The organism is Streptomyces sp. NPDC006326 (assembly GCF_040612915.1).
GTDB lineage: Bacteria > Actinomycetota > Actinomycetes > Streptomycetales > Streptomycetaceae > Streptomyces.
This window is the reverse complement of the sequence record NZ_JBEXRC010000011.1, coordinates 1-112987: the sequence shown is the minus strand read 5'-3', so window position 1 is coordinate 112987 and position 112987 is coordinate 1. Positions and strand designations below refer to the sequence as shown.

Here is a 112987-nt window from a genome sequence, read left to right as displayed (position 1 = left end):
GGCGCCGGCGGAGACGGCCTCCTCGACCCAGGACTCGACGCGCTTGGCGGCGTCCTCGGAGACGAGCGGGCCGACGTCGGTGGCGTCGTCGTTCGGGTCGCCGGTGACCTGGGCCTGGACCTTCGCGACGACCTTCTCGACGAGGCGGTCGTAGACCGAGGCGTCGGCGATCACGCGCTGCACGGAGATGCAGGACTGGCCGGCCTGGTAGTTCGAGAAGGTCGCGATGCGGGTCGCGGCCCAGTCGAGGTCGGCCTCGGAGGACCAGTCGTCGAGGACGACGGCGGCGGCGTTGCCGCCGAGCTCCAGGGTGCAGTGCTTGTGGGGCACCGACTGCTGGATCGCGTAGCCGACCTTGTCGGAGCCGGTGAAGGAGATGACGGGCAGGCGCTCGTCCTGGACCAGGGCCGGCATCTTGTCGTTGGCGACGGTCAGGACGGACCAGGAGCCGGCCGGGAGGTCGGTCTCGGCGAGCAGCTCGCCGAGGATCAGGCCGGACAGCGGGGTGGCCGGGGCCGGCTTGAGGATGATCGGCGCGCCGACGGCGATGGCGGGGGCCACCTTGTGGGCGCACAGGTTGAGCGGGAAGTTGAACGGCGCGATGCCGAGGACCGGACCCTTGACGAAGCGGCGGGTCAGGGCCAGGCGGCCGACACCGCCGGCGTCGGTGTCGAGGCGCTGGGCCTCTCCGCCGTTGAAGCGGCGGGCCTCCTCCGCGGCGAAGCGGAACACGGACACCGCACGGCCGACCTCGCCGCGGGCCCACTTGATGGGCTTGCCGTTCTCGGCGGAGATCAGCTGGGCGATCTCCTCGGTGCGCTCGGCGAGCCGCTTGGACACGTGGTCCAGGGCGGCGGCGCGCACGTGGGCGGGGGTCGCGGAGAATTCCGCCGTCACGGCGTGCGCCGCGGCCACGGCCTCTTCGACCTGGGCGTCGGTGGGCACGCTGACGGTGCCGACGAGCCGGTTGTCCCACGGGGAGTGGACGTCGAAGGCGGCGTCGCCGGTGGCCTGGCGGCCGGCGAGCCAGAAGGCGTGGGTGGAAGTCATGCGAATCCCGGCCCTTCGGATGTGTGCGGGTCCTTGTCTCCTCCACCGTAGGACTCCGGCCCGGTTTCGTGGTTTGTCCGGCGTGGAGTACCCGAAGGCGCCGCCGCGCCGCTTTGTCACTGTCGTGGGCGTGCACCCGTTGCGGCGTCAGGGCGTGCGTGCTCCGGTCAGGCGGGAGTTCCGGTGGCCTTGAGGGCGAGCCAGAGCTCCATGCGGACGTCCGGGTCGTCCAGGGAGCGGCCCAGGATCTCCTCGACCCGCCGCATCCGGTAGCGCAGGGTGTGCCGGTGGACGCCGAGGTCGGCCGCGGCGGCGTCCCACTGGCCGTGCCGCGAGAGCCAGGCGTGCAGGGAGGCCACGAGGTCCCCGCGGCCCTTCTCGTCGTGTTCGCGCAGGGCCCGGAGCGTGCCGTCGGCGAAGGCCCGTACCGCCTCGTCGGCGAGCAGCGGCAGGACGGAGCCCGCCGCGAGGTCCTCGTGTTCCACGAGGGGGCGGCCCCGGCGCCGGGCCACGGCGAGGGCCTGGTCGGCCTGCTTGTACGCGGCCGCGACCCCGGCGGGCCCGGCGGGGGCGGACAGGCCGACCACCAGTTCGTCCGGTTCCGGACCGACCGCGTCGCGGCCGCGCCGCGATTCCAGCGCCTCGGCGTGGTCCGCGCAGGCTTGTACCGCGGAGCCGCCGTCGGCCGCGAGGACCACCAGCCGCCCCGGCTCGGGCACCACGAGCAGGGTTTCACCGGCCCGGGCGGCCGCGGACTCGACCGTGTCGGCGAGCAGGGCCAGCCCTTCGGGCTGGGCCGTTCCGGGCAGCGCCGGCTCGGCGACGATCAGCCGGAACGGCGCCTCCAGCAGGGCCCCGTACAGGTCGCCGGCCACCTCCTGCGCGTGCTCGGCCTCCCCGGCGAGCAGCATCCGCAGTACCGCCGCGCCGAGCCGGGACTCCGCGTCGTGCAGGGACCGGGAGCGTTCGGTGGTGAGGGTCAGCAGCGCCACCGCGGAGTGCACGGCGTACCGCTCGGCGGTGCCCAGGGGGGCGCCGGTTCCGACGGCCAGGGCCCCGCGGGCCCGCCGCCCGGTGCCGAGCGACTGGAGCTCGACCCGGTCCTCGGAGCCGCCGACCACGGCGCTCGCCGGGGCGGGGCGTTCGCGCAGCCGTTCCACGTCGGGAGTCAGCCGGGCGGCGCGGCGCGCCGCCCATTCGGGGGCGGCGGCGACGACGGCGCCCGAGGTGTCGTAGAGCGCGGCCCAGCCGTGGACGTGCGCGGCCAGCTTCGCCAGCAGTTCGGCCGGTCCGTCGGCGGACAGGGCGGCCCGGGTCAGTTCCCGCTGCGCTTCGAAGCCGGCGGTCACCGCGCGGTACTGGTCGGCGGCGAGCGCCGCGGAGACGGCTTTGCTGATGGCGAGGAAGGGGGTGCGGCGGGGTACTTCCAGCAGCGGCAGGTCCTCGTCGCGGGCGGCGTCGAGCAGCGCCTGGGGGATGGACTCGTAGTTGACCCCGACGGCGAAGCCGATGCCGACGACGCCGGCCGCGGCGAGTCGGCGTACGTAGCGGCGCATCTCGTCCGGATCCTCCGCGTCCAGCTTCATCGCGGTGGTCAGGAGCAGTTCGCCGCCCTCCATGTAGGGGACGGGGTCCGCGAGCTCGCTGACGTGGGCCCAGCGCACGGGGGTGTCGAGGCGGCCCTCCCCCGCCCGGACGCTGAGCTTGAGCGCCGAGTGCTGGACGAGTGAGGCGAGCGTGAGCGGCATCGGTGACGGTTGCCTTAGCGGGGAGGAGGGATTTCGCCGTGTCGTATGAACGGCCTTCCTCGATTCTGCCACCCCGTACGGGTCGGCTCAGCCGGTGTCCGCCAGCCGGACCAGCAGCGGAGCGGCCCGTTCGCCCCGGACCGAGGTCAGGGAGAGCACCGCGTGTCCCGGGGGCACGGCGTGGGCCAGCTCGGAGGCCGACCACCGCTCCCGTTCCACCTGGCGCACGGTCACTGCGTCGGTGGTGACGGCCTTGCCGGTGACGAGTTTGCGGAAGGCGTGGATGGCCCGGGTGAGCGACTGGTCGGCGAAGACGGTGCGGTGGGTGACGTCCCGGGTCTCCACCCACTCGGTGCCCCAGGCCTCGGCGAAGCGCTTGCCGTCCCAGGTGGTGACCCCGGAGAAGGCCATCCGGCAGCCGACCGCCCCGAGCAGCGGGGTGCGCAGCGCCTCGGGTACGTCGTCCAGGGTCCGCAGGGTCAGCAGGACGCCCGCGTTCGCCGAGCGCAGCCGCTGGACGCCGCGCACGGTCTCGGCGGTCAGGGTGTGCGAGGCGTCGTCGAGGGCCAGGAAGGCGAAGAGGGAGCGGTCGGAGCGGGCCGCCGCGGCGGCGTTGAACTGGGCGAGCAGGAGGCGGGCCAGCATCCGGGAGGCGTCGGCGTGGGCGCGCTCGGGGAGGTCGACGCGGACCCGCAGCGGGTGTTCCAGGGTGCGCAGGGAGAAGGGCCGGCCCTCGCCGGTGGTGTCGAAGAACCCGGTGAACGCGGGCCGGTCGAGGAGGGCCACCCGGTCGGCGAGCACCGGACCGGGATCCCCCTGGGCCCCGTACTGCCGGGCGCGGGCGTCGAGCTCGCGCAGCATCGGCTGCTGCCCGGCGGCCTCCAGGGCGGCGCGCAGGGCGTCGAGGGCGGCGGGCACCTGGTCGAGGAGTTCGCGCAGCTCCGGTACGGCGGGGAACCGGCCGTACGCCGTCCGGAACGGGCCGAGCAGCTGGGCGAGGGCCGTCGCGGCCCGGCGTACGTCGAGGCCGGGCACGTCGCCGACGAAGGCCTCGGCGAGCAGGCCGGCGGCCTCGTCCGGGTCGGTGGCACCCCCGTAGAGGTCCAGGTCGTAGACGGAGTCGGGGTCGCCGACGCGGACCACCACGTCGTAGGCGGTGTCCGGCCCGAGCTGCGTGCCAGCCGAGGCGACCGCGACGACGGCGGCCTGCCCGGCCAGTGCCTGGAGGGCGAGCGATTCGACGACGGGCCGGACGAGGTGGCGGGTCTTGCCCGCGCCGGAGGGGCCGACGGCGAGCAGCGAGGTGCCGAGCACGCCGGGGTCGAGGGCGAGCCGGGTCCCGCGCCTGGCGTACGGGGTGCGCTCGCTGTCGTCGACCGCGCCGAGCAGGACCTGCCGGGTCAGCAGGTCGTGACGGGCTGCCCGCACGGGCAGGTCGCGGGCCTTGGAGGGGTGCAGGCACGCGGCGGCGCCGTGGGCCCGCACCGCGTCGGCGAAGGCCGCCGTCCGCGAGGGGTCGGCCCGTACGGAGTCCCAGGCGCGCCGGATCCGCGTGTAGTCGACGTCGTTCATCCGCCCGGCCCCGGCTTCGGCGCCGAGCCGGTCGGCGGCCTCGGTGAGCCCGGCGGCCCGCACCTCGGGCCAGCCGGCCGGGTCCTCGGCCGGGCGGGAGGGGGCCGGGACGGCGGCGGCGCCGCCCGGGGCGGCCGTCCCGGCGGGGCGGGTGCGCAGTCGGCGGAGCGTCCCGAGCACCCCGCCGATCCAGGCGAAGGCCAGGACGACGGCCACGTCGACGGCGGTGTCCGCGGCGGTGACGAGCTCCTGGTTGGCGACCTGGTCGGTGCCGAAGGGCAGGAAGGAGTAGACGAGGTCGCGCAGCGGCAGCTGGTAGTGGTGGACGAGCAGGACCGCCAGGTAGGCCGGGGGGACCGCGGCGGCGGCCTGCCACCAGGGGCCGCGGGCTGCGATCAGGCGGTTCCAGGCGGGCCGCCAGCTGCCGAGCCTGCCGAAGCCGTAGAGCAGGGCGGCGTCGAAGAGGCCTTCGTAGAGGGGTTTGGCGCGCTGGCCCCCCGACCCGGGGACGGGTTCCCCGTTCCCCTGCCACCAGGCGTTGGGGGTGAACAGTTTCACCGGCGCGTCCCAGTAGGGCAGGTAGCCGTTGCGCATCAGCGACCAGACCAGGACGCAGGCGAGGAAGGAGATGACGGCGCCGCTCAGCAGGGCCCGGTCGGGCACCTCCGGGGACTCCTGGGCGGCGCGGGGCGTGTGGCCGTAGCGCCAGATGCCGGGCTCGGCGGCAGGCCGGGCCGTGCGCAGCCACTCGGCCAGGCCGGGGCCGGCGGCCGGGGCGTGGGCGGGCCTGGGCGGAAGTCCCGGCGGCGCCGCCGGCCGGGGGACGTGCCCGGTGCGCGGCGGCCGCTTCTCGTCGGTGCCGTGCGTGCCGTCGGTGTCCATGAAACCCCTGCCCCCTGCCCGTGCCTGCGCTGCTTCGCGCCGAGATCAATGTAGTGGCCGGGCGGGCGGGGAGGGGCCCGTACCGCGGCAGCGTCCACAAGACAGCCGCGAGGCCCTTCCTATGGCCGCCGCGGACAAGGACACGCGGGCACCACTCCCGAACGGAGCATGCAGGACCCCCTCCGGCGGGCCTAGCCTGCGGACAAAGACACAAGTGCGTCCGAAACCACCCCCCAGGAGCCCTCCATGACCGCTGTCCCGCAGGAGCGCAAGCTCGTCACCGCGATCCCCGGCCCCAAGTCGCAGGAGCTGCAGGCCCGCCGTCTGGAGACGGTGGCCGGCGGCGTGGGCTCCGTGCTGCCCGTCTTCACGGCCCGCGCGGGTGGCGGCATCATCGAGGACGTCGACGGCAACCGTCTGATCGACTTCGGTTCCGGCATCGCCGTGACCTCCGTCGGCGCCTCCGCCGAGGCCGTCGTGCGCCGCGCGTCCGCGCAGCTCGCCGACTTCACCCACACCTGTTTCATGGTGACCCCGTACGAGGGCTACGTGGAGGTCTGCGAGGCCCTCGCCGAGCTGACCCCCGGTGACCACGCGAAGAAGTCCGCGCTGTTCAACTCGGGCGCCGAGGCCGTCGAGAACGCCGTCAAGATCGCCCGTTCGTACACCAAGCGCCAGGCCGTCGTCGTCTTCGACCACGGCTACCACGGCCGTACGAACCTGACGATGGCGCTGACCTCGAAGAACATGCCGTACAAGAACGGCTTCGGCCCGTTCGCCCCCGAGGTCTACCGCGTCCCGGTCGCCTACGGCTACCGCTGGCCCACCGGTGCGGAGAACTGCGGCCCCGAGGCCGCCGCCCAGGCGATCGACCAGATCACCAAGCAGATCGGCGCCGACAACGTCGCCGCGATCATCATCGAGCCGGTCCTCGGCGAGGGCGGCTTCATCGAGCCGGCCAAGGGCTTCCTGCCGGCCATCGTGAAGTTCGCCAACGACAACGGCATCGTCTTCGTCGCGGACGAGATCCAGTCCGGCTTCTGCCGCACCGGCCAGTGGTTCGCGTGCGAGGACGAGGGCATCGTCCCCGACCTGATCACCACCGCCAAGGGCATCGCGGGCGGTCTGCCGCTCGCCGCCGTGACCGGCCGCGCCGAGATCATGGACGCCGCGCACGCGGGCGGCCTGGGCGGCACCTACGGCGGCAACCCGGTGGCCTGCGCCGGTGCGCTCGGCTCCATCGAGACCATGAAGGATCTCGACCTCAACGCCGCGGCGAAGAAGATCGAGTCCGTCATGAAGGCCCGCCTGACGGCCATGCAGGAGAAGTACGAGATCATCGGCGACATCCGCGGCCGCGGCGCCATGATCGCGATCGAGCTCGTCAAGGACCCGGTCTCCAAGACCCCGTTCCCGGAGGCGGCCGGCGCGCTCGCGAAGGCCTGCCACGCCGAGGGCCTGCTCGTCCTCACCTGCGGCACCTACGGCAACGTGCTCCGCTTCCTGCCGCCGATCGTCATCGGCGAGGACCTGCTGAACGAGGGCCTGGACATCATCGAGGCCGCGTTCGCGGGCATCTGAGCGAACGTCCGAACACAGGGACCCACCGGTACCGCCGGTAACGGTCGGGCACTGTGAAGAAGATGTGGGGGGCCGATGGCAGGACCGCGATCCTGCTGTCGGTCCCCCTTCTGCTGCCGTACGGTTTCTGCAGATGAGTGAGACACCCCGTTCCCGGGAAACCGGGGGCGACTCCAGTACCGGGCTTCCCCAGCGCCGCACTGGGCATGCGTTCGCGCACACTCACCTCCGATCGGACGGCCGTCCGCCCCAAACCCCCCGGGGCGCACGGCAACCCGGTCAGGGCGGCCGCCCCGGAACCATCCCCCCTGTTCCGGGGTGGCCGGCCACTCTCCTCCTTCTCTCCCTGCTCGGCCTGGTCGTGACGACCTGGCAGGTCCTGGCGGCGGGTCCACTGCTCGCGCCGGACGAGAGCCTCAGCCGCGCGGTGGTGCGCACGGTTCCCGACGCGGTCACCGAGCGCCTCAGCGACCTCGGCAACGTCCCGGTCGCCGTACCCGTCCTGGCCCTGGCGATGGCGTACGCCGCCTGGCACGGCCACCGCGCCGGCGCCCTGACGGCCGGTGCGGCCATGGCGCTGGTGCCGGCGGTGATCGTGCCGCTGAAGGAGTGGACCGCCCGGCCGGGGCCGCTGGAGCCCTGGGCGGCCGGCTACTACCCCTCGGGCCACACCGCCACCGCGGCGGTCGCCTACCTCGGCGCGGCCCTGCTGGTGCGCCCGTACGCCCGCCGCGGCTGGCCGCTGCCCCTCGCCCTCGCCCTGACGGGTGCGACGGCCACCGGTCTGGTGCTGCGCGGCTGGCACTGGCCCCTGGACGTCCTGGCCAGCCTGCTGCTGTGCACGCCCCTGCTGCTGGCCGTCCGCCGGGCCGTGCACCGCAGTGTCAGACCCTCCGCCTAGCCTTGCGCCGATCTTGGACTCCTCCTCTACGGAAGGCGGCGGCGCGCGATGGGTGCCAGCGGGTGGGACTACGTGACGGAGTACGAAGGCAGCGTCGAGGCGTCGTTCGCCGCCCTGCAGGCACGGGTCTTCGACGAGAAGTACGGCGACGGCCGGACGTACGCGAGCCTCGCGGAACTCCGCGCCGACGAGGAGTTCATGGGCGAGGAGGGCACCCACTCGATCCTCGACATCGAGCGGGTCGTCCCCAGCCCCGACGCCCCGCGCCACGAGAACGGGGACTTCGCCACCCTGCGCCCCCTCGCCACCGACCGCGCCGTCCACCACTTCGGCACGGACCGGCCGACGGTGGGGCGGTACCGGGAGGTGTTGGCGGCGGCGAACGCGTCGACGACCCACGAGGAGTACCAGCGGAGCCTGATCGGCGAGTGCCGCATGCGGTGGACCGGGCGGTACGTCCTCCTGTACGCGGGGGACGAGCCCACCCACGTGGGGATATTCGGCTGCTCGGGGGACTGACGTCCGGCCGTGCCGGATCGTCACGGGGTACGGCGCTCCGCCCCCGCCGGCCGCGCCGCCGCCTCGTGCATGGCGAGCTCCAGCACCGCCGGGTCCGTGAGCGTCCCGCGCCCGTCCGGGAGCACCCGCCAGTGCACCGCGCCCGTCGCCCTGCCGGGGTACGGGACCGCGATCCAGCTCCCGCGCCGCCGCCCCCCGTACGCCGGTCGCGATCCAGCGGGACGCCGTCCCGGCGGGCACGAAGAAGCCCAGCCGCCCGTCACCGGACTCGGCGAGCACCGGGCCGGGCCTCTCCCGCAGGAGCAGCAGCACGTCGAGCGTGGCCCGTCCCAGCTCTCCGGGCAGGATCAGCACGTCCCACTGCCGGCCGGCGGGCAGCAGGGCGACCCCGAGGGGGCTGTGCTTCCACCGCCGCCGGGGCGGCGGCGTACGCCCCCGCGCCCGGGCCCCGCGCGCTCGGCTGCTCAGCTGGTCGGCTGCTCAGCTGTCGAAGCCGAGACCGAGGCGGTCCAGGGCCTTCAGCCAGAGGTTGCGCCGGCCTCCGCGGGCGTCGGCGCGGGCCAGCGACCACTTCGTGAGGGTGATCCCGGTCCAGGCGAACGGCTCCGGCGGGAACGGCATGGGGCGCGACTTCACCATCTCCAGTTCGGTCCGCTCGGTGCGCGCTCCGTCCAGCAGGTCGAGCATCACCTCCGCGCCGAAGCGGGTGGCGCCGACACCGAGCCCGGTGTAGCCGGCGGCATAGGCGACCCGGCCGGAGTGCGCCGTGCCGAAGAAGGCGGAGAAGCGCGAGCAGGTGTCGATGGCCCCGCCCCAGGCATGGCTGAACTTGATGCCCTCCAGCTGCGGGAAGGCCGTGAAGAAGTGCTGCGCCAGCTTGAGGTAGGTCTCGGGGCGGTGGTCGTACTCGGAGTCCAGCTTGCCGCGGTAGGGGTAGATGGCGTCGTAGCCGCCCCACAGGATGCGGTGGTCGGGGGTGATGCGGAAGTAGTGGAACTGGTTGGCGCTGTCGCCCAGGCCCTGGCGGTTCTTCCAGCCGATGGCCCCCAGCTGCTCGGCGGTCAGCGGCTCGGTCATCAGCGCGTAGTCGTAGACCGGGACCGTGAACGGGCGGATCCGCTTCACCAGCGAGGGGAAGATGTTGGTGCCGAGGGCCACCCGGCGGGCGAAGATCCGCCCGTACGGGGTGCGCACCGCCATCCCGGCGCCGGAGGCGGCCAGCGAGAGGCCGCGGGTGTTCTCGTAGATCCGCACCCCGAGGTCCAGACAGGCCTGCTTCAGACCCCAGGCGAGCCGGGCCGGGTTGAGCATGGCCACGCCGTCGGTGTCCCACAGGCCCGCGAGGAAGGTCGGGGAGTCGATCTCGGCGCGCAGCTCGCCCTGCTCCAGCCAGCGGGAGCCGCCCGCCAGGCCCAGCTTCTGGGCCTCTTCGTACAGTTCGCGCAGCTCGCCGACCTGGTGGGGCTCGGTGGCGACGTCGATCTCGCCGGTGCGCTCGAAATCGCAGTCGATGCCGTAGCGGGCGATGGCCGCCTCGATCTCGTCGAGGTTGCGCGCGCCCAGCTCCTCCAGCTTGGCGAGCTCGGCGGGCCAGCGGGCCAGGCCGTTGGCGAGGCCGTGGGTGAGGGAGGCCGCGCAGAAACCGCCGTTGCGCCCGGAGGCGGCCCAGCCCGCCTCCTTGCTCTCGATCAGGACCACGTCGCGTGCGGGATCACGCTCCTTGGCGATCAGGGCGGTCCACAGCCCGCTGTACCCGCCGCCGATGACCAGCAGGTCGCAGGCCTCGTCCGAGGTCAGCGCCGGCTGCGCGGCGGGCTTGCCGGGGTCGTCCAGCCAGTACGAGACCGGCAGTGCTTCGGAAAGGGATTGTGCAACGCTTCGCATGGCGACTGGGGCCATGTCTTCCAACTCCCTACGGGGTTACTTGGCTTGTGCCTTCTTGCGGCGGTTGCCGACCAGCTGGGCGGCGAAGACCACCAGCACCGCGATGACGAACATCGCCGTGCCGATGACATTGATCTGCACGGGCGTACCGCGCTGGGCCGATCCCCACACGAACATGGGGAAGGTGACGGTGTTGCCCGAGTTGAAGTTGGTGATGATGAAGTCGTCGAACGAGAGCGCGAAGGACAGCAGCGCGCCCGCCGCGATACCGGGTGCCGCGATCGGCAGGGTGACCCGTACGAAGGTCTGCACCGGACCCGCGTAGAGGTCGCGGGCGGCCTCCTCCAGCCGCGGGTCCATGGACAGCACGCGCGCCTTCACGGCGGCGACGACGAAGCTGAGGCAGAACATGATGTGGGCGATCAGGATCGTCCAGAAGCCCAGCTGAATGCCCATGTTGAGGAAGAGCGCGAGCAGCGAGGCCGCCATCACGATCTCGGGCATGGCCATCGGCAGGAAGATCAGGGAGTTGACCGCGCCGCGCGCCCGGAAGCGGTAGCGGACGAGCGCGAAGGCGATGGCCGTGCCGAGGACCGTCGCGCCGAGGGTGGCCCACAGGGCGATCTGGAGCGAGAGGGAGAGGGAACCGCACAGGTCGGCGACCCCGCAGGGGTCCTTCCAGGCGTCCAGCGAGAACTCCTGCCAGGCGTAGTTGAAGCGCCCGGTGGGGTTGTTGAAGGAGAAGACCGTCACCACGACGTTCGGCAGGATCATGTACGCGAGCGTGCACAGCCCCAGGAGGACGACGAGGTGGCGGCGCAGCCAGCCGGTGAGCGTACGCATCAGACCAGGTCCTCCGTCCCCGCGCGGCGGATGTAGATGGTGACCATGATCAGCACGATGGCCATGAGGATGAAGGACAGCGCGGCCGCCGTCGGGTAGTCGAGGATCCGCAGGTACTGCGACTGGATGACGTTGCCGATCATCCGGGTGTCCGTCGAGCCGAGCAGCTCGGCGTTGACGTAGTCGCCGCTCGCCGGGATGAAGGTGAGCAGGGTCCCGGAGACCACGCCCGGCATGGAGAGCGGGAAGGTCACCTTGCGGAAGGCGGTGGCGGGCGTGGCGTACAGGTCCCCGGCCGCCTCGTGGAGGCGGGTGTCGATGCGCTCCAGCGAGGTGTAGAGCGGCAGGATCATGAAGGGGAGGAAGTTGTACGTCAGACCGCAGACCACGGCGAGCGGCGTGGCCAGCACCCGGTCGCCCTGGGTGATGCCGAGCCAGCCGGTGACGTCCAGGAAGCCGATCTTGTTCAGGACGGCGACGACGGGTCCGCCGTCGGCCAGGATCGTCTTCCAGGCGAGGGTGCGGATCAGGAAGCTGGTGAAGAACGGCGCGACGACCAGCACGAGCAGCAGGTTGCGCCAGCGGCCCGCCTTGAAGGCGATCAGGTAGGCCAGCGGGTAGCCGAGCAGCAGGCACAGTACGGTCGCGGTGCCGGCGTACGCCAGGGAGCGCAGGAACTGCGGGTAGTACTCGGCCAGGGCGTCCCAGTAGGTCCGGAAGTGCCAGGTGACCTCGAAGCCCTCTTCGAGGGAGCCGGTCTGCACCGAGGTGGAGGCCTGGTAGACCATCGGGAGCACGAAGAAGACCAGCAGCCACACGATGCCGGGCAGCAGCAGCCAGTACGGGACGAGCCGCTTGCGCCGGGAGGGCCTGTGCGCCGGGGGTTCACCCGCGGCGACCTCGGGCAGTGCGACGGGGGCGGTCATGCGCTCTCCTCGACCGTCTCGATGCCCGCGTCGATGTTCTGGGCGGCGTCGAGGCCGAAGGTGTGCTCCGGGTTCCAGTGCAGGACCACCTGGGCGCCGGGGGTGAGGCGGGAGTCGCGCTCGATGTTCTGGACGTAGACCTCCAGCTCGGGGCAGACCGGGCTGTCGATCACGTACTGCGTGGAGACGCCGATGAAGGAGGAGTCGGCGATGCGGCCGTGGACCTTGTTGCGGCCGGCGGCGATGGTGCCCTCCTCGGCCGCGGGGACCAGGGAGATCTTCTCCGGACGCACGCCGACCAGCAGCTTCCCGCCGGCCTTGGGCGTGGTCGAACAGCGGGCCGCGGGCAGCCGGAGCTTGGTGCCCGCACTGGAGACGGCGACGTCGGCGCTGCCGGCCTCCAGCACCTCGGCCTCGATGAGGTTCGAGGTGCCGAGGAAGTTGGCGACGAAGGTGGTGCGCGGGTTCTCGTAGAGCTCGGCGGGCGCGCCGAGCTGCTCGACCCGGCCGGCGTTCATCACGGCGACCGTGTCGGCCATGGTCATGGCCTCCTCCTGGTCGTGCGTGACGTGCACGAAGGTGATGCCGACCTCGGTCTGGATCCGCTTGAGCTCCAGCTGCATCTGGCGGCGCAGCTTGAGGTCGAGGGCGCCGAGGGGCTCGTCGAGCAGGAGCACCTGCGGGTGGTTGATGAGCGCGCGGGCGACGGCGACGCGCTGCTGCTGGCCACCGGAGAGCTGGTGGGGCTTGCGCTGGGCGAACTGGCCGAGCTCGACGAGTTCGAGCATGTCCTCGACCTGCTTCTTGACGGACTTGATGCCGCGGCGGCGCAGTCCGAAGGCCACGTTCTCGTAGATGTTCAGGTGCGGGAACAGTGCGTAGCTCTGGAAGACCGTGTTGACCGGGCGCTTGTAGGGCGGCAGGTGGGTGACCTCGCGCTCGCCGAGGTGGACGGTGCCGGTGGAGGGCTCCTCCAGACCGGCGATCATGCGCAGGGTGGTGGTCTTCCCGCAGCCCGAGGCGCCGAGCAGGGCGAAGAAGGAACCCTGGGGGATGGTGAGATCCAGCGGGTGCACGGCGGTGAACGTGCCGTAGTGCTTGCTGATCCCGGCGAGGCGGACGTCGCCGCCCGCGGTCTTGTCAGTCATGGACCTGGGCCTTCGGTGGTGGTGTCGTCACAAGGGGCGGAGTGCGGTTACCGGTACGGGGGTGTGCGTCATGCTCCGATGAGCTTGGCGAACTTCTCCTCGTACGCGGTCTCCTCCTCGCTGGTGAGGGAGCGGAAGGCGTGCGCCTTGGCGGACATCGCCTTGTCCGGAATGATCAGGGGGTTGTCCGCGAGCTCAGGGTTGATCTTGGCAAGGTCTTCCTTGACGCCCTCGACCGGGCAGACGTAACTGATGAAGGCGGCCAGCTGGGCGGCGATCGGCGGCTCGTAGTAGAAGTCGATGAGCTTCTCGGCGTTGGCCTTGTGCCGGGCCTTGGCGGGGACCAGGAGGTTGTCGCTGGAGGTGATGTAACCGGGGGCGGGGATCGCGTACTTGATGTCCGGGTTGCCTGCCTGGAGCTGGATGACGTCGCCGGCCCAGGCCAGGCAGGCCGCCAGGTCGCCCTTGTCGAGGTCCGAGGTGTAGTCGTTGCCGGTGAAGCGGCGGATCTGCTTGGTGTCCACGCCCTTCTGGAGCCGGCCGATGGCCGCGTCGAAGTCGGCGGTGGTGAAGGTGGCCGGGTCCTTGCCCTGGTCGAGCAGGGTCATGCCGACGCTGTCGCGCATCTCGGTGAGGAAGCCGACCCGGCCCTTGAGGGAGGGGTCGTCGAGCAGCTGCGTGACGGAGTCGACCTTCTTGCCGCCGGTGGCCTTGGCGTTGTAGGCGATGACGGTGTCGATGCCGGTCCACGGGTAGCTGTGGGCGCGGCCCGGGTCCCAGTCGGGGTTGCGGAACTGCGGGATCAGGTTGGCGTAGGCGTGCGGGAGGTGGGAGGGGTCCAGTTTCTGGGCCCAGCCGAGCCGGATGATGCGGGCGGCGAGCCAGTCGGTGACGACGATCAGGTCGCGGCCGGTGTCCTGGCCGGCCGCGAGCTGCGGGCGGATCTTGCCGAAGAACTCGACGTTGTCGTTGATGTCCTCGGTGTACTTGACCTTGATCCCGGTCCGCTTGGTGAATTCCTCCAGCGTGGGGTGGGTCTTCTCGTCGTCGCTGATGTCCATGTACTCGGTCCAGTTGGAGAAGTTGATCTCCTTCTCCTGTGCCGAGTGGTCGTCGGAGGCCGCCGCCGAGTCCCCCGCGCGCTGGGCCGGCGGAATGCCGCAGGCGGACAGGGAGGCGAGGCCACCGAGGGTGAGCGCCCCGACACCGGAGGCGCGCAGCAGTGAGCGGCGGGTGAGGGCGCCGCGCCCGCTGGTGAGGCTGCGCCGCATCGCGGCGAGTTGCGCCGCCGAGAGGCGGTCGGGCTCGAACTGCTCCATGCGCTGTGCCCTTTCGGGAGGTGGGCCGCTGGTCGAACGGCGGTGGTGGCTATCGGTCCCCGAAGATCGTGCGGTGCCAGTCCTTCGCGGCGACCGCAGTGTTGTCGTACATGACGTGCTTGACCTGCGTGTACTCGTCGAAGGAGTAGGCGCTCATGTCCTTTCCGAAGCCGCTGGCCTTGTAGCCCCCGTGGGGCATCTCGCTGATGATCGGGATGTGGTCGTTCACCCAGACGCAGCCCGCCTTGATCTCGCGGGTGGCGCGGTTCGCCCGGTAGACGTCCCGGCTCCAGGCGGAGGCTGCCAGTCCGTACGGGGTGTCGTTGGCCAGCGCGATGCCCTCGTCGTCGGTGTCGAAGGGCAGGACGACCAGGACCGGACCGAAGATCTCCGACTGGACGACCTCGCTGTCCTGGGCGGCGCCGGTGATCAGGGTAGGCCGGTAGTAGGCCCCCTCCTCCAGCCCCCCTCCGGGAACCTCGCCGCCGGTGACCACGGTGGCGTACGTGCGAGCCCGCTCCACGAAGCCGGCGACCCGGTCGCGCTGGGCGTGCGAGACCAGCGGGCCGAGGTCGGTGGCCGTGTCGAAGGGGTCGCCGAGGCGGACGGTCTCCATGAGCGCGGCGACGCGGGCGACGAAGGCGTCGTGCAGGGGCCGCTGGACGTACGCGCGGGTGGCGGCGGTGCAGTCCTGGCCGGTGTTGATGAGGGAGGCGGCGACGGCGCCGTGCGCGGCGGCCTCCAGGTCGGCGTCGTCGAAGACGAGGAAGGGCGCCTTGCCGCCGAGCTCCAGGTGGAGCCGCTTGACGGTGGCGGTCGCGATCTCGGCGACGCGCTTGCCGACGGCGGTGGAACCGGTGAAGGAGGTCATGACCACGTCCGGATGCCCGACGAGGTGCTCGCCCGCGTCCCGGCCTGCGCCCGTGACGATGTTGATCACACCGTCGGGTAGGCCCGCCTCCTTGGCCGCCTGGGCGAACATCAGCGAGGTGAGGGGGGTGAGCTCGGCGGGCTTGAGGACGATGGTATTCCCGGCGGCGACGGCCGGGAGGATCTTCCAGGCCGCCATCTGGAGCGGATAGTTCCACGGGGCGATGGAGCCGACGACCCCGATCGCCTCGCGGCGGACGTAGGAGGTGTGGTCGCCGGAGTACTCGGCGGCCGCCTGGCCCTGGAGGTGGCGGGCCGCCCCCGCGAAGAAGGCGGTGTTGTCGATGGTCCCGGGGACGTCGAACTCCGTGGACAGCTTGATCGGCTTGCCGCACTGGAGGGATTCGGCGTACGCGAAGTCCTCGGCCTGCTCGGCGAGCACGGCGGCCAGCCGGTGCAGGGCGTCCGAGCGCTCGCCCGGGGTGGCTGCCGACCAGGCGGGGAAGGCCCGCTTGGCGGCGGCGACGGCCTCGTCGACATCGGCGGTGGAGGCGAGCTCGTAGGTGAGCACCTGCTCGCCCGTGGCCGGGTCGACGATGGTGTGCGACCGTCCGGAGGTGCCGGGCCTGAGCTGCCCGTCGATGTACTGCGCGCCGTCTGCGAAGCGGTCCTTGACCTGGAAGCGATTACCCATGACGCTCTCACGCTCTCCGTAGCTTCAGCTCGAATTGATTGCCGATCCTGGCAGAGGTGTTCCCCACCGCCAAGTGATTCCGTTGTTGCCTTTTGATTACGCGACGGAATCGGTCGACCATGTGTCGAGGGACACCTCAAATCCCGTACGAAGTGTCCGTGGCGACTGCAAGACTCGCGTGCATGGAGATGATCGACAAGTTGATCGAGCAGGTCAGCCGCGGTGAGCGGGTGAAGTACCTGCCGTTCTGGGGACACCGTCCGCGGCCCGACGGGACGCTGGGGCCGAGCTGTATGAGCCAGTGGTGGCCCTCTCCCTTCACTGTGGGTGATGTCCGTTATGACACCGCCGAGCACTGGATGATGGCCGGGAAGGCGCGGCTGTTCGGGGACGCGCAGGCCGAGCGCGCCGCCGTGGAGGCCGGGAGTCCGGCCGAGGCCAAGAAGGCCGGGCGGCTGGTGCGCGGCTTCGACGAGGCGGTCTGGGAGCGCGAGCGGTTCGCCCTGGTGGTGGAGGGCAGCGTCCACAAGTTCGGCTCGACGCCGGCGCTGCGCTCCTACCTGCTGTCCACCGGGGACCGGGTGCTGGTGGAGGCCAGCCCGCTGGACCGCATCTGGGGCATCGGGCTGGCGGCCGACGACGAGCGCACCCTGGACCCCTCCCGCTGGCGCGGCCTGAACCTGCTGGGCTTCGCCCTGATGGAGGCCAGGGACCGGCTGCGGGCGGCAGCGTAGACACCGGACGACGCCCCGGAGGGGCCGCCCGGCCGAGGCGTCGTCCAGGTGCGCAGGCGTGACCTGCGTCCACTGTCGGGGCGGCCACGGGTTCGGGGGCCGGTGCGCAGGCGCCGGTCACTTCGGGGACCAGGAGGCCGCGGGTTCGGATCCCGCCCGGGCACGGCCGCTGGAGCAGCTCGGAAGCCCGCCCGGCAACACGTCCTCGGAGCTGTTCCTGCTCGCCGTGGCCGCCTTCGGTACCGGAGCGCACTGGACGCGGCCGCCTGGGAGGCGGTCGTCCGTCCACGGGCCCGATGGCGCTGCTGCGCAACCTGCGCTCCGGCCGCCTACCGGCACGCCCCCGCTGCGCTGGGGGTGACGCCTGGAGCTGGCGCCGGGCCGGACGCCGGAGCTCGTCGACCGGTCCAGCGCGATGGCGTCGCCGCCGTCGGACCGCTCACGGCTCAGGCCGGAGCGGTTCGCGGACCTGGCCGGCACCCGCACCTCCCAGGCCGTGCGCCGGCCCTTCAAGGGTCACGACCTGGTTGTGATCGTCACCGACGGGCAGGCCAGCCACCGCTGCGGGGCGATCCGACCGCCCTGGTGCCGCGGGAGGTCCCCGTCTGCACCCGGAACCCCGCCGGGTAACGGGAGGGTGATGCCGGGTGCCGTCGGCTCAGATCCGCTCGCGGACCCGGGAGTTCCCGTACGGGCTGTCGTGGTCGGAGCCGGTTCCCGAGGAGTCGCTGAGCATGACACCGGCGATCACGAGCACGATCATCAGGATGCTGATGAGGATGCCGACCGCGCCCAGGATGATGCCGGCCAGTGCCATGCCGTCGTTGTCGGCCTCGCCGCGCCGCGCCTTGCCGCGGCCCAGGACGCCGAAGATGACCGCCGGGACGCCGAACAGGAGGCCCAGGTAGCAGGTGACCACGCCGATGATGCCGAGGACGAGGGCGGTGATCCCGAACCCGTTGCTCTTCTGCTGCTGGAAGGGGTAGCCGGGGTATCCCGGATAGCCCGGATAGCCGCCGTAGCCCTGCGGGGCCGGCTGGGGCCCGGGGTGGGCGTACCCCGCCGGATCCGGCTGAGCCGGGTACCCGTAGGCGGGCGGCTGCTGCGCCGCTCCCGGCGCGGATATCGGCGCGGGCCCGGATATGGGCCCGGGCGGCTGCCCGGCACCCGGCATCCCCGCGATCGTGGCCTGGTCGTGCACGCTCGGCGGACCCGGCGTGCCCTGGGCGGCCTGCGGCCGCCCCGGCTGCGCCGCCGGCCGCTCCGGCGGCGCCCACGGATCCCTCGCCTCGGGGCTCTGGTCGGTCATGCGGCTCCCCCTTCTCGTACGGCCATGCTATGCGCTGCCGCCGACAGCCCCCGGGCTGCCTACGATGAGGCCCGATCTGTCCGCACCGCGCGCCCTTCCGGAGGCTTCCCCATGTCCGACCTGACCCCCTTCATCGCGGGGCTGCCCAAGGCGGAACTCCACGTCCACCACGTCGGCTCGGCCTCCCCCCGCATCGTGGCCGAACTGGCCGCCCGCCACCCCGACTCGAAGGTCCCCACCGATCCCGAGGCGCTCGCCGACTACTTCACCTTCACCGACTTCGCGCACTTCATCGAGGTCTACCTGTCCGTCGTGGACCTGGTCCGCACCCCCGACGACGTCCGCACGCTCACCTTCGAAGTCGCCCGCGACATGGCCCGGCAGAACATCCGCTACGCCGAGCTGACCATCACCCCCTACTCGTCCACCCGCCGCGGCATCGACGAGAACGCCTTCATGGAGGCCATCGAGGACGCCCGCAAGGCCGCCGAGGCCGAGCTCGGCGTCATCCTGCGCTGGTGCTTCGACATCCCCGGCGAGGCCGGGCTGGAAGCAGCCGCCGAAACCGCCCGCCTCGCCGTCGACCTGCGCCCCGAGGGCCTGGTCTCCTTCGGCCTCGGCGGCCCCGAGATCGGTGTCCCGCGACCGCAGTTCAAGCCGTACTTCGACGCCGCCCGGGCCGCCGGCCTGCACAGCGTGCCGCACGCCGGCGAGACCACGGGCCCGGAGACGATCTGGGACGCCATCCGCGAGCTCGGCGCCGAACGCGTCGGCCACGGCACGAGCGCCACCCAGGACCCCGCTCTCCTCGCGTACCTCGCCGAGCACCGCATCGCGCTGGAGGTGTGCCCCACCTCGAACATCGCCACCCGCGCGGTGACCGACCTGGAGCGCCACCCCGTCAAGGAGATGGTGCAGGCGGGCGTGCTCGTCACCATCAACAGCGATGACCCGCCGATGTTCGGCTCCGACCTCAACAACGAGTACGCGGTCGCCGCCCGGCTCCTCGACCTCGACGAGCGCGGTCTCGCGCAGCTGGCGAAGAACGCGGTCGAGGCCTCCTTCCTGGACGAGGCCGGAAAGGCCCGCATCAAGGAGGAGATCGACACGTACACCGCCGCCTGGCTCGCGCGCTGACGCCTGCGCAGAATGGGGGCCATGCGCACCCCCCTGACTGCCGTCGCCCACCGCGGTGATCCCTACCGTGTCCGCGAGAACACCCTGGACTCGATCCGCTCGGCGTTCGCCCGCGGAGCGGACGCGGTCGAGATCGACGTACGGCTGACCCGCGACGGCGAGGCCGTGCTCCTCCACGACGACACGCTCCAGCGGCTGTGGGGCCATGACGTGCGCCTCGACGCCGTCACGGCCCCGCAGCTCAAGGAGTTGACGCAGGGCGGGGTCCCGACCCTGCGCGAGGCCCTGGCGGCGGCCGGCTCGGGGCGGGTGCTGATCGACCTGCCGGGTGCCACGTACGAGTCCGTGCGGACCGTCGTCGGGCAGGTGCGCGAGTGCGGGGCGCGCGAGCGCACGTACTACTGCGCGGGTCCGGCGGGCATGCTGGCCGTGCGCGCCGCCGATCCGGGTGCGGAGATCGCCCTGACGTGGACCACGCTGTCCCCGCCGCGCCGGGTGCTGATCGACGCGGTGGCGCCGCGGTGGCTCAACTACCGCTTCGGGCTGGTCAGCCGGGAGCTGACGGACGCCCTGCACCGGGACGGCCTGCTGGTGTCGGCCTGGACGGCGGACACGAAGCGGTCGATGCGCAGGGTGATCGAGGCGGGGGCGGACTCGGTGACCACGAACCGGATCGACGCGCTGTCCGCCGTACGGGCCGGGCTCGGCCGGTGATACGCACCCTCGGGGAGCGGATCCGGCGCGCCGATCCGCGGTGGCAGGACCTGGGGCTGACGCTGCTGGTGCAGGGGGCGACGACGATCCCGTTCGTCGTGCCGCGCGATCCGCGCGAGTCCCCGGCGACCTGGGCGGCGTACCTGCTGACCACGCTGATGAACCTGCCGCTGGTGTGGCGGCGGCGGGCACCCGTGGCGGTGGCTTTCGGGGTGATGGCGGCGGGCTCGCTCTACCGGCTGGCCCTGGACGGTCCGGGGCAGCCGCTGCCGTACGCCGCGCTGGTCGCCGTCTACACGATCGCGCTGCTGTGCACGGCGCGGGTGCGCCTCGTCATGGCCGGGGTGGTGACGGTGGTGATCTTCGCTTCGGTCGCCGTCCACACCCGGACCGCCAAGGAGCTGCTGTTCGCGCTGTTCGTGTTCGGGGCGGCCGCCGTGCTGGGGCGGCTGCAGGCCACACGGCTGGCGTACACGGCGGCGGTGGAGGACCGGGCGGCCCAGCTGGAGCGGGCGAACCGGATCGAGGCGGAACAGGCCGCGGCGCGCGAACGCGCCAGGATCGCGCGGGAGATGCACGACGTCCTCTCGCACGCGGTCAGCATCATGATCGTGCAGGCGGAGGCGGGTCCGGTGGCGGTACGGCGGGCCCCCGAGCGGGCGGAGGCCGCCTTCGACGCGATCGCCGAGACCGGGCGGGACGCGATGGCGCAGCTGCGCACGATGCTGGGGGTGCTGCGGACCGAGGAAGCGGCGGCCCCGCGCGCGCCGCAGCCCGGGATCGCGGAGCTGCCGGGGCTGCTGGAGCGGGTCCGGGGCAGCGGCCTGGAGGTGGTGTACGAGCGGACGGGGACGGTGCGCGGGCTGCCGGCGGCGCTGGAGGCGACGGTGCACCGGGTGGTGCAGGAGGCGCTGACGAACGTGGTGAAGCACGCCCGGGCGTCCCGGGTGTCCGTGCTGCTGGAGTACGGGCCGCGGGAGTTGAGGGTGGCGGTGGTGGACGACGGGCGGGGAGGCCCGGGTGCCGGGGGTCACCGCGGCGGGCACGGGCTGATCGGGATCCGGGAGCGGGCGGCGGCGCACGGCGGCACGGCGGTCTGCGGTCCGGGGCCGGGCGGGCGCGGCTTCCGGGTGGAACTGTCGCTTGTAACCTCGCCGGAGGAGGTGGGGTGTTGACGATCCGTGTGGTGGTGGCGGACGACCAGGAGCTGGTGCGCAGCGGGTTCGCGATGATCCTGGACGCGCAGGAGGACATCGAGGTCGTCGCGGAGGCGGGGGACGGCGCCGCTGCGGTTGCGGCGGTGCGGGAACTGGCCCCGGACGTGGCGCTGCTGGACATCCGGATGCCGCTGCTGGACGGGATCGGGGCATGCCGGACGATCACGGCGCAGACCGCGTGCCGGACGGTGATGCTGACGACCTTCGACTCCGACGCGTACGTGTACGAGGCGTTGCACGCGGGGGCGAGCGGGTTCCTGCTGAAGGACGTGCGGCGGGACGATCTGGTGCATGCCGTACGGGTGGTGGCGGCGGGCGATTCGCTGCTGGCCCCTTCGGTGGCCCGGCGGCTCATCGAGGAGTACACGGCTGCGACGGCGCGGCCGGCCGCGGCGGCCGTGCTGCCGGCGCAGCGGCTGGAGGTGCTGACGGCCCGGGAGCGGGAGACGCTGCTGCACCTGGGGCGGGGGCTGTCGAACGCGGAGATCGCGGCGGCGCTGGTGGTCAGCGAGCACACGGTGAAGTCGCACGTGGGGAACGTGCTGGCGAAGCTGGGGCTGCGGGACCGGATCCAGGCGGTGATCTGCGCGTACGAGACGGGCCTGATAACGGCCGGGGTGGCCGTCGAGGAGCAGCAGGCGGTGGGTGGCGCGGAGGTATCTCCCTCTGGGGAGTGAGGTACGGCGGTCGGATCCCTCGCGACGGTGAGTTGTCGTACCGGTGAAGATCCCTCTCGCTGGTGATCCGCGCCGGGGGCTCTGACCTGCAGCATTGAGTCATCGGGGCCGCAGGGGCCCGGATGGCTCACAGGGGGTTCCCGTCATGAAGGTCAGGATGCGCACGCTGATCGCCACCGCTCTGGTCCTGGGAGTGGCGGCTGGTCCGGCCGTCGCCAATGCCGCGCCGAGGCCGGCCGCGGCGCCCGTCCCGGTGTCCGCCGGGGCCGAGCAGCCGGTGTTCCGGGCGCCGCCGGATGCGGCGGCGCTGCGCAAGGCGCTCGCCGGCGTCGGGGCGGGCAGCGGGGACGCCACGGCGGCGCTGGTCCGCGTGGGGGGTACGAGCGGGAGCTGGCAGGGCAGTTCCGGGGTCGCCGACATCCGTACGGGACGGCCTGCGTCGGCGCAGGCCCGGTTCCGGGCGGGCTCGGTGACCAAGACGTTCACGGCGGCGGTGGTGCTCCAGTTGGCCGCCGAGGGGAAGGTCGACCTGGACCAGCCGGTGCAGCGGTACCTGCCGGGGCTGCTGCCGCAGGGCCCGGGCGGCTTCGAGCCGGTCTCCGTGCGGCAGTTGCTGAACTACACGAGCGGCATCCGGCCTGCCGACGGCCCGGGGGACTCCTTCGAGGCGCAGTACGCCCACCGCTTCGACGTGGTCGACCCGCACGCGCTGATCGCCGGTGCGGTGGCCAAGGGGCCGGAGTTCCGGCCGGGCGAGAAGCAGCACTACCTCAACATCGACTACACGGTCCTGGGCGTGCTGATCGAGAAGCTGACGGGGACCACGTACGAGAAGGCCGTGTCCGCGCGGATCCTCGAACCCCTGGGTCTGCACCACACGTCATTCCCGTCTCCGGCGCAGAACCGCATACCGGGGCCGTACAACCACGGCTACCAGGCGGTGGGGCGGCCCGGCGGAGATACCTCGCTGGTCGATGTCAGCGAGTGGAACTCCTGGTCCAACTGGGCTGCGGGGGACCTGATATCGACCACGGCGGATCTGGAGAAGTTCACCATGGCCCTGTTCTCGGGCCGGCTGGTGCCGAAGGCGCAGCTGGAGGAGATGTTCACGGTGCCCGCGGTGAAGGACTTCGAGAGCGGGGAGGACGCGGTGCAGACGGCGGGCCTGAAGCGGTTCGTGCTACCCGACGGCACGGTGGCGTACGGCAAGACGGGCTCGCGGTACGGCTACAGCACGGTGATCGGCGGGACACGCGACCTCTCCCGCACGCTGGTCTACTCGGTCAACTCCACGGACGCCAAGGGCCAGGAGATGAACAAGGTGGCGTTCGGCATCGTGATGGCCGCCTTCAAGAAGTAGGCATGGCCTCAAGGCGCTTGATCATCCGGCGCAGGACCAGCAGGGGGATGACTCCGAACACGCCGAACGACATGTCGATCAGGCTCCAGCCGAAGGGGATGCCGCGGATGGGGCCGCAGATCAGCGCCAGCGGGATCACCCCGGCGCAGGCGATCATGCCGGCTTCGACGATCCAGATGTTGCGGACGGGGTCGCGATGGACCCCGTAGAAGAACACCGCGATGACCAGGTGGGCGAAGGCGAGCCAGTCGGTGCCGTAGAGGAGGAAGGGGTAGTCCGCATCCGCCTGGTCCAGGCCGGCCCCGACGCGCCGCAGCCAGTCGTTCGCCATCAGGGAGTTGGCCCAGTGCAGCTCACTGACCAGTGGGAAGGCCGTGAGTCCGCTCAGGGCCAGGCAGACGGTGAACAGGACCAGCCAGACACGGATCCGCCGTTCGAGGGCGCTTCTCTCGCTCATGCACGGCAGCCTACGCCCGTTTCTGAACGCGTTCAGCCAAAATCCTGAACATGTTCAGATCTTGCCGCATGGCGGTGGTCACACCCCGACGAGGGCGTTCCAGCGCCTGGCGAGGGAGCGGCGTTCGGCCGAGGAGATGTCCCGGGCCACCGCGAGGCGCCTGCGCATCTCCTCGTCGGGGAAGATCAGGGGGTTCTCGGCCAGTTCGGCGGTCTCCCGGTCGGCGGAGGCGGCCAGGACCTCACGGGCGGCCGGCACCGGGCAGACGTAGTTGACGGAGGCGGCGAGCTCCGCGGCCACCTCCGGGGCGTAGTAGTGGTCGATCAGGGCCTCGGCATTGGCCTTGTGCCGGGCGAGGTTGGGGACGAGCAGGCTCTCCGCCCACAGCTCGCCGCCCTCCTCGGGGACGACGAACTCGATGTCGGGGTTGTCGGCCTGGAGCTGGATGGCGTCACCGGAGTAGGCCTGACAGGCCAGCACATCACCCTTGCTCAGGTCGGAGGTGTAGTCGTTGCCGGTGAAGCGGCGGATGTGCTTCTGCTTCACCATGCGCTCCACCTGGTCGCACATCCGGTGGAAGTCGGACTCGGTCCACCGGGTGACGTCCACGCCGTTGCCCTGCATCAGCAGGGCGAAAGACTCGTCGAGACCGGAGAACAGCGTGACCTTGCCGGCCAGGTCCGGATGCCACAGGTCGGCCACCGACTTGATCTCCCGGCCCAGGACCTTGCGGTTGTAGGCGATTCCGGTGATCCCGGACTGCCAGGGCACGGTGTGCACGCGGCCCTCGTCGAAGGCGGGCGCGCGCAGCTGGGGGTCGAGGTGCTGGGCCACGTTCGGCTGCACCGAGCGGTCCATCTTCTGCGCCCACCCCAGGTGGACGAAGCGGGCGGCCATCCAGTCGCTGACCACCACCAGGTCGTGGCCGGTGTCCTGGTGGTTCATCAGGGCAGGGCTGACCTTGCCGAAGAACTCGTCGTTGTCGTTGATCTCCTCGGTGTACCGGACCTCGATCCCGGTGCGCTCCGTGAAGGCGGCCAGCGTCGGGCGGCGCTCCTCGTCCTCCTCGTCGGTGTCGATGTAGAGCGGCCAGTTGGAGAAGAAGACGCTCCGCTCCCGGCCGGAGCGGTCCTGCCCTCCCCGTCGGCCCTCGGGGACGTAGGCGGCGGGCACGCCGCAGCCGGTGAGGGATGCGGCCGTCAGGCCCGCGGCACCGATGCCGCGCAGCACCGCGCGGCGGGAGAAGGGGAGTTCAGGCATGGGGAGAGCCTCGGGTACGCACGAAGGGACGGGCAATAGACACATTGTCTACTGCCCGCCCCTTCAAGATCCTCGGGTGCCCGGTGCGGCCCCCCGAGGGGGGATCAGCCGTCGAGCGAGGTCATGACGTGCTTGATGCGGGTGTAGTCCTCGAAGCCGTAGGCGGAGAGGTCCTTGCCGTAGCCGGACTTCTTGAAGCCGCCGTGGGGCATCTCGGCGACGAGCGGGATGTGGGTGTTGATCCACACGCAGCCGAAGTCGAGGTTCTTGGACATCCGCATCGCGCGGCCGTGGTCCTTGGTCCACACGGAGGAGGCGAGGGCGTACTCGACGCCGTTCGCGTACTCCAGGGCCTGGGCCTCGTCGGCGAAGGACTGGACGGTGATGACGGGGCCGAAGACCTCGTTCTGGATGATCTCGTCGTCCTGCTTCAGGCCGGAGACCACGGTCGGGGCGTAGAAGTAGCCCTTCTCACCGACCTGGTGGCCGCCCGCCTCGACCTTGGCGTGGGCGGGGAGGCGCTCGATGAAGCCCGCGACCTGCTTGAGCTGGTTCGGGTTGTTCAGCGGGCCGTAGAGCACGTCCTCGTCGTCCGGCTGGCCCGTCTTGGTGTCCGCGGCAGCCTTGGCGAGCGCGGAGACGAACTCGTCGTGGATGGACTCGTGCACGAGCACCCGGGTCGCGGCGGTGCAGTCCTGGCCGGCGTTGAAGTAGCCGGCGACCGCGATGTCCTCGACGGCCTTGGCGATGTCGGCGTCCTCGAAGACGACGACGGGGGCCTTGCCGCCGAGCTCCAGGTGGACGCGCTTGACGTCCTTCGAGGCGCTCTCGGCGACCTGCATGCCCGCGCGGACCGAGCCGGTGATGGAGGCCATCGCCGGGGTGCGGTGCTCGACCATGGCCTTGCCGGTCTCGCGGTCACCGCAGATGACGTTGAAGACGCCCTTGGGCAGGATCGAGTCGATGATCTCCGCCATCAGGACGGTGGAGGCCGGGGTGGTGTCCGAGGGCTTGAGCACCACGGTGTTGCCCGCGGCGATGGCCGGGGCGAACTTCCACACGGCCATCATCATCGGGTAGTTCCACGGCGCCACCTGGGCGCAGACGCCGACCGGCTCACGGCGGATGATCGAGGTCATCCCGTCCATGTACTCGCCGGCCGAGCGGCCCTCCAGGAGACGGGCCGCACCCGCGAAGAAGCGGATCTGGTCCACCATCGGGGGCAGCTCCTCGCTGGCCGTCAGGCCCAGCGGCTTGCCCGTGTTCTCCGACTCGGCGGCCACGAGCTCGTCCGCGCGCGCCTCGAAGGCGTCCGCGATCTTCAGCAGGGCCTTCTGCCGCTCGGCCGGGGTGGTGTCGCGCCAGCCCGGGAAGGCCGCCGCTGCCGCCGCCATGGCGGCGTCGACGTCTGCCTGGCCGGAGAGCGGGGCGGTGGCGTACACCTCGCCGGTGGCGGGGTTGACCACCTCGGTGGTCCGCCCGTCGGCGGCGTCCTTGAACTCTCCGCCGATGTAGTTGCGCAGACGACGCAGTTCGGTGGTCACTACAGCCACACTCCTGATCACATGTCCAACGATTGAGACGAATCCCAAGCCTAGCCCCTCGGCGGACGCTTTCGACAGGGCCAGACGCCACGAACTACGAAATCAGTGAGATCCACAGTCACAGACAACGGATTTCATCGATTCCGTCTTGCGGAACAGACGACTCCTCGTGCACAGTGAAGTCGTGGTCAGTCGAAGCGCAGATTCCAGGAACAGACAACCGTCCCCTTCGGTCGATGCTGTGTCCCTGGCGATCATCGAGCAACTGCAGGAGGACGGGCGCCGTCCCTACGCAGCGATCGGCAAGGCCGTGGGCCTGTCGGAAGCAGCAGTGCGCCAGCGCGTGCAGAAGCTGCTCGACCAGGGCGTCATGCAGATCGTCGCCGTCACCGACCCGCTCACCGTGGGCCTGCGACGCCAGGCCATGGTCGGCATCAACGTCGAGGGAGACCTCGATCCGGTGGCCGACGCACTGACCCAGATGGCCGAATGCGAGTACGTGGTCATGACCGCGGGCTCGTTCGACCTGATGGTGGAGATCGTCTGCGAGGACGACGACCACCTGCTGGAGACGATCAACAAGAAGATCCGCGCGCTCCCCGGCGTGCGATCCACCGAAAGCTTCGTTTACCTGAAGCTGAAGAAGCAGACCTACATGTGGGGAACTCGATAGCCCGTGAGCCAGGACCTCTCCAAGACCGCGTACGACCACCTGTGGATGCACTTCACCCGCATGTCGTCGTACGAGAACTCCCCCGTCCCCACCATCGTGCGGGGCGAGGGCACCTACATCTTCGACGACAAGGGCAAGCGCTACCTGGACGGTCTCGCCGGACTGTTCGTGGTCAACGCAGGTCACGGCCGTAAGGAACTGGCCGAGGTCGCCTACAAGCAGGCCCAGGAGCTCGCGTTCTTCCCCGTGTGGTCGTACGCGCACCCCAAGGCCGTCGAGCTGGCCGAGCGCCTCGCCGACTACGCCCCCGGCGACCTGAACAAGGTCTTCTTCACCACCGGTGGCGGTGAGGCCGTGGAGACCGCGTGGAAGCTCGCCAAGCAGTACTACAAGCTGCAGGGCAAGCACACCAAGTACAAGGTCATCTCCCGTGCGGTCGCCTACCACGGCACCCCGCAGGGCGCCCTGTCCATCACCGGCCTGCCGGCCCTGAAGGCCCCCTTCGAGCCGCTGGTCCCCGGCGCGCACAAGGTGCCGAACACCAACATCTACCGCGCCCCGATCCACGGCGACGACCCCGAGGCCTTCGGCCGCTGGTGCGCCGACCAGATCGAGCAGCAGATCCTCTTCGAGGGCGCCGACACCGTCGCCGCCGTCTTCCTGGAGCCGGTGCAGAACGCCGGCGGCTGCTTCCCGCCGCCGCCCGGGTACTTCCAGCGGGTCCGCGAGATCTGCGACGAGTACGACGTGCTCCTCGTCTCCGACGAGACGATCTGCGCCTTCGGCCGCCTCGGCACGATGTTCGCCTGTGACAAGTTCGGCTACGTCCCGGACATGATCACCTGCGCCAAGGGCATGACCTCGGGCTACTCCCCGATCGGTGCCTGCATCGTCTCGGACCGCATCGCCGAGCCGTTCTACAAGGGCGACAACACCTTCCTGCACGGCTACACCTTCGGCGGACACCCGGTGTCCTCCGCGGTGGCGATCGCCAACCTCGACATCTTCGACAAGGAAGGCCTCAACCAGCACGTGCTGGACAACGAGGACGCCTTCTTCAAGACGCTGCAGAAGCTGCACGACCTGCCGATCGTCGGCGACGTCCGCGGCAACGGCTTCTTCTACGGCATCGAGCTCGTCAAGGACAAGGTCACCAAGGAGTCCTTCACGGACGAGGAGACCGAGCGCGTGCTCTACGGCTTCCTGTCCAAGGCGCTCTTCGACAACGGCCTGTACTGCCGGGCCGACGACCGGGGTGACCCGGTCATCCAGCTGGCCCCGCCGCTGATCGCGGACCAGGGCACCTTCGACGAGATCGAAGGCATCCTGCGCACGGTGCTCACCGAGGCGTGGACCAAGCTCTAAAGCGTCCGGCCACGCGGCCCGGATCCTCCGTTCAGGTGAGAACGAGGGGTCCGGGCCGCGTGCCGTCCGCCTCCGGGACGTTTGTCTCTTTACATCTCATTGCGGCGCCAGTGACTTCAGCGGGCTCCGCTTCGTTCCCCCGGACGGAGGTGTACGCCATGGTGGCTCCACCGGACAACGCCCCACCGGACAACGACGTCCTCTGGGCACGGTCCGTTCACTACTCCCACAGGGGGTCCCCCCGGACGAAGTCCGGGGGAGGTTCTCCGGGCCTCATCGGGGTCTCGGTCGGCGTCCGCCAGGGCGAGATCCTGGCCCTGACCGGTCCGCGCGGCAGCGGCAAGACGACCCTGCTGCGCTGTCTGGCCGGGCAGCTCGTCCCCGACGAGGGCGAGATCTGGTTCAACAGCGTGCCCCTCCACACCATGAGGGCGCCGGCCCGCGAACGACTGCGCCGCGACCGCTTCGGGTGGATCGGCCCCGAGCCCCGGCTGCTGCCGGAGCTCACCGTGTGGGAGAACGCCGCCCTGCCCCTGCTGCTCGCCGGGGCATCACACCGCACCGCCAAACGCGCCGCCTGCGCCTGGCTGGACCGCCTCGACATCGGCGGCTTCGCCCGCAGGCGCCCCGGCGCCCTCACCCGCGCGGAGTGCCAGCGGGTCGCCCTGGCCCGGGCCCTGGTCAACGAGCCGGCGGTGGTCTTCGCCGACGAACCGACCGCCCCGCTGCACCGGGCCGAGCGCGCCCTGCTGCTGCGTACGCTCACCACCGCGGCCCGCTCCCACGACATCACCGTCCTGCTGGCCACCCACGACGAGGAGGCCGCGGCCACCGCCGACCGCAGCATCGCCCTCCTCGACGGCCGCTCCGCCGGGACCGCGGCCGCCGTCAGCGCCCTCACCGGCCTCGGCGGCCCGCCCGACGACACCCCGGAGGGCCAGGCCGCGTGCTCGCTCTCCGCCTAGCCCGCGGCTCCCGCCCGCTCGTCCAGCTGCGCAGGCTGCTGGTGGCGGGCGCCTGCGCCGGTACCGGCTTCCTGCTGCTGTACGTGCTCGCCGGAGCCGTGGACCGGCCTGCCGGATCGTTCCCGCGGCTGGTGTGGGCCCTGGTGCCGCTCGCCGTCACCGTGCAGTTCGCGGTCGCCGTCGCCAAGGCCGACCCGGCCACGCGGCCCCGGGAGGGAATGGACGCCGTCGGACTGGGACCCGTACGGCTCGCCCTCGCCGCCGCCCTCTCCACCGCCCTCTCCTGCACCCTGGGCAGCGCCCTGGCCCTGGCCGCCTTCCTGCACCTGCGGGGCGAGCTCACCGGGCTCCCCTTCGACGGGGCCGGAGCCCGTCTGCTGCACGCCGGGCAGCCGCTGCCCGTGGCGGGTGCCCTCACCCTCCTGGCCCTGGTCCCCCTGACCGCCGCGGCCGCCACCGCCCTCGCCCTGCGCCCGCGCACCCCGCAGCCCCCGCAGACCGGGCTGCCGTGGGGCGTCGCCCTCACCGCCTGCGGGCTCGCCGTCGAGGCGTACACGGGCCCGGGCGGCCTCGGCATGGCGGCCGGCTGGGCGCTGACCGCCGCCGGGCTCGGCTGCGCCGGGCCCGGACTGGCCTACGCCTGCGGCACGCTGCTCCAGGCGCTCCGCCCGGGCGCGCTGCGGCTGCTGGCCGGGCGGGCCCTTCAGGAGGAGGCGCCCGGGATCGGACGTCCCCTCGGGGTGCTGTGCGCCGTGGGCGCGGGAGCCCTCACCGTCTCGGCCCTGCGCGCGGCGGGCGGCGGCCCCGCCCCGCTCGGCCCGCTCAGCGGGGCGGCCGCGGCCCTGGTGGTGCTGTGCGCGGCTGCGACTCTGCTCACATCGGCGGTGGACGTGCGCCAGGCCCGGGCCGCCACCCGCGCGGCCCTGCTCGACCTCGGGACGGCAGGCGGACTCCTGCGTTCGGCGGCCGTGTTGCGGGCTTCGGCACTGCTGGCCGTGTGCGTGCCGTTCAGCTGGGGTGTGGCGGAGCTGACGTCGCTGGCGCTGACCCGCTGACCCGGCCAGCCCTTAGGGTGGGCCGAATGGTCAACGCAGACATCGAGATCGAGACGCTCGCCGAATTCGACCAGGTCGTGGCCCGCGGCTCGCTCAGCGGCTTCCGGATCCAGTCGGTCAACCTGCTGGAGCGCACCTTCGCCCTGCTGTCGGCCGACACCTCCGCCGCCGTCTTCCTGGGCTGCGCGATGGAGCCCGACGCCGCGGTGAAGGTGCGCGCGGACGGCGCACTGGTCTTCCCGCCGGTCCCCGACCTGCCGTTCAACCCGTACCGGGGCCTGCTCTACACGGCCGAGGAGCTGTTCGCGGGTCTCTCCTCCGGCTACGAGGCCACCGTGGACGCCCAGGCGTACGCCTGGTTCCAGGAGACCAAGGCGGACGGCGACGTCTTCTCCTCGATGCTGCGCTCGATCCACGACGACGCCATCTCCGACGCCCTCGACGAACACCTCGCCGGCGCCCGGGTCATCGGTGTCATGGGCGGCCACGCCATGGCCCGCGGCGGCGCGGACTACCGCGGCGCGGCGGAGCTGGGCCGGGCGCTGTCCCGCTCCGGGTTCACGGTGGCCACCGGCGGCGGCCCGGGCGCCATGGAGGCGGCCAACCTCGGCGCGTACCTGGCCCCCGCCCCGGACGACGCCCTGCCGGAGGCGCTGGAGCTGCTGGCGAAGGCACCCTCCTTCGCGCCCTCCGTGTCCGACTGGGCCCGGGCGGCGTTCGCCGTACGGGAGCGCTGGCCGGCGGGTGGTGACTCGGTGGGGATCCCGACCTGGTTCTACGGGCACGAGCCGCCGAACGCCTTCGCGGGCCACATCGCCAAGTACTTCGCGAACGCCACCCGGGAGGACGGGCTGCTCGCCCGGTCCACGGCGGGCGTCGTCTTCCTGCCGGGCGCGGCCGGCACCGTGCAGGAGATCTTCGACAACGCCACCCCGAACTACTACGCCTCGCGCGGCGAGCCGACCCCGATGGTGCTGGTCGGGCGGACGCACTGGACCGAGCACCTGCCCGCCTGGCCGCTGCTCCAGGCGCTGGCGCGCGGCCGCGGCATGCAGTCGCGGATCGCGCTGGTCGACTCGGTGGACGAGGTCCCGGCGGCGCTCGCCGCCATGGGCTGACGCACCGCCGGACAATACGCCGGCGCCTCCAGGCAACGTCGGGCCCCGTTCTCGCGTCTGGCAGAGGTACCGCACTACCTGCCAGAAGTGAACGGAGCCCCCGGTGCTCATAGGCCTGCTGACCGCTGTCGCGGCGTCCATCTGCTACGGCACGGGATCTGTCCTGCAAGCCGTGGGCTCGCGCAGGGCCGCCCGGGCGACCCCGGCCGACGCGGGGACGACCGCGCACGGCGGCCCGAACCTGTCCTCCACCGCGAAAGCCGCGATGACCTGGGAGTTCATCGTCGGCACGATCCTGGACTTCGTCGGCTTCGGGCTGGGTGCCCTGGCGGCCCGGCTGCTGCCGCTGTTCCTCTCCCAGACGGTGATCAGCGCCAACCTGGTGATCACGGCCGTGCTCAGCGTCAGAATGCTGGGCATCCGGCTCACCCGCAAGGAGTGGGCCTCGATCGGGGTGGTGTGCGCGGCGCTGGTGCTCCTGGCGACGGCGGCGGGCCACGAGGGCGGCCACCACGCCCCCGCGGCCACGCACTGGTGGCTGTTCGCCGTGACCCTGCTGATCATCGCGGGCGGCACGGTCGCCGTACGTCTGCTGGGCGGCCGGGCCGCGATCCTGGCGGGTCTGCTGTCCGGCCTGGCCTTCGGCGCCCTGGGCGTCGGGGTCCGCATCCTCGACGGCATCGACCCCTTCGACCCGGGCACGCTGCTCGCGGACCCGGCCCTCTACGCCATCCTGCTGGCGGGGGTCGGCGGCATGTACCTGCACACGGTGGCCCTGCAGATCGGCTCGGTGAACGGGGCGACGGCCGCGCTGGTCGTCGGCGAGACCGTCCTGCCGGGTGCGATCGGCGTCCTCTGGCTGGGCGACGCCTCCCGGCCTGGCCTCGCCTGGCTGGCCGTACTCGGCTTCGTCCTCGCCGTGACCGGGGCCGTCGCCGTGGCCTGGTACGGCAACCACGAAGCCCCCGAGGCCGAGGCCGAGGCCGCCCCGGCGCCCGAGCCGGTGTCCGTGCGCTAGGCACCGCGCGGCGGGCGCCCGCGGGGCCGCCTACCGTGGGGGCATGGACCCCCGCCGCGACCGGGTGGCGACGGGCTGCTTCGTGGCGGGCTCGGTGCTCGCCGGGGGCAACGCCGTCGGCATCAGGCTCTGCGTCCGCGAGCTCGACGCCCTGTGGAGCGCCGCCGTCCGGTTCGGGGCGGCGGCCCTGCTGCTGGTCCTCGTCATGACCGCGCGGCGCCTCCCGTGGCCGCGCGGGAGGGCGCTGGCCGGGGCGGTGCTCTTCGGGCTGCTGAACTTCGGCCTCACCTTCGCGCTGACCTACTACGCCCTGGAGGACATCCACGCGGGGCTGGGCCAGACGGTGCTCGCCCTGGTGCCGCTGGTCACCCTCCTGCTCTCCGTACTGGAGGGGCAGGAACGGCTGCGCGCGGTGGCACTCCTCGGCACGCTGTGCGCCGTCGCCGGGGTCGCGGTGATCTCCCGGGCTCCCCTCCAGGGCTCGGCCCCGCTCCCGGCATTCCTGGCCCTCCTCGGCGCCGTGCTGTGCTTCGCGCAGGCGGCCGTCCTGGCGGAGCGGCTCCCGAAGGTCCATCCGGTGGCGATGAACGCGGTCGCCATGGCGGCCGGCGCCGTCGCCCTGTTCGCGGGCTCGTTCCTCGCGGGCGACCACCGGGTGCTGCCGGTGCGGGCCACCACCTGGTGGGCGCTGGCCTATCTGGTGGTGGCGGGCTCGATCCTGGTCTTCGTGAGCTACCTGCTGGTCATCCAGCGGTGGGGCGCGTCACGGGCGGCGTACGCCTTCGTCGTGGTCCCGGTCGTCACGATCGTGGCCTCGGCCTGGCTGGACGACGAACCGCTCACGGCCACGCTGCTGCTGGGAACGCCGCTGATCCTCGCCGGGGTCTACCTGGGAGCCCTGCGCCGCAGCCCCACCCGCGCGGCTACGGCGCCGGGAGGACGACCACCTCGGACGGGGTGAAGGACACCGCCACCCGCTCACCCACCGCCGGGGCACCGTCCAGCCCGCACTCGGCCTCCAGCTCCGGGCCCGCCTCCGGCCGCAGCCGCAGCGCGACGTGGGTGCCGCGGAAGGTACGGGAGAGCACCTCGCAGTGCAGGCCGTCACCGACGAGGACGACCCCGGCCGGGCGGATCAGCAGCCGCCGCTCCCCCTCGGGGGCTCCCGCCGGAACCGGGACCTTGCCCCAGGCCGTCACCGCGGCGCCGCCCGACACCGTCGCCGGGACCACGTTCTCGAAGCCGAGGAACCGGGCCACGAACTCCGAAGCGGGCCGCTGCCAGACCTCCAGCGGGGTGCCCGCCTGGGCGATCCGCCCGTTGCGCATCACCACCACCCGGTCGGCCAGGGCGAACGCCTCCCCCTGGTCGTGCGTGACGGCCAGCACCGTGGTCCCCAGCCGGGAGAACAGCTCCCGCAGCTCCACCACCAGCCGCTCGCGCAGCCCCCGGTCCAGCTGCCCGAGCGGTTCGTCCAGCATCAGCAGCCGCGGCGAGGGGGCCAGCGCCCGGGCCAGGGCGACCCGCTGCTGCTCACCACCCGACAGGGAGGACACCGACCGGCGCTGGGCCCCGGGCAGGCCGACCAGCTCCAGCAGCCCGGCGACCCGGTCCCCGTACGCGGCGCCGCGCGCCGAGCCGCGCATCCGCAGGCCGAACGCCACGTTCCCGGCGACATCGCGGTGGGGGAACAGCTGGTGGTCCTGGAACATCAGGCCCACCCCCCGCCGGTGCACCGGCACCCGCTCCTGGTCCGCTCCGCCCAGCAGGACCCGCCCGGACGAGAGGGGCTGGAGCCCGGCGACGACCCGCAGCAGCGTGGACTTGCCGCTGCCGCTCGGCCCCAGTACGCACACGGTCTCGTGCTCGGCGACCCGGAGGTCCACGGAGTCGACGACGGCGCGCTCGCCGAAGCGGACCGTGACCCCGGCCAGTTCGAGCAACGTCATCAGAACTCCCCTGCGGTCGAGGTCTTGTCGGGTCGCAGCCGCTCCAGCACCAGCAGGGACACCGCACACACCAGCATCAGAATCGTGCTCAGGGCCATCGCCTGCCCGTAGTTCAGCTCACCGGCCCGCCCCAGCAGCCGGGCCACGGCCACCGGCAGGGTCGGCCGGTCCGGCCGGGCGATGAACACGGTCGCCCCGAACTCCCCCAGCGAGACAGCGAAGGCGAACCCGGCCGCGATCAGCAGCGCCCGCCGCACCAGCGGCAGGTCCACCTCCCGCCAGGCCCGCAGCGGGGACGCCCCGAGCACGGCGGCGGCCTCGCGCAGCCGTACGTCCACGGCACGCAGCACGGGCAGCATGGTCCGTACGACGAACGGCACGCCCACCAGCGCCTGCGCGAGCGGCACCAGGATCCACGAGGTGCGCAGATCGAGCGGCGGCTCGTCCAAAGTGATCAGGAACCCGAAGCCCACCGTCACCGCGGACACCCCCAGGGGCAGCATCAGCAGCGCGTCGAACCCGCGCACGAAGCGGCCTCCGCGCCGGGTGAGCGCCGCCGCCGCGAGTCCCCCGATCACGACGGCGATGGCGGTGGCGGCCAGCGCGTACTCCAGGGAGTTCCCGATCGCCTCCAGCGGAGGTACGAGGAAGGTGCCGCCGCTCGCGTCCTGCAGCGCCCGGTAGAAGCCCAGCCCGTACCCGCCGGGCGCGTCGAAGGACCGCTCGACCAGCACGCCCAGCGGCAGCACGATCAGCAGCGCCACCGTCGCCAGCACCGCGCCCAGCAGCGCCCGCTGCCCCGGGCCGCCGGGGCGGTGCGCGGTCCGCGCCGGGTCCACCATCCGCAGGGCCGTCTCCCGCCGGCGCACGGTCCAGGCGTGCACGGCGAGGACGACGCCCACCGCCGCGAACTGCACCATCGTCAGGACGGCGGCCGTTGGCAGGTCCAGCAGCTGGGCCGTCTGCCGGTAGACCTCCACCTCCAGCGTGGAGTACGAGGGGCCGCCCAGGATCTGCACGACGCCGAAGGAGGTGAAGGTGAACAGGAAGACCATGAGCGCCGCGGCGGCCACCGCGGGCCCCAGCGCGGGCAGCGTCACCTGCCGCCAGGCCGCGAACCGGCCGGCGCCCAGCACCCGGGCGGCCTCCTCCTGGCGCGGGTCGAGCTGCGCCCACAGCCCGCCCACCGTCCGGATGACGACGGCGTAGTTGAAGAAGACGTGGGCGAGCAGGATCGCCCAGACGGTGGTGTCCAGCCGGACACCCCACAGTTCGTCCAGCAGCCCGCCTCGGCCGACCAGCGCCAGGAAAGCCGTGCCGACGACCACGGTCGGCAGCACGAACGGCACGGTGACCAGCGCCCGCAGCAGCTGTTTGCCGGGGAACTCGAAGCGCGCGAAGACGTAGGCGCCGGGGAGCGCGACCAGCAGCGTGAGAACCGTGGACGCGAGCGCCTGCCAGGTGGTGAACCAGAGCACGTCGGCGATGTCGGGTCGGGCCAGCACCTCCCCGATCCGGCCGAGCTGCCAGCCCGCGTCGGTCTTGACCCCGCGGCCCACGATCGCGACCACGGGGTAGGCGAAGAACAGGCCGAAGAAGACGAGGGGCACGGCCATCAGGGCGAGCCTGACGGCCGTACCGCGTACGCCCTCGTGTGCAGGAGCGCTCTCGCGTCCTACTTCACGACCAGCGAGGACCATGTCCTGACCCACTGCTCACGGTTCTTGGCGATGGTGTCCGGGGCGACGTTCTCCGGCTTCTCGACCACCACGCCGTGCTTCGTGAACAGCTCCGGCAGCTTCGCGTCCTTGACCACCGGGTTCACGAACATCTGGAGCGGCATGTCCTCCTGGAACTTCTTGCCGATGAGGAAGTCGACGAGCGCCTTGCCGCCCTCCTCGTTCTTCGCCCCCTTCAGCAGGCCGGCGAACTCGACCTGGCGGAAGCAGGTGCCCGTCGCGACGCCCGTCGGGGCCTCGGCCGGCTGCGGGTCGGCGTAGAGGACCTCGACCGGCGGGCTGGAGGCGTAGGAGACGACCAGCGGGCGGTCGCCCTTGGCCTTCTTGCCGCCCGCGGAGCCCGAGAAGCGCTCGTTGTAGGCCTGCTCCCAGCCGTCGACGACCTCGACGCCGTTGGCCTTCAGCTTGCTCCAGTAGTCCTTCCAGCCGTCTTCGCCGTACTTGCCGACGGAGGCGAGCAGGAAGCCGAGGCCGGGCGAGGAGGTCGCCGCGTTCTCGGTGACCAGCAGGTTCTTGTACTCCGGCTTGACCAGGTCGTCCAGCGTCTGCGGCGGGGCGATCTTCTTGTCGGCGAAGTACGCCTTGTCGTAGTTGACGCAGATGTCGCCCGAGTCGACCGGGGTGACCCGGTGCTCCTTGTCGAGCACGTACTCCGGCTTGACCTCGCCCAGGCCCTTGGCCTCGTACGGGGTGAAGATGCCGTTGTCGAGCGCGCGCGAGAGCAGCGTGTTGTCGACGCCGAAGAAGACGTCGCCGCGCGGGGAGCCCTTGGTGAGGATCTCCTGGTTGAGCGCGGCGCCCGCGTCCCCGGACTTCAGGACCTTCACGGTGTAGCCGCTCTGCTGCTCGAACTCCTTGAGGACCGCTTCGGTCACGTTGAAGGAGTCGTGCGAGACGAGGGTGACGGTCTTCGACTTCGGCGCGCTGCTCGTGCCGCCGGCCGCCGGCTCGTCCTTCGCGTCGCTGCCGCAGGCGCTCAGCGACGTGACGCCGAGCGCGGCCGCGAGCACGGTGCCCGCGATCTTCCTGGTGGTGCTCACTGGTGTATTCCTCCTGGGATGACCAGGAGAAGACGCGGCCCTGCCCGGCGCTCTGTCCGAGCGGGCACCGGGCAGGGCGCAACAGCTTGAGTGATGACCGAACTTCCTACCCCGAATGACCGGGGCGAGGTTCAGAGGGTCTGCGGATGACGGTTACCGCACTCTCAGCGCTGTGGCGCTCCCCTGTCGGAATATGCAATTGGTTCGGCCACAGGGTACCCCGTGGCCGATTCCGGGCGACCGGCCCCGGAACCCAGTGGTCCGGTCAGCGCTCCGAGGCCGCGAGCTGGCCGCAGGCGCCGTCGATCTCCTGACCTCGGGTGTCACGGACGGTCACCGGCACGCCGTGGCGGGCGATGGCCTCCACGAAGGCCTTCTCGTCCTCGGGGCGTGAGGCCGTCCACTTCGAGCCGGGCGTCGGGTTCAGCGGGATCAGGTTGACGTGGACGCGCTTGCCCTTGAGCAGCCGGCCGAGGAGGTCGCCCCGCCACGCCTGGTCGTTGATGTCGCGGATGAGGGCGTACTCGATCGAGATCCGGCGGCCGGACTTCTCGGCGTACTCCCAGGCCGCGTCGAGGACCTCGCGGACCTTCCAGCGGGTGTTCACGGGGACGAGGGTGTCGCGGAGCTCGTCGTCCGGGGCGTGCAGCGAGACCGCGAGGCGGCACTTGAAGCCCTCGTCGGCGAAGCGCAGCATCGCGGGGACCAGGCCCACGGTGGAGACGGTGATGCCGCGCTGCGACAGGCCGAGGCCGTCGGGCTCGGGGTCGGTCAGGCGGCGGATGGCGCCGACGACCCGCTTGTAGTTGGCCAGCGGCTCGCCCATGCCCATGAAGACGATGTTCGACAGCCGGGCCGGACCACCGGGGACCTCGCCGTCGCGCAGGGCGCGCATGCCGTCGACGATCTGGTGGACGATCTCCGCGGTGGAGAGGTTGCGGTCCAGGCCGGCCTGGCCGGTGGCGCAGAACGGGCAGTTCATGCCGCAGCCGGCCTGCGAGGAGATGCACATGGTGACCCGGTCGGGGTAGCGCATCAGCACCGACTCGACGAGCGTGCCGTCGTGCAGCTTCCACAGGGTCTTGCGGGTGGTGTCGTCGTCGCACGAGATGTGCCGGACGACGTTCATCAGCTCGGGCAGCAGCTCCTGCTGCAGCTTCTCGCGGGAGCCCGCGGGGATGTCCGTCCACTGCGCCGGGTCGTGCGCGTAGCGGGCGAAGTAGTGCTGCGAGAGCTGCTTGGCCCGGAACGGCTTCTCGCCGATTGCGGCGACCGCCTCGCGCCGCTCCTCGGGGGTGAGGTCGGCGAGGTGCCGGGGCGGCTTCTTGGCTCCACGGGGGGCGACGAAGGTGAGCTCTCCCGGGACGGGGCGGGCCATGGCAGGTACTCCTCGTAAGACGAAAGGCGCGCCGCAGAAGCAGCGCGCCTTTCAAGGGTAACCGCCCAGCCGGGGTTCAGCCGGTGCCGGCGGAGGCCGCCGGCGGCAGCCGCCTCGCCGGGGCGGATCGCAGCAGGGATCAGCCCGTACCCACGAAGGCCGCCAGCAGCAGCCACACCACCGGGGCGGTCGGCAGCAGGGAGTCGAGCCGGTCCATGCCGTGTCCGATATGCGGCTCCGCCGCAGGGCGCCGTGGCCCGGCAGCAGGGATCAGCCCGTACCCACGAAGGCCGCCAGCAGCAGCCACACCACCGGGGCGGTCGGCAGCAGGGAGTCGAGCCGGTCCATGATGCCGCCGTGGCCGGGCAGCAGCGTCCCCATGTCCTTGATGCCCAGGTCCCGCTTGATCATCGACTCGCCGAGGTCGCCCAGCGTGGCGCTGACCGCGACGGCGAGCCCCAGCAGCAGGCCCTGCCACCAGGCGCCCCCGTCGATCAGGAACTCCATGCACAGGGCGCCGGCCGCCATGGCGAAGGCCACCGCGCCGAACAGGCCCTCGCGGGTCTTTCCGGGGCTGATGCGCGGCGCGAGCTTGGTCTTGCCGAAGCGCCAGCCCACCGCGTACGCCCCGGTGTCGCTGACCACCGTGAGCAGCAGGAAGGTGATCACCCGCTGCGGGCCGTCGTCCGCGGTGAGCAGCATCGCGACGAAGGTTGCCAGGAACGGCACGTAGAAGGCCGCGAAGACGCCCGCCGTGACGTCCTTGAGGTAGTCCTCCGGCGGCTCCGTCATCCGCCAGACCAGGACCGCCAATGCGGTCAGGGCCATGGCCACCCAGGCGCCCTCGGCCCCCCGGACGTATCCGGCGATGACCATGGCGGCGCCGCCGATCGCCAGCGGGACGAGCGGCGCCTTGATGCCCTTCTTCTCCTGGAGCCGGGAGGTGAGCTCCCACAGGCCCACGACGACCGCCACGACGATCACGCCGACGAAGACGGCCTTGACGATGAACAGCGAAGCGGCGATCACCGCACCGAGGCCGACGCCGACCCCTATGGCGGCACGCAGGTCCCGCCCCGCCCGCTTCTTCGGCGGAGGCGGAGGGGAGTCGCTGTGCGGTGCCTGCGAAGGCGGAGGCGGGGGGCTGGGCATGGGCTCCTGCGGCGGCATCTCGGCGCGGACCGGGGGGCCGCCGTCGGCGGCGGCCCCCCGGTCGCGTGCTTCCCGGTCGTCGAAGTCACGGCCGGCGGCATCGGGAACGATGGGCATGGGCCGAGTGTGCGGGCCCACCAGCGCATCGTATGCGGGACCCGCCGGAACCGGCTCCGTGGCCCAGGGAGAGTCGTTCATCAGACTTCGAGGAGCTCGGCTTCCTTGTGCTTGAGCAGCTCGTCCACCTGCGCGACGTACTTCGCGGTGGTGTCGTCGAGCTCCTTCTCCGCGCGGCGCACCTCGTCCTCGCCGGACTCCTTGTCCTTGACGAGCTTGTCGAGGGCGTCCTTCGCCTTGCGGCGGATGGAGCGGATGGAGACCTTGGAGTCCTCGGCCTTGGTCCGCGCGACCTTGATGTACTCCTTGCGGCGGTCCTGCGTCAGCTCGGGGAAGGTCACCCGGATGATATTGCCGTCGTTGCTGGGGTTGACCCCCAGGTCGGAGTCGCGGATGGCCTGCTCGATGTTGCGCAGGGCGCTCTTGTCGAACGGGGTCACCACGGCCATGCGCGGCTCGGGCACCGAGAAGGACGCGAGCTGGTTGATGGGGGTGATGGCGCCGTAGTAGTCCGCCACGATCTTGTTGAACATCGCCGGGTGCGCACGACCGGTGCGGATCGCGGCGAAGTCTTCCTTGGCGACGACGACGGCCTTCTCCATCTTCTCCTCGGCTTCGAGGAGGATTTCTTCGATCACCACGTGCTCCTGCATGTCTTGAATGGATGGTTCAGGCGGGCGGGGCGGGCCCGGCCGCGCAGGGCCGGGCCCGGCGGCGGACTGCTCAGGCCCGGGTTCCCTGGTCGCTGACGAGCGTGCCGATCTTCTCACCCTTGACGGCGCGGGCGATATTGCCCTCGGCGAGCAGTTCGAACACCAGGATCGGCAGCTTGTTGTCACGGCACAGCGTGATCGCGGTGGCGTCGGCGACCTTGAGGTCGCGGGAGAGCACCTCGCCGTACTCCAGCGCGTCGAACTTCACCGCGTCGGGGTTCTTCTTGGGGTCGGAGTCGTAGACGCCGTCGACACCGTTCTTGCCCATGAGCAGGGCCTCGGCGTCGATCTCCAGGGCGCGCTGGGCGGCCGTGGTGTCGGTGGAGAAGTACGGCATGCCCATACCGGCGCCGAAGATGACGACGCGGCCCTTCTCCAGGTGGCGCACGGCGCGCAGCGGGATGTACGGCTCCGCGACCTGGCCCATGGTGATGGCCGTCTGCACACGGGAGTCGATGCCTTCCTTCTCCAGGAAGTCCTGGAGGGCGAGGCAGTTCATGACGGTGCCGAGCATGCCCATGTAGTCGGACCGGGCGCGGTCCATGCCGCGCTGCTGGAGTTCGGCGCCGCGGAAGAAGTTGCCGCCGCCGATCACGACGGCGATCTCCGCGCCGTCGCGGACCACCGCGGCGATCTCGCGGGCGATGGCATGGACGACGTCGGGGTCGACGCCCAGTCCTCCACCGCCGGAGAAGGCCTCGCCGGACAGCTTCAGCATGAAGCGGCGGCCCTTCTTGTCGTGGTCGCTCTTGTCGTCGGAAGCGGTGTGGGGGTCCACGCCCTGATTCATGGAGATCTCCTCGTGCACATACGAAGAAGGCCATTGCCGGTGGGTCCTCGCGGTTCCCTCTGCGGCAATGGCCTCCTCGTCAGATCTGCGGTCGTTCCGCGCGCACGCGGACGACTGCTTCAGACCCTACCGGGGTCCGGTGTCCGTCGTTGTACGGACGGACTCAGATGCCGACCTTGATGCGCGAGAAGCGCTTCAGGGTGACACCGGCCTCGTCCAGGACCTTCTGGACGGACTTCTTGTTGTCCAGGGCGTACGGCTGGCCGAGGAGGGTGGCCTCCTTGAAGAAGCCGTTGACGCGACCCTCGACGATCTTGGCGATGGCAGCCTCGGGCTTGCCCTCCGCGCGGGTGACCTCTTCGGCGATGCGGCGCTCGGACTCGACCTTCTCGGCCGGGACGTCCTCGGCGGAGAGCCACTGCGGGGCGAACGCGGCGATGTGCTGCGCGACGCCGCGGGCGACCTCGGCGTTCTCCTTGTCGAGCTCGACCAGGACACCGATCTGGAACGGCAGGTCGGGCATGGTGCGGTGCATGTACGCCGTGACGTAACCGCCGGTGAACTGCGCGAAGCGGTCCAGGACGATCTTCTCGCCGAGGTTGGCGTTCGCCTCGTCGACGAAGGCGGTGACGGTCTTGCCGGGCTCGATCTCGGACGCGAGCAGCGCCTCGATGTCGGCCGGGGAGGTGGCGGCGACGTGCGCGGCCAGCTGGTTGGCGACGGCCAGGAACTTCTCGCCCTTGGCGACGAAGTCCGTCTCGCACTTCAGCTCGACGATGACACCGGAGGTGTTGTCGTCGGCGATCAGGGAGACGACGGCACCGTTCTCGGCAGAACGGCCCTCGCGCTTGGCGACGCCCTTCTGACCCTTGATGCGGAGGGCCTCCTGGGCCTTCTCGACGTCACCGTCGGCCTCGACCAGCGCGTTCTTGCAGTCCAGCATGCCGGCGCCGGTGAGCTCGCGGAGCTTCTTGACGTCAGCGGCGGTGTAGTTCGCCATGAGTCTGTGATTCTCTCTCGAAGTCGTAGATCTACGGGTGAACGGCGGAGGAGGCGCGCTCGTGGCGCGGCTCCCCCGCCGTCATCGTCCGTGCTGCGAGTGCCCGGCGCGTGAACGCCGGGCGCTCTCAGTGGGTCAGGCCTGCTCGGCGTCGGCGGCCGGCGCCTCGGCGGCGGGGGCCTCGGCAGCGGGGGCCTCGGCAGCGGCCTCGGCGGGGGCGGCCTCGTCGGCCTTCTTCTCGCCCTCCAGCAGGTCGCGCTCCCACTCGGCGAGCGGCTCGGCGGCGGCCTTCTCGCCCGGCTTCGAGTCACCGGTCGCAGCGCCGGAGCGGGCGATGAGGCCCTCGGCGACGGCGTCGGCGATCACGCGGGTGAGCAGGGTGACGGAGCGGATCGCGTCGTCGTTGCCCGGGATCTTGTAGTCGACCTCGTCGGGGTCGCAGTTGGTGTCGAGGATCGCGACGACCGGGATGTGGAGCTTGCGCGCCTCACCGACGGCGATGTGCTCCTTCTTTGTGTCGACGATCCAGACGGCGCTGGGGACCTTCGACATCTCGCGGATACCACCGAGGGTCTTCTCCAGCTTGGCCTTCTCGCGGGAGAGGACCAGGAGCTCCTTCTTGGTGAGACCCGAGGCGGCGACGTCCTCGAAGTCGATCGCCTCAAGCTCCTTCAGACGCTGGAGGCGCTTGTAGACGGTGGAGAAGTTGGTGAGCATGCCGCCCAGCCAGCGCTGGTTGACGTAGGGCATGCCGACGCGGGTCGCCTGCTCGGCGATGGCCTCCTGGGCCTGCTTCTTCGTACCGACGAACATGATGGAGCCGCCGTGGGCAACGGTCTCCTTGACGAACTCGTAGGCGCGGTCGATGTACGACAGCGACTGGAGCAGGTCGATGATGTAGATGCCGTTGCGCTCGGTGAAGATGAAGCGCTTCATCTTCGGGTTCCAGCGACGGGTCTGGTGACCGAAGTGGACGCCGCTCTCCAGCAGCTCCCGCATCGTTACGACGGCCATGGCCATCTCCTTGGTTTCTCGGTTCTGGTTCCTGACGCCCGGACGCGCCCTGCCCCCGAAAAGGGGACCGAGAGGCGCTCGCACCCCGCCTGAGCGGCAGGTGCTGGGGCGTGCGAAGTCGACCCGGTGACCCGGATCGCCACAAGAAGTGTACGGGACCGGGCGGTATGCCAGGTGACGCCGTTGTCCACACCCGGCCGTCCGTCCACAGCCCCGGACCCGCCCCGCGCGCACGCGGGACCCTTCCGAGCATGACGACACTGCTGCTCACGCTGCTACTGACCCTGGCGCAGGCGCTCGCGCCGGGGGCCCGCCCGCTCCCGCCCCCACTGGTGGTGGCCCGCTGGTGGGACCCGCCGCCGACCCCGTACGCGGCGGGCCACCGCGGTGTGGACCTGGCCGCCCCGGTGGGGACCGAGGTCCGCGCGGTGGGCCCGGGCCGGGTCCACTACGCGGGGCTGGTCGCCGGGCGGGGGGTGCTGTCCCTGACCCTCCCGGGCGGTCTGCGCACGACGTACGAACCGGTCCGGCCGCTCGTCTCCGAGGGCGAGCAGGTCACGGCGGGCCAGGTGGTGGCCGTCCTGACGGAGGGCTCCCACTGCGGGGAGCCGTGCCTGCACTGGGGCCTGCTGTCGGGCGAGACCTACCTGAACCCGCTGGGCCTCCTGCCCCGCCCGACGCCGAGACTGCTGCCCGCGGCGGACCCCGGCGCGTCCTGAGGTCAGCGGGCTTCAGCCCCGGACGCCCCGCAGGGCCATGGAGACCGCGGTCTCCGTCACCTGGTCCGGGTCCTCGGCGGCGCCCAGTTCGATCCGCCGCACCGCCGCGTCGACCACGCCCTGGAGCAGCATCGCGGCGAGCCGGGGCTGCTGCTGGCCGAGGGCCCCGAGGGCCTCCACGATCATCTCCACCAGCTGCCCGTGCGCGGCGCGGATCTTCTCCCGGGCTCCCGCGTCCAGCTCGCTGGCCGAGATCGCCACCACGGCCCGGTGGCGCCGGTCCCCCACCAGCTCCAGCTGGCTGCGCACGTACGCCTCGATCTTCGCCTCCGGTGTCGGCGCCGCGGCCATGGCGGCCTCGATCTCGGCGGCCCAGACGGGGAAGTCCACCGCGCACAGCTCCTCGACCACGGCCGCGCGGGAGCGGAAGTACTCGTACACGGAGGAGCGGGCCAGGCCGGTCCGCTCCGCCAGGGCGGGGAAGGTCAGCGCTTCCGTCCCGCCTTCGGACAACAGGGCGCGCGCGGCGTCCAGCAGGGCGCCGCGCTGCATCGACCGGTGCTCGGCCACGGAGGCCGCTCGAATCCTGGGCACGCATCCACTCTACGGATGTCCCGCAATGTCACCGCCCTACATCCGCCAGTTTCGCGCGGAGTTGGAGCACCGACTTGGTGTGGATCTGGCTGACGCGGCTCTCGGTCACACCGAGCACGTTGCCGATCTCGGCCAGGGTCAGGCCCTCGTAGTAGTAGAGGGTCACGACGGTCTTCTCGCGCTCGGGCAGCGTGTTGATGGCCCGGGCCAGCAGCCGGCGCAGCTCCCGGTCCTCGGCCACTTCCACCGGATTGTCGGCGGCGGTGTCCTCCAGGGTGTCCATCAGCGACAGGCGGTCGCCGCCCTCTCCCCCGACGTGCAGCAGCTCCTCCAGGGCGACCACGTTCGCCAGCGACAACTGACTGAAGATCGTGTGGAGTTCCTCCACACCGATGCCCATCTCGCCCGCGACCTCGTGCTCGGTCGGCGTGCGCCTCAACTGGGCTTCGAGCGTGGCGTACGCCCGCTCCACGGCGCGCGCCTTCTGCCGGACCGAGCGGGGGATCCAGTCCAGCGCCCGCAGCTCGTCGATCATCGCGCCGCGGATCCGGGTGATCGCGTACGTCTCGAACTTGATGGACCGGTCGATGTCGAACTTCTCGATGGCGTCGATCAGTCCGAAGACCCCGGACGAGACGAAGTCGGCCTGCTCCACGTTGGGCGGCAGCCCCACGCTGACGCGGCCGGCCACGTACTTCACGAGCGGCGAGTAGTGCAGGATCAGCTGCTCCCGCAGCCGTTCGTCGCCCGTCTCCTTGTACGAGCGCCACAGCGCCTCCAGGGACGAGAGCGCGGTGGACCGCACGCTGCCGCGGGCAGCGGGGGGCACCGCTGCGCGGTCAGACCCTGAGGTGTGCTGGGGCATGCTTCGCCTTTGCCGGAGCCGGATTCCTTGGGAGCGTAGCGTGACGGAAGTGTCGCGGTGCGCGAAGAGTACGGGATCGCACAGGGCCCCAGGGGCCGTCCGGCTCGCGCGGGCGGCCCGGGACCGGCGCCTGGCGCTCGGTCCCGGCGGCTGCCACCTGGAAGACCGCGTCTCTCATCGGCTTCACTCTTTCACCGGAACACCCCAGGTCAATGACCGCCTCGCCGGATGCCACCGGTTCGTGTGCCTCCCTCGCGCGGGCGCGGCGTCAACCGCCATCCGTCGCCCTGCCGTTCGACGAACCCCAGAGAGTGAAGTTCGTACAGTCTGCCGATGACTTCATCGGTGTCGGTGCCCGCGGCGAGGGCGAGCTCCTCCAGCCCGGCGGGGCGGGCCGCGGGCACCGCTTCGAGGACGCGCGCGGTGTCCCGGTGCAGCAGGTCGCGGGCGAGCACGGGGCCGCGCCGCTCGGGCGCCAGCTCGCCCATACCGCCCACCAGCTCGACCACCTCGGCGGCGTCCGTGACGAGCACCGCCTCCCCGCGCAGCAGCTCGTGCACCCCGGCGGAGAGCCCGCTGGTGGCCGGCCCCGGCACGCCCATGGTGAAGCGGCCGAGCTGCGCGGCCCGCCGGGCGGTCACCAGGGATCCGCTGCGGTGGGCCGCCTCCACCACGACGGTGCCCCGGGTGAGGGCGGCGATGACCCGGTTGCGCAGGACGAACCGGCTGGCGGTCGGGTGGCTGCCGGGCGGCAGCTCCCCGAGCACCAGCCCCTGCCCGGCGATCCGGTCGAGGAGCTCGGTGTGCCCGCGGGGGTAGGCCACGTCCGCCCCGCATGCCAGCACCGCGGCCGTGGCACCGCCGGAGGCGAGCGCCCCGCGGTGGGCGGCGGCATCGATCCCGTACGCCGCCCCGGAGACCACCACCCAGCCCCGCTCGGCGAGGCCCGCGGCCAGGGTCTGGGCCATGTGCGCCCCGTACGGAGTGCAGGCGCGGGCGCCGACGAGGGCGACCGAGCGCAGCGCCCAGGTCCGCAGGTCGGGGCGGCCCCGGACCCAGAGGCCGACGGGCCGGGCGTCGCCGAGGTCGTCCAGCTGGGACGGCCACTGCGGCGAGCCGGGGCAGATGAACCGGCCGCCCCACGCAGCGGCAGCCGCGAGGTCCCGCCCGGGATCGGCCAGCGCCGCCCGTCTGCGGTATCCCGCGAGCCGCTGCCGGCCCACCCCGGTCAGCACCTCCGGCTCCGGCTCCGGGCCGGTCAGCAGCCGCATCAGCCCGACGGCGCCGTGCTCGCGCAGCCAGCGACCGCCGTGCTCCTCGCCGGGCTCCAGCACCCGCGTCAGCGCGGCCCGGGCCTCCCTCTCGTCCGCCGGCCGGACACCGGGCCCCTCCGCGCCCCGCGCACCTCCCGGTCCGCCCGGCCTCCCGGGCGCTTCGAGCGGCTGCCCCGCCCTGGTGCCGGGCCCGGCCGGCGGGTCGGCGGACCCGCCGGGGCTGCGGCCGGTCATGACCCGGGCCCCGTGGCCAGGGCCGCCCCGCGGGCCACTCCGGTCCGCAGCTCCAGGGCGACCGCCATGTCCAGCGCGTCGGGCCGGTCCCGGCCGCGCAGGTCGGCCACGGTCCAGGCGACCCTCAGGACCCGGTCCAGTCCGCGGGCGGTGAGCAGCCCGCGCTCCATGTCCCGCTCGGCCTGGGCCAGCGCTCCGGGGGCGGCCTGCCAGCGGGTCCGCAGCTCGTGCCCGGGCACCTCGGCGTTGAGCCGCCAGGGCGTGCCGGTGAACCGGGCACCGGCCCGCTCGCGCGCCTCCTGCACGCGGTCGGCGACGGCCGCGGTGTCCTCCCCGCGCCCGCCCCCTCCGAGCAGATCGGCGCGGGTGACGGGCTCGACCGCCACCCGCAGATCGACCCGGTCGAGCAGCGGCCCCGACAGTCTGGCCTGGTAGCGCCGCACCACCGAGGGCGGGCAGTCGCAGCCGGTGCCGTGCAGGGTGTGCCGCCCGCACGGGCACGGGTTCGCCGCGAGCACCATCAGGAAGCGCGCCGGCAGCCGGACCACCCCGGCGGCCCGGGCGATGACCACGTGCCCCGATTCGAGGGGCTGGCGCAGCGCGTCCAGCGCCTTGGCGCTGAACTCCGCGGCCTCGTCGAGGAAGAGCACCCCGCGGTGGGCCAGGGAGACCGCCCCGGGCCTCGGCACCCCGGCCCCGCCGCCGACCAGGGACTGCATGGTGGCCGAGTGGTGGGGCGCGCAGTACGGGGGCCGTGCGACGAGGGGTTCGCCGGGCGGCAGGATTCCCGCGACCGAGTGGACGGCCGTGACCTCCAGGGAGTCCTCCCGCGTGAGCGGCGGCATGACCCAGGGGAGCCGCTCGGCCAGCATCGTCTTGCCCGCGCCCGGGGGCCCGCTGAGGAAGAGGTGGTGGCCCCCTGAAGCGGCCACCTCCAGGGCCCTGCGGGCGCTGTGCTGACCGGCGACGTCGGCGAGGTCGGGGAAGTCCGGCGCGCCCCCCTCCCCGGCCCGCTCGCGGGAGATCCCCGTCCCCAGTCCCGCGCCCGGGACCACCAGGCCCGCCTGCATCGGGTCCGGGCGCCCCGGCGGCTCCGGCAGATCCTCCTCCGGTACGGCGGCGTCGGTCAGGACCGCGATCAGCTGGCGCAGGCTGCGCACCCCGAGCACGGAGACGTCCGGGACGAGCATGGCCTCGGCGGCGCACTGCTGGGGCACGACCACATGGCGGTACCCGGCGTCGGCGGCGGCGAGAACCGCCGGCAGGATGCCCCGCACCGGACGCACCCGGCCGTCCAGCCCCAATTCCCCGATGAGCACCAGGTCGGCAATCACCCCGGGGTCGAGCACCTCGGCGGCGCCCAGTACGGCCACCGCCACCGCCAGATCGAAGCCCGCGCCGGCTTTCGGCACGGAGGCGGGGCTGAGCCCGACCGTCAGCTTCTTCTGCGGCCACGCGGCCCCCGAGTTCACGACGGCGGCCCGCACCCGGTCCCGGCTCTCGACCAGCGTCTTGTCGGGCAGTCCCACCAGGGTGAAAGCCGCGACTCCCGGCTCCAGATCGGCCTGGACCTCGACCACCACGCCGTCGACACCCACCAGGGCCACCGAGCAGGCCCGTGCGAATCCCATCAGGCCACCCCCCTGACGTGCTCCACCACGGGCGCACCGCGCCGCGGCAGCAGGACCCCCACCAGGTCGATGCGCACCCCGCCCGCGGGCGGCCCGCCGTGGTCGGCGAGCCAGCGGCCGGCGAGCCGGCGTAACCGCTCGGCCTTGCCCGGGCGGACGGCGGCCATGGGGTGCTCGAACTCCCCCGCCCGGCGGGTCTTGACCTCGCACACGACGAGGGCGTCCCCGTCCCGCGCGACGATGTCGATCTCCCCGCTGCGGCACCGCCAGTTCCTGGCGATCACCGTCATCCCGGCCTCGGTCAGCCGCCGGGCCGCGAGCTCCTCGCCGTACCGCCCCAATGCCTGCTGTGCCACGCCCTTCGCGTTCATCCGGCACCACCTCCGGTACCGACGATGCCGCGCGGCCGTCCACCCGGTGGATCTTGGTGGACAGCCGGGCCGTTGTGGACAACCCGCTCACCCCTGCGGGGGACGCAGCCCCCGGAACGAGCGGCCGCGCGCGCCGCGGATCAGCTGCCCGGGAGCTCCAGATCGGTCTTGTTGAGCTCCTCGATGTTCACGTCCTTGAAGGTCAGCACCCGTACCTGCTTGACGAAGCGGGCCGGCCGGTACATGTCCCACACCCAGGCGTCGGCCATGGTGACCTCGAAGAACACCTCCCCCTGGACCGAGTGCACCTGCATCTCGTAGTCGTTCGTCAGGTAGAAGCGACGTTCCGTCTCGATCACGTACTTGAACAGCCCGACGACGTCGCGGTACTCCCGATAGAGCTTCAGCTCCATCTCGGTCTCGTACTTTTCGAGGTCCTCGGCGCTCATGGCATGTTCCCCTTCAGCCGTGCGTCCCCCTATTGTGCGCCAGGCCCGTGCGCCCCTAAACGATTTCCGGGGCCAGGACCACCGGCGCACCCGGAGGGCCGTTGTCGAGCAGCGTCCGGAGCAGCTCGGCGAGTCTGGTCGGGTACACCGTCTCACGGGCCGCGAGAAGTTCCTCGGAAGTCCACCATCTCGCCCCGGCCACGCTGCGCCTCTCCAGGTCGGTCAGCCCGCCCATCTCGGTGCGCGTCCGGGTCGTCCTGGCCAGGTAGTACCACTCGTCCTGCTCCCAGCGCCGCCCGTCGAAGGGGAAGGAGCAGTACCGGCGCCACAGCAGCGGCCCCAGTTCCACCTCGGTGATCCCGGTCTCCTCGGCGAGCTCCCGCAGGGCGGCCTGCTCCCGGGTCTCCCCGCCCTCCAGTCCGCCGCCCGGGGTGAACCACCACGTGTCGGCCGGGTCGTCCGGTTCAAAACCGTGCAGCAGCAGGATCCGGTCCTCGGGGTCCAGGAGGATCACCCGGGACACCTTGCGGGGGCCGTCCGCAGCGGCCGGGTCAGCGGGCACCGGCCCGCTCCTGCCGCCGCCCGCGTCCCAGGACCCGTACGAGGGGGCCGTACGCCGCTCCCAGCACCACCAGCGCGGCGCCGGCGGCCACGGCCGCGAGCTGGAGCCGCAGCGGACCGGGCCGCGAGGTCCCGCCGGGCAGGGCGGCGTACGTCCCCGGGCGTTCGAGCATGCTCATCGTGGGCCAGGCCAGGGCGTCGACGCGGGCCTGCACCGTCCCGCGGGCCACGGTCCCCTGGCCGGCCTCCTGCAGGTGCGCCCGGGAGTCCAGGGAGGCGGAACGCCGGTCGCCCAGCAGGAACAGGTTGCCCTCGGGCACCGTCACCTCGAACGGCGTGTTCGAGGCCGCCCCGGGGATACCCGCCGCCGCGCCCTCGGTCCCGGTCTGCGGCTGCGGCGTGTGCTCGATGTACGGCTCGTCGAGCTCCTTGCCGTTGACCGTCAGCCTGCCGCCCTTGCCGCAGCACTTCACGGTGTCCCCGCCGATGCCGACGACCCGCTTGACCATGGGCGAGTCACTCCACATGGCATCAGTAAAGATGACCACGTCGCCTCGGCGCACCTGGCCGCCGTCGATCCGCTGCGCCAGGACCCGGTCCCCGGGCTTGACCGTCGGCATCATCGAGTCGGTGGGCACGGTGTACGGCTGGTACACGAACGCGCCCCACACGAAGCCGCCCAGGAAGAGCACGAAGCCGATGGCCACGGCCAGTCCCGACATGACGTTGCCGAGACCGCCGCGGCCACCCTTGGCCCTGCGTATGTGCTCCGTACCGCTCTCTTGCGTTCCGCCCATTGCAGCGCCCCCACACTTTCGGGATCGACGACCTGGGCGGCACCCTACCTGTCGGTACGGCCGGAGGTCAGCCTCCGCCTGCGCCACATGACCAGCGGCACGGCGCCGGTCAGACCCAGCGCGGCCGGGCCGAGGCCGACCGGGGCCAGGCCCGAGGCCCCGAGGCCGAGGGCCGCTGCCGCGGCCTGGTGGCCGATGCCCGGCTGGTCGAAGGTGTCCGGGATGGGAAGGGTCGCCCAGCGGGTGACCGGCCACGCGACCACCACGGCCCGCCCGACCACCTTGTCGACCGGCACGAAGCCCTGGGTGGAGTCCTGCATGTGGTAGCGGGAGTCCTGCGAGTTCTGCCGGTGGTCGCCCATCACCCAGATCTTGCCCTTGGGGACGGTGATCGGTCCGAAGGGGGCGTCGTCGCAGGGGGTGTTGCCGGGGAAGATGTACGGCTCGTCGAGGGGCTTGCCGTTGACGACGACCGGTCCCCCCTTCTTGCACTCGACCGTGTCACCGCCGATGGCGATGGTCCGCTTGATCAGGTCCTTCTCGTCGGCCGACGGCATAAGGCCGATCTTGCTGAGGATCTGCTGCGCGAAGTTCGGCTCCGGCGTGGGCTCGCCGGACAGCCAGTTCGCCGGGTCGTGGAAGACCACGACCTCTCCGCGCTCGGGCTCCGAGCCGAACCACGGGGTCAGCTTGTCCACCAGCACCCGGTCGCCGCGCTGCAGGGTGTTCTGCATCGAGTCGGACGGGATCGAGAACGCCTGGACCAGGAAGGTCTTGATCAGCAGGGCCAGCAGCAGGGCGATTCCGACGAGGAGCGGGAGCTCCTTCCAGAAGGACCGGTGCGGGCGCGCCGCGGCTTCCTCGCCGTCCTTCCCGGTCTCGCGCTCGACGGCGTCGTCCGGCCGCTCCTCGCCTTCGTCGCGTCCGGATCGCGCGCCTACCGCCACATCCCCCACATCCACTCCTCACTCGGAAATCGCCGCCCGCGCCGATCGGACACGGGCCCTCCCCTCCCCTAACGAGCGGGAGTTCCCTAAGGCGCGGGAGACCCAGGACACACTATGCGAACGGCGCGGTCCGGCGGCGCCCCCGGCGGCCGCGTCGCCCACTGCGTGCCTGATCGGGCACCGTACGGAAGGTCGCGGGCTGTTCCAGCCTCCGCCAGTGGTCGAACGGCCATGCGATCACCACGGCCTGACCCACCACGCCCTTCTCGTCGATGGTGCCCTGGAAGGGCTCGTCGAGGTGGTAGCGCGAATCCGCCGAGTTGGCCCGGTGGTCGCCCATGACGAACAGCCGCCTGGGCGGCACCTGCACCTCGAAGCGGATGTCGGAGGGCGAGTTGCCGGGATTGACGTACGGCTCGTCGAGCGGGGAGCCGTTGACGGTCACCCGGCCCTTGGCGTCGCAGCACCGGACCGTGTCGCCGCCGACCCCGATCACCCGCTTGATCAGGTCCTGTTCGTCGGCCGAGGGCAGCAGGCCGATGAACGTCAGGGTCTGCTTGACCTGCTTGACGCCGACCGGGTCGGAGGCGGGACGCGCCGCCTCCCCCTTGAGCCAGCCGCCCGGGTCCTTGAACACGACCACGTCGCCGCGCTGCACCTTGGAGCCGAACCACGGGGTCAGCTTGTCCACCAGCACCCGGTCGCCGATCCGGATCGTCTGCTCCATGGACCCGGACGGGATGAAGAAGGCCTGCACCAGGAAGGTCTTGAGGAGCAGGGCGATGCACAGGGCCACCACCACCAGCAGCGGCACCTCGCCCACCCGGCGGGTACGCCTGCGCCGCCGCACCCGGCGGGCCAGCCGGCGCCGCTCGGCCCGGCCGCCGCCCTCCACGGCGGTCACCGGGACCGGCTCCGGCTCCGGCTCGGGCGCGGGTTCCCGCCCGCCGCGCGGGCGGCCCCGGCTACCCATGCCCGCCGCCGGCACCGGCCGCGGCCGTGCCCGTACGCGTCGCGCCCCAGCGCGAGACCGGCCAGCCGACCCAGTCGGCCCGCCCGATCACCTTCTCCACCGGCACCATCCCCCCGCCCGGCTCCCCCAGGTGGTCCCGGGAGTCCCGGGACTGGGACCGGTGATCACCCATCACCCACAGCGTGCCCAGGGGCACGACGATCCGGAACGGCACCTTCGAGGGGGCGTCGCCGGGGTAGAGGTACGGCTCGTCCAGTGCCACCCCGTTGACCTTGATGCGCCCCCCGGCGTCACAGCAGACGACGTCGTCGCCCCCGACGCCCACGACCCGCTTCACGAAGTCGGTGTCCGAGGGCTCGCCGAGCCCGAGGGCCGAGCCCACGCCCTCCAGTGCCCCGGCGACCGGGTTGCCGCCGCCGGACCGCTCCGGGACGAAGGAGCCCGTGCCGTCGAAGACCACCACGTCGCCGCGCGCCGGCCGGCTGCCGAAACGGTACGCCAGCTTGTTCACGAGCACCCGGTCCCCCACCTTCAGCGTCGGCTCCATGGACCGGCTGGGGATCAGGAAAGGCTGCACGACGAAATTGCTCAGCAGCAGCAGGAAGGCCGTGCAGACCACCCCGAGCACGGCGGCGCGCCGCCAGGTCATGAACGCCCGCAGCCCGGAAAGAGCGAAGCGCGGCCGCCCCTCCCCCGTGCCGGGGGAGGAGTGGCCGCGCTGTGTGAGCTCTGCTTCGGTGTCCATCGGGGGCGAGCCTATCCGGCCGACCCCGGGAACCGGAGAGGAGATCAGCGGTCGCGCTTCTCCTTGATCTTCGCGGCCTTGCCGCGGAGCTCACGGAGGAAGTACAGCTTGGCGCGACGCACGTCACCGCGGGTGACGAGCTCGATCTTCTCGAAGATCGGGGAGTTGACCGGGAAGGTGCGCTCCACGCCGACGCTGAAGGAGACCTTGCGAACGGTGAAGGTCTCGGAGACGCCAGAGCCCTGGCGACGGATGACAACGCCCTTGAACTGCTGGATACGGGAGCGGTTGCCCTCGATCACGCGGACGTGCACGTTGACGGTGTCACCCGGGCGGAAGGCCGGGACGTCGGAGCGGATCGAGGCGGCGTTGACGCCATCGAGCAGGTGAGACATGTTCTTCGTCTGCTTTCTTCGCACGACGCCACAGGTCGCCGGTGCGGATTTCCGTAGAGAATTCGGGAGCTGGGCCACTCTGCGGACGACGGTCCCCCTGTGGCAGGGGCGTACGCGAGCACACAGCAGCCGCCTATTCTTCCACGGCGTCGGGCCTGCGCCAAAATCGGCCGTCGGCGGTCGGCTTCCAGCCCAGGATGCTCAGCATCTCCCGGTCCTTCTTGTCGAAGGCGGAGGCCTCGCAGCGCTCGATCAGGTCGGGGCGGTTCTGCGCGGTCCGGCGGAAGGCCTCGTCCCGGCGCCAGCGGGCGATCTTCCCGTGGTGGCCGCTGAGCAGCACCTCGGGGATGCCCCGGCCGCGCCACTCCGGGGGCTTGGTGTAGACCGGCCCCTCCAGCAGGTTCTCCATCTCGCCGGGGGCGAAGGAGTCGTCGCGGTGCGATTCGGCGTTGCCGAGCACTCCGGGCAGCAGCCGGGCCACGGCCTCGGTGATGACCAGGACGGCGGCCTCGCCGCCCGCCAGCACGTAGTCGCCGATGGAGACCTCGTAGACCGGCATCCGCGTGGCGTACTCGTCCACGACCCGGCGGTCGATGCCCTCGTAGCGGGCCGGGGTGAAAAGGAGCCAGGGCCGCTCGGAGAGCTCGACGGCCAGTTCCTGGGTGAAGGGGCGGCCGCTGGGCGTGGGGACGACCATGACCGGCCCGCGCGCGCCGGACTCGTACCCGTCGGCCAGCGCCTCGTCGAGGGCCTCGCCCCAGGGCCCGGTCTTCATGACCATGCCGGGACCGCCGCCGTAGGGGGTGTCGTCGACCGTGTTGTGCCGGTCGTAGGTCCAGTCCCGCAGGTCGTGGACGTGTACGTCGAGCTGCCCGCGGGCCCGCGCCTTGCCGACGAGGGAGACGTTCAGCGGCTCCAGGTACTCGGGGAAGATCGTGACGACGTCGAGACGCATCAGGCTTCTTCCCCGGCCTCGGCCCCGTTGTCGCGGGTGGAGACGATCTCCGCGCGGTCGTCGATCAGCCCCGGCGGCGGGGTGATGACGCAGCGCTGCTCCTCCAGGTCGATCTCGGCGACGATCTCCTCGACGAAGGGGATCATCACCTCGGTGCCGTCCGGCCGCTCGACGATGAAGAGGTCCTGCGAGGGCAGATGGGAGATCTCGGTGATCCGGCCGACCTCTGTGCCGTCCTCCAGCACCACGTCCAGGTCCATGAGCTGGTGGTCGTAGTACTCGTCCTCCTCCTCCGGCAGCTCCGCGGGGTCCACCTCGGCGATCAGCAGGATGTTGCGCAGCGCCTCGGCGGCGGTGCGGTCCTTGACGCCTGCGAAGCGGAGCAGGAGCCGGCCGCTGTGCACGCGGCCCGCCTCGATGGTCAGCGGACCCGCCGAAGCCGGCTCGGTCTGGAGTACGGCGCCGGGCCCGAGCCGCAGCTCCGGCTCGTCGGTCCGCACCTCGACGGTGACCTCACCCTTGATCCCGTGGGCGCGGCCGATCCGCGCGACTACCAGCTGCATGTCTCTCCTGTTCAGACGACGACGGGCCGGGGCGGGCACGAATGCCCTCCCCGGCCCGTGCCGGTGATTCAACTGCTCAGCGGACCTGGTCCACGTCGACGAGGTCGACGCGGATCCCCCGGCCGCCGATGGCGCCCACGACGGTACGCAGGGCACGTGCGGTGCGGCCGTTGCGGCCGATCACCTTACCGAGGTCGTCGGGGTGGACCCGGACCTCCAGCACCTGCCCGCGACGCAGGTTGCGCGAGGCGACCTGCACGTCGTCGGGGTTGTCCACAATGCCCTTCACGAGGTGCTCAAGAGCCTCCTCGAGCATGCTCAGGCCTCGGTCGACTCGGCGGCGGCCTCAGCCTCGTCCGCCTTCTTGTCGGCCTTCTTCTTCTGAGTGATGGCCTCGCCCTTGCCCTCGCCGACGCCCTCAAGGGCCTTGGCGAACTCGTCGAAGGAACGACGCTTGTCTTCCTTCGTCGCCGGCTGCAGCAGCGGCGCGGGGGCCGGGAGACCCTTGTGGGCCTGCCAGTCACCGGTGAGCTTCAGGATGGCGAGGACGGCCTCGGTCGGCTGGGCGCCGACGGAGAGCCAGTACTGGGCGCGCTCGCCGTTGACCTCGATGCGCGACGGGTTGTAGGTCGGCTGGTAGATGCCGATCTCCTCGATCGCGCGGCCGTCCCGGCGGGTGCGGGCGTCGGCGACGACGATGCGGTAGTGGGGAGAGCGGATCTTACCGAGGCGCTTGAGCTTGATCTTGACTGCCACTGGAGTGGTGTCTCCTGAACTTGACGTGGTTGGGCACATGAGATGCCACGTGGGGTTGCGGTACTCGGGTGCCCGATGGACGCGTCAGCCGGAGGAGAGAGGGGTCCTGTGCGACTGTCGAGTACAGCTTGCCATTGTGCCACATGCCTGCGGCCCCTCACGCGGGGAGGGTGAGCAGGGGCATGCGGGCACGCTCCTGCGGCCCGTACGCCCCCTCCCCCTCGGCGGGCCGCCGGTGCCGCCCCTTCCCCGTGCCGCCCGAGCGGCCCGCTCAGGAGGCCAGGGCCGGGACCGCGGTCTCGGGGATGCGGAACGGCTTCATGCAGCCGCCGCACACGATCGGCGCCTGGGCCAGTACGGACGGGACCACCCGCACATTGCGCCCGCAGTCGCAGACCGCCTTGACGCGCACCCCTCCGCCGGAGGAGCCGTGCCGGGCGGCGGGCCCGCGGAAGCTGCGCTTGGTGTCGGCGGACGTGGCGGCGGTGTGCGCCTTCAGCGCGCGCTGGAGCCGCTCCATGGTGGGTCGGTAGCGCCGCTTCGCCTCGGGAGTGAGCGAGACCAGCGAGAAGCCGCTGCTCGCATGCGGCTCGTCCGAATGGTCCAGCCCCATCTCCTCGGCGATCGCGAGGAATCTGCGGTTGTGGTAGCGGCCGGCTCGGGAGGTGTCGCGCACTCCGCGGGCGGCGGCGATGCCGTGGACTGCCTCGTGCAGCAGTCGCTCGAAGGAGAGTGCCCCGCCGCAGGCGGACGAGGACTCTCCGATCAGGGACTCGGGCGCGGCAAGGTCAGGCAGCTCGGGGTGGTACCGCTGAATATCGGCCCACGCCTGCGCCAGCTCTGCGGCGAGAACAGGTGGTGTCGTGCTCACGTCGTGACAACGAGCCGAGGGGCCCCGGTGTTCCGATTCCGGGCCATTCCAAATTTTTTGCACGTACCAGTCAGTTCAGTCTCATGCGTCCTGACGAGGACGGGTGCGCCGATCCCAGGAGGAGTCGGTACGTAACGAGAGCCAAACGAACAGCCCCGGCGCACGGCTCGTGCCGCGCGCCGGGGCGCATCAGTCTTCAGCGGTCGGCGACCGGGCGGTCAGTACGAGCGCGCGACGATCGCGAGCGTACCCGGGGCGTCGTCCGCCTCCGGAACCGACCCGTCCTCGGCGACGAGGCAGCGCACGGAGACGGCCTGCTCGCCGAGCTTGGCCTCGCCCTCGGGGCCGAGGTCGGCCCACGGGATCCGCGCCCAGCCACCGGCGACGGCGGCCTCGGCGGCCTCGTCGATGGTGCGGACGTCGCAGGTGCGGGCCTCCCGGCGCTCGCGGGACTCGCGCAGCAGCTGCGCCTGGTCCTCGTCGAGCACCTTGGGCAGCAGGTCCACGAGGGAGGCGATCTGCACGGCCTCCTTGCCGCCCGGGATCCGGCGGGCCAGCATCGCGGTGCCGGCCTCCAGGTCGCGGGGGCCGATCTCGATGCGGACCGGTACGCCCTTGAGCTCCCAGTCCACGGCGCGGCGGCCGAAGGGGGTGTCGACGCGGTCGTCGACCTGGACCCGCAGGCCGGCGGCCTTCAGCTGGGCGCCCAGCTCGCGGACCTTCGCGACGGCCTCGTCGCCCTTGATCGCCATGACGACGACCTGGACGTGGGCGAGGCGCGGCGGGACCCGCAGGCCGTTGTCGTCACCGTGGGACATGATCAGACCGCCGACCATGCGGGTGGAGACGCCCCAGGAGGTCTGCCAGACGAGCTCCTGCTTGCCCTCCTTCGACAGGTACTGCGTGCTGAACGCCTTGGCGAAGTTGGTGCCGAGCTCGTGGCTCGTGCCCATCTGGAGGGCCTTGCCGTCGCCCATCATGCCCTCAAGGGTGAGGGTGTTGATGGCGCCGGCGAAGCGCTCCTTCGCGGTCTTGCGGCCGAGCACGACGTCGATGCCGAGCACGTTCGTCATGAAGTCGCCGTAGACGTCGCGGTGGATCCGGGCGGCGTAGTCGCGGGCGTCCTCGTAGGTGGCGTGGGCCGTGTGGCCCTCCTGCCACAGGAACTCGCTCGTACGGAGGAACACGCGCGGGCGCATCTCCCAGCGGACCACGTTGGCCCACTGGTTGATCAGCAGGGGCAGGTCGCGGTAGCTCTGCACCCACTTCGAGAAGTAGTCGTTGATGATCGTCTCGGAGGTCGGACGGACCACCACCGGCTCTTCGAGTTCCTTGCCCCCGCCGTGCGTGACGACCGCGAGCTCGGGGGCGAAGCCCTCCACGTGCTCGGCTTCCCGCGTCAGGTACGACTGCGGGATGAAGAGCGGGAAGTACGCGTTCTGGGCGCCCGCGTCCTTGATGCGCGCGTCCATCTCCTGCTGCATCCGCTCCCACAGGCCGTAGCCGTACGGCCGGATGACCATGGTGCCGCGCACCGGGCCGTTGTCGGCCAGCTCGGCCTTGTTGATCAGATCCTGGTACCAGCGGGGGAAATCCTCCGCCTGGGGGGTGAGAACGGGAGCCTTTGCCATGGCGCGAATGGTACGGCGCCGGGCGCTCGATGCGTGAATCGGGTGGCGCACTCCTCTGGACGCGGGGGCGAATGGGGAGTTCTCTGGCAACGGGGGCAAGGGGGCGACAAGGAATCAGGAGCGCTCTTTCGATGACACCGACGCCGACGGCGACGCTCGTCGCCCGGGACTGGGCGGAGATCCAGGAACGGATGCTGGTACCGCTGTACGAGGCGGTCTACGACCGGCTGGAGGTCGGGCCGGGCGACCGGCTGCTCGGGCTGGACTGCGGGGCCGGGCTGGCCCTGCTGCTGGCCGCCGGGCGGGGAGCCGCGGCCGCGGGCGTGGAGGCGGACCCGGCGCGGCGGGCCCTGGCGCGCGAGCGGCTGCTGGACGTCGCCGCGGACCCGCCGGCCGCCCCGGCCGGCCCGCGGCCGTACGACGTGCTGCTGGCCTTCTCGCCGTCCGCGCAGGCCCTGGACGCGGCCCTGCCCTCGGTCCGGCGGGGCGGGGCGGTGGTGCTCGCCGACTGGGGTCCGGCCGAGCGCTGCACGGTGCCGGTGGTCCTGGGCGGCGGACCATCACCGAACGACCTGGACGCGACGGCGGCCGGCGCGGGGCTCGTGCCCGACGGGTCGGGGCGGGTGTTCTGCCCCTTCGGGTACGCGGACGTGGACAGTGCGGTGCGGGGGCTGCTGTCCACGGGCCTGTACGAGACCTCCTCCGATCCGGCGCAGGTCGAGAAGGAGCTGACGGAGGCCCTTCACCCGTACGAGCGACCGGACGGCTCCGTCTGGCTGCCGAACATCTTCCGCTACGTGATCGCCCGCCGGCCGTAGCACGGGCGGCCCGCCGGGGCCCGCCTCCCGCGGGCCCCGGCGGTCACTTCGCCGTACGGACGATCCCGGCGGCGGCGTACGCGGCCGGCTCGTCCAGGGTCTCGTTCGCCAGCAGGGCCTCGGCCAGGGCGTCGAGTTTCGGCCGGTGCTCACGCAGCAGCCGGCAGGCCTCCACGTAGCACTCGTCCACGATCCGCCGCATCTCGTGGTCCACCGCGTCGAGGGTGGCGGGGGCGGCGGACAGGCCGTACGGGCTCTGCGCGTCGGACGGGATGGCGGTGAGGCGGCCGATCCGCTCGCTCATGCCCCACCGGCCCACCATGCCGCGTACCAGGCTGGTGACCTGTTCGAGGTCGTTCTCCGAGCCCGTGGTGATCACGTCGTAGACCACGTGCTCGGCCGCCATTCCGCCCAGCGCGCCGATGATGCGTCCGCGCAGGTACTCCTCGGTGTACGCGTACCGGTCGGCCTCGGGCGTGGACAGCGTGACGCCCAGCGCCCGGCCGCGGGGCACGATCGTGATCTTGCGTACCGGGTCGGCGCCGGGCTGGAGCATGCCCAGCAGGGCGTGGCCGCTCTCGTGGTAGGCGGTGCGGCGGCGCTCTTCCTGAGGCATCACCAGCGGCCGTTCCGCGCCCAGCTGGACCTTCTCCAGGGCGTCGGACAGGTCGGCCTGGGTGACCGTCTGCTGCTTGCGCTTGACCGCCAGCAGGGCGGCCTCGTTGGCGAGGTTGGCGAGTTCGGCTCCCGTCATGCCGGGGGTCGTACGGGCCACCTGCGCCAGGTCCACGCCCGCGGCGAGGGGGATCTCGCGGGTGTGGATCCGCAGGATGGCCTCGCGGCCGCTCTTGTCCGGCGGGGAGACCATCACCGTGCGGTCGAAGCGGCCGGGACGGGTCAGGGCCGGGTCCAGCACGTCCGCGCGGTTGGTGGCGGCGAGGACGACCACCCCCTCCGAGCCGGAGAAGCCGTCCATCTCGGTCAGGATCTGGTTGAGGGTCTGCTCGCGTTCGTCGTGGCCGCCGAGCCCCGCCCCGCCTCCGCGGACCCGGCCGATGGTGTCGATCTCGTCGATGAAGATGATCGAGGGGGCGACCTTGCGCGCCTCGGCGAAGAGCTCGCGCACCCGTGAGGCGCCGACGCCGACGATCATCTCGATGAACTCGGAGGCGGAGGCCGAGAAGAACGGCACCCCGGCCTCGCCGGCGACCGCGCGGGCGAGCAGGGTCTTGCCCGTGCCGGGCAGACCGGCGAGCAGCACACCGCCCGGCATCCTGGCGCCCATCCGCCGGTACTCCTCGGGGTTCTTGAGGAAGTCGACGACGTCGTTCAGCTCCCCCTCGACCTCGTCGATGCCGGCGACGTCGTCGAAGGTGGTCCGCGGGGCGCCCGCCTCCAGCTCCACCGGTCTCGGCGGCCCCTTGCGCCCGAGGCCGCCGAGCCCGCCGCCCATCGCCGAGCCCATGCGGCGGGCGATGAGCACCCACAGCAGGACCAGGAGCAGCATCGGGGCGAGGGAGATCAGGAGGTTGGCCAGGAAACTGCGCTGCACGACCACCGGGGAGGCCGTGACGTTGACGTTCTGCTTGGTGAGGTTGGCCCACAGGTCGTCGTCGGCGAAGGCGGGCCGCTGGGTGACGAACTTCTTGTAATCGCCCTTTGCGCCGCCCGGGACGGGCTCGGCGGCCTTCAGCTCGCCCTGGATCGCATCGCCCTTGGAGTAGATCTTCGAGACGTTGCCGCTCGCGACCTGCTTGCTGAACTCGGTGTACGAGATGGTCGGCTCGTCGCCGTCGTTGAAGAACGACAGCACGAGGTTGGTCACCAGGAAGACGATCAGGGCGGTGAGGACCAGCCCGCGCCAGCCGCCGGGCATCTTCTTCTTCGGGGGCGGTGCGCCCTCGGAGCGCCAGGGCGTGTCGGCCCGGTCGCGGGGCGGTGCGGGGGTGGGGCTGGGCACGGGGCCTCCTTGCTGCCGTCAGCTGCCGTCAGCTGCCGTCACTGCCGTCCTCCCGGCTGACCATAAGGGATATACCGCCCGGCTGCGCCCGCAGCTCCCACGCAAAGGGGCCCCGGCCGTTTCCCGGCCGGGGCCCCTGCGCGCGTGCCTACTTCATGAACTTCTTGAACTCGTCGGGCAGGTCGAAGTCCTGTCCGGGCTGCCCCGCGGCCGGGAGGCCGAACGGGCTGCCGGCCGCGGGCGAGGCGGGCTGCGCGCCCTGCTCGCGGCGGGCGGCGGCTGCCGCCTCCTCTTCCTTGCGCTTCATCGGGTTGCCGCTCTTGCGCTTGCCCTTGGCCTGCTTGACCTGCTTCTTCTGCCGGCCGGGGCCGCCGCCCATCCCCGGGATGCCCGGCATCCCGGGCATCCCGCCGCCCTGGGCCATGCGGGACATCATCTTGCGGGCGTCGAAGAAGCGCTCGACCAGGTTCTTGACGGCGCTGACCTCGACGCCGGAGCCCTTGGCGATACGGGCACGGCGCGACCCGTTGATGATGTGCGGGTCCTGGCGCTCGGCCGGGGTCATCGACTTGATGATCGCGGCGGTGCGGTCGACGTCGCGCTCGTCGATGTTGTTGATCTGGTCCTTGATCTGCCCCATGCCGGGGAGCATGCCGAGCAGCTTGGAGATGGAGCCCATCTTGCGGACCTGCTCCATCTGGGCCAGGAAGTCGTCGAGCGTGAACTCCTTCGGGCCCTTCGCCAGCTTGGCCGCCATCTTCTCGGCCTCGGCCTGGCTGAAGGTCTTCTCGGCCTGCTCGATCAGGGTGAGCATGTCACCCATGTCGAGGATCCGGCCCGCCATGCGGTCCGGGTGGAAGGCGTCGAAGTCGTCGAGCTTCTCGCCGTTCGAGGCGAACATGATCTGTTTGCCGGTGACGTGCGCGATGGAGAGCGCGGCACCGCCACGGGCGTCGCCGTCGAGCTTGGAGAGCACCACGCCGTCGAAGCCGACGCCGTCGCGGAAGGCCTCGGCGGTGTTGACCGCGTCCTGGCCGATCATGGCGTCGACGACGAAGAGGATCTCGTCGGGGCTGACGGCGTCGCGGATGTCCGCGGCCTGCTGCATCAGCTCCTGGTCGATGCCGAGGCGGCCGGCGGTGTCGACGATGACGATGTCGAACTGCTTGGTGCGGGCGTACTCGACGGAGTCCTTGGCCACCTGGACCGGGTCGCCGACACCGTTGCCCGGCTGGGGCGCGTAGACGGCCACACCGGCGCGCTCCGCGACCACGGAGAGCTGGTTGACGGCGTTGGGGCGCTGGAGGTCGCACGCCACCAGCAGCGGGGCGTGGCCCTGGCCCTTGAGCCACAGGCCGAGCTTTCCGGCGAGGGTGGTCTTACCGGCACCCTGGAGACCGGCGAGCATGATCACGGTGGGCGCGGTCTTGGCGAAGCGCAGGCGCCGGGTCTCGCCGCCGAGGATCGAGACGAGCTCGTCGTTGACGATCTTCAGGACCTGCTGGCCCGGGTTCAGCGCGCGGGAGACCTCTTCGCCGCGGGCGCGCTCCTTGACGTTCCCGATGAAGGAGCGGACGACGGGGAGGGCGACGTCGGCCTCAAGGAGGGCGATACGGATTTCCCGCGCCGCAGCGTCGATGTCCTGCTCGGAGAGGCGGCCTTTGCCCCGCAGGGACTTGAAGGTCGCGCTGAGGCGGTCGGAAAGCGTATCGAACACGGTGGTCGCGATTCCTCGGGTCGGGGGCGTGGTGGTCGCCCCCCAGGGTATCGGCCCGATCGCGGTGCTGACCCCTGCCTCTCCTCTCCGAGGTGCGACCCGGCCCGACGGGCGCCCGGCCCGGGCTCCGTCCTGCCCCTCCGCGCAGCGGTTGCCCAGGGGCCCGGCCGCCCACGCCCCGGCTCCGCACAACAACGCCGGCCCGGCCCCGCAGGGCGCTGCCTCAGGTCAGCGCCGCCTCCAGGGAGCGGGACAGGGCCGCGGCCGCCGTCGTGGACAGCGGTTTGCCGTCGCCGTCGACCACGTACAGCGAGTCCACCGCATTGGCGCCCAGTGTCGACACGTGCGCGCTGCGGACCCGGACCCCGCAGGACTCCAGCGCCCGCCCGATCCGGTGCAGCAGCCCCACCGCGTCCGGCGCCCGGACCTCCACCACGGTGGCCAGGGAGGAGACGTCCGGGACCACCGTGACCCGCGGGGGCGGCGGGACCACGCCCCGCCGCCGCGGGTACGCCGCCTCCCGGCCGGCCAGCTTCGCCGCGACGTCGAGCGAGCCGTCGAGCGCCCTGACCAGGTCCGTCCGAAGCCGGGCCGCCTCCGGCAGCGCCCCGTACTCCGCCGCCACCCGCCACCTGAGCACCAGGACCTCACCCAGCCGGTCGGGCAGCTCCAGCGAGCGCAGGTCCGCCGCCCGCACGGTGAGCCGGTGCAGGGCGAGGACGCCCGCCACCGCCGGGAGCACCCCCGGCTGGTCGGGAACGGCGACGACGAGTTCCACGCCCACCGCGTCCGCCTCCTGCCGGGTGTGCAGCGCGAGCACCGGCTCGCGGGTGCGCAGGGCCTCCACGGCGAGGCGTTCCTGTTCGGTGCCGGGGATGTCCAGCTCGCGCACCGCCGGCGTCGCCCCGCGCAGGACGGCGGCCACCCTGGCCACCAGGTCCGCGACCAGCGAGCCCCGCCACGCGCTCCACGCCGCCGGCCCGGTGGCCAGCGCGTCCGCCTCCGTCAGCGCGTGCAGGACCTCCAGCGTGCCGGTCGACCCGACGGCCTCCGCGACCGCCTGGACGGTCGCCGGATCGTCGAGGTCGCGCCGCGTCGCGGTCTCGATCAGCAGCAGGTGGTGGCGTACGAGGATGCCCAGCACGGCGGCGTCCTCCGCGTCGAAGCCCACCCGCACCGCCATGTCGCGGGCGATCGTCTCGCCCGCGACCGAGTGGTCGCCGGGCCAGCCCTTGCCGATGTCGTGCAGCAGCGCGGCCATCAGCAGCAGGTCCGGGCGGCCCACCCGGCGGGTCAGGGCCGAAGCCCGCACCGCCGTCTCCACCAGGTGCCGGTCCACCGTCCAGGTGTGCACGGGATTGCGCTGCGGCCGGCACCGCACCCGCTCCCAGTCGGGCAGCAGCCGGGTGATGATCCCCTCCGCCTCCAGGGCCTCCCACACGGCCACGGTCGGCTCCCCCGCGCCGAGCAGGGTCAGCAGCTGCTCCCGCGCCTCCGCGGGCCACGGCACGGGCAGCGGCCCGGCCTGCGCGGCGAGCCTGCGGACGGCGTGCAGCGACACCGGCAGGCCCGCCTGCGCGGCCGCGGCCCCGAACCTCAGCGGCAGGACCGGGTCCCGGTCGGGCCGGGCCGCCAGCGCCAGTACGGCCTCGCCGTCGGACTCCACGACCCCCTCGGCCAGCGGTGCCCGCTCGGCCGCAGCGGCCCCCCGCGCCCCCAGCAGCCCGCGCAGCCTCGGCCGGGCCGCGCGCGCCCGCAGGACCCGTCCGACCTCCCGCCAGGTGACGTCGCCGGCGTAGGAGACGATCCGCGCGGCCTCGTAGACCTCGCGCAGCAGGGCATCGGCGTCGAGCAGCCCCAGCTGCGCCGCGACCTGGTCCTGTTCCTGGAGGGCGAGCCGGTCGGTGGCGCGGCCGGTCACCAGCTGGAGGGCGTCGCGCGCGTCCAGCAGCCGCCGCCGGGCCTCGGCCAGGCCCTCCCGGGGGGCGTCGGCCAGCCAGGACGCGGCGACGGCCCGCAGCGCCGTGGCGTCGCGGAGCCCGCCCCGGGCCTCCTTGAGGTCGGGTTCGAGCAGGAAGCGCAGCTCCCCGGCCCGCTCGGCCCGCTCCCGGCACAGGGCGTGCAGCTGCGGGAGCCGTTTGGCGGCCTGGTTGCGCCAGTCGGCCAGTACCGAGGTGCGCAGGGCCGCCAGCATGCCGACGTCACCGGCAACCGGGCGGGCGTCCAGCAGCCCGAGGTGCACCTTGAGGTCCTCGGCGGCGGTCCTGCGGGCCTCGGCCGGGGTCCGGACCGAGTGGTCGAGGGCGACGCCGAGGTCCCACACGGGGTACCAGAGCCGGTCGGCGAGCGCGCTCAGTGCGCGCGGCTCGGCCTTGCCGTCGTGGAGCAGCAGCAGGTCGAGATCGCTGCGCGGGGAGAGTTCGGCGCGCCCGTAGCCGCCGACGGCGACCAGGGTGGCGCCCCGGACGCCGGTCTCCCGTACGGCGGTCGTGAACAGGGCGTTCAGCCAGTCGTCGGTCAGTCCGGCCAGCGCGGAACGCCGCGAGGGCCCGGACTGCGACTCCTCCTGGAGGAGTCGCAGCCGGGCCGCGGCGTAGGCGCCGGGTCCCGGGTCGGACCGGTCGTTCGCATCACCCGTCGTGGGGCCTTCGACGCTCGTCACCCGGCAGCTCCCGTCCCTCAGAGCGCTTCGGCGCCGCGTTCGCCGGTACGGACCCGGATGAGCGCGTCCACGGGGACGCTCCAGACCTTGCCGTCGCCGATCTTCCCGGTACGGGCGCTCTTGACCAGGATCTCCATCACCGACTCGGCGTCCTCGTCCTCGACGACGACCTCGATGCGGATCTTGGGTACGAGGTCCACGGTGTACTCGGCGCCCCGGTAGACCTCGGTGTGCCCGCGCTGGCGGCCGTACCCGCTGGCCTCGGAGACCGTGAGCCCCTGGACCCCGAACCGCTGGAGGGAGTCCTTGATCTCGTCCAGCCGGTGGGGCTTCACGATCGCGGTGATCAGCTTCATGCGTCTACCTTCTTGCTCGCGGCGGCAACGTGGACGGGTGCGGCGGTGCTCCGGGAGGAGGCGCCGCCCCCGGCTCCGCTGAAGTCGTAGGCGGTCTCGGCGTGCTCGACCTGGTCGATGCCGGAGATCTCGTCGTCCTCGCTGACCCGCATTCCGATCGTCTTGTCGAGGAGGAAGGCGAGCAGCGCGGACGCCACGAGAGAGTAGGCGAGGACGGAGAAGACTCCGATGGCCTGCTTGCCGAGCTGCTCCAGGCCGCCGCCGTAGAAGAGGCCCTTGGCCTCGGACTGGACCCCGCCGGTGGCGAAGAGGCCGACGAGGAGCGAGCCGGCGATGCCGCCGACGAGGTGGACGCCGACGACGTCGAGGGAGTCGTCGTAGCCGAACTTGTACTTGAGGCCGACGGCCATGGCGCACAGCAGGCCGGCGATGGCGCCGATGCCGATCGCGCCGAGCGGGGAGCAGGAGCCGCCGGAGGGGGTGATGGCGACGAGGCCCGCGACCGCGCCGGAGGCGGCGCCGAGGGTGGTGAAGGAGCCGTGGCGCAGCTTCTCGTAGCCGAGCCAGGCGAGCATGGCGGCGGCGGTGGCCACCTGGGTGTTGACGAACATCACCGCGCCGACGCCGTCGTCGTTGCCGAGCCAGGATCCGGCGTTGAAGCCGAACCAGCCGAACCACAGCAGGCCGGCGCCGAGCATCACGAGGGGGAGGCTGTGGGGGCGCATCGGGTCCCGCTTGAAGCCGACGCGCTTGCCGATGACGAGGATCACGCCGAGGGCGGCGGCGCCGGCGTTGATGTGGACGGCGGTGCCGCCCGCGAAGTCGATGACGCCGAGCTCGAAGAGCCAGCCTCCGGCGCCCCAGACCCAGTGGGCGACGGGGAAGTAGACGACGGTCACCCACAGGGCGGTGAACAGGGCCCAGGCGCTGAACTTCACGCGGTCGGCGAGGGCGCCGCTGATCAGGGCGGGGGTGATCACGGCGAACATCAGCTGGAAGACGGCAAAGACGTAGACGGGGATGGTGTAGCCGTCCCACAGCTCGGTGATGCCGATGCCGCTGAGGCCGACGTAGTCGGAGGACCAGCCGATCAGTGAGCCGGAGTCGGTGCCGAAGGCGAGGCTGAATCCGAAGAGGACCCAGAGGATCGTGACGATCCCGAGGCTGATGAAGCTCATCATCAGCATGTTGAGGCTGCTCTTGACGCGGACCATGCCTCCGTAGAAGAAGGCGAGGCCCGGGGTCATCAGCATGACCAGGGCGGAGCAGATGAGCATGAACCCGGTGTTCGCGGCAGAGAGCGTCGGGGCGTCTGCCGCGAGGGTCGTGATGGCTGATGCCATCGGCGTCTCCTCGTCGTCGGTACGTTCGCGTGCGGGCGATCGTGAAAACCTGAGCGGCGCAGGGCTTGGGCCTGAGGGGGAACCCGGGCCGGGCCTGGGGACTGGCCGGTTATTGACCCTGAGACTCGCGCAGGCCGGTTTCCGGCGGCGCCGCTCGATGTTTCACGGCGGTGACGAAGAGGTCGGGCGTGTTACGCGTCCATGAACGGCTGTACGGGGTGAGCCGGCCGCGGCAGCACCCGGGTGACCTGGCTGGGGGAGCCTGATCGGGCTACACGGGGTGACTGCCGCGGCCGGGGCCGGGGGCGTCCGCCAGGGGCCGTCAGACGGCCTCCGCGGCTTCGGGGAGCCGGGAGGCGAGGTGGTCGGTGAGCCGGACGATCTCGGCGACGCCGCCGTATTCGCGGGCCGCGGTGTCGACGGTCTTGCGCAGCCGGGTGTTCACCCGTTCGGACCGCACCTTTCCCGCCACGTCGAGGGCCTTGTCGACGAGGACGGCGGCCTGCTCGGGTTCGCGCTGGAGCAGGTGGACGGTGGCCATGCCGATGAGGTTGAGGGCGTAGGAGCGCTGGTGCTCCTGGTCCTTCTCGAAGAGGGCGACGGCCCGCTCCATCACGGGTTCCGCGAGGGAGGCGTACATGGGGCTGCGGCCCGCGACGTAGGCCAGGTCGCGGTACGAGTGGGAGTTCTCGCCGTTCAGTTCGGCCTCGGAGAAGAACCGGATCCAGTCGGGCTCGGGTTCGCCGCCGAAGCCGACGTCGCAGAAGGTGTCCTCGGCCATGCGGACGGCCCGCTTGCAGCGGCTGGGCTGGCCCATGTTGGCGTAGGCGCGGGCCTCCATCGCATACAGCATGGCCTGGGTGCGCGGGCCCGCGCAGTCGCGGCTGCCGTACTGCGCGAGGTGGATGAGTTCCAGGGCGTCCTCGGGGCGGCCCAGGTGGATCATCTGGCGGCTCATGCTGGAGAGGATGTACGAGCCGAGCGGCTTGTCCCCGCCTTCCTTCGCGGCGTGCAGGGCGAGGACGAAGTACTTCTGCGCGGTGGGGTGCAGGCCGATGTCGTAGCTCATCCAGCCGGCCAGTTCGGCGAGCTCCGCGGCCACCTTGAAGAGCCGTTTCATGACGGGCGCCGGGTGGCTCTCCTGGAGCAGGTCGGTTACCTCGTGGAGCTGGCCGACGACGGCCTTGCGGCGCAGCCCGCCCCCGCACTGGGCGTCCCACTGGCGGAACATCACGGTGGTGGCCTCCAGGAGGCCGAGTTCCGGTTCGGACAGCCGGGGCGGCCGGTGTCCCCCGAGGGCGCCGGCCGCCGCCTCGCGCGGGACCGGATCGGCGGCCGGGACCGGCACGAGCCAGCGCTGCATGGGCTCGATGAGGGCGGGACCGGCGGAGAGGGCGAGGGAGGTGCCGAGGAAGCCGCGGCGGGCCAGCATCAGGTCGCTGCGGGAGAACTCGCCGAGCAGCTCGATGGTCTGCGGGCCGGCCCAGGGCAGGTCCACCCCGGAGACCGAAGGGGTCTGGTGGGCGGTGCGCAGCCCGAGCTGTTCGATGGCGACGACGGAGCCGAAGCGCTCCGAGAACAGCTCGGAGAGGATTCTCGGGACCGGCTCGCGGGGCTGCTCGCCGTCGAGCCAGCGGCGCACCCGGGAGGTGTCCGTGCTGATGTGGTGGGCGCCCATCTGGCGGGCCCGCCGGTTGACCTGGCGGGCGAGCTCGCCCTTGGACCAGCCGCTGCGGACGAACCAGGAGGTCAGTTGTTCGTTGCGGGCGGCAGCGCCCGGGATCCCCGGTTCCGCGTTCGTTCCGCTTGCGCTGCTGCCGCTCACTGGAACGCCCCCATCCGCTCAGGCCTCTTCACACGAAACCCTGGCTGGGGCGGCGGGCGCCGCCACGGACCTTCACGAGTCCTTCACACCTTGCCTCCGGCATACCCACGAACGGGGCCGCCTTCCGGGGTTCGTGCACCGAAAGTAATCCTACGATCACCCCTGCGGGGAGCCCGAATCCAGAAACGCCACCATTCGCCACCCCTTTGAATGAACTCGCCACCGCCGGGGCGCGATTCACTTGACACGGAGGCGGAACGACCGGTTGGAAAGGAGTGCGCTCCGGGCGCGCGCGGCGAGGAGTGCGCCGTGCCGGTTCACCCGGGTCCGTGCGGTCATCCGGTCCCGCCCCCCGTCGTAACCACCGGCGCGTCCGACCCGTTGGAGGGGGCATGGGCATGGGCTTCACGATCGGCGGCAGCCGCAGCACCAAGGAGTTCCGATCCGGCTCCCGGCGGCGCGGCCGGACGTCGGAGTGCACGGCGGTGGCGGAGTACACGGGCCTGTGGGGCTGGGACGTGGTCCCCGGCGCCCGAGCCGCGGCCCCCGCCCGGGACTGCTCCTGCGGCCGTGCGCAGTGCGGCGCACCCGGGGCGCACCCGCTGCCCCTCGCGCCCACCGTCCCGGCGGGCGCCACCCTCGACGAGGTCACCCAGACCTGGGGCGAGTACCCGGGCGCGGCCGTCCTGCTGCCGGTGGGCCGCAGCTTCGACCTCATCGAGGTGTCCCAGGAGGCCGGGCGCCGGGCGCTGGTCCGGCTGGAGCGGATGGGTCTGCCGCTGGGTCCGGTCACCGCCACCCCGGACGGCCGCGCCCAGTTCTTCGTGGCCCCGGGCGCGGCGGCCGAGCTGCCGCAGCTGCTGTACCGGATGGGCTGGGACGACGCCGACCTGGACCTGCACGCGCAGGGGCTCGGCTCCTTCCTGACCGCGCCGCCGTCCGACCACGCCGGGCTGGGTCCGGTGAGCTGGCTGCGCCCGCCCGCGCTCGACGGCGCGGGCGGGCTGCCGCAGGCGCGGCTCCTGCTGGGCACCCTCGCCTACATCTGCCACCGCCTGCGCCGCTGATCCCCCGTGCATGCCGGTGCCCCCGTATCCGGCCGGACACGGGGGCACTGGCATGCGTACGAGGGCAGGGGCCCGGGTCAGTCGCCGATCAGGGCGTCGACGAAGGCCTCCGGCTCGAAGGGGGCCAGGTCGTCCGGGCCCTCCCCCAGGCCGACGAGCTTGACGGGGACGCCGAGCTCGCGCTGGACGGCGACCACGATGCCGCCCTTGGCGGTGCCGTCGAGCTTGGTCAGCACGATGCCGGTGATGTCCACGACCTCGGCGAAGACGCGGGCCTGGGTCAGGCCGTTCTGCCCGGTGGTGGCGTCCAGGACCAGCAGGACCTCGTCGAGCGGGCCGTGCTTCTCCACGACGCGCTTGACCTTGCCGAGCTCGTCCATGAGGCCGGTCTTGGTGTGCAGGCGGCCGGCGGTGTCGATGAGCACCACGTCGGCGCCCTCCGCGATGCCCTCCTTGACCGCGTCGTAGGCGATGGAGGCCGGGTCACCGCCCTCGGGACCCCGCACGGTCCGCGCGCCCACCCGCTCGCCCCAGGTCTGGAGCTGGTCGGCGGCGGCGGCGCGGAAGGTGTCGGCCGCGCCGAGCACCACGCTGCGGCCGTCGGCGACCAGCACGCGGGCCAGCTTGCCGGTGGTGGTGGTCTTGCCGGTGCCATTGACGCCGACGACCATCACCACGCCGGGGGTCTCGGTGCCGCTCTCGGTCTTCACCTCGCGGTCGAAGTCGGTGCCGACCAGGGTCAGCAGCTCCTCCTTCAGCAGCGCGCGCAGGTCCGCCGGGGTGCGGGTGCCGAGCACCCTGACCCGCTCGCGGAGCCGGTCCACCAGCTCCTGGGTGGGTGCGACACCGACGTCGGCGATGAGGAGGGTCTCCTCGACCTCCTCCCAGGTGTCCTCGTCGAGGTGCTCTCGGGAGAGCAGCGTGAGCAGGCCCTTGCCGAGCGAGTTCTGCGAGCGCGCGAGGCGCGCCCGGAGCCGTACGAGGCGGCCCGCGGTGGGCTCGGGCACCTCGATCGCGGGCGCGGGCGGGGCCGCGACGACCGGGTCCTCGACGGCGACCGGCGACTGGACGGCCGTCTCCGCGTCGGGGAGATCGACCTCCTCGATCGTGCGGCGGGGCTCTTCCGCCGTCGGTGCGGCGTCCTCCCCCACCTGCGGTTCGGCGGGCGGGGCAGTGATGGTCGGCGTGCTGGGCGGCGCCGGCGGCGGCAGCTGCTTCTTCTTGCGGCTGGCGACCACGAGCCCGCTGATCGCGCCGACCGCGACCAGGGCGATGACTACAGCAAGGATGAGGATGTCCATAACCCCACCAGTATCGGCCACGGGCGCCCCGGAGCCGGGTCCCCGGCGTTTCGGGCCGGCCCGTAAGTCGCTGTTTGGGGTTTTCGCGTGGAAGCGGTGATGATGGGCGACTCCCCCGTTTGGCCCCTTCCGCCCTGGAGTAGTGCATGCCTGCCGAGTCCGCCGAGCCCGTCGACGGAGCACTGGAGACCCGCGGCCTCGAACCCGTCCCGGACTCCGAGCGCGGTGGCCGGGTCCGCGAGCTCGTACCCACCTGGGTCGCCGCCAACATCAGCGTGCTGCTGCTGACCATGGGTGCGGGCCTGGTCATCTTCAACGGGCTCAACATCTGGCAGGTGCTGGTCGTCGCGATCGCCTCGCCGGTCGTCTCGTACGGGCTCGTCGGCCTGATCTCGATCGCCGGCAAGCGCGGCGGAGCCCCCGGCATGGCGCTCTCCAGGGCCGTGTTCGGGCAGCGCGGCAACCTCTTCCCCGGAGCGCTGATCTGGGTCGCCCGCTGGGGCTGGGAGACCATCAACGCGGTCAGCGGCGCGTTCGCCGTGCTCACGGTGCTGGACCTGCTGTGCGGAGTGAAGAAGAACACGCTTCTCGTCGTGGTCACCCTGCTGCTCTTCGTCGGGTGCACCTTCCTGGTCTCCGGGCTGGGCATCCGCGCGCTGCGCGTCTGCTCGACCTGGTCGACGTACCTGTTCGGCGCCTTCAGCGTGCTCGTGCTCGGCTACCTGGTCGTGGAGAGCGACTGGTCCGCCGTCTTCGCCAAGCCGGCCGGCTCGACGGCGATGATGGTCGCGGGGATCGGGACCATCGCCGCGGGCGGGATCAGCTGGGTCCCCTCCGGCCCGGACTTCACCCGCTACCTGCCGCGGACGGCCTCGGCCAGGAAGATGGTCGGCGCGACGGTCGGCGGCGCCGCAGTGGTCGTCATCCCGATGGTGCTGATGGGCGCGGTCATGGCCGTGGGCACCCCGGACCTGGCGAGCGCGCAGGACCCGGTCTCCTTCATCGGCAATCTTCTGCCCGTCTGGATCGCGGTCCCCTACCTGCTCATCGCGCTCGTCGGCATGCTGCTGATCAACTCGATGTCCATGTACTCGGCGGGCTTCACCGCGCAGACCCTCGGCATCCGGGTCCCGCGCGCCTGGGCCGTCAGTGTCAACGCCGTGATCAGCCTGGTGTTCGGCTTCCTGCTGATGGTGGTGGCCACCAGCTTCTTCGGATCGTTCATCTCCTTCCTGACCCTGCTGGCGGTGGCGTTCTCCGCGTGGATCGGCGTCTTCGGCGCGGACATGCTGCGCCGGACCCGGTACGACGCCGCCGCGCTGCTCGACACCACTGCCTCCAGCGCCTACTGGTACCGGGGCGGGTTCGCCTGGCAGGCCATGACCGCCTGGGGCCTGGCGCTGGTGGTGGGGCTGCTGTTCACCGAGGTCGACTGGTTCGGCGGGCCGCTCGCCGGCACCTGGGTGGGGCGCAACGGGCTGGGCTGGGCCGCCGGCATCCTCACCGCGGGTCTGCTGTACGCCGTACTGCCGCGCGCGGAGTCCGCCGCGCCGGCCGCCGACGCCGGGGCCGGGGAACCCGAGCCCGAGCCCGAGCCCGCCGGAAGCCTGTCCAACTGACGCGACGTCAGCTAACGTCCCCCTTCGCCCGCCCGCCCTCGTCCGGCGGCCTCGCGAAGGGGGACTTCCGCATGCCCGTCACCGTGGCCCGGTTCAATCTCGTCGACCCGAACGGCACGCCCGCCTCCCTCTCCGCCCGCTACAAGGCGGCGCTGGAGATGGCGCGGTACGCGGACGACCGGGGCATCGACACCGTCCAGACCGAGGAGCACCACGGCACCGGCAACAACTGGCTGCCCTCGCCCTTCGCCTTCGCGGGCGCGGTCTTCGGCGCGACCCGGCGGATCGCCGTCACCGTCTCGGCGGTCATCGGCCCGCTGTACGACCCGCTGAGGGCCGCCGAGGACATCGCGGTCCTCGACCTGCTCAGCGGGGGCCGCCTCGTCACCGTCGCGGGCATCGGCTACCGGCCGCAGGAGTACGAGCAGCACGGCGTCGCGTGGTCGCGGCGCGGCCGGCTCCAGGACGAGCTGCTGGAGACCCTGCTGAAGGCGTGGACGGGCGAGCCCTTCACCTACCGCGGCCGCACGGTGCGGGTCACCCCGACGCCGTTCACCCGGCCGCACCCGCTGCTCCTGGTCGGCGGCAGCTCCGAGGCGGCGGCCCGGCGGGCCGCCCGGCTCGGACTGCCGTTCTTCCCCAGTGCACACCTGCCGGAGCTGGAGGCGTACTACAACGCCAGGCTCGCGGAGTACGGGACGGAGGGGTTCTGCATGATGCCCGCGGCCGAGACCCCGCTGCTGCACATCGCCGAGAACCCGGACCGGGTGTGGGCGGAGCACGGGGAGTGTTTCCTGCACGAGGCGCAGACGTACGCCTCCTGGCAGTCCAAGGAGATCCGCAGCGCGGTACGGTCGGCCGCCCGCTCGGTGGCGGAACTGCGCGCGGAGGGCGTGTACCGGGTGCTGACCCCGGAGGAGGCGGTCGCCCACGCCCGAGGCGCGGGCGAGGCGGGGAACCTGGTCCTGCACCCGCTGTGCGGCGGGATGCCGCTGGACGAGGGCTGGCGCAGCCTGCACCTGTTGTGCGAACAGGTGCTGCCCCGGCTCAAGGAGTGAGCGGGGGCAGCACCTGCTGCGAGAGGAGAGGGGTGGTGGCGGGGATGGTTACCCCATCTCCTCCAACGCCTTGCCCTTCGTCTCCGGCACCCACTTGAGGATGAACGGGATCGAGAGCGCGGCGAAGACCGTGTAGATGACGTACGCCCCGGAGAGGTCCCAGTCGGACAGGCTCGGGAACGTCACGGTGATCAGCCAGTTGGCCACCCACTGGGCGGCGGCGGCGACGCCGAGCGCCGCCGCGCGGATGCGGTTGGGGAACATCTCGCCGAGCAGCACCCAGACCACCACGCCCCACGAGAGGGCGAAGAAGAGCACGAAGGAGTGCGCGGCGACCAGGGCGACCGTCCCCTGGGTGTCGGGCATGGAGATGTGGTCGCCCGTGCCCTCCTTGTACGAGAACGCCCAGGCGGCGAACCCGAGGGAGACCGCCATGCCGGCCGAGCCGATGAGCGCGAGCGGCTTGCGGCCGATCCGGTCGACGAAGATCATCGCGATCACCGTGCCGGCGATGTTGATGATCGACGTGGTGAAGGAGTAGAGGAACGAGCTGGTCGGGTCGATGCCGACGGACTGCCACAGCGAGGAGCTGTAGTAGAAGATCACGTTGATGCCGACGAGCTGCTGGAAGACCGACAGTCCGATGCCGACCCAGACGATGGGCAGGAAGCCGACGCGGCCCCCGAGGAGGTCGCGGAAGGTGGACTTGTGCTCGGAGCGCATGGCCAGGTCGATCTCGGCGACGCGTGCGTCGAGGTCGATCTTCGAGCCCTCGACCTCGCTCAGCACCTTCTTGGCCTCCGCCGTGCGGCCGACGGAGATGAGGAAGCGAGGGGACTCCGGGATCACGAAGGACATCAGCCCGTAGAGCACGGCCGGGACGACCATGACGCCGAGCATCCACTGCCAGGCTTCGAAGCCGCCGACCTTGCCGCGCTGCTCCCCGTCGGCGAGGTTCAGGATCCCCCAGTTGACGAGCTGCGAGACGGCGATGCCGATCACGATCGCGGCCTGCTGGAAGGAGGCGAGCCGGCCGCGGTAGGCGGCGGGGGACACCTCGGCGATGTAGGCGGGACCGATGACCGAGGCCATGCCGATGCCGAAGCCGCCGATGACCCGCCACATGGCCAGGTCCCAGAGGGCGAAGGGCAGGGCCGAGCCGATCGCGCTCGCCGTGAACAGCAGGGCGGCGATCTGCATGCAGCGGATGCGGCCGATCCGGTCGGCGATGCGGCCGGCGGTGGCTGCGCCCAGGGCGCAGCCGATCAGGGCGGCGGCGATGACCTGGGCCAGCGCCTCGGAGCCGATGTCGAAGCGCTCGCGGATGGCGACGACGGCGCCGTTGATCACGGAGCTGTCGTAGCCGAAGAGGAAGCCGCCCATCGCGGCCGCGGCGGTGATGAAGACGACGTGGCCGAGGTGGTCGGGATGGGCGGCCCGGCCGCCGCCCGGGGCCGGCGCCGAGGCCGTGCTGCTGCTGGTCAAGGTCTGCTCCTGCGTGCCCGGCTGCAGTGGCGGGCGGTGGGGTGGGTCGTGGGGGTGGGTCGTGGGGGCCCTTCCAGTGGCGCACAGGACAAGATCCGGCACCACCCGAAGGGATAAGGCAGCGGGAGCGAGCCTATGTGTTCAGTTCTTGAAGTCAATAGCTGAGGAGAACTTCAGCTGTCGAGGAATAAGTAAGGGATCCCGGGGCAGGCGCTTCATTTCTTGAACAGAGCAGGGGAACAGCGACCCGTGGGCCGGACGGAACCGTGTCAGCGCAGGCGCTGGCTGATGACCTTGGAGACCCCGTCGCCCTGCATGGAGACGCCGTAGAGCGCGTCCGCGACCTCCATGGTCCGCTTCTGGTGCGTGATGACGATCAGCTGGGAGCTCTCCTGGAGCTCCTCCATGATCCGGATCAGCCGCTGGAGGTTGGTGTCGTCGAGCGCGGCCTCGACCTCGTCCATGACGTAGAACGGGCTGGGCCGGGCCTTGAAGATGGACACCAGCAGCGCGACGGCGGTCAACGACCGCTCACCGCCCGAGAGCAGCGAGAGCCGCTTGACCTTCTTGCCGGGCGGGCGGGCCTCGACGTCCACGCCGGTGGTGAGCATGTGGTCGGGGTCGGTGAGGACCAGCCGGCCCTCGCCGCCGGGGAACAGCCGCGAGAAGACGCCCTCGAACTCCCGGGCGGTGTCCCGGTACGCCTCGGTGAAGACCTGCTCGACGCGCTCGTCGACCTCCTTCACCACCTGGAGCAGGTCGGCGCGGGTCTTGCGCAGGTCCTCCAGCTGCTCGCTCAGGAACCGGTGCCGCTCCTCCAGGGCGGCGAACTCCTCCAGGGCGAGCGGGTTCACCTTGCCGAGCTGCTGGTAGGCGCGCTCCGCGGCCTTGAGCCGCTTCTCCTGCTGGGCCCGTACGAAGGGACCGGGCCGGTTGCGCGGGTGCTCGGGATCGTCCGGCAGCTCCTCCCCGTCGGCGGGCGGGCTCGGCGGCACCGGCTGGTCGGGCCCGTACTCCGCCGTCAGGTCGGCCGCCTCGATCCCGAACTCCTCCAGGGCCCGGCCCTCCACCTGCTCGATGCGCAGCCGCTTCTCGGCGCCGAGGACCTCGCCGCGGTGCACGGAGTCGGTGAGCTTGTCGAGCTCGGCCTTGAGGTCGCGCCCGCGGGTGCGGGCCTCGCCGAGCTCCCGCTCGCGCAGGCCCTTGGCGTGTTCGGCGGCCGCGCGCTCCTGTTCGGCCCGGAGCAGCGACACCTCCAGGTGGGCGAGGAGCTGGCGGGCCCCGTCGCCGACGGCCCGGGCCACCTGGGCCTCGTGGCGCAGCCGTGCCCGGCGGCGCTCGGCGCGGGCGCGGGCCTCGCGTTCCGCCCTGGCGGCCCGGTCAAGTCCATCGGCCCGGCCGGCCAGCCCCTTGACCCGCTCCTCGTGCGTCCTGAGCTGGAGCCGGGCCTCCATCTCGGTCTGCCGGGCGTTGGCCCCGTCGGCGGCGAGCCGGTCGCGCACGGCGGTGTCCGGCTCGTCCTCCACCGGCATCTCCTCGGCGATGGCGAGCCGCTCGGCGCACTCCTCCACCTCCGCCAGCGCCTGCTCCAGGGCGTCCTGCGCCTTGGCCGCCGCGGTGGCGCTGCGCTCGGCCTCGCCCGCGGCGCCCTTCGCCTGTCCGGCGAGCCGGCCGAGCTGCTGGGCCACCCCGGCCCGGGCCTGCTCGGCGGCGCGCCGCCGCTCGCCCGTCTCCTCCACCTGCGCGGCGAGCCCGCGGCGCAGCGCGGCGGCCGACTCCCGGGCCTCGGCGAGGTCCCGGCACTCCTCGTCGAGCCGGGCCAGTTCGGCGGTGGCCTCGTCGACGGCGGCCTGTACCTCGATCAGGCTGGGCGCCCCGGCGGAACCGCCCTGCGCGTGGTGGGCACCGAGTACGTCTCCGTCGAGGGTCACGGCGACGAGCTCTGGTCGCTCACCGACCAGCGCCTCGGCCTCGGCGAGGTCCTGGACGACGACGTACTCCCGCAGCATGTGCGCCACGGCCGCCTCCAGCCCGCCGTCGCCCCGCACCACGGCTCCGACGGCGACGCCGGGCAGCCCCGGGGCGCCCGCCGGGCCCGTCCCGTGCGCGCCGCCCTGACCGGAGCCCGGCGCCCCGTCCGTGCGGGCGGTGCCCTGCCCCGGCACCATCGGCGCGGCCGCGCCCTCGACGGGTTCGCCTGCCGCGCCGAGCAGGCCGACCCGGCCCCCCACCGACGCCGAACGGTCACCCCCCACGGCTCCCACCCCGCCCCCGGCCGGCCCGTCATGACCACCCGAGACCGCCTGCCGGGCGGCAGGCCCGCCCAGGTGGTCGGCGCCGGGCACGACCGCATGGTGGGCGGCCGGCTCGGCGCCGGCGGGCCCGGCCGCGTGCCGGGTGACGGGCTGGGCCCGGTCGTCAGCGGCGGGCCCGCCCCCCTGGTGGGCAGCCGCGGGCTCGACCGCATACCCGGCGGCCGGCTCGGCCCGGTCGGCGGCGGCGGGCTCGCCATGGTGGGCAGCGGCCGGCTCGGCCCCGTCGGCGGCGGTGGGCTCGGCCGGGTGGGCGGGGTCGGGCGGCAGCGGGGCTGCGGCGATCAGGAAGGCGGCCTTGCCCGCGTCCGTGTCGCGCAGGTGGCGCATGGCCTCGGCCGCCGCCCCGGGCGAGGCCACCGCCAGCGCGTCCGCCGCGGAGCCGAAGGCCGCGGCCACCGCCGCCTCGTAGCCCGGGGCCACCGACAGGCGCTCCGCCGCAGGCCCCAGCAGGCCCGTCAACCGCTCCCGGGCCGCCAGGAGCGCTCCCGTGCCGTCCTTCCTGCGCAGCCCGAGCGCCAGCGCGTCCCGCCGGGCCGAGACCGCCGCCCGCGAGCGTTCGGCCGCGGCCAGGGCGTCCCGGGCCCCGCTCAGGGCGGCCTCCGCCTCGGCGAGCCCGGCCCGCGCCGTCTCGTACTCCTCGTCCGCCGAAGCGTCCTCCAGGCCGCCGACCTCCTCGGCCAGCGCTTCGTACTCCGCCTGCGCGGCGGCCGCCCGGGACTCCGCCTCGTCGCGCGCCGCCACGAGCCGGTCGATCTCGGCCTGCGCCGCACCGGCCCGGGACCGGGCCGCGCCCAGCCGTCCGGTCAGGCGGGCCAGGCCCTCACGCCGGTCGGCGATGGCCCGGGCCGCGTCCCGCAGCCGCCGCTCCTCCTCGGCGAGGGACCGCTCCAGCTCCGCCCGGTGCTCGACGGTGTCCTCCAGCGCGCGCGAGGCCGCCTCCAGAGCCGCCGTCAGCTCGGCCTCCTGCTCGCGGATCCGTGCGGCCTCGCGTTCCAGGTCCTCCGGGTCGCGGCCCCGCCGCTCCTCCTCCCCCGGAGCCGAGGCCGACTTGACCCGGGCATCGGCCAGGGACGCAGTCCCCCGTACCCGCTCGGCGAGCTGCGACAGCTCGTACCAGGTCTGCTGCGCCCGCTGGAGCCGCGGCGTCAGCTGCCTCACGGCCTCCTCCAGTTCGGCCTCGCGCCGCAGCGCGTCCGCGAGCTGGGCCTCGGCGGCCTCCTTGCGCTCCTTCAGCGCCGCCTCGTCCGCGATCTCCGCGTCCAGCGCGCCCCGCAGGGTGACCAGGTCGTCGGCGAGCAGCCGCAGCCGCGCGTCGCGCAGGTCGGCCTGGATCACGGCCGCCCGCCGGGCGACCGCGGCCTGCCGTCCCAGCGGCTTGAGCTGGCGGCGCAGCTCGTCGCCCAGGTCCTGTACGCGGGAGAGGTTGGCCTGCATCGCGTCCAGCTTCCGCAGCGCCTTCTCCTTGCGCTTGCGGTGCTTCAGCACCCCCGCCGCCTCCTCGATGAAGGCGCGGCGGCCCATCGGGTCGGCGTGCAGGACGGAGTCCAGCTGGCCCTGCCCGACGATGACGTGCATCTCGCGGCCGATGCCGGAGTCGGAGAGCAGCTCCTGGATGTCGAGCAGACGGCACGTGTCACCGTTGATCTGGTACTCGCTGCTGCCCCCGCGGAACATGATCCGCGTGATGGTGACCTCGGCGTACTCGATCGGCAGGGCGCCGTCGGAGTTGTCGATGGTCAAGGAGACCTCGGCCCGGCCGAGCGGCGGGCGGCCGGTGGTGCCGGCGAAGATGACGTCTTCCATCTTGCCGCCGCGCAGGGACTTGGCTCCCTGTTCGCCCATGACCCAGGACAGGGCGTCCACCACGTTGGACTTTCCCGAGCCGTTCGGCCCCACCACGCACGTGATGCCGGGCTCGAAGCGCAGGGTCGTTGCGGAGGCGAAGGACTTGAAGCCTCGCAGGGTCAGGGACTTGAGGTGCACGCCGCCGGACTCTACCTTTCACCTTCGGTTTCACCCATGAAGGTGCAGGGCACAACTGACGTCGAACGGAAAGCGGACGGAAAGAGAGAAGGGACGCCGAAGCGTCCCTTGCAGATCCTGCGGGGCTGGAATCGAGCGACGAGTGAGCGGATCAGGTGAGCGCAGGCTCCGCCTGGGGTACGTCGATGTCGATGCGGTCCAGCAGCGAGTCTCCGTGCTGAGCGGCGGCCGCGTTCAGCGCGTCGTTTTCGGACTGAATCCGTACGAGCTCGGACTCAAGGTCCTGGACGCGCTGCTGAAGCCGTCGCATCTCGGCGAGGAGTCGCGGGTCGGAACCGCCGACGTAACCGAGAAGCGCCTTTGCCATGATGGATGGTCCTCCACACTGAGTGACCGACCGAAGCGGTGTGGGTCGTGAGGGAATCGCACCCGCGGATGTCCGGCAGCGACTGTCAGTCACTGCACGCGTTCTCTTGCTAACACGCCTACTGCCAACACTGCCAAACAGCTCAGGTGCGCGGGGCTTCCAGCGTCTCACCAAAAAGTTTGACGGTCAACACGATCACGCCCCGTATCGGCGGGCAGCCCGGCTCACGCAAGGGACGTGGAGATCGTCCGCTGTTTCGAGCCTTCCACGGATCGCATCGCGCGGCAACGCGTCGACGGCGAACGTGCAGATCCGACCGTATGGGACCTGTCCGGCGATGTGATCAGTACATGATCAGCGGATCGCTCAGCGGATGTCGAAGCCGTCGTAGCCACCGCGCGGTGTGCCCCAGATCTCTGTCACTCCGTCGACGCTCCCGGGCGTGTCGCCGGACCGCAGCCAGTCGAGCAGCCGGTGGCAATTCTCACGTTGACCTTCCGCCACCACCTGCACTCGCCCGTCGTCGAGGTTGAGCGCGAATCCGGCGAGCCCTCCGATCTCCAGTGCATTGGCCCTGGTGAACCAGCGGAAGCCCACGCGCTGTACACGGCCGCGCACCCAGGCGGTCAGGCGGACATCTTCGTTCATGCGCGAACGCTAACCGGGCGGCCCCCTTCCGCCCGCATCGCCCCCCATGCCCCATGGCGTACAGTCGCGCACCAATGAACTCACCCATTTGGGTGAGTAAAGGATGATCTTCACCCGCCAGGAAGGGTACGCGCCGATGGGACGCCACCGACTCCCCGCCGAGCCGCGCCGCGCAGGCAAGGGCCGCACCGCCGCCCGCAACGGCCTGATCGGCATCTCGGTGGCCGTCGTCCTCGGCACGGCCGCCGTCACCACCGGCATGGTGCCGGTCGGCGGCTCCTTCCCCTACGTCGGGGTCGACGCCAGCGGCTCGGGCAGCAGGGCGGGGGCCAAGGCCTCGCCGACCCCCGTCTCCGCGGTGGAGCAGCAGGGCGGCCTCGCCAACCTGTCCGGCCGCGCCTCGTCCGCCCCCGCCGACCCGGCGAGCCCCTCTGCGTCGGCATCCCCCTCCCCTTCGGCCTCTCCCTCCCCTTCGGCCTCACCGAGCCCGTCCGCCTCGGCGACCCCCTCCGCCGCCGCCAAGGCGCCCGAGAAGCCCGCGGCCGCACCGGTGCCCCCCAAGCCGGCCGCACCCAAGCCGCCGGCCCCCCGGCCCGTGGCCCCGAAGCCCCCGGCCCCCAAGCCCCCGGCCCCGACTGCCCCGCCCGCCGGTGACGGCCACTCCGCCGAGGAGGCCGCCGTACTGGCCCTGGTCAACCAGGAGCGGGCCCAGGCCGGATGCGGTCCCGTCCGGGCGAACCCGCCGCTCGCGGCGCTGGCCGGAGCCTTCAGCAAGGACATGGCCACCCGGGGCTTCTTCGACCACACCGACCCCGACGGCAACAGCCCGTGGGACCGCGCCACCAAGGCGGGGCTCTCCGGCCTCGGCGGCGAGAACATAGCCCGGGGGCAGGGTGACGCCGCGGCGGTGATGAACGCGTGGATGAACAGCCCCGGCCACCGGGCGAACATCCTCAACTGCGAGTTCCGCACCCTGGGCGTCGGCGCGTACTTCGCGGACGGCGGCCCGTGGTGGACGCAGGACTTCGGCTTCTGACCGGCCGACCGAAGCGGCCAGCGCTAACCATTCGAAAGCGCACACTGTCGGTCAGCGCTGTGCGCAGCTAAGCTGGCGGCATGGAGACCGACCTGCCGGAGACCGCCACGCTCCCCGCCGCGCTGCCCTTCGACGCCTTCGCGCGCGCGTGCCCGTCCCGGCAGACCCTGGAACACGTCACCGGACGTTGGGGCAGCCTCACCGTGGGCGCCCTGCGCGGGGGCTCCTGCCGCTTCAACGAGCTGCGCCGCAAGGTCGACGGGGTCAGCGAGAAGATGCTCTCCCAGACGCTGCAGGCCCTGGAGCGCGACGGCATCGTGCACCGGGAGGCGCAGCCGACGAATCCGCCGCGGGTGGACTACGAGCTGACCCCGCTCGGCATCGAGGTCGCCGACCGGCTGCTCGCCCTCATCCACTTCCTGGAGGGGAGCATGCCGCAGGTGCTCGATTCCCGCGCCTCCTACGACGCCGGGCGCGGGGGCCGCTGACAGCGCGGGCAGAAGTAGCTGGAGCGGTTCATCCAGGGCCGCCGCCGCATCGGCGTACCGCAGCGCCGGCAGGGCTCGTCCTCCCGCCCGTAGGCGTCGAGCGAACGGTCGAAGTAGCCGGACTCGCCGTTCACGTTGACGTAGAGGCTGTCGAAGCTGGTGCCGCCGACGTCGAGGGCGGCCTTCATGACGTCCCGGACATGGCCGAGGAGTTCCGTGCTCCGGGGGCGCGTGAGGGTGGCGGTGGGGCGCTCGTAGTGCAGCCTGGCCCGCCACAGCGCCTCGTCGGCGTAGATGTTGCCGACCCCGCTGATCAGCGACTGGTCGAGCAGGGCCCGCTTGACGGTGGTCCGCTTGGCGCGCAGGGCGAGGTGGTAGGCGGCTTCGTCGAAGAGGGGGTCCAGGGGGTCCCGGGCGATGTGCGCGATGACGTCGGGCAGGCCCTCGGCGCTGCCGGCGACGCTCTCGTGGAGCGACAGGCCGCCGAAGGTGCGCTGGTCCACGAAGCGCAGCTCGGTGCCGGTGTCGTCCTGGAACCGCACCCGGATGCGCAGGTGCTTCTCGTCGGGGGCGTCCTCGGGCTGGACGAGGAGCTGCCCGCTCATGCCGAGGTGCCCGAGGACGGAGAGGTCCCGCCCCTCCAGGGGCAGCCAGAGGTACTTGCCCCGGCGCCGCGGTATGCCGATGGTCTGCCCCTTGAGGCGCGCGGCGAAGTCGGCGCCTCCGGCCGGGTGCCGCCGCACGGCCCGCGGGTGCAGCACCTCGACGGCGTCCACCGTCCGCCCGGCCACCCAGCGCTCCAGACCCCGCCGCACGACCTCTACTTCGGGCAGCTCGGGCACGGCGGTCTCCTCCACGGCGGTGCGTACATCTGGCACCGCCGAGCCTACCGGCCGGCCCGCGGGGCCCGGGAAACCCGAGCGCCCGCCCCTGCACGGCAGGGGCGGGCGCAGGTCCCGAAGGAAGGGTCAGACGCTCGGCGTCGGGTCGGTGGGTGTCGGCGCCCCACCGTCCTCGGCCACGGCCTCGGTGCCGGCCGCAGCCGCCACCGGGGCCTGAGCGGCGCCCGCGGCCGCGGCTTCCGCCGCGATCCGCTCGTCCGCCGCGGCACGGATCCCGCGCCACGCGGACTCCGCCGCCTGCTGTTCCGCTTCCTTCTTGCTGCGGCCGGTGCCGGTGCCGTACGAGACACCACCGACGCGGGCGGCAGCAGTGAAGGTCTTCTCGTGGTCCGGACCGGTCTCGGTGACCAGGTACTCCGGCACGCCGAGCCCCTCGGCCGCCGTGAGCTCCTGGAGGCTGGTCTTCCAGTCCAGGCCCGCGCCGAGGTTCGAGGACTTCTCGATGAGCGGGTCGAAGAGCCGGTGCACCAGCTCCGAGGCCGCTTCGAGGCCCTTGTCGAGGTAGACCGCGCCGATCACCGCTTCCAGGGTGTCGGCCAGGATGGAGGCCTTGTCCCGGCCGCCCGTGCCCTCTTCGCCCCGGCCGAGCCGGATGAAGGAGCCGAGGTCGAGGCCGCGTCCGACCTCCGCCAGTGCACGCGAGTTGACCACCGCGGCCCGCAGTTTGGCCAGCTGGCCTTCCGGCAGGTCGGGGTGGGTGGTGTACAGCGTGTCGGTGACCACCAGGCCGAGTACGGAGTCCCCGAGGAACTCCAGGCGCTCGTTGGTGGGCAGACCGCCGTTCTCGTACGCGTACGAGCGGTGGGTCAGCGCACGCACCAGAAGGGCGGACTCAAGTCGATACCCGAGCCGCCCTTCCAGAAGCGTGTGGGACGAGGCCGCGTTGTTACTGTCTGCCTGCTTCTCAGCGTTGGACAGCTCAGACATTGCGCCTCTCACCAGCCGCTCAGACCTCGAGGACCTGGCGCTTGTTGTAGGTGCCGCAGCTCGGGCACGCGATGTGCTGGAGCTTCGGCTCCTGGCAACGCTCACACGAAACCAGGGTGGGGACCGCAGCCTTCCACTGCGACCGGCGGTGGCGCGTGTTGCTGCGCGACATCTTCCGCTTCGGAACAGCCACGGCTACTTCTCCTGCTTCTCGGCGGCGCTCTGAACGTCGTCAGATGCAGTGCCGCTCATGTTGTCCTTCTCGTCGTCCTGATCGGTCACGACGAGTTCCTGCAAAGCCGCCCAACGGATGTCGACGGCGTCGTGGTGGTGGTCCGGGTCGTCGTTCAGACCGGCCCCGCATTCGGGGCACAGTCCGAGACAGTCCTCCCGGCACACCGGCTGCAGCGGCAGTGCGAGCACCACCGCGTCGCGCAGCACGGGTTCGAGGTCGAACAAGCCGTCCTCTAGGAAGAGCCTGTCCTCGTCGTCCTCGGCGTCGTCGGCCGGCTCCGCGTGAGCGCGGCCCCGGTCGTCGGCGTCAGGGTACGAGAACATCTCCTGGAAGTCCGCGTCGAGCTTGCGCTCCACGGCCTCCAGACACCTTACGCACTCCCCTTCGGCCGATGCACGGACGGTGCCTGTGACAAGCACCCCTTCCATGACCGACTCAAGGCGGAGTTCGAGCTTCAGGGGGGCGCCTTCCGGCACTCCGATGACCCCGGCGAGACCGAGGTCCGCCGGAGCGGGGATCTCGCGGGACAGCCGCTGCATGGCACCAGGACGCCGACCCAGCTCGTGCGTGTCGAACACGAGGGGGTTGCGGTGGTCGAGGCGGGTGTTCAGGGCCGTTCCTGCTTTCACAGTTCGCTGAAGATCAAAGATTCCGCCGCTTGAGGGCAGCATGGATCGCGGTGCATACGCGCGACCGAAGGGCCAGGATACCCGGCCCTTCGCCCAGAGCCCAATCCGGTGCTAGCGGCCCTGCTCGTACTGGCGCAGCTGCTCCAGGTTGATCATGCTCGTGTCGAAGAAGCTGGTCTCGTCGAGCGCGGGCTGCTGCGGCTGGACCGGCTGCTGGGGCGGGTAGGCCGCGTAGGGGTCGGGGTGCTGGGCCTGCTGCTCGTAGGCCATCGCGTAGGGGTCGGGCTGCTGGGCCTGCTGCTGGTAGGCGTAGGGGTCCTGGTAGCCGTACGCGTCCTGCTGCCCGGCCTGCTGCGGCTGCGGGTAGCCGTACGCGTCGTACGCGGGCTCCGGCTGGGCCTGCGCCGGGATCACCGGGGCCACCGGGCTCTCCGGCTCCGCCAGGCCAGCCAGGAAGTCCGCGTCGCTGGCCGAGCGCGACTGCGGGGCGCCCGCCGCGTCCTGGGCCGCCATGTGGGCGCCGAGGTCGTCCGTGGGCACCCGGCCCAGGAGCTTCTGCCGGCCGCGGCCGACCGCCTCCAGGGTCTTGGAGAGCACCGCCTCGAAAGTCGCCAGCTTGCTGTCGACGTACGCGTCCGCCTGCTGCCGCTGCGTCTCGGGGTCGTGGCTGCGCTCGGGCGCCTCCGCGTCCGGATAGCCCTGCTCGTCCAGGCCGGGGCCGCGGCCCAGCAGCTTCTCGCGGCCGCGGTCCACCGAGCCGATGGTCTTGGTGAGGACGACCTCGAAGTTCGCGAGCTTGCTGTCGACGTAGTCGTCGGCCTCGGCCCGGATCTCCTCGGCCTCCCGGCGGGCGTCCGCCAGGATCCGGTCCGCCTCGTCCTGTGACCGGCGCGCGATCTCGGTGTCGGAGATCAGGGAGCCGCGCTGGGCGTGCGCGGACTCGATGATCCGCTCCGCCTCCCGGCGGGCCTCCTCGACCATCTGCTCCCGGCCGCCGATGAGCTCCTGCGCCTGGGCGAGCGAGCCGGGCAGCGCCTGGCGCACCTCCTCAAGCTGGGCCAGCAGCTCCGCGCGGTTGATCACGCAGGAGGCCGACATGGGCATGGACCGGGCGCTGCCGACGGCCGCGACGATCTCGTCGAGCTTCTTCTGCACGTCCATGGGGGCTCGCACTCTCTCGGCCTCGGGGCGGTTCCTGAGACGGACGGGACGACTGTAAGGCCACCGGCGGGGCGCCCGACACCGACTGACGCCCCGTCAGCCGGTCAGCGGTTCGCCAGGCGCTCGGTCAGCGCCGCGTGCACGTGCGGCGGCAGCAGGTGGGCGACGTCGCCGCCCCAGGCGGCGACCTCCTTGACCAGGGAGGAGGACAGGAAGCTGTAGGTGGGGTTGGTCGGCACGAACAGCGTTTCCACACCCGAGAGGCCCATGTTCATCTGGGCCATCTGCAGCTCGTAGTCGAAGTCGCTGACGGCGCGGAGCCCCTTGACGATGGCGGGGATCTCGCGCTGCTTGCAGAAGTCGACGAGCAGTCCGTGGAAGGACTCGACCTCGACGTTGCCGTAGCCGGCGGTCGCCTCGCGGATCAGCTCGATCCGCTCCTCGACGGTGAACAGCCCCTGCTTGGACTGGTTGATCATCACGGCGACGTGCACGACGTCGTAGAGCCTGGAGGCCCGGCCGATGATGTCGAGGTGTCCGTTGGTGATGGGGTCGAATGACCCGGGACAGACGGCGCGGCGCAACTTGGGTCCCTCGCTCTCCGGTGCGGTCTTCATGAATCTTCGCCGGTGAAGGCGGCGCGACCGTACCAAAGGGTGCCCTCGCCGTATTTCCTGGAGCGGAGCGGCTCGAACCCCTCGGGCCACGGGAACGGACCGCTCCTCGTACCGCGCTCCACGGTGACGAGCGCATCGCCGGTGAGCCAGCCATTGGACCGGAGTGTGAGCAGGATCTCGCCAAGATCGTCGTGGCCGACGGCGTAGGGCGGGTCCAGGAAGACCACGTCGTACGGGTCCCCGGCCGCTGCCGCCGCCACGATCTGCTCGGCCTTGCCGGCCCGGAATTCGGCGCCGGGCAGGCCCAGCGCCCTGATGTTGTCCCGGATGGCCTTCGCGGCCTTGGGGTCGGTCTCGACGAGCAGGGCGTGGGCCGCGCCGCGGGAGAGGGCCTCCAGGCCGACGGCGCCGGATCCGGCGTACAGGTCGAGCACCCGTGACCCCGCGACGCCGTGCAGGGACTCCCAGGTGGAGAAGAGGCCTTCGCGCATCCGGTCCGAGGTCGGCCGGGTACCGGTGCCCGGGGGCACGGTCAGCCGTCGCCCGCCGGCACTGCCGGCGATCACGCGGGTCATCTGGGGTCCTTCGGTCACGGGGTACTGACGGGTACTGCGGTACTGCGGCTCCCACGATAGGTCGTGCCGCCGCGGGCCGTACCGCTCAGCCCTTCTCCAGGTACTGCTCGCGTTCGGTGTCGAGCAGGGCGTCGAGCGCGGCCTTCAGGCCGGGCAGCCGCTCCAGCTCCGGGTCCGCGGCGACCACGCGGGTGGCCTCCTCCCGGGCCTGGGCGATGATCTCCTCGTCCTCGATGACGGCGAGCATGCGCAGCGAGGAGCGGACGCCCGACTGGGCCTGGCCGAGCACATCGCCCTCGCGGCGCTGCTCCAGGTCGATCCGGGAGAGCTCGAAGCCGTCGAGGGTGGCGGCGACGGCGGCGAGCCGGGCCCGGGCCGGACTGGCCTCGTGCATCTCGCTGACCAGCAGGCACAGGCCGGGTGCGGAGCCCCGGCCGACGCGGCCGCGCAGCTGGTGGAGCTGGGAGACGCCGAAGCGGTCGGCGTCCATGATGACCATGACCGTGGAGTTGGGGACGTTCACCCCGACCTCGATGACGGTGGTGGCGACCAGGACCTTGACCTCGCCGGCGGCGAAGCGACGCATCACCTCGTCCTTGTCGGCCGGGTCCATCCGGCCGTGCAGCACCTCGACCGCGAGTCCGGCGAGCGGGCCGCGGACCAGCTGCTCCGCGATGTCGAGGACGGCCAGCGGCGGCCGCTTCTCGGCCTCGTCCTCGGCGGAGGGCTTCTTCTTCGGCTCGTCGTCCCCGTCGCCGATGCGCGGGCACACCACGTACGCCTGGTGGCCGTTCTCCACCTCCTCGCGGACCCGCTCCCAGGCCCGGGCCAGGAAGTGCGGTTTGTCCTTGGCGGGCACCACGTGGGTGGCGATAGGCGAGCGCCCGGCGGGCAGCTGGTCGAGGACGGAGGTCTCCAGGTCGCCGAAGACGGTCATCGCCACGGTGCGGGGAATCGGGGTCGCCGTCATCACCAGCAGGTGCGGCGGCTGTTTGCCCTTCGAGCGCAGCGCGTCGCGCTGCTCCACGCCGAAGCGGTGCTGTTCGTCGACGACGACCAGGCCGAGGTCGTGGAACTGCACCTTGTCCTCGATGAGCGCGTGCGTGCCGATCACGAGGCCGGCCTCGCCGGTGACCAGGTCGAGCAGGGCCTGGCGGCGGGCGGCCGTCCCCATGGAGCCGGTGAGCAGCACCACCTTGGTGCCCCGGTCGGAGCCGCCGAGCATGCCGGCTTCTGCGAGGTCGCCCATCATCTCGGTGATGGAGCGGTGGTGCTGCTGGGCGAGCACCTCGGTGGGGGCGAGCATCGCGGCCTGCCCGCCGCTGTCCACGACGGCGAGCATGGCGCGCAGCGCGACCATGGTCTTCCCGCTGCCGACCTCGCCCTGGAGGAGGCGGTGCATGGGGTGCTCGGTGGCCAGGTCGTCGAAGATCTCCTTCGAGACCGTCTGCTGGCCTTCGGTGAGGGTGAAGGGCAGCTTGGCGTCGAAGGCGTCGAGCAGGCCGCCCGGGGAGGGCCGGCGCGGGACCGCGGGCAGCAGGGAGTCGGCGTGCCGGCGGCGGGCCAGGGCGGCCTGGAGGACGAACGCCTCGTCCCATTTCAGCCGCCGGCGGGCGTCCTCGACGTCGGCCTTGGCGGCGGGCCGGTGGATCTTCAGCAGGGCCTCGGTGAGCGGGATCAGGGCCCGGTCGTCGCGCAGCGCACCGGGCAGCGGGTCCACGGCCTCGCGGGCGCGGGGCAGGACCGCGTCCACGGCCTTGGAGATCTTCCAGGACTCCAGCTGCTTGCAGGCCGGGTAGATCGGGATGAGCTGGTTGGCGAAGGCGGCCGCCGCGTCGGACTCCCCGGCCTCGGCGCCCAGCGGCTCGTACGCGGGGTGGGCCAGCTGGAGCTTGCGGTTGAACAGGGAGACCTTGCCGGCGAACATCGCGCGGGTGCCGGGCAGCAGCTCCTTGTGCGGTTTGTGGACGCCCGCGCCGAAGAAGACCAGTTGGAGCCGGCCGCTGCCGTCGGTGATGGTCACCTCCAGGCGTTTTCCGCGGCCGCCGTTGAAGGTCAGGATCCGGGCGTCGGCGACCTGGGCGACGACCGTCACGTGCTCGTCGATCTGGTCGGCGAGCTCGGTCAGAGAGGTCAGCTCCCCGCGCTCGGCGTACCGCCGCGGATAGTGGTGGAGCAGGTCCAGGACCGTGTGCAGGCCGAGCTGCTCGGCCAGCACCTTGGCGGTGGCGGGGCCGAGCGTCTTCTTGAGGTCTTCGTCGAGCGCGGGCACGTGTTCATTGCACACCATGGCACCGACAAGTCCGCTATTCGACTCCGATGAGCAGGGGCGCCGAGTACCGCCCGCCCCGGTAGGTGACGGTGTCCACCGCCAGGTGCCCGTGCTGTACGTGGGCCTCCAGGCGGGCGGCGAGGGTGTCGGGCACCTCGGGGCCGAGGACCAGGGTGACCAGTTCGCCGCCGGAGCCCAGCATGCGGTCCAGGACCGCCTCGGCGGTCTCGGACAGGCCGGAGCCGATGACGGCGACGTCGCCGTCGATGAGCCCGAGCACGTCCCCGGCCTGGCAGATGCCCGCGGAGGTGAAGGACTGCCGTTCGGCCACGGCGAGTTCCCCGTAGCGGGTGGCGCCGGCCGCCGCGGTCATGGCGACGACGTCCTCGTCGAAGCCGGCGTCCGGGTCGTGGACGGCGAGGGCGGCCAGGGCCTGGACCGCGGACCGGGTGGGGATCACGGCCACGCGGACCCCGTCGGCGCGGGCCTGTTCGGCAGCGGCGGCCGCGGCCGCGCGCTGTTCGGCGCCTCCGGGCAGCAGCACCACCTCGCGGGCGTGGGCGCGCCGGACGGCCTCGGCCAGTTCGGCGGCATCGGGCGCCTCGCCGGCGCGGACGAGGACGGTGGTGGCGCCGGCCTCCTCGCACAGCACGGCCAGTCCCTCGCCCGGGACCACGGCGACCACGGCCCGCTGGGCGCGTTCGCCGCGCGCCCGGCGCCGCTCGTCGCCGAAGTGGGTGATGCGGATCCGGTAGGGCCGCCCGGCGACCACGCCGGCCTCCACGGCCGCGCCGGGGTCGTCGACGTGCACGTGCACGTTCCACAGCCCGTCGCCGCCGACCACCACGAGGGAGTCCCCGAGTCCGTCGAGACGGGCCCTCAGCTCGGCCACGGCCGGTTCGGCCGCCTCCAGCAGGTAGATCACCTCGTACGCGGGCCCGCCGTGCTCCTGCGCGTCGCAGGGCTGCGGCGTCTGCGGTACGGGCACGGCCCGGCCGCGGATCGCCTCGGGGGCGGGGGCCTGGCCGGACAGCGCCTGCCACAGGGCGCCCAGGACGGCGACCAGCCCGCTGCCCCCGGCGTCGACCACCCCGGCCCGGCCCAGCTCGGCCAGCTGCCGAGGGGTCTCGGCGAGGGCGGTGCGGGCTCCGTCGTAGGCGGCCCGGGCCACGTCGGCGGTGCTGCCGGCGGAGGCCGCGGCGGCTTGGCCGGCCCGTGCCGCCGCGGCGGCGACGGTGAGCATGGTGCCCTCGACGGGGTGCGCGACCGCCTCGTACGCCTCCTCGGCGGCCCGGGTCAGCGCCTCGGCCAGCAGCCTGGCCGGTCCGCGGTCGCCGGGCTCGTCGCCCAGCACGTCGGCCACGCCGCGCAGCAGCTGGGCGAGGATCGTCCCGGAGTTGCCCCGCGCGCCTATGAGGGCGCCGTGCGCGTACGCCCGTACCGCCTCGGCGAGGGAGGGCTTCGGGGGCCCCGACTCCGGTGCGGCCCCGCTCACGTCCGCGGGGGCGCCGGTGAAGGCGTGTGCGACCGCGCGGTGCGCGGATTCCGCGGTGAGGTGGAGGTTGGTGCCGGTGTCCGCGTCCGCGACGGGGTAGACGTTGATCGCGTCGATGTCCTCGCGCGCCCGGCCCAGCGCGGCCACGGCCAGGGAGCTCCAGGTGCGCACCGCTTCGGCGTCGAGCTCGTCGGCGGGCTGCGGCTGCGGCTCGTGCGGCACCGGGCGTTCCTCCTCGTGCGGGCCAGGGTTCACCGCAGGGTAACCAAGGGCGGGCCGGTCGCCGGGACCGCGGGCGGGCCCGGCGGCGGCCATGGTAGTTTTCTTGGACGGGAGCAGTCGTTGTATGCTGCTCCGGTTGCCCGATGAAAGTCGGGCCATTCCCCCGGCAAACCACTTCAGATCTCTGATCCGGTGCGCCGGATTTCACTGTAAGTGCATCTGAAGTCTTTGGAGTGACCTGTGGCTGCCAACTGCGACGTTTGCGGCAAGGGGCCGGGCTTCGGCAACAACATCTCGCACTCGCACCGCCGTACGTCCCGTCGCTGGAACCCGAACATCCAGCGCGTCCGTGCCGTGGTCAGTGGGACGCCGAAGCGCCTCAACGCCTGCACCTCGTGCATCAAGGCCGGCAAGGTCTCGCGCTGACGCCTCCCGTCGTCGTAGCGCAGCCCTTTCCGGTTGCCAAGAAGGCCGGTCCACCTCGTGGACCGGCCTTTTGCCTTGCCCGGAACCGGATGCGGGCGGACCACCGCGTCCCGTGACGCGGTGGTCGTACGCCGTCGGGTCCGCCGGCTCAGCGGTTCCACTGCCAGGCGTGGTCCACCGGGCCGATGCCGCCGCCGAGCGCGAAGCCGGCCGCGATGGCTCCGGTGACGTACTCCTTGGCCTCCATCACGGCCTGCGGCACGTCCTGCCCCTTGGCGAGGCCGGCCGCCACCGCGGAGGCGAGGGTGCAGCCGGTGCCGTGGGTGTGCCGGTTGTCGTGGCGCGGGGCCCGCAGCCACAGCAGGGTGTCCCCGTCGGTGAGCAGGTCGGCGGCCTCACCGCCGTGGGCGGCCAGGTGGCCGCCCTTGACCAGCACCCACTCGGGTCCGTACCCGAGGACGGCGTCGGCGGCCCGCCGCATGTCGTCCTCGCTCTCCACGTCCAGGCCCGTGAGCTGCCGGACCTCGTTCAGGTTGGGGGTGGCGACGGTGGCCCGCGGCAGCAGTTCCCGGCGTACGGCGTCCAGGGCCGAGGCGGCCAGCAGCGCGTCCCCGTGCTTGGAGACCCCGACCGGGTCCACGACGGCGGGGGCCCCGGTGCCGGCCAGCAGCTCGGCGACCGTCTCCACCAGCGCGGCGGAGGCCAGCATGCCGGTCTTGACGGCCTGTACGCCGATGTCGTCGGCCACGGCCCGGTACTGGGCCGTCACGGCCTCGGCGGGCAGCTCCCAGACCCCGTGGACGCCCAGGGAGTTCTGCGCGGTCACGGCGGTCACCACGCTCATCCCGTGCACGCCGAGCGCCAGCATGGTCTTGAGGTCGGCCTGGATTCCGGCGCCACCGCCGGAGTCGGACCCCGCAACGGTCAGGCACAGCGGTGGCGCGTCGCTCATCGGCAGGTCTCCTCGGTGGACGGGTCGGAGCCGAAGTGGTCCCAGCCGCCGGTGCTCGTCCAGGGCGCGCCGTCCACGGTCACCTGGGGCAGCGCGGAGCGGTTCAGGACCTCCCCGATGACCTTCCAGCGGGCCGGCAGTTTCACGTCGGGCGGGAAGGTCGCCACGATGGCGTGATCCTCTCCCCCGGTGAGCACCCACTGCAAGGGGTCGACGCCGACGGCCTGCCCGATGTCGTGCATCTGGGTCGGGATGTCCACGGCCGCCGAGCGCAGGTCGATCCGTACCTTGCTGGCCTCCGCGATGTGCCCGAGGTCGGCGATGAGTCCGTCGCTGACGTCGGTCATGGCGGTGGCGCCGAGTCCGGCGGCGGCGGGGCCGGCGTGGTAGGGCGGTTCGGGGCGCCGGTGGGCCTCGACGAAGGCGCGCGGGGAGCGGAAGCCGCGCGAGAGCACGGCGTATCCGGCCGCGGACCAGCCCAGCCAGCCGGTGACGGCCACGACGTCGCCGGGCTGGGCGCCGGAGCGCAGGACGGGCTCGTGGTTGCGCAGGTCGCCGAGGGCGGTGATGGACACGGTGATCGTGTCGCCGCGGACCACGTCCCCGCCGACCACGGCCGCTCCGGCGACCTGGCATTCGTCGCGCAGACCGTCCATGAGCTCGGTGGGCCAGGTGACCGGGAGCTCGGCCGGGACGACGAGGCCGAGCAGCAGCGCGGTCGGCACCGCGCCCATGGCGGCGATGTCGGCGAGGTTCTGCGCGGCGGCCTTGCGGCCGACGTCGTAGGCCGTGGACCAGTCGCGCCGGAAGTGCCTGCCCTCCAGGAGGATGTCCGTGCTCGCCACGACCCGCCGGTCGGGGGCCGACACCACCGCGGCGTCGTCGCCGGGTCCGAGCCGGACCGCCGGGGTGGTGGTGAGCCGTGAGGTGAGCTCCCGAATGAGCCCGAACTCCCCCAGCTCGCCCACAGTGCCCTTCATCGCTGTGCCCCTTCTTGCCCAGTCCGCTTGCGGTCGCGAGCCGTCACAGCTCTGGGTACCGTCAACAGATACGTCAACTTCTGCTCTCCGTACGCCCCGCTGTGCGTGGCACCGGGCTCGCGGGTCTCCCCGCGGCGCTCGGCGACGCGGTACCGTGGCGTCCCTTCTTCCCCGGGCCCGCCCGCAATTCCAGGGCCCACCCGAAGGTTAGGGGACTCGATCCTCGTGGCCGCCCTGGAGGTTCCGTGGTACAGGCGTACATCCTCATCCAGACCGAGGTGGGCAAGGCGTCGTTCGTCGCCGAGTCCATCAGCCAGATCGCGGGGGTGATCCAGGCGGAGGACGTGACGGGCCCCTACGACGTGATCGTGCGCGCCCAGGCCGAGACCGTGGACGAGCTCGGCCGCATGGTCGTCGCCAAGGTGCAGCAGGTGGAGGGGATCACCCGCACCCTGACCTGCCCGGTGGTCCATCTGTAGCCCCCGTCTACTCTTGGCCGGTGATGTCCCTCCACCGCCGGCCCGTCCGTGTGCCCGCTCTGACCGCCCTGGCCGCCGTACTGGCCCTCGCGGGCTGTACCCCGGGCGGCGCGCAGGCCCGGGTGGATCCGCCGCCCGCGCCGCCCGCCGACGTCGCGGGGTTCTGTGCGGCGCTGCACGGCAGACTCCCGGAGAAGGTGGCCGGCCTGGCGCGGACCCCCACGGACCCGGAGTCCGACCTGACCGCCGCGTGGGGCGGCTCGGCGATCGTACTGCGGTGCGGCATCCCCAAGCCCGCGGAGATGGCCGATCCGAAGCAGGAGGGCGTCCACGTGAACGGCGTGGCCTGGCTGCTGGAGGAGCTCCCCGACGACGCCGGCGGGGGTTTCCGGTTCACCACCGGGATGCGCCTGGCGTACACGCAGGTCCGGGTCGACAAGGAGCATGCCACGGATGCGGGGATGCTGGTCGGGCTGTCCACCGCCGTGGCCGAGACCGTCCCCGAGGGGATCTCCTCGTACTGATCCCCCGCCGCGCCGGCCCTGCCGGCCCGCCTCGCGCCGACCGCCCGCCGGGATCCCCGGCGGGCGGTCGGCGTGTACGGGTGCGTGCCGTACGGGGCGGCTAGCGCAGGCCGGTGGAGCGGCGCAGGGCGGCCTGGATCAGGCGGTCCACCAGCTCCGGATAGGCGACGCCCGACTCCTGCCACATACGGGGGTACATGGAGATCGGCGTGAAGCCCGGCATCGTGTTGATCTCGTTGATGACGAAGGTGCCGTCCTCGGTGAGGAAGAAGTCGGCGCGCACCAGGCCCTCGCAGGACGCCGCCTCGAAGGCCTCGATCGCGAGCCGCTGCACCTCGGCGGTCTGCTCCGGGGTGAGCGGGGCGGGCACGATCCCGGAGGCGGAGTCGATGTACTTCGCCTCGAAGTCGTAGAAGTCGTGGCTGGAGACCGGCGGGATCTCGGCGGGCGCGCTGGCGCGCGGCCCGTCCTCGAACTCCAGCACGCCGCACTCGATCTCGCGGCCGCGCAGCAGCGCCTCCACGATGATCTTCGGGTCGTGGCGCTGGGCCTCGCGGATCGCCTCGTCCAGGCCGGAGGCGTCGTCCACCTTGGTGATGCCGATGGAGGAGCCGGCCCGGGCGGGCTTGATGAAGAGCGGCCAGCCGTGCTCGCCCGCGAAGTCCAGGATCCTGGCCTTGGCGGCGTCCCGGTCGGCCTCCCACTCGCGGGGGCGGATGGTCACGTACGGCCCGACGGGCAGGCCGAAGGAGGTGAAGACCCGCTTCATGTACTCCTTGTCCTGGCCGACGGCCGAGGCGAGGACGCCCGAGCCGACGTACGGGACGCCGGAGAGCTCCAGCAGGCCCTGCAGGGTGCCGTCCTCGCCGTACGGGCCGTGCAGCACCGGGAAGACGACGTCGACCTCGCCCAGGGCCTTGGGAACGGCTCCCGGCTCGGTGTAGACGACCTCGCGGCTCGCCGGGTCGACGGAGAGCACGACGGCGCCCTCCTCCGACTCCGAGAGCTCCGCGACGCTCGGGAGCCGGCGGTCGGCGATGGCCATCCGCTCGGGCGCGTCGGCGGTCAGCGCCCACCGGCCGTCGGTGGTGATGCCGATGGGCAGCACCTCGTACTTGGAGCGGTCGATCGAGCGCAGCACCGCGCCCGCCGTGACGACCGAGATGGCGTGTTCCGAGCTGCGGCCGCCGAACACGACGGCCACGCGGGGCTTGCGGCCCTGCTGCTCAGGGGTCTGGGGGAGGTTCTCGCTGCTCATATCGCCACGAGAGTACCCGCTCGGACGTCCGGAAAGGAGTCAGCGGCGTTCCGGTTTGGCGCTGCGCGCCATCAGTTCCTTCAGTGCGACCAGCGGCGGCTTGCCGTGGTGGACGATCTCGACCACCGTGTCGGTGATCGGCATGTCCACTCCGTGGCGGCGGGCCAGATCGGCCACCGACTGGCAGGACTTGACGCCCTCGGCGGTCTGGCTGGTGACCGCGATGGTCTCCTCCAGGGTCATCCCGCGTCCGAGGTTGGTGCCGAAGGTGTGGTTCCGGGACAGCGGCGAGGAGCAGGTGGCGACGAGGTCGCCCAGACCGGCGAGGCCGGAGAAGGTGAGCGGGTCGGCTCCCATCGCCATGCCCAGGCGGGTCGCCTCGGCCAGGCCCCGGGTGATGAGCGAGCCCTTGGTGTTGTCGCCCAGGCCCATGCCGTCCGCGATGCCGACGGCGAGGCCGATGACGTTCTTGACGGCGCCGCCGAGCTCGCAGCCGATCACGTCGGTGCTGGTGTAGGGGCGGAAGTACGGGGTGTGGCAGGCCGCCTGGAGGCGCCGGGCGACGGCCTCGTCGGAGCAGGCGACGACGGCGGCCGCGGGCTGCCGGGCGGCGATCTCGCGGGCCAGGTTGGGACCGGTGACGACGGCGACGCGCTCGGCCGGGACCTTGGCGACCTCCTCGATGACCTCGCTCATCCGCTTGGCGGTGCCCAGTTCGATGCCCTTCATCAGGGACACGAGCACGGCGTCGGGAGGCAGCAGGGGCGCCCATGCGGCGAGGTTGCCGCGCAGGGTCTGCGAGGGGACGGCGAGGACCGCGAAGTCGGCGTCGCGGGCGGCTTCCGCCGGGTCGGTGGTGGCGCGGACGGCCGCCGGGAGTTCCACCCCGGGGAAGTAGTCCGGGTTGGTCCGGCCGGTGTTGATGGCGTCGACCACCTCCTGGCGGCGGCCCCAGAGGGTCACCTCGCAGCCTGCGTCGGCGAGCACCATGCCGAAGGCGGTGCCCCAGGAGCCGGTTCCGAAGACGGCCGCCTTCACGGGACGTGTCACTTCTTGTCCTCCCCCGCGGCCTTGCGCCGCTGTTCCGCCCTGGCCTTGCGGTGGTCGTAGGGCTGCTCGGGCGCCTTCTCGCCGCGCAGTTCCTCCAGCAGCCCGGTGATGGCGGCCATGATGATCTCGGTGACCTCCTTGAGCACGTCCGGGGTGGGCTCCCGGTCGTAGAACTCGGAGAGGTCGAGGGGCGGTCCGGCGAGCACCTGGAGGGTCTTGCGGGGGAACAGGCGGACCTTGTCCTCCTTGGCGTAGGGCGGCATCGCGAGGTTCGCGCCCCACTGGGCCACCGGAATGACGGGCGCCCTGGTCATCAGTGCGACGCGGGCCGCGCCGGTCTTGCCGGCCATCGGCCACATGTCCGGATCCCGGGTGAGGGTGCCCTCCGGATAAAAGGCGACGCATTCGCCGCTCTCGATCGCGGCCACGGCGGCCCGGAATGCGTCCAGGGCGTTGGTGGTCTCGCGGTAGACGGGGATCTGCCCGGACCCGCGCAGGATCGAGCCGACGAAAGGCACCTTGAAGAGGGCGGCCTTCGCGAGCAATCGGGGCACCCGGCCGGTGTTGTACTGGAAGTGCGCGTAGGAGAGCGGGTCCAGATACGAGTTGTGATTGACGACGGTGATAAAGCCCCCGTCGGCCGGAATGTGCTCCATTCCCCGCCAGTCCCGCTTGAAGAGCACCGTCAACGGCGGTTTTGCGATGACCGCCGCCAGGCGGTACCAGAAGCCGATTCTGCGGCGGGACACTCGGACACCTTCCTCTAGGACCGGTGCGCGGCTTGGGCACCTCGTCGGCCGGACGCGTGTGGTGCCGGGTCCGGTCTCTGTCGAGAACACCGTACGCCCCGCCCGCACCGCCGTACCCCCGGGTTGCCCGGGCAGAGGTGACAATGGGCCGATGCATGACCGGGCCGTGACCTGGCCGTGGTCCGGGCATGGCCGACTGCACACCGCGGGGAAGGGGTCCGTCACGAACGCCGTCTGGAGTCTGGTGGTCCCGCTGAAGCCGCTCTCGGTGGCCAAGAGCCGTCTCGCGGCCGCCGTGGGCGGGGCCCGGCCGGGGCTCGCGCTGGCGTTCGCGCAGGACACGGTGGCCGGTGCGCTGGCCTGCGCGGCCGTCTCGGATGTGGTGGTCGTCACGGACGACGCCGGGGCCGGGGCGGAACTGGCCCGGCTGGGGGCCCGGATCGTGCCGGACGCCCCGGGCGCCGGGCTCAACGCGGCGCTGGCCCACGGGGCGCGCGCGATACGCACGGGGCGCCCCCGGGCGGCGGTCGCGGCGATGAACGCGGATCTCCCCGCGCTGCGGCCCCCGGAATTGCTACGCGTGCTCGAAGCCGCTTCGGTATTTCCCCGGGCATTTCTGGCGGATGCGGCGGGAATCGGAACGACCTTGCTTTCCGCTGCCCCGCACGTGGAATTGGCACCCGCGTTCGGCGGCCCGTCGCGGGCCCGCCATTCGGCGTCGGGGGCCGCCGAAATCGCCCTGGCGGACGTGGACAGCGTGCGCCGGGACGTGGACACGGCCGCGGACCTGCGGACCGCCCTCGCCCTCGGCGTGGGCCCTCACACGGCCCGATACAGTGCCGGTATGCAGGCGACCGCGTACACGTACGACTCCCAGACCCACAGCGGCAGTGTGCTGCTGGACGACGGCACCCCGGTGCCCTTCGAGGCCCCGGCGTTCGAGGCGGGAGGCCTGCGGCTGCTGCGTCCGGGGCAGCGGGTTCGGATCGAGACGGAGGGCGAGGGGGCCGCTCTGCGGATCACGCTGGTCACCCTCCAGACCTTCTGAGCCAGCCCCTCTGACCTGCAGGAACAGTCCTGCGGAACGCACCGCGGGCCGGTTTCCCCGGAAGGGAAACCGGCCCGGCGTGTGTGACCTGCGACCTTACTTCTTGCGGGCCGTGGTCTTCTTCGCGGTGGTCTTGCGCGCCGTCGTCTTCTTGGCGGGCGCCGTGGTCTTCGCGGTGGCCTTCTTGGCCGCCGGAGCCGTCTTCTTGGCCGTGGCGGTGGTCTTCTTGGCCGTGGCCGCGGCCTTCTTCGCCGTGGGGGTGCTCTTCTTGGCCGCCGTGGTCTTCGCGGTGGCCGTCTTGGCCGTCGTCTTCTTCGCGGTGGCGGTGGTCTTCTTCGCGGTGGTCTTCTTCGCGGCCGTGGTCTTGGCCGCCGCCTTCTTGGCGGTGGTGGCCTTCTTGGCCGCGGCCTTCTTGACCGTCACGGAAGCGCCTCCGGTCAGGCTGCCCTTGGGGGCCTTCTTGACGGACACCTCGCCGCCCTTGGGCAGCTTCTTGGTGCCGGCGACCAGGTCCTTGAAGCCCTGACCCGCGCGGAAGCGGGGAACCGAGGTCTTCTTGACCCGGACGCGCTCACCCGTCTGCGGGTTGCGGGCGTAACGGGCCGGACGGTCGACCTTCTCGAACGAGCCGAAGCCCGTGACCGAGACCCGGTCGCCCGCGACCACCGCGCGGACCATGGCGTCCAGTACCGCGTCGACAGCGTCGGCGGCCTGCTGGCGGCCGCCCAGCTTGTCGGCAATCGCTTCTACGAGCTGCGCCTTGTTCACGTCTTCCCCTTCGGAGACTTCGCCAGAACGAATGTGTTCAAGCTTATTTCGCACGTTAGGCGGATATATACCGCAAATCAAACACGAAACGGGCTAATCACCCTAGTGCCGCAACGGTGCAGTCCGTTACGGAGTTCCTTCGCATCAGTCGCCTTCAGGGAATCGACCCTCGTCGAGGTCCTTCATCAACCTGTCCAGGCGCCTTGCCGCGTCGGCGAGATCATGCTTCGCCGCGGCAGTGGCGACCAACAGCTTCCGGGACAGCGCCATCCTTACGCCCTCCGGGACTTGCAGCGCGCGCACCCTTGCATGTGCTTCTTTCAACCGGTCCGCGACGAGTTCGTAGAGCTCAAGTTGACTGTCGCGTTCCATGCACAGATTGTGCCATCTGGGGCGAGTTGTCGCCTCACGGGGCCTCAACACACAGCTGTGCCCCCCGCCGGAAGACGGGGGGCACAGCGGGGGCGATGCGATCACCCAAAGGTGAATAAGCGCTGATCAGGCCGGAATCAGGCTCGAATCGTACGCGGCTTGTAGGTGGGCCGGGCGCTTTCGTACGCGGCGATGTCGGCTTCGTTCTGAAGGGTGAGCGAGATGTCGTCCAGACCCTCCAGCAGACGCCAGCGGGCGTTGTCGTCGAGTTCGAACTCCGCCTCGATGCCTGCCGCGCGGACCTGGCGGGCCACGAGGTCGACCGTCACCTCGGCCTCGGGGTCGGCCTCGGTCAGCTCCCACAGCCGGTCGACCGTCTCCTGCGGCAGGACCACCGTCAGCAGACCGTTCTTCAGCGAGTTGCCGCGGAAGATGTCGGCGAACCGGGAGGAGATGACCGCCTTGAACCCGAAGTTCTGCAGGGCCCAGACGGCGTGCTCGCGCGAGGAACCGGTCCCGAAGTCCGGGCCGGCGACGAGCACGGTCGCCCCGGCGCGCTCCGGGCGGTTGGTGACGAACTCCGGGTCCTTGCGCCAGGCCTCGAAGAGCCCGTCCTCGAACCCGTCGCGGGTGATCTTCTTCAGCCAGTGGGCCGGGATGATCTGGTCGGTGTCGACGTTGCTGCGGCGCAGCGGGACGGCCCGGCCGGTGTGCGTGGTGAAGGCTTCCATGATTCAGACTCCGGCGGGGGCGGTGACGTCGGACAGGTCGGCGGGCGAGGCCAGGTGGCCCAGTACCGCGGTCGCGGCGGCCACCTGCGGGGAGACCAGGTGGGTGCGCCCGCCCTTGCCCTGGCGGCCCTCGAAGTTGCGGTTGGAGGTGGACGCGGAGCGCTCACCGGGGGCCAGTTGGTCGGGGTTCATGCCCAGGCACATCGAGCAGCCCGCGTGCCGCCATTCGGCCCCGGCTTCCTTGAAGACCTTGTCCAGGCCCTCCTCGACGGCCTGCAGGGCGACCCGGACGGAGCCGGGGACGACCAGCATCCGTACGCCGTCGGCGACTTTGCGGCCCTCGATGATGCCCGCGACGGCGCGCAGGTCCTCGATGCGCCCGTTGGTGCAGGAACCTACGAAGACGGTGTCGACCCTGATGTCCCGCAGCGGCTGCCCGGCGGTCAACCCCATGTACTCCAGGGCCTTTTCGGCGGCCAGGCGCTCCGAAGCGTCCTCGTACGAAGCCGGGTCGGGGACGCTGGCGGACAGCGGGGCGCCCTGGCCCGGGTTGGTGCCCCAGGTGACGAACGGCGACAGTGCGGAGCCGTCGATGACGACCTCGGCGTCGAAGACCGCGTCCTCGTCGGTGCGCAGGGTCTTCCAGTACGCGACCGCCGCGTCCCACTCCTCGCCCTTCGGGGCGTGGTCGCGGCCCTCCAGGTAGTCGAAGGTCGTCTGGTCGGGGGCGATCATGCCGGCGCGGGCGCCGGCCTCGATCGACATGTTGCAGATGGTCATGCGGGCTTCCATCGACAGCTTCTCGACGGCCTCGCCGCGGTACTCCAGGACGTAGCCCTGACCGCCACCGGTACCGATCTTGGCGATGATCGCCAGGATCAGGTCCTTCGCGGTGACGCCCTCGGCCAGCTCGCCGGTGACGGTGATCGCCATCGTCTTGGGGCGGGCCAGCGGCAGCGTCTGGGTGGCCAGCACGTGCTCGACCTGGCTGGTGCCGATACCGAAGGCCAGCGCACCGAAGGCGCCGTGCGTCGAGGTGTGCGAGTCGCCGCAGACCACGGTGGTGCCGGGCTGGGTCAGGCCCAGCTGCGGTCCCACCACGTGGACGACACCCTGCTCGACGTCGCCGAGCGAGTGCAGGCGTACGCCGAACTCCGCGCAGTTCTTGCGCAGCGTCTCCAGCTGGGCCCGGGAGACCGGGTCGGCGATCGGCTTGTCGATGTCGATGGTGGGGGTGTTGTGGTCCTCGGTCGCGATGGTGAGGTCGAGCCGCCGGACCTTGCGGCCGGCCTGCCGCAGGCCCTCGAAGGCCTGGGGGCTGGTCACCTCGTGCAGCAGGTGCAGATCAATGAAGAGGAGGTCGGGCTCGCCCTCGGCGCGCCGGACGACATGGTCGTCCCAGACCTTCTCCGCGAGTGTCCTACCCATCGCTTTCCCTCCGGCCGGCCTCGTCGGCCGGCGCTTCATAGAGATCTGGTGCGCCGGATCGTCCGTACCCCACGTGCCGGACGACGGCTCGGACCCAGTGATTCGTGGACCCGCACATACAGACTCGCTGGTTCTTGGAAAAATTGAACTTGCGTTTCACAGTGTGAGACGTGAATATCGTTTCATGGACAACTCTAGCGGCGTCGGCGTTCTCGACAAGGCAGCTCTGGTACTGAGCGCACTGGAGTCCGGTCCGGCCACCCTCGCCGGGCTGGTCGCGGCGACAGGGCTCGCACGACCCACGGCACATCGCCTGGCCGTGGCACTGGAACACCACCGGATGGTGGCGAGGGACATGCAGGGCCGGTTCATCCTCGGACCGCGGCTGGCGGAGCTCGCCGCCGCGGCCGGTGAGGACCGTCTGCTGGCCACGGCGGGACCGGTACTCACCCACCTCCGCGACGTGACCGGGGAGAGCGCGCAGCTCTACCGGCGTCAGGGCGACATGCGCATCTGCGTGGCCGCGGCGGAGCGGCTGTCGGGCCTGCGGGACACCGTCCCGGTGGGCTCCACGCTCCCGATGAAGGCCGGCTCGGCCGCGCAGATCCTGATGGCCTGGGAGGAGCCCGAGCGGCTGCACCGCGGCCTCCAGGGCGCGCGCTTCACGGCGACGGCCCTGTCGGGCGTCCGGCGCCGCGGCTGGGCGCAGTCGATCGGCGAGCGGGAGCCCGGTGTGGCCTCCGTCTCGGCACCGGTGCGCGGGCCGTCGAACCGGGTGGTGGCCGCCGTGTCGGTCTCCGGTCCGATCGAGCGCCTGACCCGCCACCCCGGCCGGATGCACGCCCAGGCCGTCATCGACGCGGCGGCCCGCCTGACCGAGGCGCTGCGCCGCAGCGCCTGAGCCTGCGACCCTTCTTTCCACTCCCCCGGGCCCGGGGGCGCGTACGACGCCGCACACGTCCGAACACGCGCCGCCGGGCCCGTACTTACGTCTGCCGCGGCCGGCGCCGCACACGACGAAGAGGCCCTCCGCTATGAACGCGGAGGGCCTCTTCAGTGCGTACCCCCGACCGGATTCGAACCGGCGCTACCGCCTTGAGAGGGCGGCGTGCTAGGCCGCTACACAACGGGGGCTTGCTTGTTACTGCGCTGGGCTACCAGGACTCGAACCTAGAACAAAGGAACCAGAAACCTTCGTGTTGCCAATTACACCATAGCCCAATGTGGTCTATACCAGACCAACAGTACCCCCGACCGGATTCGAACCGGCGCTACCGCCTTGAGAGGGCGGCGTGCTAGGCCGCTACACAACGGGGGCCCTAGCGATCCTGCATCAAGACGTCCGGGAGCTACCCAATGGAGACCTTGCGGGAAGGATCTGTACCCCCGACCGGATTCGAACCGGCGCTACCGCCTTGAGAGGGCGGCGTGCTAGGCCGCTACACAACGGGGGCAAAGCACTGCGTTACTGCTGCACTGCGCTGGGGTACCAGGACTCGAACCTAGAATAAGGGAACCAGAAACCCTCGTGTTGCCAATTACACTATACCCCACCAAAAGTCAAGCCCTCTGCGGGACTTTCTTTTGAGTGGCGTCTCCGTCCGGCCTTTCGGCCCGCTCCGGCGGCGCAGAAAGAACATTACCGGATGCCTGACCGTGCTCCAAAACGGGTATCTGCGGCCAGCAGGTCCGGGAGCTGGGCGAGCCCGGCGATCCGGTGCACGCCCTCGGGCCCCGGGCCGCGGGTGCCGTCCCGGTCGAGCCACACCGCCGTCAGTCCCGCGTCGCGGGCGCCGCGCGCGTCGATCTCCGGCTGGTCCCCCACGTACGCCACGTCGCCCGGGGCCAGCCCGAGCGCGTCGCAGCCCGCGAGGAAGGCCGCCGCCTCGGGCTTGCTGACCCCGATCTCGGCGGCACACACCAGCGCCTCGAAGCGCTCGCGCAGCCCGAGGCTGCGCAGCTTGGGGTCCTGGTTGGCGCTGGAGGAGTTCGAGACCACCCCGTGCCGGTACCGGCCGGCCAGGAGGTCGAGTACGGGCACCACGTCCGGGAACAGCGCCCAGGCGGCCTTGTAGTGCTCCACGTAGCGGTCGAACCAGCCCTGGGCCTCGGCGTCGTCCATGCCGGGGGCCCCGAGGAAGTCCCGCACCCGGTCCCGGCGCTGCCCGGGGAAGCTGACCTCCCCGGCCGCGAAGCGCGCCCAGTGGCGGTCGGTGAGCCGGCGCCACAGCGCGAGCGCCTCCGCCGCGGTCCCGTACTTCCCGTCCAGGCCCTCCACGGCGAGGTGCTGCGCCAGTCCGGCGGTGTCCGCACCGGTGTAGTCGAAGAGGGTGTCGTCGATGTCCCACAGGACGGCACGGATCGGCATACCGCCGAATCTACGCCGCGGACCCGCCCTGCGCGGCCACGGCGGAGAAGTCCGTCACACGGGGGCCGGGACAAGGCCGCAGGGGGCGGCGGACCGGGAAACCGGCCGCCGCCCCCTGCGGGGATGCGCGTCGTCTTACGCGGCCAGCTTGGCCAGCGCCGCGTCGATGCGGGCCAGGGACCGCTCCCGGCCCAGGATCTGGAGGGACTCGAAGAGCGGCAGGCCGACCGTGCGGCCGGTGACGGCCACGCGGACCGGGGCCTGGGCCTTGCCCAGCTTGAGGCCGTGGGCCTCGCCGGCGGCCAGGACGGCCTGCTTGAGGGACTCCGGGTCGCTCCAGTCGGCCGTCTCCAGCCGGGCGCGCACGCTCGTCAGCAGGGCCGCGGGCTCGCCCTTCATCGCCTTGTCCCACGACGCCTGGTCCTCGACCGGCTCCTTGCGAAACAGGAAGTCGACGTTGGCGGTGATGTCCGACAGGACGGTCACGCGGGTCTGGGCGTACGGCGCGATGGCCGCCCAGGCCTCGGGGTCGAAGTCCGCCGGCTCCCAGTTGGCGTGCGGCGCCTGGAGCCACGGGGTGCAGGCGTCGGCGAAGGCCTTCGGGTCCAGCAGGCGGATGTGGTCGGCGTTGATCGCCTCGGCCTTCTTGATGTCGAAGCGCGCCGGGTTCGCGTTCACGTCCGGGATGTCGAACTTCGCCACCATCTCCTCGATCGAGAAGATGTCCTGGTCCTTGGAGAAGGACCAGCCGAGGAGCGAGAGGTAGTTCAGCAGGCCCTCGGGCAGGAAGCCGCGCTCGCGGTACAGGTTGAGCGAGGACTCCGGGTCGCGCTTGGAGAGCTTCTTGTTGCCCTCGCCCATGACGTACGGCAGGTGGCCGAACTCCGGGACGCCCTTGGCGATGCCCAGCTCGATCAGCGCCTTGTAGAGCGCGATCTGCCGCGGGGTGGAGGACAGCAGGTCCTCGCCGCGCAGCACGTGGGTGATCTCCATCAGCGCGTCGTCGACGGGGTTGACGAGCGTGTAGAGCGGCGCGCCGTTGGCCCGCAGGATGCCGAAGTCCGGCACGTTCTCCGGGGTGAAGGTCAGCTCGCCGCGGACCAGGTCGGTGAAGGTGATCGGCTCGTCGGGCATCCGGAAGCGGACGATCGAGGAGCGGTGCTCACCCTGGTAGGCCTCCAGCTGGACGGTGGTCAGCTCGCGGCAGTGGCCGTCGTAACCGGAGGGCTTGCCGGCCGCGCGGGCGGCGGCGCGGCGGGCGTCGAGCTCCTCGGTGGTGCAGTAGCAGTCGTACGCGTAGCCGGCGTCCTTGAGCTTCTTCGCGACGTCCGCGTAGATCTCCATGCGCTGCGACTGGCGGTAGGGCGCGTGCGGCCCGCCGACCTCGGGGCCCTCGTCCCAGGTGAAGCCGAGCCAGCGCAGCGAGTCGAGGAGCTGGTCGTAGGACTCCTCGGAGTCACGGGCCGCGTCGGTGTCCTCGATGCGGAAGACGAACGTACCGCCGTGGTGGCGGGCGAACGCCCAGTTGAACAGGGCGGTGCGGACCAGGCCCACGTGGGGGTTGCCGGTCGGGGAGGGACAGAAACGTACGCGGACGGGTCCGTTAACCACGCTTGATCACCTTGTTGGTGAGAGTGCCGATGCCTTCGATGGTGACGGCGACCTCGTCGCCGACGTTGAGGGGGCCGACTCCGGCCGGGGTCCCCGTGAGGATGACGTCGCCCGGGAGCAGCGTCATGGCCTCGGTGATGTGGACGACCAGGTCCTCGATGGAGCGGACCATGTCACCGGTGCGGCCGAGCTGGCGCTGTTCGCCGTTGACCGTGCACTGGATGGTCAGGTCGGCCGGGTCCAGGTCGGTCTCGATCCACGGGCCGAGGGGGCAGGAGCTGTCGAAGCCCTTGGCGCGGGCCCACTGCTGCTCACGCTGCTGCACGTCGCGCGCGGTGACGTCGTTCGCGCAGGTGTAGCCGAAGATGACGTCCTTGACGCGCTCCCTGGGGACCTCGCGGCACATGCGGCCGATGACCACGGCGAGCTCCGCCTCGTGGTGGAGGTCCTGGGAGAAGGACGGGTACGTGATGGGGTCGCCCGGGCCGACCACCGAGGTGGAGGGCTTGAAGAAGGTGATCGGGGCGTCGGGGACCTCGTGGCCCAGCTCCGCCGCGTGCTCCGCGTAGTTGCGGCCGATGGCCACGACCTTGTTCGGGAGCACGGGCGGCAGCAGCCGGACCTTGCTCAGCGGGACCTTCGTGCCCGAGAGCTCGAAGTCCGCGAACGGGATGCCCTTGATGATGTCGAGGACGAGCTCACCCTCGGCGCCCGGGGCCGTGCTGCCCTCGACCGCGCCGAACGCGACATTGCCGTCGATGGAAAACCTGGCGATGCGCACGTGTTGCGTCTGCCCCTCTGTATTTCCGCTGGCTGGAGTCTGCGGACTCCAGGCTAACGCGGCAGGCAGCGGCGCTTGGCGTTCCTTTCGCCGGGGACTACTGCGCGGCGGGGGCGACGGGCGCGTCCATGAGGACGGTGCGGCGCGGGTTGGCCGTCTGGGCGGGGAGCTCGACGGAGTGCTCCGGGGCCGCGGTCGCCTGCAGCTCCTCGGCGTCCTTCAGGTGCGCGAGGGTGGTGCGGCGGGGGTTGGCTATGTTGCGGAACATCATCGTCGTCTTCATCGGAGTACGGGGTCCTCGGCTCGCGGGGCGGATGGCGGTTGCCAACCCTTTAAAGGGCAAGGCTAAACATCCGAATCCCTCACGGAACCGGGAAGTAATGGCCACGGCTATGTGAGTTTGCTCACCAGCCAGCAGGCAATCCGGACATAAGTGGCAGTCAATTCCGGCCCCCGAAACGGACATTGCGCCACTGAATGCGTCATTCCGCTCCTGATCATCTCGACTGGGACACCTTGACACCCCGCACGTTTGAATGACGTAAGTCCGATTCATCCTGAAAGCGGTCCCACGCTTCGTGGTCAGTCCGTCACCGTACGGAATCGACGCTGCGGGCCGACACGCGCACCTTGTTGGAGATCCGCCACTGTGCTGGAATTCGCGGGACCGCCGCGGGAACAGCCGGCGCGCAGGTGGCGCGAGAGAGCGCCGCCCACGGCGGCAACGAGAGGGAGACGCGCCGGTCACCGACGACCACCATGGGGCCGCAAGCGCCCCACGACTCGACACCGTTCCGCCGGTCGCCCGGCGGGACGCCTGGTCCAGAGGTTGCGACGCTAGTGCAGGGACGATTCAAGAGGGATGGCAAGGGTTCTCCCCAGGCCCACCAGGGCCGAGGGGAAGCTGCGTCGGAGCAGGAACCGCGCGGCGGGACCGACCGTGGCTCCTCGCCCCAGCACGCCCAGAACCGCGGGCCGGCTGTCGAAGGCGCAGGAGCCGACTCCTCCGCCACCGTGAGGGCGAAGGGCCGCCGCAGCCTGAAGGGCAAGGCGCCCGGCGAGGAACCGGCCGGCCAGGACACGGCGATACCCAAGGCCCCTCCCGGGCCCGGGTCCCGTCTGCACATGCAGAACTGGCGCATCAGCACGCGACTGGTGTCGCTGCTGACCCTGCCGGTCGTCGCCGCCACCACGCTCGGTGGCTTCCGCATCAACGACTCGCTCAACGACATCGCACAGCTGGAGCACATGCAGCTGCTGACGACCATGACCCGGCAGGCCACCAACCTGGCCGCCATGCTCCAGGAGGAGCGGGACAAGTCGGCCGGTCCGATGTCGGTGACCAAGGACGGCAAGGCGAACAGCCTCGTCCAGGGCGTCCGCGACCAGACCGACGCCGCCGCCAAGGCCTTCGCCGCCGCGACCGACAAGGTCGACGGCACGGAGGACAAGGACGAGACCCTCAAGTCGATCCGCAACAACATCCTGCAGATCGGCCGCCAGCTCACCGGCATCGAGGAGATCCGCAAGAAGGCGTACCAGAACGGTGCCCAGCAGACCGTCACCGAGTACAACGCGCTGATCGTCTCGCTGCTCTCGCTCTCCCAGGACATGGCCCAGGCCACCTCCAACCCGGAGATGATCAAGCGTACCCGCGCCCTGGCGGCCTTCTCCTCCGCCAAGGAGTACGCCTCCATCCAGCGCGCCGTCATCTCCGCCTCGCTGCCCGACAGCAACGAGAAGCAGGGCAACCTGACCGAGAACGACCGCCTGTACGCCCTCTCCGCGCTGCGCGGCGAGAGCCAGGCGAAGAAGACCTTCGAGCTCGTCTACCAGGGCAAGCCCGAGGAACTCCTCGCGTCGCTCGGCGACAGCAACGCGGAGATCGGCAAGGCCGACCACTACACCCGCCGCGTCCTGTCCACCCAGGGCCAGTTCGCCAAGGAGCAGCAGTACCGCTCCTGGCTGGACTGGTACGACGCGGACGACACCAAGATCCAGGCCATGAAGGTCATCGAGCTCACGCTGCTCGAAGACATGGAGCAGAAGGCCCGCGAGCTCAAGAACGAGTCGCAGCGCGACGCCATCATCAACGGTGCGCTGATCCTCCTCGTCCTCGGTGTCTCCCTCGTCGGCGCCTTCGTCATGGCCCGCTCGATGATCCGCTCGCTGCGCCGCCTCCAGGACACCGCGACCCGGGTCGCCCAGGACCGCCTCCCCGAGCTCGTCAAGCAGCTGTCCGAGTCGGACCCGCAGGACGTGGACACGTCCGTGGAGTCGGTCGGCCTGCACACCCGCGACGAGATCGGCCAGGTGGCCGCGGCCTTCGACGACGTGCACCGCGAGGCCGTCCGCCTCGCCGCCGAGCAGGCCCTGCTGCGGGGCAACGTCAACGCGATGTTCACCAACCTCTCGCGCCGTTCCCAGGGCCTCATCCAGCGCCAGCTCTCGCTCATCTCCGAGCTGGAGTCGCGCGAGGCCGACCCGGACCAGCTGTCCTCGCTCTTCAAGCTCGACCACCTCGCGACCCGTATGCGCCGTAACGGCGAAAACCTCCTCGTCCTCGCGGGCGAGGAGCCGGGCCGCCGGTGGACCCGCCCCGTCCCGCTCGTCGACGTGCTCCGTGCCGCCGCGTCCGAGGTGGAGCAGTACGAGCGCATCGAACTGGCGTCGGTGCCCGGCACCGACGTCGCCGGCCGCGTCGTCAACGACCTCGTGCACCTGCTCGCCGAGCTGCTGGAGAACGCCACGTCGTTCTCCTCCCCGCAGACCAAGGTCAAGGTCACCGGTCACGCGCTGCCCGACGGCCGGGTGCTCGTCGAGATCCACGACACCGGCATCGGCCTCTCCCCCGAGGACCTCGCCGCGATCAACGAGCGGCTCGCCTCGCCGCCGACCGTGGACGTCTCCGTCTCCCGCCGCATGGGCCTGTTCGTGGTCGGCCGCCTGTCCCTGCGACACGGCATCCGCATCCAGCTGCGCCCCTCCGACTCGGGTGGCACCACGGCCCTCGTCATGCTCCCGGTGGACGTCGCCCAGGGCGGCAAGAAGCCGGGTCCGATGCCGGGCCAGGGCGGCCAGGGCGGTCCCGGTTCCGCCGGTCCCGGCGGCCAGGGCGGTCCCGCCGCGCAGGGCTCCGGTCCGGGCGGCGGTGCACGCCAGCCCGTGGGCGCGGCCCCGCAGCGCGGCCAGGTCGCCGGCGGCGGACAGCGCGCCGCCCTCCAGGGCGGACCGGGCGGCCGTCCGCAGGCAGGCCCGGGCGGGCGCCCGCAGGGTGCTCCGGCCGCGCCGACCGGCCAGGCCCAGGGCGGCTTCGGCGGTGCTCCGCTGCCGGGCCGTGGTCCGGCCGGCGGTCAGCAGCAGCGTCCGGCGCCCGCGCCCCAGGCTCCTTCGGCACCCTCCGCTCCTTCCGCCCCCGGCGGCTTCCCGCAGGGCAACGGCTTCGAGCGGCCGCAGCCGCCGCAGCCCGCAGCTTCCGCAGGACCGGGCTCCCCGGCCCAGGCGCCCGGCGCACCGGCCCAGCGCGGCCCCCGGCCGCAGCTGCCGCCGCGCGGTGGCGCCGCGCGTCCGGAGCTCCCGGGTACGGGCGGCTCCCCCGCCGGGGCGCCGCAGGCCACCAGCTGGGGCGCCGATCCGGCTGCCCGGCACGGCGGCCAGGAGGTCCCGCGCGGCCACGACGAGCTCTCGGGCCCCGGGGCCACGGCCGAGTTCCCGCGACCGGACTTCAACGCCCCGCGCCCGCAGGCGGGTGGCGGCGCCGGCACCACCGGCCAGTTCGAGCGTCCCGACGTACGCAACCCGCTGGGCCCGTCCGCCACGGGCCAGTTCGAGCGCCCGGAGCTGCGCGGCCCGGCGGACGCCTCCACCACGGGCCAGTTCGCCCGCCAGGACTTCCAGGCCCCCCGGCCCGGCGGCCCCGGTGTCGGCGGCTACGCCCCGCAGCCGCAGGCCCAGCAGCCCGGCGGCTACGCTCCGGCCCCGCAGCTGCCGCAGGCCAGCCAGCCGGAGGCCCTGCCGCCGGCCACCGGCCCCGGTGACGCCCGCAGCCCGATCTTCGACACCCTGGAGTCGAACTGGTTCAGCCAGGAGGGCGCGCAGGCCTCCGGGCAGGCTCCGGCCGCACCCCCGCAGCAGCAGGCCGCCCCGGCCCAGCGCCAGCGGTCGCAGCAGCCGCTGCCCCAGCGCGGCCAGGAGCTCGCGGCCGAGTCCGCCCCGGCGACCGGCAGCACGCCGACCGTCAGCTGGCGGTCCTCGCCGAACGACGAGCTGATGCGGCAGGCCGAGCGCGTGCGCCAGCCCGCTGCCGGCGGCATCACCACCTCGGGGCTGCCCCGCCGGGTACCGCGGGCGAACCTCGTGGCCGGCACGGCGCAGCAGCAGACCGACGCGCAGCCCGGTCCGCAGGTCTCGCGTGCACCGGACGACGTCCGCGGCCGTCTGACGAACCTCCGACGCGGTATCCAGCAGGGTCGTCAGGCCGGAAACAACGGCCCGGCGACCGGCAGTTACCACATCGACCCCACTTACCAGCAGGAGCGTTAGTTGAGTTCGATGAGCCAGGCGGCACAGAACCTGAACTGGTTGATCACCAACTTCGTGGACAACACCCCCGGGGTGTCCCACACGGTGGTGGTCTCCGCCGACGGCCTCCTTCTGGCGATGTCCGAGGGCTTCCCGCGCGACCGCGCCGATCAGCTGGCGGCCGTGGCCTCCGGTCTGACGTCGCTGACCGCCGGAGCCTCCCGCATCTTCGAGGGTGGCGCCGTCAACCAGACCGTGGTCGAGATGGACCGGGGATTCCTCTTCCTCATGTCCGTCTCCGACGGGTCCTCGCTCGCGGTCCTCGCGCACCCCGAGTGCGACATCGGCCTCGTGGGCTACGAGATGGCCCTCCTCGTGGACCGTGCCGGCAGTGTCCTCACCCCGGAACTGCGCTCGGAGCTCCAGGGAAGCCTGCTCATCTGACGTCCCATCTCCCGGCCGGACGGTACTTCCGGCCGGGGGACCGGGGTTTCCCCGGATTCCAGTACCACCGCCAGGCCGTCATCCCGTCCCCCCACCGGCCGCCCCGTCAGACGGCACGCTGACCACTGCTGTCCAGCCCGGAGGATCAATGACCCCGCCCCCCGCCTACCCCGATGCGTACGGCGACTCGTCGTACTCGGAAGGCGACCAGCCGCTCGTACGCCCGTACGCGATGACCGGCGGACGGACCCGACCGCGCTACCAGCTCGCCATCGAGGCGCTGGTCAGCACCACGGCCGATCCGATGCACCTGTCCACCCTGCTGCCCGAGCACCAGCGCATCTGCACGCTGTGCCGCGAGGTCAAGTCGGTCGCGGAGGTCTCCGCACTGCTGTCGATGCCGCTCGGCGTCGCGCGGATCCTCGTCGCCGACCTGGCCGAAGCCGGCATGGTGGCCATCCACCAGCCGGGCAATGGAGAGGCCGGCGGCACGCCGGACGTAACGCTGCTCGAAAGGGTGCTCAGTGGACTTCGCAAGCTCTAACGGAGGTTCTGCCGGCGGAGCGGCTCGCTCCACCACCTCCGCGAAGATCGTGGTGGCGGGCGGCTTCGGCGTGGGCAAGACCACGTTCGTCGGCGCGGTCTCCGAGA

Annotated in this window: 103 protein-coding genes, 5 tRNA genes, 3 pseudogenes and 1 riboswitch (1 of these 112 cut by a window edge); of the genes and pseudogenes, 32 read left to right on the top strand and 79 right to left on the bottom strand. The window is 72.0% G+C overall.

Annotation, left to right across the window (positions count from 1 at the left end):
• The 3 genes from ABZ128_RS11995 to ABZ128_RS11985 form a co-directional block, all read right to left on the bottom strand.
• A protein-coding gene (locus tag ABZ128_RS11995; RefSeq protein ID WP_356847790.1) for an aldehyde dehydrogenase family protein crosses the window boundary here: on the bottom strand, window positions 1-1050 show its 5' portion. The gene continues 396 nt to the left of window position 1, outside the view; 1050 of the gene's 1446 nt are visible here — the first part of the coding sequence; the start codon lies at window positions 1048-1050; the stop codon falls past the left edge of the window.
• Window positions 1051-1217: 167 nt separating this feature from the next.
• The gene (locus ABZ128_RS11990) at window positions 1218-2798 is read right to left on the bottom strand and encodes a PucR family transcriptional regulator (protein ID WP_356847789.1); all 1581 of its coding nucleotides are present in this window, start codon (window positions 2796-2798) and stop codon (window positions 1218-1220) included.
• 87 nt (window positions 2799-2885) lie between these two features.
• Window positions 2886-5252, bottom strand: a complete 2367-nt coding sequence (locus tag ABZ128_RS11985; RefSeq protein ID WP_356847788.1) for an ATP/GTP-binding protein — start codon at window positions 5250-5252, stop codon at window positions 2886-2888.
• 246 nt (window positions 5253-5498) lie between these two features.
• Here ABZ128_RS11985 and gabT point away from each other — a divergent pair, with 246 nt between their 5' ends.
• From gabT to ABZ128_RS11970, 3 genes are all read left to right on the top strand, one after another.
• Window positions 5499-6833 (top strand): 4-aminobutyrate--2-oxoglutarate transaminase, encoded by a 1335-nt coding sequence (gene gabT / locus ABZ128_RS11980; protein WP_356847787.1) that lies wholly within the window; start codon window positions 5499-5501, stop codon window positions 6831-6833.
• Window positions 6834-7194: 361 nt separating this feature from the next.
• A complete protein-coding gene (locus ABZ128_RS11975) occupies window positions 7195-7734 on the top strand; it encodes a phosphatase PAP2 family protein (RefSeq protein WP_356847786.1) in 540 nt (179 codons plus the stop codon).
• Window positions 7735-7782: 48 nt separating this feature from the next.
• On the top strand, window positions 7783-8253 hold the full coding sequence (locus ABZ128_RS11970) for a hypothetical protein (RefSeq protein ID WP_356847784.1): 471 nt from the start codon (window positions 7783-7785) through the stop codon (window positions 8251-8253).
• Window positions 8254-8273: 20 nt separating this feature from the next.
• Here the strand turns inward: ABZ128_RS11970 and ABZ128_RS11965 are convergent.
• The 7 genes and pseudogenes from ABZ128_RS11965 to ABZ128_RS11935 form a co-directional block, all read right to left on the bottom strand.
• A pseudogene (locus ABZ128_RS11965) lies at window positions 8274-8721 on the bottom strand (hypothetical protein).
• Between the two features lie 12 nt (window positions 8722-8733).
• Window positions 8734-10152 carry an FAD-dependent oxidoreductase gene (locus ABZ128_RS11960; RefSeq protein ID WP_356847782.1) on the bottom strand — a complete coding sequence of 473 codons (1419 nt, stop codon included), beginning with the start codon at window positions 10150-10152 and terminating at the stop codon, window positions 8734-8736.
• 21 nt (window positions 10153-10173) lie between these two features.
• A complete protein-coding gene (locus ABZ128_RS11955) occupies window positions 10174-10980 on the bottom strand; it encodes an ABC transporter permease (protein ID WP_356847780.1) in 807 nt (268 codons plus the stop codon).
• Window positions 10980-11906 (bottom strand): ABC transporter permease, encoded by a 927-nt coding sequence (locus ABZ128_RS11950; protein WP_356847779.1) that lies wholly within the window; start codon window positions 11904-11906, stop codon window positions 10980-10982. Before ABZ128_RS11950 ends, ABZ128_RS11955 begins: the two co-directional genes overlap by 1 nt.
• Window positions 11903-13054 carry an ABC transporter ATP-binding protein gene (locus tag ABZ128_RS11945; RefSeq protein WP_356847778.1) on the bottom strand — a complete coding sequence of 384 codons (1152 nt, stop codon included), beginning with the start codon at window positions 13052-13054 and terminating at the stop codon, window positions 11903-11905. The genes ABZ128_RS11950 and ABZ128_RS11945 overlap by 4 nt, the downstream gene beginning before the upstream one ends.
• A gap of 68 nt (window positions 13055-13122) precedes the next feature.
• Window positions 13123-14373: a spermidine/putrescine ABC transporter substrate-binding protein gene (locus tag ABZ128_RS11940; protein WP_356847776.1), complete on the bottom strand. Its 1251-nt coding sequence runs from the start codon at window positions 14371-14373 to the stop codon at window positions 13123-13125.
• Window positions 14374-14422: 49 nt separating this feature from the next.
• A complete protein-coding gene (locus ABZ128_RS11935) occupies window positions 14423-15937 on the bottom strand; it encodes a gamma-aminobutyraldehyde dehydrogenase (RefSeq protein WP_356847775.1) in 1515 nt (504 codons plus the stop codon).
• Between the two features lie 182 nt (window positions 15938-16119).
• On the opposite strand from ABZ128_RS11935, the gene ABZ128_RS11930 reads away from it, so the two are divergent.
• Window positions 16120-16671, top strand: a complete 552-nt coding sequence (locus ABZ128_RS11930; RefSeq protein WP_356847773.1) for an NADAR family protein — start codon at window positions 16120-16122, stop codon at window positions 16669-16671.
• Window positions 16672-17329: 658 nt separating this feature from the next.
• Here the strand turns inward: ABZ128_RS11930 and ABZ128_RS11925 are convergent.
• A complete protein-coding gene (locus ABZ128_RS11925) occupies window positions 17330-17980 on the bottom strand; it encodes a DUF4190 domain-containing protein (protein WP_356847772.1) in 651 nt (216 codons plus the stop codon).
• Window positions 17981-18091: 111 nt separating this feature from the next.
• Between ABZ128_RS11925 and ABZ128_RS11920 the strand changes: the two genes are divergently transcribed.
• The 5 genes from ABZ128_RS11920 to ABZ128_RS11900 all read left to right on the top strand — a co-directional run bounded on the left by ABZ128_RS11920 (window position 18092) and on the right by ABZ128_RS11900 (window position 23085).
• On the top strand, window positions 18092-19117 hold the full coding sequence (locus ABZ128_RS11920; protein ID WP_356847771.1) for an adenosine deaminase: 1026 nt from the start codon (window positions 18092-18094) through the stop codon (window positions 19115-19117).
• 21 nt (window positions 19118-19138) lie between these two features.
• Window positions 19139-19831: a glycerophosphodiester phosphodiesterase gene (locus ABZ128_RS11915; RefSeq protein WP_356847770.1), complete on the top strand. Its 693-nt coding sequence runs from the start codon at window positions 19139-19141 to the stop codon at window positions 19829-19831.
• Window positions 19828-21006 (top strand): histidine kinase, encoded by a 1179-nt coding sequence (locus ABZ128_RS11910; protein ID WP_356847768.1) that lies wholly within the window; start codon window positions 19828-19830, stop codon window positions 21004-21006. Before ABZ128_RS11915 ends, ABZ128_RS11910 begins: the two co-directional genes overlap by 4 nt.
• Window positions 21003-21725, top strand: a complete 723-nt coding sequence (locus tag ABZ128_RS11905; RefSeq protein ID WP_356847854.1) for a response regulator transcription factor — start codon at window positions 21003-21005, stop codon at window positions 21723-21725. Before ABZ128_RS11910 ends, ABZ128_RS11905 begins: the two co-directional genes overlap by 4 nt.
• Window positions 21726-21870: 145 nt before the next feature.
• On the top strand, window positions 21871-23085 hold the full coding sequence (locus ABZ128_RS11900; protein ID WP_356847767.1) for a serine hydrolase domain-containing protein: 1215 nt from the start codon (window positions 21871-21873) through the stop codon (window positions 23083-23085).
• Here the strand turns inward: ABZ128_RS11900 and ABZ128_RS11895 are convergent.
• From ABZ128_RS11895 to ABZ128_RS11885, 3 genes are all read right to left on the bottom strand, one after another.
• A complete protein-coding gene (locus ABZ128_RS11895) occupies window positions 23075-23542 on the bottom strand; it encodes a hypothetical protein (protein ID WP_356847765.1) in 468 nt (155 codons plus the stop codon). The genes ABZ128_RS11900 and ABZ128_RS11895 overlap by 11 nt on opposite strands.
• A 78-nt stretch (window positions 23543-23620) precedes the next feature.
• Window positions 23621-24802, bottom strand: coding sequence for a spermidine/putrescine ABC transporter substrate-binding protein (locus tag ABZ128_RS11890; protein WP_356847764.1), 1182 nt, complete (start codon window positions 24800-24802; stop codon window positions 23621-23623).
• 104 nt (window positions 24803-24906) lie between these two features.
• Entirely contained in the window at window positions 24907-26346 is a 1440-nt protein-coding gene (locus ABZ128_RS11885) for a gamma-aminobutyraldehyde dehydrogenase (RefSeq protein ID WP_356847762.1), read from the bottom strand.
• Between the two features lie 169 nt (window positions 26347-26515).
• Between ABZ128_RS11885 and ABZ128_RS11880 the strand changes: the two genes are divergently transcribed.
• From ABZ128_RS11880 to ABZ128_RS11850, 7 genes are all read left to right on the top strand, one after another.
• Entirely contained in the window at window positions 26516-27019 is a 504-nt protein-coding gene (locus ABZ128_RS11880) for an Lrp/AsnC family transcriptional regulator (RefSeq protein WP_030298396.1), read from the top strand.
• Window positions 27020-27022: 3 nt separating this feature from the next.
• A complete protein-coding gene (locus tag ABZ128_RS11875) occupies window positions 27023-28384 on the top strand; it encodes an aspartate aminotransferase family protein (protein ID WP_356847761.1) in 1362 nt (453 codons plus the stop codon).
• 158 nt (window positions 28385-28542) lie between these two features.
• Window positions 28543-29349 carry an ATP-binding cassette domain-containing protein gene (locus ABZ128_RS11870; protein WP_356847760.1) on the top strand — a complete coding sequence of 269 codons (807 nt, stop codon included), beginning with the start codon at window positions 28543-28545 and terminating at the stop codon, window positions 29347-29349.
• Window positions 29331-30404 (top strand): hypothetical protein, encoded by a 1074-nt coding sequence (locus ABZ128_RS11865; RefSeq protein WP_356847759.1) that lies wholly within the window; start codon window positions 29331-29333, stop codon window positions 30402-30404. Before ABZ128_RS11870 ends, ABZ128_RS11865 begins: the two co-directional genes overlap by 19 nt.
• 26 nt (window positions 30405-30430) lie before the next feature.
• Window positions 30431-31522 (top strand): Rossmann fold nucleotide-binding protein, encoded by a 1092-nt coding sequence (locus tag ABZ128_RS11860; protein ID WP_356847758.1) that lies wholly within the window; start codon window positions 30431-30433, stop codon window positions 31520-31522.
• 103 nt (window positions 31523-31625) lie between these two features.
• Window positions 31626-32540: a hypothetical protein gene (locus ABZ128_RS11855; RefSeq protein WP_356847757.1), complete on the top strand. Its 915-nt coding sequence runs from the start codon at window positions 31626-31628 to the stop codon at window positions 32538-32540.
• Window positions 32541-32583: 43 nt separating this feature from the next.
• Window positions 32584-33501, top strand: coding sequence for an EamA family transporter (locus ABZ128_RS11850; RefSeq protein ID WP_356847756.1), 918 nt, complete (start codon window positions 32584-32586; stop codon window positions 33499-33501).
• On the opposite strand, the gene ABZ128_RS11845 is transcribed toward ABZ128_RS11850, so the two are convergent.
• From ABZ128_RS11845 to rpsB, 9 genes are all read right to left on the bottom strand, one after another.
• The gene (locus tag ABZ128_RS11845; protein WP_356847755.1) at window positions 33464-34489 is read right to left on the bottom strand and encodes an ABC transporter ATP-binding protein; all 1026 of its coding nucleotides are present in this window, start codon (window positions 34487-34489) and stop codon (window positions 33464-33466) included. The genes ABZ128_RS11850 and ABZ128_RS11845 overlap by 38 nt on opposite strands.
• Window positions 34489-36105, bottom strand: coding sequence for an iron ABC transporter permease (locus tag ABZ128_RS11840; RefSeq protein WP_356847753.1), 1617 nt, complete (start codon window positions 36103-36105; stop codon window positions 34489-34491). The genes ABZ128_RS11845 and ABZ128_RS11840 overlap by 1 nt, the downstream gene beginning before the upstream one ends.
• Window positions 36106-36164: 59 nt before the next feature.
• Window positions 36165-37268 (bottom strand): thiamine ABC transporter substrate-binding protein, encoded by a 1104-nt coding sequence (locus ABZ128_RS11835; protein ID WP_356847752.1) that lies wholly within the window; start codon window positions 37266-37268, stop codon window positions 36165-36167.
• 85 nt (window positions 37269-37353) lie between these two features.
• A riboswitch (TPP riboswitch) is annotated at window positions 37354-37463 on the bottom strand.
• Between the two features lie 70 nt (window positions 37464-37533).
• Complete coding sequence (gene rlmN, locus ABZ128_RS11830; protein WP_356847750.1) at window positions 37534-38646, bottom strand: 23S rRNA (adenine(2503)-C(2))-methyltransferase RlmN; 1113 nt, start codon at window positions 38644-38646, stop codon at window positions 37534-37536.
• 270 nt (window positions 38647-38916) lie between these two features.
• Window positions 38917-39996 carry a phosphatidate cytidylyltransferase gene (locus tag ABZ128_RS11825; RefSeq protein WP_356847749.1) on the bottom strand — a complete coding sequence of 360 codons (1080 nt, stop codon included), beginning with the start codon at window positions 39994-39996 and terminating at the stop codon, window positions 38917-38919.
• Window positions 39996-40553 (bottom strand): ribosome recycling factor, encoded by a 558-nt coding sequence (gene frr, locus ABZ128_RS11820; protein WP_356847852.1) that lies wholly within the window; start codon window positions 40551-40553, stop codon window positions 39996-39998. The genes ABZ128_RS11825 and frr overlap by 1 nt, the downstream gene beginning before the upstream one ends.
• Before the next feature lie 85 nt (window positions 40554-40638).
• Window positions 40639-41418, bottom strand: coding sequence for a UMP kinase (gene pyrH, locus ABZ128_RS11815; RefSeq protein ID WP_351777809.1), 780 nt, complete (start codon window positions 41416-41418; stop codon window positions 40639-40641).
• Between the two features lie 163 nt (window positions 41419-41581).
• On the bottom strand, window positions 41582-42418 hold the full coding sequence (gene tsf, locus ABZ128_RS11810) for a translation elongation factor Ts (RefSeq protein WP_356847748.1): 837 nt from the start codon (window positions 42416-42418) through the stop codon (window positions 41582-41584).
• 135 nt (window positions 42419-42553) lie between these two features.
• Window positions 42554-43432 (bottom strand): 30S ribosomal protein S2, encoded by an 879-nt coding sequence (gene rpsB / locus ABZ128_RS11805; protein WP_356847746.1) that lies wholly within the window; start codon window positions 43430-43432, stop codon window positions 42554-42556.
• A 251-nt stretch (window positions 43433-43683) separates the two neighbouring features.
• On the opposite strand from rpsB, the gene ABZ128_RS11800 reads away from it, so the two are divergent.
• The gene (locus tag ABZ128_RS11800) at window positions 43684-44151 is read left to right on the top strand and encodes a M23 family metallopeptidase (RefSeq protein WP_356847745.1); all 468 of its coding nucleotides are present in this window, start codon (window positions 43684-43686) and stop codon (window positions 44149-44151) included.
• A 12-nt stretch (window positions 44152-44163) separates the two neighbouring features.
• Here ABZ128_RS11800 and ABZ128_RS11795 read toward each other — a convergent pair whose 3' ends face one another.
• The 18 genes from ABZ128_RS11795 to proS form a co-directional block, all read right to left on the bottom strand.
• Entirely contained in the window at window positions 44164-44721 is a 558-nt protein-coding gene (locus ABZ128_RS11795) for a TetR/AcrR family transcriptional regulator (RefSeq protein ID WP_356847851.1), read from the bottom strand.
• A 52-nt stretch (window positions 44722-44773) separates the two neighbouring features.
• Window positions 44774-45610, bottom strand: coding sequence for an RNA polymerase sigma factor WhiG (gene whiG / locus ABZ128_RS11790; RefSeq protein ID WP_356847744.1), 837 nt, complete (start codon window positions 45608-45610; stop codon window positions 44774-44776).
• A 209-nt stretch (window positions 45611-45819) separates the two neighbouring features.
• The gene (gene dprA, locus ABZ128_RS11785; protein ID WP_356847742.1) at window positions 45820-47118 is read right to left on the bottom strand and encodes a DNA-processing protein DprA; all 1299 of its coding nucleotides are present in this window, start codon (window positions 47116-47118) and stop codon (window positions 45820-45822) included.
• Window positions 47115-48749 (bottom strand): YifB family Mg chelatase-like AAA ATPase, encoded by a 1635-nt coding sequence (locus ABZ128_RS11780; protein ID WP_356847741.1) that lies wholly within the window; start codon window positions 48747-48749, stop codon window positions 47115-47117. Before ABZ128_RS11780 ends, dprA begins: the two co-directional genes overlap by 4 nt.
• Window positions 48749-49120, bottom strand: a complete 372-nt coding sequence (locus ABZ128_RS11775) for a YraN family protein (RefSeq protein ID WP_356847739.1) — start codon at window positions 49118-49120, stop codon at window positions 48749-48751. The genes ABZ128_RS11780 and ABZ128_RS11775 overlap by 1 nt, the downstream gene beginning before the upstream one ends.
• A 140-nt stretch (window positions 49121-49260) precedes the next feature.
• Window positions 49261-49569 (bottom strand): DUF2469 domain-containing protein, encoded by a 309-nt coding sequence (locus ABZ128_RS11770; RefSeq protein WP_179178094.1) that lies wholly within the window; start codon window positions 49567-49569, stop codon window positions 49261-49263.
• 55 nt (window positions 49570-49624) lie between these two features.
• Window positions 49625-50131 carry an NUDIX hydrolase gene (locus ABZ128_RS11765; RefSeq protein WP_356847738.1) on the bottom strand — a complete coding sequence of 169 codons (507 nt, stop codon included), beginning with the start codon at window positions 50129-50131 and terminating at the stop codon, window positions 49625-49627.
• Window positions 50121-50927 (bottom strand): signal peptidase I, encoded by an 807-nt coding sequence (gene lepB / locus ABZ128_RS11760; protein ID WP_356847736.1) that lies wholly within the window; start codon window positions 50925-50927, stop codon window positions 50121-50123. The genes ABZ128_RS11765 and lepB (ABZ128_RS11760) overlap by 11 nt, the downstream gene beginning before the upstream one ends.
• Window positions 50928-50971: 44 nt before the next feature.
• Window positions 50972-51874 carry a signal peptidase I gene (gene lepB / locus ABZ128_RS11755; protein ID WP_356847850.1) on the bottom strand — a complete coding sequence of 301 codons (903 nt, stop codon included), beginning with the start codon at window positions 51872-51874 and terminating at the stop codon, window positions 50972-50974.
• 112 nt (window positions 51875-51986) lie between these two features.
• Entirely contained in the window at window positions 51987-52778 is a 792-nt protein-coding gene (gene lepB / locus ABZ128_RS11750; RefSeq protein ID WP_356847734.1) for a signal peptidase I, read from the bottom strand.
• A 61-nt stretch (window positions 52779-52839) separates the two neighbouring features.
• Complete coding sequence (lepB, locus tag ABZ128_RS11745; RefSeq protein ID WP_356847733.1) at window positions 52840-53592, bottom strand: signal peptidase I; 753 nt, start codon at window positions 53590-53592, stop codon at window positions 52840-52842.
• Between the two features lie 44 nt (window positions 53593-53636).
• Window positions 53637-53987, bottom strand: a complete 351-nt coding sequence (gene rplS / locus ABZ128_RS11740) for a 50S ribosomal protein L19 (RefSeq protein ID WP_356847732.1) — start codon at window positions 53985-53987, stop codon at window positions 53637-53639.
• A gap of 133 nt (window positions 53988-54120) precedes the next feature.
• Window positions 54121-54942, bottom strand: coding sequence for a tRNA (guanosine(37)-N1)-methyltransferase TrmD (trmD, locus tag ABZ128_RS11735; RefSeq protein WP_356847731.1), 822 nt, complete (start codon window positions 54940-54942; stop codon window positions 54121-54123).
• A complete protein-coding gene (rimM, locus tag ABZ128_RS11730) occupies window positions 54942-55505 on the bottom strand; it encodes a ribosome maturation factor RimM (protein ID WP_356847730.1) in 564 nt (187 codons plus the stop codon). The genes trmD and rimM overlap by 1 nt, the downstream gene beginning before the upstream one ends.
• A 76-nt stretch (window positions 55506-55581) precedes the next feature.
• Complete coding sequence (locus ABZ128_RS11725) at window positions 55582-55821, bottom strand: RNA-binding protein (protein WP_007266827.1); 240 nt, start codon at window positions 55819-55821, stop codon at window positions 55582-55584.
• A 2-nt stretch (window positions 55822-55823) separates the two neighbouring features.
• Window positions 55824-56261: a 30S ribosomal protein S16 gene (gene rpsP / locus ABZ128_RS11720; RefSeq protein ID WP_030767532.1), complete on the bottom strand. Its 438-nt coding sequence runs from the start codon at window positions 56259-56261 to the stop codon at window positions 55824-55826.
• Window positions 56262-56532: 271 nt separating this feature from the next.
• Entirely contained in the window at window positions 56533-57132 is a 600-nt protein-coding gene (locus ABZ128_RS11715; protein ID WP_356847729.1) for a hypothetical protein, read from the bottom strand.
• A gap of 218 nt (window positions 57133-57350) precedes the next feature.
• The gene (gene proS / locus ABZ128_RS11710) at window positions 57351-58763 is read right to left on the bottom strand and encodes a proline--tRNA ligase (RefSeq protein ID WP_356847728.1); all 1413 of its coding nucleotides are present in this window, start codon (window positions 58761-58763) and stop codon (window positions 57351-57353) included.
• A gap of 131 nt (window positions 58764-58894) precedes the next feature.
• Here proS and ABZ128_RS11705 point away from each other — a divergent pair, with 131 nt between their 5' ends.
• On the top strand, window positions 58895-59581 hold the full coding sequence (locus ABZ128_RS11705) for a methyltransferase type 11 (protein WP_356847727.1): 687 nt from the start codon (window positions 58895-58897) through the stop codon (window positions 59579-59581).
• Between the two features lie 43 nt (window positions 59582-59624).
• On the opposite strand, the gene ftsH is transcribed toward ABZ128_RS11705, so the two are convergent.
• From ftsH to ABZ128_RS11675, 6 genes are all read right to left on the bottom strand, one after another.
• Entirely contained in the window at window positions 59625-61541 is a 1917-nt protein-coding gene (ftsH, locus tag ABZ128_RS11700; protein ID WP_356847725.1) for an ATP-dependent zinc metalloprotease FtsH, read from the bottom strand.
• A 148-nt stretch (window positions 61542-61689) separates the two neighbouring features.
• Complete coding sequence (gene ffh, locus ABZ128_RS11695; RefSeq protein ID WP_356847723.1) at window positions 61690-63258, bottom strand: signal recognition particle protein; 1569 nt, start codon at window positions 63256-63258, stop codon at window positions 61690-61692.
• A gap of 223 nt (window positions 63259-63481) precedes the next feature.
• Window positions 63482-65920, bottom strand: coding sequence for a [protein-PII] uridylyltransferase (locus ABZ128_RS11690; RefSeq protein ID WP_356847722.1), 2439 nt, complete (start codon window positions 65918-65920; stop codon window positions 63482-63484).
• 17 nt (window positions 65921-65937) lie between these two features.
• Window positions 65938-66276 (bottom strand): P-II family nitrogen regulator, encoded by a 339-nt coding sequence (locus tag ABZ128_RS11685; RefSeq protein WP_356847720.1) that lies wholly within the window; start codon window positions 66274-66276, stop codon window positions 65938-65940.
• Window positions 66273-67619: an ammonium transporter gene (locus tag ABZ128_RS11680; protein ID WP_356847719.1), complete on the bottom strand. Its 1347-nt coding sequence runs from the start codon at window positions 67617-67619 to the stop codon at window positions 66273-66275. Before ABZ128_RS11680 ends, ABZ128_RS11685 begins: the two co-directional genes overlap by 4 nt.
• A gap of 322 nt (window positions 67620-67941) precedes the next feature.
• The gene (locus ABZ128_RS11675; RefSeq protein WP_356847849.1) at window positions 67942-69372 is read right to left on the bottom strand and encodes a hypothetical protein; all 1431 of its coding nucleotides are present in this window, start codon (window positions 69370-69372) and stop codon (window positions 67942-67944) included.
• Between the two features lie 470 nt (window positions 69373-69842).
• Here ABZ128_RS11675 and ABZ128_RS11670 point away from each other — a divergent pair, with 470 nt between their 5' ends.
• Window positions 69843-70511 (top strand): bifunctional DNA primase/polymerase, encoded by a 669-nt coding sequence (locus ABZ128_RS11670; protein ID WP_356847718.1) that lies wholly within the window; start codon window positions 69843-69845, stop codon window positions 70509-70511.
• A gap of 77 nt (window positions 70512-70588) precedes the next feature.
• Here the strand turns inward: ABZ128_RS11670 and ftsY are convergent, their stop codons facing one another.
• Window positions 70589-71812, bottom strand: coding sequence for a signal recognition particle-docking protein FtsY (gene ftsY, locus ABZ128_RS11665; RefSeq protein WP_356847717.1), 1224 nt, complete (start codon window positions 71810-71812; stop codon window positions 70589-70591).
• 146 nt (window positions 71813-71958) lie between these two features.
• Here ftsY and ABZ128_RS11660 point away from each other — a divergent pair, with 146 nt between their 5' ends.
• Window positions 71959-73431: a cytosine permease gene (locus tag ABZ128_RS11660; protein ID WP_356847716.1), complete on the top strand. Its 1473-nt coding sequence runs from the start codon at window positions 71959-71961 to the stop codon at window positions 73429-73431.
• A 71-nt stretch (window positions 73432-73502) separates the two neighbouring features.
• Window positions 73503-74489, top strand: a complete 987-nt coding sequence (locus ABZ128_RS11655) for an LLM class flavin-dependent oxidoreductase (RefSeq protein ID WP_356847714.1) — start codon at window positions 73503-73505, stop codon at window positions 74487-74489.
• Between the two features lie 48 nt (window positions 74490-74537).
• On the opposite strand, the gene ABZ128_RS11650 is transcribed toward ABZ128_RS11655, so the two are convergent.
• From ABZ128_RS11650 to ABZ128_RS11635, 4 genes are all read right to left on the bottom strand, one after another.
• Window positions 74538-75974, bottom strand: coding sequence for a sugar porter family MFS transporter (locus ABZ128_RS11650; protein ID WP_356847712.1), 1437 nt, complete (start codon window positions 75972-75974; stop codon window positions 74538-74540).
• A gap of 269 nt (window positions 75975-76243) precedes the next feature.
• On the bottom strand, window positions 76244-80272 hold the full coding sequence (locus tag ABZ128_RS11645; protein ID WP_356847711.1) for an AAA family ATPase: 4029 nt from the start codon (window positions 80270-80272) through the stop codon (window positions 76244-76246).
• 151 nt (window positions 80273-80423) lie between these two features.
• Window positions 80424-80639, bottom strand: a complete 216-nt coding sequence (locus ABZ128_RS11640; protein WP_030162422.1) for a hypothetical protein — start codon at window positions 80637-80639, stop codon at window positions 80424-80426.
• A gap of 366 nt (window positions 80640-81005) precedes the next feature.
• Window positions 81006-81287 (bottom strand): acylphosphatase, encoded by a 282-nt coding sequence (locus ABZ128_RS11635; protein WP_356847709.1) that lies wholly within the window; start codon window positions 81285-81287, stop codon window positions 81006-81008.
• Window positions 81288-81423: 136 nt separating this feature from the next.
• Between ABZ128_RS11635 and ABZ128_RS11630 the strand changes: the two genes are divergently transcribed.
• Both ABZ128_RS11630 and ABZ128_RS11625 read left to right on the top strand, forming a co-directional pair.
• Entirely contained in the window at window positions 81424-82323 is a 900-nt protein-coding gene (locus ABZ128_RS11630) for a CAP domain-containing protein (protein ID WP_356847708.1), read from the top strand.
• An 80-nt stretch (window positions 82324-82403) separates the two neighbouring features.
• A complete protein-coding gene (locus ABZ128_RS11625; RefSeq protein WP_356847706.1) occupies window positions 82404-82811 on the top strand; it encodes a helix-turn-helix domain-containing protein in 408 nt (135 codons plus the stop codon).
• Here ABZ128_RS11625 and mutM read toward each other — a convergent pair.
• The 9 genes from mutM to ABZ128_RS11580 all read right to left on the bottom strand — a co-directional run bounded on the left by mutM (window position 82784) and on the right by ABZ128_RS11580 (window position 91846).
• Window positions 82784-83653 carry a bifunctional DNA-formamidopyrimidine glycosylase/DNA-(apurinic or apyrimidinic site) lyase gene (mutM, locus tag ABZ128_RS11620; RefSeq protein ID WP_356847848.1) on the bottom strand — a complete coding sequence of 290 codons (870 nt, stop codon included), beginning with the start codon at window positions 83651-83653 and terminating at the stop codon, window positions 82784-82786. The genes ABZ128_RS11625 and mutM overlap by 28 nt on opposite strands.
• Window positions 83654-83779: 126 nt before the next feature.
• Window positions 83780-84640: a ribonuclease III gene (gene rnc, locus ABZ128_RS11615; RefSeq protein WP_356847704.1), complete on the bottom strand. Its 861-nt coding sequence runs from the start codon at window positions 84638-84640 to the stop codon at window positions 83780-83782.
• A gap of 19 nt (window positions 84641-84659) precedes the next feature.
• The gene (gene rpmF / locus ABZ128_RS11610) at window positions 84660-84833 is read right to left on the bottom strand and encodes a 50S ribosomal protein L32 (RefSeq protein WP_003965982.1); all 174 of its coding nucleotides are present in this window, start codon (window positions 84831-84833) and stop codon (window positions 84660-84662) included.
• Window positions 84834-84835: 2 nt separating this feature from the next.
• A complete protein-coding gene (locus tag ABZ128_RS11605) occupies window positions 84836-85546 on the bottom strand; it encodes a DUF177 domain-containing protein (RefSeq protein ID WP_356847703.1) in 711 nt (236 codons plus the stop codon).
• Between the two features lie 69 nt (window positions 85547-85615).
• The gene (locus ABZ128_RS11600) at window positions 85616-86665 is read right to left on the bottom strand and encodes an ATP synthase F0 subunit B (RefSeq protein ID WP_356847701.1); all 1050 of its coding nucleotides are present in this window, start codon (window positions 86663-86665) and stop codon (window positions 85616-85618) included.
• Window positions 86666-86769: 104 nt separating this feature from the next.
• Window positions 86770-87249: a pantetheine-phosphate adenylyltransferase gene (coaD, locus tag ABZ128_RS11595; RefSeq protein ID WP_356847846.1), complete on the bottom strand. Its 480-nt coding sequence runs from the start codon at window positions 87247-87249 to the stop codon at window positions 86770-86772.
• A 29-nt stretch (window positions 87250-87278) separates the two neighbouring features.
• Window positions 87279-87875 (bottom strand): 16S rRNA (guanine(966)-N(2))-methyltransferase RsmD, encoded by a 597-nt coding sequence (gene rsmD, locus ABZ128_RS11590; RefSeq protein ID WP_356847699.1) that lies wholly within the window; start codon window positions 87873-87875, stop codon window positions 87279-87281.
• Window positions 87876-87942: 67 nt separating this feature from the next.
• Window positions 87943-90147, bottom strand: coding sequence for an ATP-dependent DNA helicase RecG (gene recG / locus ABZ128_RS11585; RefSeq protein WP_356847698.1), 2205 nt, complete (start codon window positions 90145-90147; stop codon window positions 87943-87945).
• A 16-nt stretch (window positions 90148-90163) separates the two neighbouring features.
• On the bottom strand, window positions 90164-91846 hold the full coding sequence (locus tag ABZ128_RS11580) for a DAK2 domain-containing protein (protein ID WP_356847845.1): 1683 nt from the start codon (window positions 91844-91846) through the stop codon (window positions 90164-90166).
• A 240-nt stretch (window positions 91847-92086) separates the two neighbouring features.
• On the opposite strand from ABZ128_RS11580, the gene rpmB reads away from it, so the two are divergent.
• Window positions 92087-92272, top strand: a complete 186-nt coding sequence (gene rpmB / locus ABZ128_RS11575; RefSeq protein WP_064070327.1) for a 50S ribosomal protein L28 — start codon at window positions 92087-92089, stop codon at window positions 92270-92272.
• A 148-nt stretch (window positions 92273-92420) separates the two neighbouring features.
• Here rpmB and thiD read toward each other — a convergent pair whose 3' ends face one another.
• On the bottom strand, window positions 92421-93224 hold the full coding sequence (thiD, locus tag ABZ128_RS11570; protein WP_356847697.1) for a bifunctional hydroxymethylpyrimidine kinase/phosphomethylpyrimidine kinase: 804 nt from the start codon (window positions 93222-93224) through the stop codon (window positions 92421-92423).
• Complete coding sequence (locus ABZ128_RS11565) at window positions 93221-94204, bottom strand: thiamine-phosphate kinase (RefSeq protein WP_356847696.1); 984 nt, start codon at window positions 94202-94204, stop codon at window positions 93221-93223. The genes thiD and ABZ128_RS11565 overlap by 4 nt, the downstream gene beginning before the upstream one ends.
• Window positions 94205-94449: 245 nt before the next feature.
• Between ABZ128_RS11565 and ABZ128_RS11560 the strand changes: the two genes are divergently transcribed.
• Together ABZ128_RS11560 and ABZ128_RS11555 are read left to right on the top strand one after the other, a co-directional pair.
• A complete protein-coding gene (locus ABZ128_RS11560) occupies window positions 94450-94683 on the top strand; it encodes an Lrp/AsnC ligand binding domain-containing protein (RefSeq protein WP_356847694.1) in 234 nt (77 codons plus the stop codon).
• A gap of 23 nt (window positions 94684-94706) precedes the next feature.
• On the top strand, window positions 94707-95207 hold the full coding sequence (locus ABZ128_RS11555) for a DUF3515 domain-containing protein (protein WP_356847692.1): 501 nt from the start codon (window positions 94707-94709) through the stop codon (window positions 95205-95207).
• A 100-nt stretch (window positions 95208-95307) separates the two neighbouring features.
• Here the strand turns inward: ABZ128_RS11555 and ABZ128_RS11550 are convergent, their stop codons facing one another.
• Genes ABZ128_RS11550 through ABZ128_RS11540 form a run of 3 tightly spaced genes read right to left on the bottom strand, consistent with a single transcriptional unit; the run spans window position 95308 to window position 98264 of the window.
• Window positions 95308-96465, bottom strand: a complete 1158-nt coding sequence (locus ABZ128_RS11550) for a D-alanine--D-alanine ligase family protein (protein ID WP_356847690.1) — start codon at window positions 96463-96465, stop codon at window positions 95308-95310.
• Window positions 96466-96504: 39 nt separating this feature from the next.
• Window positions 96505-97515, bottom strand: a complete 1011-nt coding sequence (locus tag ABZ128_RS11545; RefSeq protein ID WP_356847689.1) for an NAD(P)H-dependent glycerol-3-phosphate dehydrogenase — start codon at window positions 97513-97515, stop codon at window positions 96505-96507.
• The gene (locus ABZ128_RS11540) at window positions 97512-98264 is read right to left on the bottom strand and encodes a lysophospholipid acyltransferase family protein (RefSeq protein ID WP_356847688.1); all 753 of its coding nucleotides are present in this window, start codon (window positions 98262-98264) and stop codon (window positions 97512-97514) included. The genes ABZ128_RS11545 and ABZ128_RS11540 overlap by 4 nt, the downstream gene beginning before the upstream one ends.
• A 196-nt stretch (window positions 98265-98460) precedes the next feature.
• On the opposite strand from ABZ128_RS11540, the pseudogene cofC reads away from it, so the two are divergent.
• A pseudogene (gene cofC / locus ABZ128_RS11535) lies at window positions 98461-99108 on the top strand (2-phospho-L-lactate guanylyltransferase); the annotation flags it as partial.
• Window positions 99109-99408: 300 nt separating this feature from the next.
• Here cofC and ABZ128_RS11530 read toward each other — a convergent pair.
• The 4 genes from ABZ128_RS11530 to leuC all read right to left on the bottom strand — a co-directional run bounded on the left by ABZ128_RS11530 (window position 99409) and on the right by leuC (window position 102611).
• The gene (locus tag ABZ128_RS11530) at window positions 99409-100080 is read right to left on the bottom strand and encodes an HU family DNA-binding protein (RefSeq protein ID WP_356847686.1); all 672 of its coding nucleotides are present in this window, start codon (window positions 100078-100080) and stop codon (window positions 99409-99411) included.
• Between the two features lie 144 nt (window positions 100081-100224).
• Window positions 100225-100452, bottom strand: a complete 228-nt coding sequence (locus ABZ128_RS11525) for a hypothetical protein (protein WP_344170398.1) — start codon at window positions 100450-100452, stop codon at window positions 100225-100227.
• Between the two features lie 137 nt (window positions 100453-100589).
• Window positions 100590-101183 (bottom strand): 3-isopropylmalate dehydratase small subunit, encoded by a 594-nt coding sequence (gene leuD / locus ABZ128_RS11520; protein WP_356847684.1) that lies wholly within the window; start codon window positions 101181-101183, stop codon window positions 100590-100592.
• Window positions 101184-101186: 3 nt separating this feature from the next.
• Window positions 101187-102611: a 3-isopropylmalate dehydratase large subunit gene (leuC, locus tag ABZ128_RS11515; protein WP_356847683.1), complete on the bottom strand. Its 1425-nt coding sequence runs from the start codon at window positions 102609-102611 to the stop codon at window positions 101187-101189.
• 184 nt (window positions 102612-102795) lie between these two features.
• On the opposite strand from leuC, the gene ndgR reads away from it, so the two are divergent.
• A complete protein-coding gene (gene ndgR / locus ABZ128_RS11510) occupies window positions 102796-103512 on the top strand; it encodes an IclR family transcriptional regulator NdgR (RefSeq protein ID WP_356847681.1) in 717 nt (238 codons plus the stop codon).
• A gap of 160 nt (window positions 103513-103672) precedes the next feature.
• On the opposite strand, the gene ABZ128_RS11505 is transcribed toward ndgR, so the two are convergent.
• The 9 genes from ABZ128_RS11505 to ABZ128_RS11465 form a co-directional block, all read right to left on the bottom strand.
• A tRNA-Glu gene (locus ABZ128_RS11505) sits at window positions 103673-103745 on the bottom strand.
• 15 nt (window positions 103746-103760) lie between these two features.
• Window positions 103761-103832 (bottom strand) — tRNA-Gln (locus ABZ128_RS11500).
• A gap of 24 nt (window positions 103833-103856) precedes the next feature.
• Window positions 103857-103929: transfer RNA gene (locus tag ABZ128_RS11495), tRNA-Glu, on the bottom strand.
• Window positions 103930-103992: 63 nt separating this feature from the next.
• A tRNA-Glu gene (locus ABZ128_RS11490) sits at window positions 103993-104065 on the bottom strand.
• A 27-nt stretch (window positions 104066-104092) separates the two neighbouring features.
• A tRNA-Gln gene (locus ABZ128_RS11485) sits at window positions 104093-104164 on the bottom strand.
• A gap of 86 nt (window positions 104165-104250) precedes the next feature.
• Window positions 104251-104979, bottom strand: coding sequence for an HAD family hydrolase (locus tag ABZ128_RS11480; RefSeq protein ID WP_356847680.1), 729 nt, complete (start codon window positions 104977-104979; stop codon window positions 104251-104253).
• Between the two features lie 135 nt (window positions 104980-105114).
• Complete coding sequence (gene gltX / locus ABZ128_RS11475; protein WP_356847678.1) at window positions 105115-106590, bottom strand: glutamate--tRNA ligase; 1476 nt, start codon at window positions 106588-106590, stop codon at window positions 105115-105117.
• Complete coding sequence (locus ABZ128_RS11470) at window positions 106583-107371, bottom strand: fumarylacetoacetate hydrolase family protein (protein WP_356847677.1); 789 nt, start codon at window positions 107369-107371, stop codon at window positions 106583-106585. The genes gltX and ABZ128_RS11470 overlap by 8 nt, the downstream gene beginning before the upstream one ends.
• A gap of 97 nt (window positions 107372-107468) precedes the next feature.
• Window positions 107469-107654 (bottom strand): hypothetical protein, encoded by a 186-nt coding sequence (locus ABZ128_RS11465; protein ID WP_356847676.1) that lies wholly within the window; start codon window positions 107652-107654, stop codon window positions 107469-107471.
• Between the two features lie 557 nt (window positions 107655-108211).
• Between ABZ128_RS11465 and ABZ128_RS11460 the strand changes: the two genes are divergently transcribed.
• The 4 genes and pseudogenes from ABZ128_RS11460 to ABZ128_RS11445 all read left to right on the top strand — a co-directional run.
• Window positions 108212-111913 (top strand): nitrate- and nitrite sensing domain-containing protein, encoded by a 3702-nt coding sequence (locus tag ABZ128_RS11460; RefSeq protein ID WP_356847675.1) that lies wholly within the window; start codon window positions 108212-108214, stop codon window positions 111911-111913.
• A gap of 9 nt (window positions 111914-111922) precedes the next feature.
• Window positions 111923-112336 carry a roadblock/LC7 domain-containing protein gene (locus tag ABZ128_RS11455; protein WP_308407201.1) on the top strand — a complete coding sequence of 138 codons (414 nt, stop codon included), beginning with the start codon at window positions 111923-111925 and terminating at the stop codon, window positions 112334-112336.
• Between the two features lie 148 nt (window positions 112337-112484).
• Window positions 112485-112880 (top strand): DUF742 domain-containing protein, encoded by a 396-nt coding sequence (locus ABZ128_RS11450; RefSeq protein WP_356847674.1) that lies wholly within the window; start codon window positions 112485-112487, stop codon window positions 112878-112880.
• Window positions 112861-112987, top strand: a pseudogene (locus tag ABZ128_RS11445) (ATP-binding protein); the annotation flags it as partial. The gene ABZ128_RS11450 and the pseudogene ABZ128_RS11445, both read left to right, overlap by 20 nt.

Excerpts from the sequence above, each read along its gene's own strand:
- ABZ128_RS11640 (WP_030162422.1), bottom strand. The coding sequence starts at position 80,639 with ATGGCAAAGGCGCTTCTCGGTTACGTCGGCGGTTCCGACCCGCGACTC.
- ABZ128_RS11925 (WP_356847772.1), bottom strand. The coding sequence starts at position 17,980 with ATGACCGACCAGAGCCCCGAGGCGAGGGATCCGTGGGCGCCGCCGGAG.
- ABZ128_RS11870 (WP_356847760.1), top strand. The coding sequence starts at position 28,543 with ATGGTGGCTCCACCGGACAACGCCCCACCGGACAACGACGTCCTCTGG.
- whiG (WP_356847744.1), bottom strand. The coding sequence starts at position 45,610 with ATGCCCCAGCACACCTCAGGGTCTGACCGCGCAGCGGTGCCCCCCGCT.
- ABZ128_RS11845 (WP_356847755.1), bottom strand. The coding sequence starts at position 34,489 with ATGACGTTGCTCGAACTGGCCGGGGTCACGGTCCGCTTCGGCGAGCGC.
- ABZ128_RS11770 (WP_179178094.1), bottom strand. The coding sequence starts at position 49,569 with ATGAGCGCCGAGGACCTCGAAAAGTACGAGACCGAGATGGAGCTGAAG.
- ABZ128_RS11960 (WP_356847782.1), bottom strand. The coding sequence starts at position 10,152 with ATGGCCCCAGTCGCCATGCGAAGCGTTGCACAATCCCTTTCCGAAGCA.
- dprA (WP_356847742.1), bottom strand. The coding sequence starts at position 47,118 with ATGACCGGCCGCAGCCCCGGCGGGTCCGCCGACCCGCCGGCCGGGCCC.
- ABZ128_RS11940 (WP_356847776.1), bottom strand. The coding sequence starts at position 14,373 with ATGGAGCAGTTCGAGCCCGACCGCCTCTCGGCGGCGCAACTCGCCGCG.
- ABZ128_RS11780 (WP_356847741.1), bottom strand. The coding sequence starts at position 48,749 with ATGGGATTCGCACGGGCCTGCTCGGTGGCCCTGGTGGGTGTCGACGGC.
- ABZ128_RS11480 (WP_356847680.1), bottom strand. The coding sequence starts at position 104,979 with ATGCCGATCCGTGCCGTCCTGTGGGACATCGACGACACCCTCTTCGAC.
- ABZ128_RS11600 (WP_356847701.1), bottom strand. The coding sequence starts at position 86,665 with ATGGACGTGCAGAAGAAGCTCGACGAGATCGTCGCGGCCGTCGGCAGC.
- gabT (WP_356847787.1), top strand. The coding sequence starts at position 5,499 with ATGACCGCTGTCCCGCAGGAGCGCAAGCTCGTCACCGCGATCCCCGGC.
- ABZ128_RS11985 (WP_356847788.1), bottom strand. The coding sequence starts at position 5,252 with ATGGACACCGACGGCACGCACGGCACCGACGAGAAGCGGCCGCCGCGC.
- ABZ128_RS11450 (WP_356847674.1), top strand. The coding sequence starts at position 112,485 with ATGACCCCGCCCCCCGCCTACCCCGATGCGTACGGCGACTCGTCGTAC.
- lepB (WP_356847736.1), bottom strand. The coding sequence starts at position 50,927 with ATGGGCGGAACGCAAGAGAGCGGTACGGAGCACATACGCAGGGCCAAG.
- ABZ128_RS11670 (WP_356847718.1), top strand. The coding sequence starts at position 69,843 with ATGGGCTTCACGATCGGCGGCAGCCGCAGCACCAAGGAGTTCCGATCC.
- thiD (WP_356847697.1), bottom strand. The coding sequence starts at position 93,224 with ATGAGCGACGCGCCACCGCTGTGCCTGACCGTTGCGGGGTCCGACTCC.
- ABZ128_RS11725 (WP_007266827.1), bottom strand. The coding sequence starts at position 55,821 with ATGCTCGAGGAGGCTCTTGAGCACCTCGTGAAGGGCATTGTGGACAAC.
- ABZ128_RS11860 (WP_356847758.1), top strand. The coding sequence starts at position 30,431 with ATGGTCAACGCAGACATCGAGATCGAGACGCTCGCCGAATTCGACCAG.
- ABZ128_RS11915 (WP_356847770.1), top strand. The coding sequence starts at position 19,139 with ATGCGCACCCCCCTGACTGCCGTCGCCCACCGCGGTGATCCCTACCGT.
- rplS (WP_356847732.1), bottom strand. The coding sequence starts at position 53,987 with ATGTCTCACCTGCTCGATGGCGTCAACGCCGCCTCGATCCGCTCCGAC.
- lepB (WP_356847733.1), bottom strand. The coding sequence starts at position 53,592 with ATGGACACCGAAGCAGAGCTCACACAGCGCGGCCACTCCTCCCCCGGC.
- ABZ128_RS11625 (WP_356847706.1), top strand. The coding sequence starts at position 82,404 with ATGGAGACCGACCTGCCGGAGACCGCCACGCTCCCCGCCGCGCTGCCC.
- ABZ128_RS11945 (WP_356847778.1), bottom strand. The coding sequence starts at position 13,054 with ATGACTGACAAGACCGCGGGCGGCGACGTCCGCCTCGCCGGGATCAGC.
- ABZ128_RS11775 (WP_356847739.1), bottom strand. The coding sequence starts at position 49,120 with ATGAACGCGAAGGGCGTGGCACAGCAGGCATTGGGGCGGTACGGCGAG.
- ABZ128_RS11550 (WP_356847690.1), bottom strand. The coding sequence starts at position 96,465 with ATGAGCAGCGAGAACCTCCCCCAGACCCCTGAGCAGCAGGGCCGCAAG.
- ABZ128_RS11970 (WP_356847784.1), top strand. The coding sequence starts at position 7,783 with ATGGGTGCCAGCGGGTGGGACTACGTGACGGAGTACGAAGGCAGCGTC.
- ABZ128_RS11935 (WP_356847775.1), bottom strand. The coding sequence starts at position 15,937 with ATGGGTAATCGCTTCCAGGTCAAGGACCGCTTCGCAGACGGCGCGCAG.
- ABZ128_RS11900 (WP_356847767.1), top strand. The coding sequence starts at position 21,871 with ATGAAGGTCAGGATGCGCACGCTGATCGCCACCGCTCTGGTCCTGGGA.
- ABZ128_RS11825 (WP_356847749.1), bottom strand. The coding sequence starts at position 39,996 with ATGAACGACTCTCCCTGGGCCACGGAGCCGGTTCCGGCGGGTCCCGCA.
- ABZ128_RS11605 (WP_356847703.1), bottom strand. The coding sequence starts at position 85,546 with ATGCTGCCCTCAAGCGGCGGAATCTTTGATCTTCAGCGAACTGTGAAA.
- rnc (WP_356847704.1), bottom strand. The coding sequence starts at position 84,640 with ATGTCTGAGCTGTCCAACGCTGAGAAGCAGGCAGACAGTAACAACGCG.
- ABZ128_RS11525 (WP_344170398.1), bottom strand. The coding sequence starts at position 100,452 with ATGGAACGCGACAGTCAACTTGAGCTCTACGAACTCGTCGCGGACCGG.
- ABZ128_RS11630 (WP_356847708.1), top strand. The coding sequence starts at position 81,424 with ATGGGACGCCACCGACTCCCCGCCGAGCCGCGCCGCGCAGGCAAGGGC.
- ABZ128_RS11990 (WP_356847789.1), bottom strand. The coding sequence starts at position 2,798 with ATGCCGCTCACGCTCGCCTCACTCGTCCAGCACTCGGCGCTCAAGCTC.
- ABZ128_RS11920 (WP_356847771.1), top strand. The coding sequence starts at position 18,092 with ATGTCCGACCTGACCCCCTTCATCGCGGGGCTGCCCAAGGCGGAACTC.
- ABZ128_RS11850 (WP_356847756.1), top strand. The coding sequence starts at position 32,584 with ATGGACCCCCGCCGCGACCGGGTGGCGACGGGCTGCTTCGTGGCGGGC.
- ABZ128_RS11465 (WP_356847676.1), bottom strand. The coding sequence starts at position 107,654 with ATGAAGACGACGATGATGTTCCGCAACATAGCCAACCCCCGCCGCACC.
- leuC (WP_356847683.1), bottom strand. The coding sequence starts at position 102,611 with ATGGGTAGGACACTCGCGGAGAAGGTCTGGGACGACCATGTCGTCCGG.
- ABZ128_RS11565 (WP_356847696.1), bottom strand. The coding sequence starts at position 94,204 with ATGAAGGGCACTGTGGGCGAGCTGGGGGAGTTCGGGCTCATTCGGGAG.
- rimM (WP_356847730.1), bottom strand. The coding sequence starts at position 55,505 with ATGCAGCTGGTAGTCGCGCGGATCGGCCGCGCCCACGGGATCAAGGGT.
- ABZ128_RS11455 (WP_308407201.1), top strand. The coding sequence starts at position 111,923 with ATGAGCCAGGCGGCACAGAACCTGAACTGGTTGATCACCAACTTCGTG.
- tsf (WP_356847748.1), bottom strand. The coding sequence starts at position 42,418 with ATGGCGAACTACACCGCCGCTGACGTCAAGAAGCTCCGCGAGCTCACC.
- ABZ128_RS11680 (WP_356847719.1), bottom strand. The coding sequence starts at position 67,619 with ATGGCATCAGCCATCACGACCCTCGCGGCAGACGCCCCGACGCTCTCT.
- recG (WP_356847698.1), bottom strand. The coding sequence starts at position 90,147 with ATGGTGTGCAATGAACACGTGCCCGCGCTCGACGAAGACCTCAAGAAG.
- ABZ128_RS11685 (WP_356847720.1), bottom strand. The coding sequence starts at position 66,276 with ATGAAGCTGATCACCGCGATCGTGAAGCCCCACCGGCTGGACGAGATC.
- rpsB (WP_356847746.1), bottom strand. The coding sequence starts at position 43,432 with ATGGCCGTCGTAACGATGCGGGAGCTGCTGGAGAGCGGCGTCCACTTC.
- ABZ128_RS11655 (WP_356847714.1), top strand. The coding sequence starts at position 73,503 with ATGCCCGTCACCGTGGCCCGGTTCAATCTCGTCGACCCGAACGGCACG.
- ABZ128_RS11950 (WP_356847779.1), bottom strand. The coding sequence starts at position 11,906 with ATGACCGCCCCCGTCGCACTGCCCGAGGTCGCCGCGGGTGAACCCCCG.
- ndgR (WP_356847681.1), top strand. The coding sequence starts at position 102,796 with ATGGACAACTCTAGCGGCGTCGGCGTTCTCGACAAGGCAGCTCTGGTA.
- ABZ128_RS11635 (WP_356847709.1), bottom strand. The coding sequence starts at position 81,287 with ATGAACGAAGATGTCCGCCTGACCGCCTGGGTGCGCGGCCGTGTACAG.
- ABZ128_RS11660 (WP_356847716.1), top strand. The coding sequence starts at position 71,959 with ATGCCTGCCGAGTCCGCCGAGCCCGTCGACGGAGCACTGGAGACCCGC.
- proS (WP_356847728.1), bottom strand. The coding sequence starts at position 58,763 with ATGGCAAAGGCTCCCGTTCTCACCCCCCAGGCGGAGGATTTCCCCCGC.
- ABZ128_RS11955 (WP_356847780.1), bottom strand. The coding sequence starts at position 10,980 with ATGCGTACGCTCACCGGCTGGCTGCGCCGCCACCTCGTCGTCCTCCTG.
- ABZ128_RS11930 (WP_356847773.1), top strand. The coding sequence starts at position 16,120 with ATGGAGATGATCGACAAGTTGATCGAGCAGGTCAGCCGCGGTGAGCGG.
- trmD (WP_356847731.1), bottom strand. The coding sequence starts at position 54,942 with ATGCGTCTCGACGTCGTCACGATCTTCCCCGAGTACCTGGAGCCGCTG.
- pyrH (WP_351777809.1), bottom strand. The coding sequence starts at position 41,418 with ATGAATCAGGGCGTGGACCCCCACACCGCTTCCGACGACAAGAGCGAC.
- rlmN (WP_356847750.1), bottom strand. The coding sequence starts at position 38,646 with ATGGCCCGCCCCGTCCCGGGAGAGCTCACCTTCGTCGCCCCCCGTGGA.
- ABZ128_RS11895 (WP_356847765.1), bottom strand. The coding sequence starts at position 23,542 with ATGAGCGAGAGAAGCGCCCTCGAACGGCGGATCCGTGTCTGGCTGGTC.
- ABZ128_RS11555 (WP_356847692.1), top strand. The coding sequence starts at position 94,707 with ATGTCCCTCCACCGCCGGCCCGTCCGTGTGCCCGCTCTGACCGCCCTG.
- leuD (WP_356847684.1), bottom strand. The coding sequence starts at position 101,183 with ATGGAAGCCTTCACCACGCACACCGGCCGGGCCGTCCCGCTGCGCCGC.
- ABZ128_RS11890 (WP_356847764.1), bottom strand. The coding sequence starts at position 24,802 with ATGCCTGAACTCCCCTTCTCCCGCCGCGCGGTGCTGCGCGGCATCGGT.
- ABZ128_RS11840 (WP_356847753.1), bottom strand. The coding sequence starts at position 36,105 with ATGGCCGTGCCCCTCGTCTTCTTCGGCCTGTTCTTCGCCTACCCCGTG.
- ABZ128_RS11800 (WP_356847745.1), top strand. The coding sequence starts at position 43,684 with ATGACGACACTGCTGCTCACGCTGCTACTGACCCTGGCGCAGGCGCTC.
- ABZ128_RS11705 (WP_356847727.1), top strand. The coding sequence starts at position 58,895 with ATGACACCGACGCCGACGGCGACGCTCGTCGCCCGGGACTGGGCGGAG.
- ftsY (WP_356847717.1), bottom strand. The coding sequence starts at position 71,812 with ATGGACATCCTCATCCTTGCTGTAGTCATCGCCCTGGTCGCGGTCGGC.